The organism is Rhizobium sp. PRIMUS64, assembly GCF_023006465.1.
GTDB lineage: Bacteria > Pseudomonadota > Alphaproteobacteria > Rhizobiales > Rhizobiaceae > Rhizobium > Rhizobium leguminosarum.
The window spans coordinates 1-107642 of sequence record NZ_JALBGX010000009.1 but is presented as its reverse complement, the minus strand read 5'-3'; the positions used below and the strand labels follow the sequence as shown (position 1 = coordinate 107642).

Annotated in this window: 98 protein-coding genes, 7 pseudogenes and 1 other annotated feature; of the genes and pseudogenes, 46 read left to right on the top strand and 59 right to left on the bottom strand. The window is 59.1% G+C overall.

What is annotated here, in order from left to right:
• Positions 1 to 285: 285 nt before the first annotated feature.
• The 5 genes and pseudogenes from MOV76_RS06290 to MOV76_RS06270 all read left to right on the top strand — a co-directional run.
• Positions 286 to 697, top strand: a pseudogene (locus MOV76_RS06290) (IS6 family transposase); the annotation flags it as partial.
• Positions 698 to 1094: 397 nt separating this feature from the next.
• Positions 1095 to 2279, top strand: coding sequence for an MFS transporter (locus MOV76_RS06285; RefSeq protein WP_247264082.1), 1185 nt, complete (start codon positions 1095 to 1097; stop codon positions 2277 to 2279).
• A 110-nt stretch (positions 2280 to 2389) separates the two neighbouring features.
• Positions 2390 to 2592, top strand: a pseudogene (locus MOV76_RS06280) (IS66 family transposase zinc-finger binding domain-containing protein); the annotation flags it as partial.
• A 385-nt stretch (positions 2593 to 2977) separates the two neighbouring features.
• Positions 2978 to 3586, top strand: a complete 609-nt coding sequence (locus MOV76_RS06275) for a J domain-containing protein (protein WP_247264081.1) — start codon at positions 2978 to 2980, stop codon at positions 3584 to 3586.
• 301 nt (positions 3587 to 3887) lie between these two features.
• A complete protein-coding gene (locus MOV76_RS06270) occupies positions 3888 to 5093 on the top strand; it encodes a nitrate/nitrite transporter (RefSeq protein WP_247264080.1) in 1206 nt (401 codons plus the stop codon).
• A gap of 109 nt (positions 5094 to 5202) precedes the next feature.
• Here MOV76_RS06270 and ligD read toward each other — a convergent pair whose 3' ends face one another.
• Positions 5203 to 7848 carry a DNA ligase D gene (gene ligD, locus MOV76_RS06265; RefSeq protein WP_247264079.1) on the bottom strand — a complete coding sequence of 882 codons (2646 nt, stop codon included), beginning with the start codon at positions 7846 to 7848 and terminating at the stop codon, positions 5203 to 5205.
• Positions 7849 to 7991: 143 nt separating this feature from the next.
• Entirely contained in the window at positions 7992 to 8303 is a 312-nt protein-coding gene (locus MOV76_RS06260; protein ID WP_112907459.1) for a DUF982 domain-containing protein, read from the bottom strand.
• Between the two features lie 424 nt (positions 8304 to 8727).
• Here MOV76_RS06260 and MOV76_RS06255 point away from each other — a divergent pair, with 424 nt between their 5' ends.
• The 3 genes from MOV76_RS06255 to MOV76_RS06245 all read left to right on the top strand — a co-directional run bounded on the left by MOV76_RS06255 (position 8728) and on the right by MOV76_RS06245 (position 10883).
• Positions 8728 to 9213: an Hsp20 family protein gene (locus MOV76_RS06255; RefSeq protein ID WP_247264078.1), complete on the top strand. Its 486-nt coding sequence runs from the start codon at positions 8728 to 8730 to the stop codon at positions 9211 to 9213.
• A 58-nt stretch (positions 9214 to 9271) separates the two neighbouring features.
• Positions 9272 to 9778 (top strand): Hsp20/alpha crystallin family protein, encoded by a 507-nt coding sequence (locus MOV76_RS06250; protein WP_247264077.1) that lies wholly within the window; start codon positions 9272 to 9274, stop codon positions 9776 to 9778.
• 283 nt (positions 9779 to 10061) lie between these two features.
• Positions 10062 to 10883 carry a DUF1206 domain-containing protein gene (locus MOV76_RS06245; RefSeq protein WP_247264076.1) on the top strand — a complete coding sequence of 274 codons (822 nt, stop codon included), beginning with the start codon at positions 10062 to 10064 and terminating at the stop codon, positions 10881 to 10883.
• 2 nt (positions 10884 to 10885) lie between these two features.
• Here MOV76_RS06245 and MOV76_RS06240 read toward each other — a convergent pair whose 3' ends face one another.
• Positions 10886 to 11944 carry a PAS domain-containing protein gene (locus MOV76_RS06240; RefSeq protein ID WP_247264075.1) on the bottom strand — a complete coding sequence of 353 codons (1059 nt, stop codon included), beginning with the start codon at positions 11942 to 11944 and terminating at the stop codon, positions 10886 to 10888.
• A 206-nt stretch (positions 11945 to 12150) separates the two neighbouring features.
• On the opposite strand from MOV76_RS06240, the gene MOV76_RS06235 reads away from it, so the two are divergent.
• From MOV76_RS06235 to MOV76_RS06225, 3 genes are all read left to right on the top strand, one after another.
• Positions 12151 to 13176 carry a sensor histidine kinase gene (locus tag MOV76_RS06235; RefSeq protein ID WP_130729827.1) on the top strand — a complete coding sequence of 342 codons (1026 nt, stop codon included), beginning with the start codon at positions 12151 to 12153 and terminating at the stop codon, positions 13174 to 13176.
• A 585-nt stretch (positions 13177 to 13761) separates the two neighbouring features.
• Positions 13762 to 14049 (top strand): hypothetical protein, encoded by a 288-nt coding sequence (locus MOV76_RS06230; protein WP_130748178.1) that lies wholly within the window; start codon positions 13762 to 13764, stop codon positions 14047 to 14049.
• A gap of 144 nt (positions 14050 to 14193) precedes the next feature.
• On the top strand, positions 14194 to 14862 hold the full coding sequence (locus tag MOV76_RS06225; protein WP_130729939.1) for a hypothetical protein: 669 nt from the start codon (positions 14194 to 14196) through the stop codon (positions 14860 to 14862).
• Positions 14863 to 14985: 123 nt separating this feature from the next.
• Here MOV76_RS06225 and MOV76_RS06220 read toward each other — a convergent pair whose 3' ends face one another.
• A complete protein-coding gene (locus MOV76_RS06220; RefSeq protein ID WP_210068677.1) occupies positions 14986 to 15441 on the bottom strand; it encodes an NUDIX hydrolase in 456 nt (151 codons plus the stop codon).
• Positions 15442 to 15581: 140 nt separating this feature from the next.
• On the opposite strand from MOV76_RS06220, the gene MOV76_RS06215 reads away from it, so the two are divergent.
• Both MOV76_RS06215 and MOV76_RS06210 read left to right on the top strand, forming a co-directional pair.
• On the top strand, positions 15582 to 17030 hold the full coding sequence (locus MOV76_RS06215; protein ID WP_247264074.1) for a CHAD domain-containing protein: 1449 nt from the start codon (positions 15582 to 15584) through the stop codon (positions 17028 to 17030).
• Positions 17031 to 17108: 78 nt separating this feature from the next.
• Positions 17109 to 17564 carry an NUDIX hydrolase gene (locus tag MOV76_RS06210; RefSeq protein ID WP_247264073.1) on the top strand — a complete coding sequence of 152 codons (456 nt, stop codon included), beginning with the start codon at positions 17109 to 17111 and terminating at the stop codon, positions 17562 to 17564.
• Positions 17565 to 17653: 89 nt separating this feature from the next.
• On the opposite strand, the gene MOV76_RS06205 is transcribed toward MOV76_RS06210, so the two are convergent.
• Positions 17654 to 17869, bottom strand: a complete 216-nt coding sequence (locus MOV76_RS06205) for a DUF3606 domain-containing protein (RefSeq protein ID WP_247264089.1) — start codon at positions 17867 to 17869, stop codon at positions 17654 to 17656.
• A gap of 182 nt (positions 17870 to 18051) precedes the next feature.
• Between MOV76_RS06205 and MOV76_RS06200 the strand changes: the two genes are divergently transcribed.
• From MOV76_RS06200 to MOV76_RS06180, 5 genes are all read left to right on the top strand, one after another.
• On the top strand, positions 18052 to 18954 hold the full coding sequence (locus MOV76_RS06200; RefSeq protein ID WP_018245208.1) for a Ku protein: 903 nt from the start codon (positions 18052 to 18054) through the stop codon (positions 18952 to 18954).
• 11 nt (positions 18955 to 18965) lie between these two features.
• Complete coding sequence (locus MOV76_RS06195; RefSeq protein ID WP_112907469.1) at positions 18966 to 19775, top strand: Ku protein; 810 nt, start codon at positions 18966 to 18968, stop codon at positions 19773 to 19775.
• Positions 19776 to 19779: 4 nt separating this feature from the next.
• Complete coding sequence (locus MOV76_RS40280) at positions 19780 to 20133, top strand: DUF982 domain-containing protein (protein WP_112907470.1); 354 nt, start codon at positions 19780 to 19782, stop codon at positions 20131 to 20133.
• 91 nt (positions 20134 to 20224) lie between these two features.
• Complete coding sequence (locus MOV76_RS06190) at positions 20225 to 20452, top strand: hypothetical protein (RefSeq protein ID WP_112907471.1); 228 nt, start codon at positions 20225 to 20227, stop codon at positions 20450 to 20452.
• Positions 20453 to 21979: 1527 nt separating this feature from the next.
• Positions 21980 to 22771 carry an SDR family NAD(P)-dependent oxidoreductase gene (locus tag MOV76_RS06180; protein WP_018245211.1) on the top strand — a complete coding sequence of 264 codons (792 nt, stop codon included), beginning with the start codon at positions 21980 to 21982 and terminating at the stop codon, positions 22769 to 22771.
• A gap of 71 nt (positions 22772 to 22842) precedes the next feature.
• Here the strand turns inward: MOV76_RS06180 and MOV76_RS06175 are convergent.
• Positions 22843 to 22966, bottom strand: a pseudogene (locus MOV76_RS06175) (VOC family protein); the annotation flags it as partial.
• A 62-nt stretch (positions 22967 to 23028) separates the two neighbouring features.
• Between MOV76_RS06175 and MOV76_RS06170 the strand changes: the two are divergent.
• The 3 genes from MOV76_RS06170 (at position 23029) to MOV76_RS06160 (ending at position 25043) form a co-directional block, all read left to right on the top strand.
• Positions 23029 to 23658, top strand: a complete 630-nt coding sequence (locus MOV76_RS06170) for a hypothetical protein (RefSeq protein WP_247264072.1) — start codon at positions 23029 to 23031, stop codon at positions 23656 to 23658.
• Between the two features lie 248 nt (positions 23659 to 23906).
• Positions 23907 to 24452, top strand: a complete 546-nt coding sequence (locus tag MOV76_RS06165) for an MOSC domain-containing protein (RefSeq protein WP_247264071.1) — start codon at positions 23907 to 23909, stop codon at positions 24450 to 24452.
• A 66-nt stretch (positions 24453 to 24518) separates the two neighbouring features.
• Positions 24519 to 25043: a hypothetical protein gene (locus MOV76_RS06160; RefSeq protein WP_018245214.1), complete on the top strand. Its 525-nt coding sequence runs from the start codon at positions 24519 to 24521 to the stop codon at positions 25041 to 25043.
• A gap of 409 nt (positions 25044 to 25452) precedes the next feature.
• Positions 25453 to 25565: a sequence feature (AL1L pseudoknot), on the bottom strand.
• Between the two features lie 125 nt (positions 25566 to 25690).
• Here MOV76_RS06160 and MOV76_RS06155 read toward each other — a convergent pair.
• Together MOV76_RS06155 and MOV76_RS06150 are read right to left on the bottom strand one after the other, a co-directional pair.
• Positions 25691 to 27217, bottom strand: a complete 1527-nt coding sequence (locus MOV76_RS06155) for a SulP family inorganic anion transporter (RefSeq protein WP_247264088.1) — start codon at positions 27215 to 27217, stop codon at positions 25691 to 25693.
• A gap of 7 nt (positions 27218 to 27224) precedes the next feature.
• The gene (locus MOV76_RS06150) at positions 27225 to 27929 is read right to left on the bottom strand and encodes a carbonic anhydrase (RefSeq protein WP_018444453.1); all 705 of its coding nucleotides are present in this window, start codon (positions 27927 to 27929) and stop codon (positions 27225 to 27227) included.
• 235 nt (positions 27930 to 28164) lie between these two features.
• Here MOV76_RS06150 and MOV76_RS06145 point away from each other — a divergent pair.
• Positions 28165 to 28262 (top strand): annotated as a pseudogene (locus MOV76_RS06145) (IS5/IS1182 family transposase); the annotation flags it as partial.
• Positions 28263 to 28573: 311 nt separating this feature from the next.
• Here MOV76_RS06145 and MOV76_RS06140 read toward each other — a convergent pair.
• The 4 genes from MOV76_RS06140 to MOV76_RS06125 form a co-directional block, all read right to left on the bottom strand.
• Entirely contained in the window at positions 28574 to 29407 is an 834-nt protein-coding gene (locus tag MOV76_RS06140; RefSeq protein WP_247264070.1) for an SDR family oxidoreductase, read from the bottom strand.
• An 83-nt stretch (positions 29408 to 29490) separates the two neighbouring features.
• Complete coding sequence (locus tag MOV76_RS06135; RefSeq protein WP_018245220.1) at positions 29491 to 30114, bottom strand: TetR/AcrR family transcriptional regulator; 624 nt, start codon at positions 30112 to 30114, stop codon at positions 29491 to 29493.
• A gap of 2 nt (positions 30115 to 30116) precedes the next feature.
• On the bottom strand, positions 30117 to 33227 hold the full coding sequence (locus MOV76_RS06130) for an efflux RND transporter permease subunit (RefSeq protein ID WP_018245221.1): 3111 nt from the start codon (positions 33225 to 33227) through the stop codon (positions 30117 to 30119).
• The gene (locus MOV76_RS06125) at positions 33227 to 34339 is read right to left on the bottom strand and encodes an efflux RND transporter periplasmic adaptor subunit (RefSeq protein WP_247264069.1); all 1113 of its coding nucleotides are present in this window, start codon (positions 34337 to 34339) and stop codon (positions 33227 to 33229) included. The genes MOV76_RS06130 and MOV76_RS06125 overlap by 1 nt, the downstream gene beginning before the upstream one ends.
• 98 nt (positions 34340 to 34437) lie before the next feature.
• Here MOV76_RS06125 and MOV76_RS06120 point away from each other — a divergent pair, with 98 nt between their 5' ends.
• Together MOV76_RS06120 and MOV76_RS06115 are read left to right on the top strand one after the other, a co-directional pair.
• Positions 34438 to 35025 carry a TetR/AcrR family transcriptional regulator gene (locus MOV76_RS06120; protein ID WP_247264068.1) on the top strand — a complete coding sequence of 196 codons (588 nt, stop codon included), beginning with the start codon at positions 34438 to 34440 and terminating at the stop codon, positions 35023 to 35025.
• A gap of 56 nt (positions 35026 to 35081) precedes the next feature.
• Positions 35082 to 35350 (top strand): annotated as a pseudogene (locus tag MOV76_RS06115) (transposase domain-containing protein); the annotation flags it as partial.
• Between the two features lie 74 nt (positions 35351 to 35424).
• Here MOV76_RS06115 and MOV76_RS06110 read toward each other — a convergent pair.
• Positions 35425 to 36171, bottom strand: coding sequence for an NADPH-dependent F420 reductase (locus MOV76_RS06110; protein WP_018245225.1), 747 nt, complete (start codon positions 36169 to 36171; stop codon positions 35425 to 35427).
• A 94-nt stretch (positions 36172 to 36265) separates the two neighbouring features.
• On the opposite strand from MOV76_RS06110, the gene MOV76_RS06105 reads away from it, so the two are divergent.
• From MOV76_RS06105 to MOV76_RS06055, 11 genes are all read left to right on the top strand, one after another.
• Positions 36266 to 36640: a helix-turn-helix domain-containing protein gene (locus tag MOV76_RS06105; RefSeq protein ID WP_247264067.1), complete on the top strand. Its 375-nt coding sequence runs from the start codon at positions 36266 to 36268 to the stop codon at positions 36638 to 36640.
• A 145-nt stretch (positions 36641 to 36785) separates the two neighbouring features.
• Positions 36786 to 37556 carry an SDR family NAD(P)-dependent oxidoreductase gene (locus MOV76_RS06100; RefSeq protein WP_247264066.1) on the top strand — a complete coding sequence of 257 codons (771 nt, stop codon included), beginning with the start codon at positions 36786 to 36788 and terminating at the stop codon, positions 37554 to 37556.
• A gap of 281 nt (positions 37557 to 37837) precedes the next feature.
• Positions 37838 to 39166: a histidinol dehydrogenase gene (hisD, locus tag MOV76_RS06095; RefSeq protein WP_247264065.1), complete on the top strand. Its 1329-nt coding sequence runs from the start codon at positions 37838 to 37840 to the stop codon at positions 39164 to 39166.
• A gap of 4 nt (positions 39167 to 39170) precedes the next feature.
• Entirely contained in the window at positions 39171 to 40184 is a 1014-nt protein-coding gene (locus MOV76_RS06090; RefSeq protein ID WP_247264064.1) for a zinc-binding dehydrogenase, read from the top strand.
• Between the two features lie 36 nt (positions 40185 to 40220).
• Entirely contained in the window at positions 40221 to 40952 is a 732-nt protein-coding gene (gene hutC, locus MOV76_RS06085; RefSeq protein ID WP_018245230.1) for a histidine utilization repressor, read from the top strand.
• Between the two features lie 32 nt (positions 40953 to 40984).
• The gene (locus MOV76_RS06080) at positions 40985 to 42274 is read left to right on the top strand and encodes a hypothetical protein (RefSeq protein ID WP_247264063.1); all 1290 of its coding nucleotides are present in this window, start codon (positions 40985 to 40987) and stop codon (positions 42272 to 42274) included.
• A 3-nt stretch (positions 42275 to 42277) separates the two neighbouring features.
• Positions 42278 to 43423: an alpha-hydroxy acid oxidase gene (locus MOV76_RS06075; protein ID WP_247264062.1), complete on the top strand. Its 1146-nt coding sequence runs from the start codon at positions 42278 to 42280 to the stop codon at positions 43421 to 43423.
• 125 nt (positions 43424 to 43548) lie between these two features.
• Positions 43549 to 44565, top strand: a complete 1017-nt coding sequence (locus MOV76_RS06070) for an ABC transporter substrate-binding protein (protein WP_018245233.1) — start codon at positions 43549 to 43551, stop codon at positions 44563 to 44565.
• A gap of 24 nt (positions 44566 to 44589) precedes the next feature.
• Entirely contained in the window at positions 44590 to 45450 is an 861-nt protein-coding gene (locus MOV76_RS06065) for an ABC transporter permease (RefSeq protein ID WP_247264061.1), read from the top strand.
• A 1-nt stretch (position 45451) separates the two neighbouring features.
• Complete coding sequence (locus MOV76_RS06060) at positions 45452 to 46234, top strand: ABC transporter ATP-binding protein (protein ID WP_018444464.1); 783 nt, start codon at positions 45452 to 45454, stop codon at positions 46232 to 46234.
• A gap of 61 nt (positions 46235 to 46295) precedes the next feature.
• Positions 46296 to 47477, top strand: a complete 1182-nt coding sequence (locus tag MOV76_RS06055; RefSeq protein WP_247264060.1) for an amino acid aminotransferase — start codon at positions 46296 to 46298, stop codon at positions 47475 to 47477.
• Between the two features lie 135 nt (positions 47478 to 47612).
• Here MOV76_RS06055 and MOV76_RS06050 read toward each other — a convergent pair.
• Positions 47613 to 47810, bottom strand: a pseudogene (locus MOV76_RS06050) (ISL3 family transposase); the annotation flags it as partial.
• Positions 47811 to 48522: 712 nt separating this feature from the next.
• On the opposite strand from MOV76_RS06050, the gene MOV76_RS06045 reads away from it, so the two are divergent.
• Positions 48523 to 49452 carry a sugar ABC transporter substrate-binding protein gene (locus MOV76_RS06045; protein WP_018244093.1) on the top strand — a complete coding sequence of 310 codons (930 nt, stop codon included), beginning with the start codon at positions 48523 to 48525 and terminating at the stop codon, positions 49450 to 49452.
• A 105-nt stretch (positions 49453 to 49557) separates the two neighbouring features.
• Here the strand turns inward: MOV76_RS06045 and MOV76_RS06040 are convergent, their stop codons facing one another.
• From MOV76_RS06040 to MOV76_RS05995, 10 genes are all read right to left on the bottom strand, one after another.
• Positions 49558 to 50451 carry an amidohydrolase gene (locus tag MOV76_RS06040; protein WP_247264059.1) on the bottom strand — a complete coding sequence of 298 codons (894 nt, stop codon included), beginning with the start codon at positions 50449 to 50451 and terminating at the stop codon, positions 49558 to 49560.
• Between the two features lie 63 nt (positions 50452 to 50514).
• Positions 50515 to 51492, bottom strand: coding sequence for a substrate-binding domain-containing protein (locus tag MOV76_RS06035; protein WP_247264058.1), 978 nt, complete (start codon positions 51490 to 51492; stop codon positions 50515 to 50517).
• A 41-nt stretch (positions 51493 to 51533) separates the two neighbouring features.
• The gene (locus MOV76_RS06030) at positions 51534 to 52544 is read right to left on the bottom strand and encodes an ABC transporter permease (RefSeq protein WP_247264057.1); all 1011 of its coding nucleotides are present in this window, start codon (positions 52542 to 52544) and stop codon (positions 51534 to 51536) included.
• Positions 52541 to 54046 carry an ATP-binding cassette domain-containing protein gene (locus tag MOV76_RS06025; RefSeq protein ID WP_247264056.1) on the bottom strand — a complete coding sequence of 502 codons (1506 nt, stop codon included), beginning with the start codon at positions 54044 to 54046 and terminating at the stop codon, positions 52541 to 52543. Before MOV76_RS06025 ends, MOV76_RS06030 begins: the two co-directional genes overlap by 4 nt.
• A 10-nt stretch (positions 54047 to 54056) precedes the next feature.
• Positions 54057 to 55316, bottom strand: coding sequence for a TRAP transporter large permease subunit (locus MOV76_RS06020; RefSeq protein WP_247264055.1), 1260 nt, complete (start codon positions 55314 to 55316; stop codon positions 54057 to 54059).
• A complete protein-coding gene (locus tag MOV76_RS06015) occupies positions 55313 to 55843 on the bottom strand; it encodes a TRAP transporter small permease (RefSeq protein ID WP_247264054.1) in 531 nt (176 codons plus the stop codon). Before MOV76_RS06015 ends, MOV76_RS06020 begins: the two co-directional genes overlap by 4 nt.
• A 25-nt stretch (positions 55844 to 55868) precedes the next feature.
• Positions 55869 to 56876: a TRAP transporter substrate-binding protein gene (locus MOV76_RS06010; protein ID WP_247264053.1), complete on the bottom strand. Its 1008-nt coding sequence runs from the start codon at positions 56874 to 56876 to the stop codon at positions 55869 to 55871.
• A gap of 59 nt (positions 56877 to 56935) precedes the next feature.
• Complete coding sequence (locus MOV76_RS06005) at positions 56936 to 57973, bottom strand: transketolase family protein (protein ID WP_247264052.1); 1038 nt, start codon at positions 57971 to 57973, stop codon at positions 56936 to 56938.
• Entirely contained in the window at positions 57970 to 58809 is an 840-nt protein-coding gene (locus MOV76_RS06000; protein WP_247264051.1) for a transketolase, read from the bottom strand. The genes MOV76_RS06005 and MOV76_RS06000 overlap by 4 nt, the downstream gene beginning before the upstream one ends.
• Positions 58810 to 58833: 24 nt before the next feature.
• Positions 58834 to 59595 carry an SDR family NAD(P)-dependent oxidoreductase gene (locus tag MOV76_RS05995; protein WP_247264050.1) on the bottom strand — a complete coding sequence of 254 codons (762 nt, stop codon included), beginning with the start codon at positions 59593 to 59595 and terminating at the stop codon, positions 58834 to 58836.
• Positions 59596 to 59735: 140 nt separating this feature from the next.
• Here MOV76_RS05995 and MOV76_RS05990 point away from each other — a divergent pair, with 140 nt between their 5' ends.
• A complete protein-coding gene (locus tag MOV76_RS05990) occupies positions 59736 to 60614 on the top strand; it encodes a LysR substrate-binding domain-containing protein (protein ID WP_247264049.1) in 879 nt (292 codons plus the stop codon).
• A 140-nt stretch (positions 60615 to 60754) separates the two neighbouring features.
• On the opposite strand, the gene MOV76_RS05985 is transcribed toward MOV76_RS05990, so the two are convergent.
• On the bottom strand, positions 60755 to 61666 hold the full coding sequence (locus MOV76_RS05985) for a LysR family transcriptional regulator (protein WP_247264048.1): 912 nt from the start codon (positions 61664 to 61666) through the stop codon (positions 60755 to 60757).
• A gap of 116 nt (positions 61667 to 61782) precedes the next feature.
• Between MOV76_RS05985 and MOV76_RS05980 the strand changes: the two genes are divergently transcribed.
• Positions 61783 to 62538: an SDR family NAD(P)-dependent oxidoreductase gene (locus MOV76_RS05980; RefSeq protein WP_247264047.1), complete on the top strand. Its 756-nt coding sequence runs from the start codon at positions 61783 to 61785 to the stop codon at positions 62536 to 62538.
• 80 nt (positions 62539 to 62618) lie between these two features.
• The gene (locus tag MOV76_RS05975; RefSeq protein WP_247264046.1) at positions 62619 to 63455 is read left to right on the top strand and encodes an alpha/beta fold hydrolase; all 837 of its coding nucleotides are present in this window, start codon (positions 62619 to 62621) and stop codon (positions 63453 to 63455) included.
• Positions 63456 to 63853: 398 nt separating this feature from the next.
• Here the strand turns inward: MOV76_RS05975 and MOV76_RS05970 are convergent, their stop codons facing one another.
• On the bottom strand, positions 63854 to 64435 hold the full coding sequence (locus MOV76_RS05970) for a type II toxin-antitoxin system VapC family toxin (RefSeq protein WP_247264045.1): 582 nt from the start codon (positions 64433 to 64435) through the stop codon (positions 63854 to 63856).
• A complete protein-coding gene (locus tag MOV76_RS05965) occupies positions 64425 to 64721 on the bottom strand; it encodes a hypothetical protein (RefSeq protein WP_247264044.1) in 297 nt (98 codons plus the stop codon). The genes MOV76_RS05970 and MOV76_RS05965 overlap by 11 nt, the downstream gene beginning before the upstream one ends.
• 57 nt (positions 64722 to 64778) lie before the next feature.
• On the opposite strand from MOV76_RS05965, the gene MOV76_RS40030 reads away from it, so the two are divergent.
• Complete coding sequence (locus MOV76_RS40030; RefSeq protein WP_309506082.1) at positions 64779 to 65444, top strand: AraC family transcriptional regulator; 666 nt, start codon at positions 64779 to 64781, stop codon at positions 65442 to 65444.
• Between the two features lie 41 nt (positions 65445 to 65485).
• Here MOV76_RS40030 and MOV76_RS05955 read toward each other — a convergent pair whose 3' ends face one another.
• Positions 65486 to 65692 (bottom strand): hypothetical protein, encoded by a 207-nt coding sequence (locus tag MOV76_RS05955; protein ID WP_247264043.1) that lies wholly within the window; start codon positions 65690 to 65692, stop codon positions 65486 to 65488.
• A 332-nt stretch (positions 65693 to 66024) separates the two neighbouring features.
• Between MOV76_RS05955 and MOV76_RS05950 the strand changes: the two genes are divergently transcribed.
• Both MOV76_RS05950 and MOV76_RS05945 read left to right on the top strand, forming a co-directional pair.
• Complete coding sequence (locus MOV76_RS05950) at positions 66025 to 66243, top strand: RodZ family helix-turn-helix domain-containing protein (protein ID WP_247264042.1); 219 nt, start codon at positions 66025 to 66027, stop codon at positions 66241 to 66243.
• A 538-nt stretch (positions 66244 to 66781) separates the two neighbouring features.
• A complete protein-coding gene (locus tag MOV76_RS05945; protein ID WP_018245242.1) occupies positions 66782 to 67255 on the top strand; it encodes a VOC family protein in 474 nt (157 codons plus the stop codon).
• A 120-nt stretch (positions 67256 to 67375) separates the two neighbouring features.
• On the opposite strand, the gene MOV76_RS05940 is transcribed toward MOV76_RS05945, so the two are convergent.
• The 12 genes from MOV76_RS05940 to MOV76_RS05890 all read right to left on the bottom strand — a co-directional run bounded on the left by MOV76_RS05940 (position 67376) and on the right by MOV76_RS05890 (position 82021).
• On the bottom strand, positions 67376 to 68689 hold the full coding sequence (locus tag MOV76_RS05940) for a type II toxin-antitoxin system HipA family toxin (protein ID WP_247264041.1): 1314 nt from the start codon (positions 68687 to 68689) through the stop codon (positions 67376 to 67378).
• Positions 68679 to 69020 (bottom strand): helix-turn-helix transcriptional regulator, encoded by a 342-nt coding sequence (locus tag MOV76_RS05935; protein ID WP_247264040.1) that lies wholly within the window; start codon positions 69018 to 69020, stop codon positions 68679 to 68681. The genes MOV76_RS05940 and MOV76_RS05935 overlap by 11 nt, the downstream gene beginning before the upstream one ends.
• Before the next feature lie 337 nt (positions 69021 to 69357).
• A complete protein-coding gene (locus tag MOV76_RS40275; RefSeq protein ID WP_408987985.1) occupies positions 69358 to 69678 on the bottom strand; it encodes an autotransporter domain-containing protein in 321 nt (106 codons plus the stop codon).
• A gap of 400 nt (positions 69679 to 70078) precedes the next feature.
• Entirely contained in the window at positions 70079 to 70453 is a 375-nt protein-coding gene (gene cyoD, locus MOV76_RS05930) for a cytochrome o ubiquinol oxidase subunit IV (protein WP_247264039.1), read from the bottom strand.
• The gene (cyoC, locus tag MOV76_RS05925; protein ID WP_247264038.1) at positions 70450 to 71088 is read right to left on the bottom strand and encodes a cytochrome o ubiquinol oxidase subunit III; all 639 of its coding nucleotides are present in this window, start codon (positions 71086 to 71088) and stop codon (positions 70450 to 70452) included. The genes cyoD and cyoC overlap by 4 nt, the downstream gene beginning before the upstream one ends.
• The gene (cyoB, locus tag MOV76_RS05920; protein ID WP_247264037.1) at positions 71085 to 73064 is read right to left on the bottom strand and encodes a cytochrome o ubiquinol oxidase subunit I; all 1980 of its coding nucleotides are present in this window, start codon (positions 73062 to 73064) and stop codon (positions 71085 to 71087) included. Before cyoB ends, cyoC begins: the two co-directional genes overlap by 4 nt.
• Positions 73054 to 73884: a ubiquinol oxidase subunit II gene (gene cyoA, locus MOV76_RS05915; protein ID WP_247264036.1), complete on the bottom strand. Its 831-nt coding sequence runs from the start codon at positions 73882 to 73884 to the stop codon at positions 73054 to 73056. The genes cyoB and cyoA overlap by 11 nt, the downstream gene beginning before the upstream one ends.
• A 205-nt stretch (positions 73885 to 74089) precedes the next feature.
• Positions 74090 to 75811, bottom strand: a complete 1722-nt coding sequence (gene poxB, locus MOV76_RS05910; protein ID WP_247264035.1) for a ubiquinone-dependent pyruvate dehydrogenase — start codon at positions 75809 to 75811, stop codon at positions 74090 to 74092.
• 56 nt (positions 75812 to 75867) lie between these two features.
• Positions 75868 to 76668, bottom strand: coding sequence for an acetoacetate decarboxylase family protein (locus MOV76_RS05905; RefSeq protein ID WP_247264034.1), 801 nt, complete (start codon positions 76666 to 76668; stop codon positions 75868 to 75870).
• Positions 76669 to 76724: 56 nt separating this feature from the next.
• Complete coding sequence (locus MOV76_RS05900; protein WP_247264033.1) at positions 76725 to 77771, bottom strand: acetoacetate decarboxylase family protein; 1047 nt, start codon at positions 77769 to 77771, stop codon at positions 76725 to 76727.
• Between the two features lie 25 nt (positions 77772 to 77796).
• Positions 77797 to 80649 (bottom strand): winged helix-turn-helix domain-containing protein, encoded by a 2853-nt coding sequence (locus MOV76_RS05895; RefSeq protein ID WP_247264032.1) that lies wholly within the window; start codon positions 80647 to 80649, stop codon positions 77797 to 77799.
• Positions 80650 to 81094: 445 nt separating this feature from the next.
• The gene (locus MOV76_RS05890; protein ID WP_247264031.1) at positions 81095 to 82021 is read right to left on the bottom strand and encodes a LysR family transcriptional regulator; all 927 of its coding nucleotides are present in this window, start codon (positions 82019 to 82021) and stop codon (positions 81095 to 81097) included.
• Between the two features lie 131 nt (positions 82022 to 82152).
• On the opposite strand from MOV76_RS05890, the gene MOV76_RS05885 reads away from it, so the two are divergent.
• The 3 genes and pseudogenes from MOV76_RS05885 to MOV76_RS40270 form a co-directional block, all read left to right on the top strand.
• The gene (locus MOV76_RS05885; RefSeq protein ID WP_247264030.1) at positions 82153 to 83202 is read left to right on the top strand and encodes an aldo/keto reductase; all 1050 of its coding nucleotides are present in this window, start codon (positions 82153 to 82155) and stop codon (positions 83200 to 83202) included.
• Positions 83203 to 83476: 274 nt separating this feature from the next.
• On the top strand, positions 83477 to 83740 hold the full coding sequence (locus MOV76_RS05880) for an SDR family oxidoreductase (protein WP_258719726.1): 264 nt from the start codon (positions 83477 to 83479) through the stop codon (positions 83738 to 83740).
• Positions 83741 to 83833: 93 nt separating this feature from the next.
• Positions 83834 to 84157, top strand: a pseudogene (locus tag MOV76_RS40270) (hypothetical protein); the annotation flags it as partial.
• A gap of 6 nt (positions 84158 to 84163) precedes the next feature.
• Here MOV76_RS40270 and MOV76_RS05875 read toward each other — a convergent pair.
• The 16 genes from MOV76_RS05875 to MOV76_RS05800 form a co-directional block, all read right to left on the bottom strand.
• A complete protein-coding gene (locus tag MOV76_RS05875; protein ID WP_247264028.1) occupies positions 84164 to 84826 on the bottom strand; it encodes a hypothetical protein in 663 nt (220 codons plus the stop codon).
• Between the two features lie 198 nt (positions 84827 to 85024).
• Positions 85025 to 86431 (bottom strand): alginate export family protein, encoded by a 1407-nt coding sequence (locus MOV76_RS05870; RefSeq protein WP_408987984.1) that lies wholly within the window; start codon positions 86429 to 86431, stop codon positions 85025 to 85027.
• A 54-nt stretch (positions 86432 to 86485) separates the two neighbouring features.
• Complete coding sequence (locus MOV76_RS05865) at positions 86486 to 87334, bottom strand: glyoxalase (protein ID WP_247264085.1); 849 nt, start codon at positions 87332 to 87334, stop codon at positions 86486 to 86488.
• A gap of 54 nt (positions 87335 to 87388) precedes the next feature.
• Positions 87389 to 87835, bottom strand: coding sequence for a DoxX family protein (locus tag MOV76_RS05860; protein WP_258719725.1), 447 nt, complete (start codon positions 87833 to 87835; stop codon positions 87389 to 87391).
• Between the two features lie 11 nt (positions 87836 to 87846).
• Complete coding sequence (locus tag MOV76_RS05855; RefSeq protein WP_408987983.1) at positions 87847 to 89742, bottom strand: amidohydrolase; 1896 nt, start codon at positions 89740 to 89742, stop codon at positions 87847 to 87849.
• Between the two features lie 19 nt (positions 89743 to 89761).
• Entirely contained in the window at positions 89762 to 90049 is a 288-nt protein-coding gene (locus MOV76_RS05850) for a XapX domain-containing protein (RefSeq protein WP_247264026.1), read from the bottom strand.
• Positions 90050 to 90120: 71 nt separating this feature from the next.
• Positions 90121 to 90768 carry a hydrolase gene (locus tag MOV76_RS05845; protein ID WP_247264083.1) on the bottom strand — a complete coding sequence of 216 codons (648 nt, stop codon included), beginning with the start codon at positions 90766 to 90768 and terminating at the stop codon, positions 90121 to 90123.
• A gap of 469 nt (positions 90769 to 91237) precedes the next feature.
• The gene (locus tag MOV76_RS05840; protein WP_247264025.1) at positions 91238 to 92071 is read right to left on the bottom strand and encodes an enoyl-CoA hydratase/isomerase family protein; all 834 of its coding nucleotides are present in this window, start codon (positions 92069 to 92071) and stop codon (positions 91238 to 91240) included.
• A 71-nt stretch (positions 92072 to 92142) separates the two neighbouring features.
• Entirely contained in the window at positions 92143 to 95082 is a 2940-nt protein-coding gene (locus tag MOV76_RS05835) for an FAD-binding and (Fe-S)-binding domain-containing protein (RefSeq protein ID WP_247264024.1), read from the bottom strand.
• Between the two features lie 15 nt (positions 95083 to 95097).
• A complete protein-coding gene (locus MOV76_RS05830) occupies positions 95098 to 95949 on the bottom strand; it encodes a fumarylacetoacetate hydrolase family protein (protein WP_247264023.1) in 852 nt (283 codons plus the stop codon).
• A gap of 111 nt (positions 95950 to 96060) precedes the next feature.
• Entirely contained in the window at positions 96061 to 96414 is a 354-nt protein-coding gene (locus MOV76_RS05825) for a hypothetical protein (protein WP_247264022.1), read from the bottom strand.
• A 278-nt stretch (positions 96415 to 96692) separates the two neighbouring features.
• Positions 96693 to 97076 (bottom strand): Crp/Fnr family transcriptional regulator, encoded by a 384-nt coding sequence (locus tag MOV76_RS05820; protein WP_247264021.1) that lies wholly within the window; start codon positions 97074 to 97076, stop codon positions 96693 to 96695.
• A gap of 36 nt (positions 97077 to 97112) precedes the next feature.
• Positions 97113 to 97397 (bottom strand): hypothetical protein, encoded by a 285-nt coding sequence (locus MOV76_RS05815; protein ID WP_247264020.1) that lies wholly within the window; start codon positions 97395 to 97397, stop codon positions 97113 to 97115.
• Positions 97398 to 97939: 542 nt separating this feature from the next.
• Positions 97940 to 98791 (bottom strand): cupin domain-containing protein, encoded by an 852-nt coding sequence (locus MOV76_RS05810; protein WP_247264019.1) that lies wholly within the window; start codon positions 98789 to 98791, stop codon positions 97940 to 97942.
• A gap of 215 nt (positions 98792 to 99006) precedes the next feature.
• Entirely contained in the window at positions 99007 to 102072 is a 3066-nt protein-coding gene (locus MOV76_RS05805; protein WP_247264018.1) for an AAA family ATPase, read from the bottom strand.
• A 34-nt stretch (positions 102073 to 102106) separates the two neighbouring features.
• Positions 102107 to 103540 carry a LuxR C-terminal-related transcriptional regulator gene (locus tag MOV76_RS05800; protein ID WP_247264017.1) on the bottom strand — a complete coding sequence of 478 codons (1434 nt, stop codon included), beginning with the start codon at positions 103538 to 103540 and terminating at the stop codon, positions 102107 to 102109.
• 733 nt (positions 103541 to 104273) lie between these two features.
• Here MOV76_RS05800 and MOV76_RS05795 point away from each other — a divergent pair.
• Positions 104274 to 104672, top strand: coding sequence for a MucR family transcriptional regulator (locus tag MOV76_RS05795; RefSeq protein ID WP_247264016.1), 399 nt, complete (start codon positions 104274 to 104276; stop codon positions 104670 to 104672).
• 54 nt (positions 104673 to 104726) lie between these two features.
• Here the strand turns inward: MOV76_RS05795 and MOV76_RS05790 are convergent, their stop codons facing one another.
• The 3 genes from MOV76_RS05790 to MOV76_RS05780 all read right to left on the bottom strand — a co-directional run.
• A complete protein-coding gene (locus tag MOV76_RS05790; protein ID WP_247264015.1) occupies positions 104727 to 106031 on the bottom strand; it encodes a threonine/serine exporter family protein in 1305 nt (434 codons plus the stop codon).
• A gap of 170 nt (positions 106032 to 106201) precedes the next feature.
• On the bottom strand, positions 106202 to 107182 hold the full coding sequence (locus MOV76_RS05785) for an HlyD family secretion protein (protein WP_247264014.1): 981 nt from the start codon (positions 107180 to 107182) through the stop codon (positions 106202 to 106204).
• Positions 107172 to 107642: ABC transporter permease (locus tag MOV76_RS05780; RefSeq protein WP_247264013.1), on the bottom strand; the 471-nt coding region annotated here is incomplete at its 5' end. The genes MOV76_RS05780 and MOV76_RS05785, both read right to left, overlap by 11 nt.

Sequence of the window (107642 nt, the reverse complement as noted above, 5' to 3'; positions counted from 1 at the left end):
TTTGACGGAGGCGGAAGTGGCAGATCAGCGAGTCGGCATCACGTCGCTCACATCGCCGATGAACCGCAGCGCAGATCGCTTGCTGGCCGGCCGCGCCAATGACCGGGCGATATCGGCGATGTCATCGCGCGAGACAGTCGGCATTAGCTGCTAGGAAGCCGCCGTGACCGGGGTCCGCGCCTGTGCCAGTGGTCTGGACTTTCATCTTAGCGACGAGGCATTCTACGCACTGTTTTCGCCCGCGGCGGCCGGTCGGCTACCAGTCATTCAAGATCAAGGTCGGTCATCCCGCCCTCAGGCGAGGGGCCGATCGGAATCGTGGCCCGCGCTGTTTGGCTCTACTTCCGCTTCAATCTGAGCCTGCGCGATGTCGAGGAAATGATGCTCGATTGCGGGATCGTCGTTTCCTATGAGACCATTCGCCGATGGTGCCGAAAGAACGGCCATTATGGGCGCCGCACACGCCATAAGGCTTCGACTGAAGACGATGTCTGGTATCTCGATGAAGTCGTGGTGCGCGTCAATGGCCAGAAATGCTGTGGAGAGCGTTTGATCAGGATGGATATGTGCTCGATGAGATCGTGCAGTCGCGCCGCAACACCAAGGCGGCCAAGCGCCTGCTGGCGCGACGCCTGAAGAAGCAGGGCTGCTGCCAAAGCGTATGATCACCAACAAATTGCGCTCCTACGGGGCGGCCCTATGACCTTACGAAGTAAGCAAGGCACTTAGCGTCGATGTTCCTCCCCTTGAACCAACGCGAACACACAGTCGCTATCGGGACCAGGGATCAATCACTTTCAACCCTGTGGCCGCGAGGGCCGTTTGCGTCGGAGACGTCTCGCGCAGAAGAAGCCTCTCAGCCGCCGGCGAAGCCCTCAGGCGGTAGATCTGGACGTCCTCACCGCAAAATTGGAGCGAGACCGATCACAATGGCACGCGGACCTCACCGCGGCTAGGCAAGTCGCGCCGGTCCCTAATCACCTTCTCCGAGGCATTCCCTGAGAAACAAGTTTCGATCTTTGGCCCTGTGAGATAGACATCACAAATCCAAAAGCGCGCGTTCGGCTTCGAGCGTCAATACCCGGAGTTGCATCATGAAAATCGCGCCGCAGCAGCGGATCTATGTCTGCTTTTTTCTCTTCGCCGTATCACTTGGGGCGCTGCTGTCGAGGATGCCGGATTTGCAGGTGGCGCTTGGCGTCGACAAGTCAGAGCTTGGGTTGACGTTGATAGGGGCTGCGATCGGCGCCTTGATTTCGTTGACATTGTCTTCGCCCTTGATCGCCCGGCTCGGCGCGCGGACGACGGCATTCATTACCGTTCTCGGCACGTCTGCGTTGCTGTCGCTGGTGCCGTGGATCGGTGCGGCGCCGGTCGTGTTCTGTGTGCTCTTCATCGAGGGGCTGCTTGCCGGGGCGCTGGAGATCAATCTCAACGTCGAGATCGACCGCATTGAAGCGCAGCTGGGACGCGGCGTGATGAACAGGGCGCATGGTTTCTGGAGCCTCGGCTTCTTCGTCACGGCGCTTGTCTCTTCGGTGGTCCGCCAAGCCGGTATTTCGATGCAACTCCATCTCGCCATGACCTTTGCCGCGGTGCTTGTGGTCGGCATGTGGGCGATTTCCGGCATGCGCAATGCGCCGGCGCGGATCGCGTTGAACGAAGGCAAGGTGCCGCTGGTAGCGCTTCCCACCTGGGGCCTCATGCCGCTCTGCGTAATCGGCATCGCGGCCTTTCTCGTCGAAGGTGCCGGGATCGACTGGTCGGCGATCTATATGCGCGACGTGTTTTCAGCCGAGCCCTTCATCGGCGGACTGGGATTGACACTCTTTACCTTTTGCATGGCGCTGGCGCGCCTGTTCGTTGATCCATTGGTCGATCGGTTTGGCGCGCGGGCCGTCGCCACGATGCTGCTTGTTCTTTCTGCGATCGGCATCTGCGCCGTCTGGGGCGCGCCGCATGCCTATGTTGCGTTAACGGGCTTTGCCCTGATGGGCGCAGGCTGCAGCGCGGTCTATCCTCTCGCCGTCTCGGCGGCGGCCCAGCGCACAGATCGCGCGGCCCATCTCAACGTCGCTGCCCTTGGCCAGATGACCTTCGTCGTCTTCTTCCTGGCGCCGCCGCTGCTCGGTTTCATTGCCGAACATGCGGGCATCAGGACATCCTATCTCGTCTGCCTTCCGTTGATCATCTACGCGCTCTTTTCGGTCAAGGTGCTTGCTACGCGACGGGCTGCCGGCGACGTCAGCGTTGCGAGCGTTCGGAGGGTCAACGGGTGACGGATCGAGCTGCCGGTTTCGGCGGCTCGATTGGTTCAGCGAAAAGCATAGGCGAGCACGCCGTCGCGGCGTGCTCGGTGCTCCCTTGACATGTATACGTTTGATGTCCGTCCGAGCGGCTGAATGTCATCCCGGCGCAGTTCCGCGTGATCGTCACCCGTCGCCCCTATACGCCTGTCGTGTCTGGATCGATGGTATTGTTCAGGCTCAGGCTCCTGCACGATTGATCCAGGCTGGATTGCCAACGGAGACGACCATCGCACATGTCCTAGTGTCCAAGCACGCCGACCGGCTCTATCGGCGAGCCCAGATCAAGGGGCAGCCAAGGCATCGATCTCAAGCTCTTGATTAGCAAGGTGCTGCCAAATGACCTGTGTGGGCATCGCCCAGCTACCACCGTGAAGATGTGGATCGCGCTCCGAACCTCGTCATGTCTCGAGCTGCTAGGCGCCACCTCAATGAGACTTCGCAGCTATTGGAAAAGGCGAAAATCGAGACGCTCATCGCGCTTCAGACATTGAGGGGGTTGGGACGAGGATGGAGTGCGCGAGGCAACTGAGCGCCGGTGACGGGCAAGGAGTAAAGAGCCGGAGCAGGAACCACCTGTCCCGACTATCGGCGCGCCTCCATCGTCATCTTTCTGAAATCTCGTGGATGGTTTGCTTGCCGGCTCGATGAAGACCGCCATATAACGCGCGATGACATTTGATTCGAAGATTTTCGTCGGCCTGAGGCCAACGACCAAAAAATCGGCTCCGCTCCGCGAGCCTTACCAGTCGAAATGCCAGTGGGACGGTTGCGAAAGCGGCGGCACCAATCGTGCGCCCGTCGGGCGAGAAGCGGAGGGATTGTACCTGGTGTTCTGCGCGCAACATGCGAGGGAATACAATAAGGGATATAATTTCGCGAGCAATCTGTCTGATCCAGTGACGGCCCGCTATCAGAGGGAAGCAGCAAACGGCAGCCGTAAGACGTGGGGGACCCGCGTTGATCAGGCGACCGAGATGCCGCTTCCTTCGACCGTTCGCTCCGGTACGGCGAAAACCCTTAACGCTCGCAAGATTGCTGCTCAACATCAAACAACGAAAGCTGATCTTCAGCGACGTAAGCTCAAGGTATTGGAAGCAAAAGCCTTCGAAACGCTCGGCCTTTCGCAGGACGCGACGTCTGAGGAGATTAGACGACGCTACAAGCAGATGCTGAAGATGCACCATCCAGATGCTAATCGAGGAGATCGAAACTCCGAAGATGAACTCCGGGCGGCAATCGACGCCCATAAGATTCTCAAGTTGAACGGGTTCTGCTAGGCGGGAGGTCTCGTCGCGGCCAGATGGGAGGGCCTGCCGAAGCATGTTTCGACTGCCTTGATGGCCGCTCGAACATTAGCCTCTGCGATTTGCAAGCCAGGCTGGATGGCCGCCTTGCACCAGACGCGGTCACGACCATGCCCGGGCGCGCGCAAGACTATTGGCGCGCTCGATGCCGGGGCACCCGAAGCGCAGCAATATCGGCAACAGGCGTCGCAGGCCCGACAGTCCACCGGCTGCCCATGCTAGATGATCATCGTGTCGAGCGGGGAAACGCGGTTGCCAACAAAGGCCGATCATCATGACTAGCGTGCGAATCCCGAGTAACGTTCTCGTCGCCGTCATGATCGCCTGCGTCGGCACGTGTTACGGCTTTGGCCTCAGCCTGTTTCCCCAGATCATCCCCGACATGCGGAAAGATCTTGCCTTCGACTATGCGTTCGTCGGCACTGTCACCGGCCTAGTCCAGTTTTCCACGGTGGCATTTGCCGTGCTCGGCACCTGGCTCGTCCATCGCATCGGTGCAGCGCGGACGGTGGTGGCGTCCGTGTCGCTCTGCGGGCTTTGCCTGTCGGGCATCCCCATCATCGACAATCTCTATGTTGTTGCCGGGCTGCTGATGGTCGCCGGCGCAACGGGCGCATCGACCTTCGTGCCGATGATTAATCTCGCCTCGCGGGTGGTGGGAGCTGAACAGCGCGGCTTTGCCATGAGCCTGATCTCCAGCGCCCCGGCCTTTGGCGTCCTCATCAACAGCGCACTCGTGGCCGCATATGCCGGAAGCGGCCACTGGCAGATGGTCTGGCACCTCACGGGCGCGGCCACGATCACACTGGCCATTGTCACCCACATTCTCTTCGGGCGGGCCGGCCTCTTCGACAGCGGGACAAGTCACGAAACGCGCGCGCCTACTGCCGGCAGTTCAGCAAGCCTGCGCTCCATCATGCCATGGGTGGCGCTGATCTTCGCGCTCGGCTTCATCAACGGCCTGATGCCATATCCCTATCTCACCTATCTCTCGCCGTTCCTGCGCGAGGAACTCGGCTATTCAGTCGGCTTTGCCTCATGGCTCTGGGCAACGATCGGCGCGGTGGGGATCAGCGCAGGCTTCGCCATTGGCACAATATCGTCGCGCCTCGGAGCGCGTCATGCCATGCTCGCTTGTTACTCAAGCTTCCTCGCCGCCGGCGCCCTCGTCGTCCTCGATCCCTCCATGGAACTCTCGCTCCTGTCAGGCATCTTCTTTTCGCTGGGTTTTTATCCGATCTATGGCCTGCTGCCGGCCTACGTCTCACATCGCGCCACGCCCCGCGTCGCGGTGACTGTCTTAGGCATCTGCACCGTGTTCCAAGGCATCGGCGGCACCACAGGGAACTTCTTTGGCGCCGTGATCAAGACATCGACCCAGAGTTTCAGCGGCATCTATCTCGCCGTTGCAGTTACGGCCGCCGTCGCGGCGGCGATGACGATTTTGCTGCCGAAGGACCAGAGTGTGCAGGCCAAGTAGCGTCTGCCGATGCTGCCTTTGCCCGGCGCAAGGGCTACAATATGTTAGCATCCTCGCAGCAATCGCCGCCTGATTTTTGCCGGTCAGGCCTTTTCGAAGTGCGGCGAGATCATACCGCAACTCGCCCCTTGCCGAGATGCTTGATCGCTTGTTCCAGTGGCCGCCGGCCATCGCAATAATCGTCCCAGGCCGATGATTTCGAGAGGATGGTCGGGACGGTGCGGATGGTGAAGCGCTTCGGGTCGAGATCCGATTTGACCTGTGTCCATGTCAACGGCATCGAGACGGTGGCACCCGGCCGGGCACGGGGCGACAAAGGTGCCACTGCCGTCGCCATCCGGTCATTGCGCAGATAATCGAGGAAGATGCGGCCATCCCTCAGGCTCTTCGTCATCTTGATCAGATAGAGCTCGGGATTGTCTCGTGCCATCTGCTGGCACACATCGTGGGCAAAACCCTTCGCTTGCGCCCACGAAAGCGGCTTGCGCTTGTTGACCGCAAGCGGAGTGACAACGTGCAGACCCTTGCCGCCAGTGGTCTTGCAAAAACTGACCAGGCCCAACTCGTCGAGACGGTCCCGCATTTCCCGAGCTGCCGAAACGACCGCGGAGAATGGCACGTCCGGACCTGGATCGAGGTCGAAGACGAGTCGGCCCGGCACCTCAGGCTGATGCGGTTCACAATTCCAGGGATGCAGCTCGACGCCACCGATCTGCGCGACGGCAGCAAGGCCTTCGACGCGGTCGATCTGCAAATAAGGCTTTTTGTCGCCGAAGACCTTCACCAGTTCAAGCAGGTTGGAGGTGCCGGGCATCGCATGGCGCTGGAAAAACTGCTCGCCATCGATGCCGTCGGGCGTCCGGATGATGGAACATGGCCGTCCCTTGATGTGCTCGATCAGCCAGGAACCGACCATTTCGTAGTAGCGGGCCAGTTCCTCCTTGGTGACGGGTTTGCCATCATTGGCATCCGGCCATAGCGGCTTGTCCGGGTTGGAAATCGTCACGCCCATGACCTCGGCCTTGGCGCCCTTTCGCCGGACCGGCATGGCCTTCTTCTCCGCCACCGGCTGCGGCACGTCTGTCTTCGCGGGTTTCGCCGGCCGTTCGGCCTTGACCTCCTTGGCCGGCTTGTCCGTGCGCAGCCCTTTGAAGGCCGCCTGCCGGACAATACCGTCGGCCGTCCAGCCTGCGAATTCGATTTCCGCCACGAGCTCGGGCTTCAGCCACGTGACCTCGGCCTCCTTCTTCGGCGCGCCGATACCGGTGAAGGGCGATTTCGCCGTCTCGAGCGCTTTCAACTTCGGAAGCAGCGTTTCCACTTTCTTTACGCCATATCCCGTGCCGACGCGGCCGACATAGACGAGGTGGTCGCCGTGATAGACGCCGACCAGCAGGGATCGGAATTTCCCGTTGGTCTTGGCATAGGCGCCGATCACCACCTCGTGGCCGGCGCGGCATTTCGACTTCGCCCAGCTTTCGGTGCGGCCGGATTGATAGGGTGCATCGGCCTCTTTCGAGACGATGCCTTCCAGTGAGAGCTTGCAGGCAGACCGGAGAACTGCATCACCGCCCGTTTCGAAATGCTCGACGAAACGGATGCGCAGATCGCTGCCGGCGTCGGACAGAAGGCTTTGAAGCCGCGCCTTGCGCTCGACGAGCGGTAGAGATCGCACGTCCTCGCCACCCTCATAGAGAAGGTCGAATGCGAAATAGACGAGTTCGCCGGTCTTGCCTTCCGAAAGGGCCGCCTGCAGGGCCGCGAAATCAGGAACGCCATTATCGTCGAGGGCGCAGATCTCGCCGTCGATGATTGCATCGGGCAGTGTCGATGCCGCCTCGGCGATCTCGGGATATTTGGTCGTCCAGTCGAGCCCTTTCCTGGTCTTCAGCGTCGCCTCCCCGTCCAGTACGCGCATCTGGATACGGTAGCCGTCGAACTTGATCTCGTGAATCCAGCCGGTGCCGGCGGGCGGACGCTCCAGGGTCTGGCAGAGCTGTGGCGCAATGAAATCCGGTAGATCAACCTTTGTGGCCGTTTTCGACTTCCGACCAGCTCCAGTGTCTTCTTTTCGCTCTTCGGCAGCCAGTCCGTGATTGCTGTCCCAGACGGCATCGGCTTGAACGTCGCCGCCCTCGACCATGAAGGGCTTGGGCTTTCGTCCCTTGCCGGCGGCAATCATTTCCATGGTACGGCCAGAGGCAACTGATGTCTGATTTTCCTCAAGTGTGGCCGCGCCGTTTTCCTCGACCGAGAATTCGTCGTGGTGCTTGATCAGCAGCCAGTTTGTCCGGCTGCCACGGTCGCGGTCGTTGCGCATGCGCACCAGCACGAAGCTGCCATGCAGGCGTTTGCCTTCCAGCGTGAATTTGAAATCGCCTTTCGCCAGCGCCTGCTCCGGGCTCTTCTTTCCTTCCGGCTCCCAATAACCGCGATCCCAGAGCATGACAGTGCCGCCGCCATACTGGCCTTTCGGAATGGTGCCTTCGAAATCACCGTAGTCCAGCGGGTGATCTTCCACTTCGACGGCCAGCCGCTTGTCGTGCGGATCGAGGGATGGGCCTTTGGTGACAGCCCAAGACTTGAAGACGCCGTCGAGTTCGAGGCGCAAATCGTAATGCAGTCGGGTCGCGTCGTGCTTCTGGATGACGAAACGACGACGGTTGCTGCGCGCGAGGCGCTTTTCGCCGCTCGGTTCGGCCGTTTTTTGAAAGTCGCGCTTCGATCGATAAGTCGACAGTTTATCACTGGCCATGGTCGTTCCCGAAAGCAGTCCCGACAGCGAAATGCCGGCTGGCACTCGGAAGTTCCATCACGGCGTTCGTCCAGCCAAATAACGGGAAAAGCGGCGCTTATACTAGACCTCGCCTCATCGGAGGCGAGGTCATCGATTCTCCGTTAATTGGCAACGAGACGCGCTGGTCGAGCCGGATGCGTGGTCGGCTTTCTCTTCCACGGGGCCAGAACGGATGGCATGCCCGCTTCGAGGCAAGCCGCCACGAAGGCCTCGCGCGCGACGATGCTGGGAATGCTGCCGTTGAGGAGGCCACGACACGTTTTCACTGCGCGTTGATGGCGCTCACCATGACGCAGCGGCCATTCGTTCTCGAGAAAATCCAAGGCGTCGTATGCGCCTGCGAAGGTGCGCTCCAAACCGCACTGCAGCCGGATTCTCACCGGCTGGGTCCATAGAACATCGTTCAGCGGCATCTTTTCCTCCTTTCATGCCACCAATGGTCCTGATGAAAATGATATTGTGGGGGGCAGCCGATCGTTCAAGGCCCGTCAGACAAATCCCCTTGGTGATCAACGAGCCGTTCACCATTGCGCCTCGCGCCAAACGTCTAAGGCCGTCACACGGTCAAGAACGGCGCGCCTGTTGGCGTGACTATGAGAGCGCCTTTTCAACAATCGGCCTTAGAAAATGCCGTTCAGAAAACGGCAGCTCATCAATGGTACACCCAATTTTAGCACTCTAGTGTCCAGAGTGCCAATTTTTGTCTGGGGTGCTCTTGAACCCTGAAAACTCCGCAACCAAATCAGTTTCGTCAGCCGCCACTAACGGGGCTGAATTGGTGGAGACGCAAGTTTCCAATGCGTCTTCATTCCATGTTGCTTTACGGAGGATATGGCTATGAGAAACGAATTCGACTTCGCCCCCCTTTACCGGTCCAGCATCGGCTTTGACCGCGTTTTCAACCTCCTCAACAATGCGCAGCGGGTTCAAGCTGTCGACACTTGGCCGCCTTACAATATTGTCAAGGCGGGCGATGACGACTACCGCATCGTCATTGCTGTCGCAGGTTTCGGCGAGGAGGACCTTTCGATCACGCATGAGCGAAACGTGCTCATTATTGCTGGTGAGAAAGCCGATAAGGAGGACGCGCAATATCTGCATCACGGCATCGCGGGCCGGTCGTTCGAGCGGCGCTTCGAGCTCGCCGACCATGTCAAGGTGTCTGGGGCAAGCCTGAAAAACGGTCTTCTGTCGGTCGAGTTGAAACTGGAGATCCCCGAAGAGATGAAGCCGCGGCGCATTCCCATCGGCGCCAACGAAGCCCAGCAGGTTGAAAAGCAGACTGCACCGCTTCAGATCGAAGGCGGAAAGCAGGTTGCATAATCGAACTAGATGACGGCCGGCGCCGGACTTGCCGGCGCGGCCAGACATGGAGGTACAGATGAGTGTTCGTGATCTAATTTCGCGGGGCCGCGGCAAGAGTACGGTTCCGACCGACTATGCAGGCAGAGATCATAATCCGTTCTTGGCGCTTCATCGCGAGATGAACAGGCTGTTTGACGATGTCTTCCGTGGCTTCGAGCATCGGTTCCCGGCCAGCGGTTCTGGCTTCATGTTTGAAAGCTCCTGGCCGAAGGTCGAAGTCTCGGAAACCGAGAAGGAAATCCGCGTCACCGCTGATATTCCTGGCATGGACGAGAAAGACGTTGAAGTCTTGCTCGACAACGGCGTCTTGACCATCCGGGGTGAAAAGCTTGCCGAAAGCGACGACAAAGACCGGCAGTTCTCCGAGCGGTTCTATGGCCGCTTCGAACGCCGTCTTTCCTTAAACAGCGAGGTAGAGGAAGACAAAATCTCGGCCTCCTTCAGGAATGGCGTTTTGACTGTCACTCTGCCCCGCTCGGGGTCGGAACAATCGACTGCTAAGCGCATCACGATCAATAGCTAAAAGAGAGATGTGTTTGGGGTGATGCGCGTTGTTTGGCAGCAGTGGCATGCGATTGTCAGGCCCTGCTGCCAATCTCGCTGTATTGGCAGCGAGGTTGCCACATGATGGCACGGCTTCGGTATTCTCGCATTCAAATGGTCGCCGACAACAACCAGCCCACCTGTGGCGTTCCGTCACCAGGATATGGCCCCGCCGTTCTGTGGGTGCATCGTTGCCGGTCTACAGCAAACTTTCAGCGAGTTGGCGCGTTGAATATGGCGCGCCGAAACCGACGGGACCGCTGATGACCAAGGGAAATCGATTTGATGTGCTCGCCAAAGGCGGCTATGCAGCGCGCGGCGTTGTCTTTCTCCTTGTGGCCGGGCTTGCTCTCTTCTCCGGCGTGGCCGGTGGCCGGCCCGAAACGAAATCCGCGCTTTCAGCACTCCTTGGGCAGCCGCTCGGTCGCGTATGGGTCGGATTGATCGGGCTCGGCCTTCTAGGATTTGTTGCCTGGAGGTTAGCGCAGTCCCTGGCAGACAGCGACGGCCATGGTAGGAACGGAAAGGCATTGGCGATCCGATCCGCGCTCTTTGGTAGCGCCATCACCTATCTCGGACTTGCCGCGTATGCGCTCGGGAACGCACTTTTCCTGGGAGGAGGTAGCGAAGCTTCTGGTGAGAAGGATCTGGCAGGATGGATCATGTCGCAGCCCTTTGGATCCTACTTTGCGATCGCGGTCGGCGCCGGCTTCATCATCGGCGGCGTCGTGACGGCCGTGAAGGGCATCACCAGGAGGTTCGAGCGCCACCTTCAGATACCTGATCACAAGGGTATCGTGACGTTGGTATGCGTCTATGGCCTTGTCGCCCGCGGCGTGGTGTTTGCGGCTACCGGAGTACTTTTCGCCTATGCAGGTTTCAGGGTGGATCCTGAGCAAGCCGGTAGCATGGGCGACGCCCTGGAATGGCTGCGGCAGCTTCCGCTAGGATCGTTTCTGTATGTCGCCGTCGCCGTTGGATTGGCGGCTTTCGGACTCTATAATCTTGTCGAGGCACGGTACCGCATCGTTCGGAGCCCATCGTTGGCGGACGCTAAGCGTTCGATCTCGATGGCAGGTTCTTGACATCAGTGTTCCGGTGCTAAGGTGCCGTCATAGGTCGAGCCTGCCGATGGGATCTCGATGTCTATCAGCAGCCCATCCTCCGACCAGGTTTTCTCAATTCGCCCTTTAAGCTGCCTTTCGACCATTGCGCCGACAATCACCGTGCCAAAACCTCGTTTGGCGAATGTAGGCAGAGGGCGCGAGCCCACCTCCTGCCACCGGATGTTAAAGCCTGCTCCGGACGGTTTGGGCTTCCAACTGATTGAAAGTCTGCCTCGCGCAGCGGCGAGCGCACCGTGCTGGGCTGCGTTGACAGCGAGTTCATGGAACACGAGCGCAAGGGGCTGGACGACCGGCCCATCCATTCTGATATCCGGCCCGGTAAAAAAAGCGCGGGTGGCCGCGAACGGCGTCACCTGTTGACGAATAAGCTCCTCAACAGAAATGCTTGTCCATCTTCGTTCAGCAAGCAAGGTATGGGCACGGGCGAGCGCCTGCACCCGATGCTGAATAGCGGCGGCATAAAGGGCCGGGTCATCGGCGTTGCTCAGGCGGACGATGCTGTCGACGATCGCCAGGACGTTGTTGGATCGGTGGTCGACTTCCATCAGCAGGCGATGCTCGGAGGCCTCCAGTGCCTCGATCCGCCGGTACTCCGTCATGTCGATTTGAGAGCCAAAGAAATAGAGGATCCTTCCGTCATCCCCATGGACGGGACTTAGATGCAAGCGGTTCCAGAACTGCTCACCGCTCTTCTTATAATTGAGGATCTCGACGCTGACCTCACGCTCGCCGGCGATAGCCGCACGAATTTCGGCGACGGCAATCGGAGACGTCGCGGGACCCTGCAGGAAACGACAGTTGCGCCCCAGCACTTCAGGCGCCGCATAACCTGTCAGTTCGAGGAATGCCTTGTTTGCGAGCACGATCGGAAGATCCGGCTTTCGCCCATCGGTGACGACCATCGGCATCCGGGTGCGTTCAAATGCGATCGCTGCCAACTCCTTCCGATCGGCGGAAGCTGCTTTTGAAGATGCGGAAGGCAAATCCCCGTGGAGTTGTTCTCTCGAATGGCCTGTCATGCTTCCACGCTCACTAAGACGTCGCTTGATAACGTGGCTCGCGTATCTTTGTTTCCGAGAAGGTTGTGTGGCTTTAGCGATCGCTCCTCCGGGACTTACCGGACAACGTGTCACGGCTGCGGCCTTTGCCAACGCGACGGCGTCCGGTATAAAATCAGGATGAGGCCTTTCAGCCTTGCAGGCCCTGAAAGGTTCGCGCGCACAATATGATCATGAAACCCTTTTCCAGTTCCAGCCGCTCCCGAGAGCGCTTTCTCGAAGCCATTCTGCAGAGCGCGATCGAGTATGCGATCATCTCCATGGATCTCGATGGCCTGGTGACTACGTGGAATGAGGGTGCGCGACGGATCCTCGGATGGGACGAGGCTGAGATTATCGGCAAGCCCGCAGCCGTCATTTTCACGCAGGAAGACCTGCAGGCGGGGATTCTCCAACGGGAGATGACCGCCGCTTTAGCGGAAGGCCATGGCAACGATGAACGCTGGCACGTTCGCAAGGACGGATCGTTGTTCTGGGCGTCGGGTCAGATGATGGCGCTGACGTCGGATGATGGCGAAGTCGAGGGCTTTGTGAAGATTCTGAGAGATCGCACCGAGCAGAGAGAAAACGAGGAGCGACAGCGCGTCCTGATGCACGAACTCTCACACCGCATGAAAAACACGCTGGCCGTCGTTCAGGCTATCACCAGTCAATCCTTTCGAAACGCCAGCTCTCTGGAGGAAGCGGAACAATCGATTTCGGCGCGGATCAATGCTTACTCGAAAGCACACGATATTTTGCTGCAGCAAAATTGGTTGGGCGCGACCATGGGAACGATTGTCGAGGCTACCGCGATTAATCTCGGACTTGAGACGTCAGGACGTTTCAAAGCAAGCGGTCCCGACGTTGAGTTGAGTCCACAGGCGGCCCTTTGTTTCTCCCTCGTGCTGCACGAACTCGTCACCAACGCCAATAAGTATGGTGCGCTTTCGGAGGATACAGGGACTGTTGAAATCGAGTGGTCGGTACGCGACAAGGCGGGCGCCCCGAGCCTGAACTTCACTTGGCAGGAGGTTGGAGGTCCGGCGGTGGAAACTCCAACCAAGAAGGGGTTCGGCACTCGGCTCGTCAGCTCCAGCCTGTCCGCTTTCGGGGAGGTCTCTCTTGATTACGCCCCGACCGGGCTCATCCTGAGGCTGGATGCGCCACTTCAGAAGCTGCAATATAAGAACTGTTCCGACGCCGAGGAATAGTTTGATTGCGACGCTAGGATGGCCGGCGCTCGAGAAATCAAAGACATCGATGATGCCATCGCGAGACGTTTGGATCTTCCTTGTTCCAGGCAACAGCGAACCCGATCCAAAAGTCGGTTCACGACGGTCTGGCAGTTGCTAAGGTTTGTCGACAGGCTCGCCGTTTGGGTTGGGCACCGGTGCCTCCCTTGTATCTCGAGCCGGGTGTTGGTGATCGTCAGGCTCCGGTGGCAGTTCTTTACGGTCAGGGTGATTGACCGGCTGGTCTTTAGGATTGCCCCCTTTGTCATTATTCTTTTTGGACATGGCCAGTTCCTCCATTCAACAGTACGAACAGACTTGCGAGATCGAATGTTCCGAGACAGCCAGACTGCCGTGGTCAGAGCATATGGTCCATCTGCAGCACAGCCACCGGCCATTCGCCAGGATGACGCTTGATGAACGCCTAAGGCGAAGGGGATGCAGGCGGATCAGCGCCAATGCGTGACGTAAGCGCCGGCGGCAAACGACGGCGCTTACCGCAGGTGCGTAGTGTGGAACCGGAGTTCTGTTCAGGTGTTCCTCTCGATCAGCAGGGAGCTTCCCATGACCTATATCGCATCACCAAGCTACGACCGTAACGACCCCAGTCGCGCTTCGAACCTCCGTCAGTGCCTGGAGACCGCCAGACGCCGCCTGGATGAGACTTCGCATGCGTCCGAAACCGAGAAAATCGAGACGCTTGTGGCTTCCGCCATCGAGGCGGGTTGGGAAGACGATGAAGTGCGCGACGCACTTAGCCCCGGTGACGAGCAAGAAAACAAAATGCGGCAACAGGAACCACCTGTCCCGACTATCGGTGTGGTTCCCTCGCAAAGGGGGCATACGGACTAAACCTTGAATATACTCTCTCGAGATCTCATCTTTCGGGAGAGCATTCCTAATCGCTTTCAAGCGAGGCACACTGCAACAGCCGGTACTGATTCCGTCCTGCGTGCGACCGATGCAAATCGCTTCTCGAACTCTACGAGGTAGGTGTTGACGCAGTTCTTCGAAACAACTCAAGGCATCATGCTAGTCGGAGCGATGATTGGGGCTGGCTGTTTCGCCGCCGGCACGATCATACCGAGCGTGCTGCGGTGGACGGCTGCCGAACGCGGTCTGAACCCAAAAGCCAAAGCGCGCAGCGCGGCGATGCTGACAGCTCTGGCATTAGACGATTTTGTCGGCGCCGCATACGCTGCCGTTCACGATACGCCTGAATTCAACCCAGTCAACGAAGGCGAGTTCGTCTTCCACACAGCGGATCCGGTTCTTGTCCTCCCACGGGCTGAAGACTTGAGCCTCCTCGGCGACGAGCTCTTCCACGAGGCTTTATGGTTATCGAACCGGGTGACGAACCTTGGGAACGCGTTGGATAACCTTGATCTCTCCGGCCCAGGCTTCGACAGTTTTTTCGAGCGGCGCCAGGAGGGCTATGCGGTGATCGCGGCGAAGGCGATGGACCTCATCGAGCGACTGCTTGCCGATTTTGATCTCAGTCTTCCGGAAAAACCTGACTACTACAGGCAACGCGATGGATTTGCCTCGGTCGTACAAGCTGCTGGCGAACGCAGCAACGGCATCAAGAAGACGGCAGCGAGGGTTCCGACCCCTGGTTCCAATGTCACTCATCTCTTCCCGAAGACAGGTGAAGAGGGCGAGTAGCGTCCCGTCCGGGCGCAAGGCGCCCAGCGGACGACGGGACCGTTGACCATCACGAAGTCCTGTGTCGCATCTCTCCCGATCTGGCGGCTTGACGGTGTCGTTCGGATCATCGACGCTCGGTAGTCAGAGGTTGGTGGACCTGATGCTTGAGAGTAGCAGCCGCAAGCCCGGCTGCGCCGCTTCCCGCAACGCGGTCTCCAAGGGGAACCACCGTGTCTTTCGGACACCCTTCTCCGGAAACTTGTCCGCGATCCTCGAGACCTTAAGAAGATGGACGGCCACGTGGTATTGGTTGGGACTCGTGTCCTTCCGATAAGAAAACGTACCGAACACGGTCTTGTCGACGACGCCTGAGACCCCGGCCTCCTCGAACGCCTCTCTCAGCGCCGCGGCGCTGCTGACCTCACCACCTTCGACGTGCCCCTTCGGAATGCCCCATCGACCGTTCCGTCGACTGCCTACAAAAAGGATTTCAACTCCACCGTTTTCGTTCCGACGGTAGCAGAGAGCACCAGCCTGCGCGACATCGCGACCAGACACCGTTTTCGTAAGTTCTGGCTGAGCGCTTTCGTTGAGCATCGTCCGCCTCCGGTTTCGAAGCGCGCGCAAACTAGCTGGGCAACGTTGAAGAGTCCAGTTTGCTTCATCACGTCGTGACGCGACCGAACTATGACAGGACCTCCAGCGTTGATGAGCATCCAATCAGAATGGAGCCTGCCTTGCCATCAGAAATCGAAATCAAGCTCGACCTCTCTAGCGAAGCCCTTGAGAGCCTTTTGGGTTCCGATCTTCTCGGAGAGCCCCACGAGGCGCTGCAGCAGTCTTCGACCTACTTCGAGACGGACGATCGTCGGCTGTCGGAGAAGGGATTCTCTCTGCGTGTCCGCTCTACCGGCGCGTCCCACGTCCAGACTGTGAAGGCATCCGGGCCGGCGAAATCACTGTTTGTTCGTTCAGAATGGGAGACGCCCATTGAAGGCAATGAACCCGTCCTCGACCATACGAGCCCTCTCATAAGCGAGTTCGGACCGGAACTTGAGGTGGAAGCCGCTTTCACCGTGTTCATTGAGCGTCGCGTCTGGAACATCGAGTTGAACGGCTCTCGGCTGGAGGTGGTCGTTGATCGGGGAGACGTAGTGTCTGGCAACAGGCGCTCGCCTGTTCAGGAAATCGAGGTTGAACTGAAGGACGGCGATCCGAAGGACCTATTCATCTTCATTCGCAAGATCGACGCGATCGCGCCGTTCCGATTCGGCATTCAGTCCAAGTCAGAACGGGGCCTCGCGCTTCTGGACAGGCAGCAATTCATGTTCAAGGCAGAGCGCCTCGATCTCGAACGAAACATCAAGGCGTCTAGCGCCTTTCGAGAGATCGCCGCGTCCTGCTTTCGGCAGTTCCGTCTCAACGAAGAAATCCTTCTCCAGCGACGAACTTCGGAAGCCCTTCATCAGGCGCGGGTAGCTCTGCGGCGTCTCCGCTCTGCGTTCTCTCTGTTCAGGCCGCTCCTGATGGGCGACGAGCCGAAAAGGATCCAAGAGGAGCTTCGCTGGCTCGCTGGCGTCCTCGGCGAAGCACGTAATCTCGACGTCCTGCTTATGAAAGCGAAGGACTCCGACCTTCGGGCCAAGCTCAAGGATGCCCGCAACAACGCATACGACGACGCTGTCGAGGCTCTGGGGTCGGCGCGAGCGCGCGCGCTCATTATCGATTTCAACGAGTGGCTTCAATGTGACCTCGATCGGACTGGCGGCAGCGCAACTTCCGAGGACACATCGGCCTCGGAGTTTGCCGCGAGGGCCATCGAGAAGATGCGTAAGAAGCTGAAAAAGCATGGCGGTGCGTTGGCTGAGACCGACGACGAGCATCGTCACCAGGTTCGCAAGGACGCTAAAAAGCTTCGCTACGCGGCCGAGTTCTTCGGATCGCTGTTCGACGACAAGCGCGGCACGCGCCGGCACCGGAAATTCATCGCAGCGATGGAGGAGCTGCAGGACTATCTTGGAGCACTGAACGATCTGGCAACCGGACCGAACGTGCTCGCCCAGCATGGACTGGCCAACCACCCTGCTCGAGATTCTGTCGTTTCTCACGATGACAAGAATGCGTTGATCCGCATGGCGCAGTCCTCAGTAGATGAGGTCATCGACACGAAGCGCTTCTGGCGCTGACATGAGGACGCCATGAACCTCAAGCGAAGGAACCTCAGCCGGCACGGTCGAGAACGTCGATGAACATGAGCAGACACGATGAATGACATTGACGTCTATCCGAAGCCGATCCAGCAATATGGTGCATTGTGTTTCCGAAACACACCCAAGGGGCCAAAGGTGCTTCTCATCACGACGCGGGAGACGAGACGTTGGATGATCCCGAAGGGCTGGCCGATATCAGGTCTCAAGCCGCGCAAGGTGGCGGAACGTGAAGCCTGGGAGGAAGCTGGCGTGATCGGAAGGGCGAAGAAGAAGCCCTTCGGCGAATTCTTCTATGACAAACTTATGCAGGACGGAAGTGGAGCGCGACCAGTCGTTGCCGTCTTCCTACTGGAGGTCCGCCGTAACCGAAAGCGCTTTCCAGAGATGGCCGAGCGAGACTCCGTGTGGCTGACGCCAATGGAGGCCGCCCGCCGCGTAGACGAACCGGACCTTGAGCGCCTACTGCTCAAGTTTGGACGGATGTTCAAGCGTGCGGGACGACTCCTCTAGCTCGATCGGTCGCGGACATATTATCGATGTGGGGAATTCCCGTTCCGCCTTTCGTCAGCGACGAGTTCCTCTTGGAATGTGAACCGCCTCTACTTCTCCAGGTTAGCTTCGACCTTCTTGCGGCTGTTGCCGACTTTTTTGACAGTCTCCTTGACCTTCAACTTCGAGACCCGTTCCTTTTCCGCCTCATACTGGACCTCGTGATCCTGTCCTCCCGCGACACGGGCTCGATCTTGCGCGCGGCCTCGGCTGGTGTTTGCCGTTGGGAAGTACCTCCTGTTGAGTTTTCTTCCTAAACGACTGATGAATCAGGAAGTTCCGGCAACGGCTAACACTGCCGACCAGGCTTTATCGAAATGGTGATCCGCGATCGGAATCAGTTTCCTAAGCAACAGGCGTAAGCCATTGAAAAATGATTCGTTTCAGTCGGAACGAATCAGCTCGTCGAGTCTTGAGTCGCGACTCAGTGATTCGGGAGTGAAGGGTCATGGCGGGTGGTCATCGTGCCCAGTGGAAGGGCTTCCTCAAATTTAGCGAGGTGTCGTGCGGCGTCGCGCTCTACACCGCCGCTAGCACCTCGGAACGCATCACGTTCCACACGATCAACAGGTTGACTGGCAATCGGGTCAATCGCGTCTTCATCGACAGCGAGACCGAAGATCCTGTTCCGAAAGAAGCTCAGACGAAGGGCTTCGAGATCGAGAACGGCCGGTACATCATCATCGACCCCGAAGAAGTGGCCGCAGCGATCCCCGAGAGCAACAAGACGCTCGAGATCGAGGCATTCATTCCTTGCGCCGATGTCGACGACGTCTACTTCGACAAGCCCTACTATCTGACGCCCGACAAGATGGGCGGCGACGCCTTCGCCGCGTTGCGGGACGGAATGAAGAAGTCGAAGGTCGTGGCCATCGCCCGCACGGTCCTCTTCCGACGGATGCGCACGGTCCTGATCAGACCGCACGGCAAGGGTCTGATCGCAACGACGCTGAACTACGACTACGAGGTCCGCTCGTCTGCGAAGGCTTTCGAAGAAATGCCGAAGATGAAAATCGTGGGCGAGATGCTTGATCTCGCAAAGCACATCATCTCGACGAAGAAGGGCGAGTTCGATCCTGCGACCTTCGATGACCGCTATGAAGCCGCCGTGGCGGAACTGGTGAAGGCGAAGATCGAAGGTAAGGCGCTTCCGAAGCGCAAGGAAGTCAAGGTCTCGAAACCGAACGACCTTCTTGCCGCGCTTCGAGAGAGTGCCAGGATGGTGAAGGCCGCGGAGAGCAAGCCGAAGCGGACGGCCGCCAATGCCAACGCCGGTTCCAGCCGCGACAAGGCCCGTCGCGCCTCGGGCAAATCCGCGGCGGCGCCGGCCGCGCAGCGTAAAGCGAGCTGAGGAGACCAGCCATGCCGCGCCCCTACTGGAAAGGCTATCTCAAGCTGTCGTTGGTTACATGTCCCGTGGCAATGAGTCCGGCGACAAGCGACAGCGAAAAGGTTCGCTTCCACACGCTCAACAGGGAAACAGGAAATCGTGTCGTCTCACAGTACGTCGACTCGGTGACGGGCAAGCCGGTGAAGGACGAAAACGAAGCCAAGGGCTACGCCCGCGGCGAGAACGACTACGTCATTCTGACGGACGACGACCTCGACTCCGTGGCTCTTGATACGGTGAAGACCATCGACATCGACAAGTTCGTGCCGGCCGAGAGCATCGAATGGGTCTATCTCGAGAAGCCCCATTACCTTATGCCCGACGACCCGGTCGGACATGAAGCGTTTGCCGTCATTCGAGATGCGATGGCATCGGACAAAGTCGTCGGCGTCTCGAAGCTCGTAATCGGTCGTCGGGAGCGTGCGGTCGTTCTCGAACCTCGCGGCGAAGGCATCGTTCTCTGGACGCTGCGGTTCGGCGACGAAGTGCGTCCCGAGGAATCCTACTTCGAAGGAATCGATGAAGAGGCTGACCCCGAACTGATTCCGCTGGTCCAGCAGTTAATCAAGCAGAAGACCTCCCGGTGGTCCTCGGACATGGTCAGCGACCCGATCCAAGAAAGCCTGCTGAAGATCATTGCGGAGAAGAAGAGGGCTCTCAAGCCCGCCAAGAAGGCCGCGAAGGGCAAGCCGGACGCCACTCAGGGCTCGAATGTCGTGAACATCATGGACGCGTTGAAAAAGTCCGTGGCCGCAGAGCTGAAATCGAGCAAGGCCCGGTGACATCATGCACGACGTGAGCACGATACCAATCATGGAAATTGCCGTGTCTTTGCCGGATCGAGAACACTTCGCAACGGCATCCACGATATCGGGCCTGATGGGCATCTTGATGTCGGAGAGATGGCCCAGGCATCTAAATGGTCCGACATGGCAGCACGCGCTTGCCTCATGTCTGCGGTCGCTTCAAGGCGAATTGCAGCCCACGAGGGCGAGACAAGTTTTCGTGTCTGCAGCTCGAGCCGCCCATTTGAAGGTATTGCCCGACGACGAACAGCGGCTTCGGAGCCGTGCCGCGTCTCCGCGCCGGAAAATCGTCGTGCGAAGACGTGAATTGGAAGCCGGATCGGTCGACGGGTGATCATTATCCACCAGATGACGACCTGGACGAGCTGAGGCATTCTCATTTCTGGGGTTTCTGCTATCGTCCACAGGTCACGGGAGTAGGCGTCATGGTTGCAGTGAGTTTGGTTCCGCATGCATTTTACTGGGCGAAGTCCTCGAAGTATTTCGACGGACAACCAACGATCGTTCGGGTTTCTACGGTCTTCGGGGAGGATCCTGACTATTGGACGCTGGCGCTCCTGGGAACCGATCAGCACGCCATGCCCGCGGACTTCGAGATCATCGCTCCGGCGGAGCTCCCAGAAGAATACCCTGTCCGGCAGGCCGCCGAGTGAGACCGTTTATCGGGCAAGCGAACGAAGGCTCTCGACGGGGCACCCTTTTTGTCGGGCGTTCACACCGCCAAACTGCCCGATGGACAAATTTGGTGCCATAACCCAACGGAACTTGCGGGAGCTTCGACGACGGGGCCGCCCTGCTCCCTCCAAGCGATTTCGACCTCACCATCGCTCCGAACGCCAGACACGTCCAACGTCCCTGTACCCATCGAGAGAGCGCCGATAGCGGTACCCGTCGCGCTCTTGCGTGATCTGCTCAGGGAATATTGATCGAGCGTATCGTCCAACCGAATCCATCCCCGCTTGCTGTAGGAACGTCGACTTTCGACCGGGTCGACCCAATTTGAACCCTGGTGACGCGGCCAGCGTTGTTGGCAACGATACCGATGTCGTTTGATGGAACGCCCGCCTGCCCGCCCAACGGGCAAATAAAAAAGGCCGGGGCGAAATCGCACCGACCTTTCCAACATCGCTCTTCACACCAGTGCCAGTACATCCGTGGTCAAAAGCAGATAAGCGACTTCGGCAGTCGCGAACACTCGCGTGGAGCACTCACCAGCAACGCCGATGACCGTTAAATAGCGTCGGATTGTGTTTAATTCAAGTCGCCCGGCAAGAAGCTCCGCGAATCAGACGGACCGCCATCTCGCCTGCACAACGGCCGATGGCCTGTCGGGAACTTATTGCGACCACCAAACCGGCAACAAGGTCACCGCGAACATTACCAGTACGAGCGCCAGGTAAACAGTCCATCCAATCGCCCGGCGAAACGGTTTAGGCAGGCGGGTAATACGGACTAGCAGGCGATTTGCGAAGCCTGCCTCTGGGGGAACGTCTCCCTGCCCACGATTATTACGTCCGCTAGTCATTCGAGAGCTTTCAGTCAAACAAGTAAACGCTCGGGCGAAGTGGCCGCCCAGCGCACAGGAGTGTTGGCTGCTTGGGGTAAGCAACAATCGTCGAGCGACCGCATAAATAACCACCAAAGGCATTCAAAAGTTCCCACTATATAACGCTCAGACGGAAGTGTATCCAAAGTTGTTTTTTCAGTTTATTTGAATAAAGGTAGAGAATTAAAGACGAGCGCAAACAGCCTCGCGGTCAAATCGAGCACAGAACGATCGCGCGAAAGGTTCCACGATCGCGCAGTCCGGGCCCGGCTACCGACGAAGACGTCGAAAAGCTTCGTCAGAAGCTTCAGTATCTTACGCGAGCAAAGGTGAAGACGGAAATCGACGAATACTTCGCGAAGCCTCACGGCAAATAGGAGCGAGAGCCGATGCTAGGCTCGTTTACCTCACTGTCCATCTTCGCGTTCGATCTCGATAAACGGGGACAATCCCTTCAGGCTTGGGAGACCGGTCGACGAAGACGAGGAAGCGGCCGACCGGGTCGCCCGGTAACAAACCTGATTGGTTTCGATCGGCTCCTTCCCCTACCCGAAAGGATTATCCGCATCCTGGACGGTTGCGAGACCGCTCGCCAGTTCATACGTTCTGTGATCCAACCTCACAGGAGCAGAAGATGCAGATCGACCTCACAGGCAAGACCGCGCTAGTCACGGGATCGACCGAAGGCATTGGATACGCGATCGTCCGCCAGCTCGCGAGGGCGGGCGCAGACGTGGTGGTCAACGGACGATCCGAAGAAAAGACCGCAAATGCCGCCGAACGCCTGAAAGGCGAAGGTGCCAGGGGAAGCGTGACCGCTGTCGCAGCCGATCTCGCAACCGCTAAAGGATGCGACGCACTCTTCGCCAAAGTTCCTCATGTGGACATCCTCATCAACAATGCGGGCATCTTTCAGCCGCTCGATTTCTTCGACGCGGACGACGAGGTATGGGACCGTCACTGGCAGGTGAACGTCATGTCCGCCGTCAGGCTTTCACGTGCATATCTACCCGGCATGCAGAAGATCGACTGGGGCCGCGTCATCTTCATCGCGTCGGAATCCGGCTTCAACATTCCGGTCGAGATGATCCACTACGGCGTCAGCAAGACGGCAGACATCGCCGTTGCCCGCGGCCTTGCCAAGCGCATGGCTGGCACGGGCGTCACGGTGAACTCCGTCCTCCCCGGCCCCACACTTTCCGAAGGCGTCGAGGCGATGCTCGCCGATGAGCGGGCGAAGACCGGGAAACCGATCGAGGAGGTCGCGGCGGACTTTGTCAAGAAGCACCGCGGCAGTTCGATCATCCAACGAGCTGCAAGCGTGGAGGAAGTCGCCAACCTCGTCACCTACCTGGCCTCCCCTTTGGCGTCCGCAACGACGGGCGCTTCGATGCGTGTGGACGGAGGGCTGATCGACACGCTCTGACTCCACCGACCTACCGCTGCAGGCGGTATGGCATGCCTACCAGCGCACCTACGACCGACCGATCGTGGGTGGTCGCCCAGACCAGTGACGCGACCAGCCCATTCGCCCTCGATCGTCGCGCGGCCTTCGAGTTCGAGGCCGAGCTCGCGAAAGAAGTCTATCGCCACCCCCAATGTCTTCGACGACGATCCCGATGTTAGCTTATCCTGGTGATACTACTCGTTGACGTGGAACACTGCTGATCCCATCTAGGGTTCATGCCGAAACACGAAAAGAACGATGTCGAGCTGGTCAGGACGTGGGTGCTGCCGCCATCAGCGACCCTGGGATCTTCGGTCCGCGTCAAAGGAATTCTCCTCGAGCTGCGGGCGCGGTTGCCGATCGCTTCGAAAAAGTCGCTGGATATTGAGCAAGGAGAACTCACGCTGGCGATGCCTGCAAGTGCCAAGGCAGAATTCCATGGCGCGGCCTCGGTTGTCGCCGCTGCGCTGGAAGACATCGAAAGCATGCCTGTAATCCCGCGCGAGATCCAGGATATCCTGTCGATCAAGACGAGCGAGCGTCATCGCTGGCTCAAGGACGGCCGTCTGCCGAGCGCTGGCACGCGCACCGTGAAACTGCGCGGTCGAGCACGAAAGATCACCTTCCACGTGTTCGACCCGCGCGTCGTGGAAGACCTTCTCAATCGGGGCGTCATCGATGAATGGCGGGAGGAGGATTTGGCGGCGACCGCGGAGAACCGACGCAGGGCAGCATACAAGGCGAAGCTGACGCGATCTCTGAAGAATGCTGGCAAGTCTTCTAAGACGATCGAACGACATCCGGACGATGCCGCGACGAAGCTGCGCGGCTGGGAAGAATTCAACGTCGACGGCCTTCTTCGGTGAACCCACCCCATATTCGCTGTCCTGGCTCCCAGGAGCACAAGCCTGTTTCACATTCAGGTTCCTGGAAATTCCTCGCCCTGACCTTCAACGTATCGATGTGCGGGTTCCTGGTGAAGATGACTCGTAGCTGAGGAATCGGCTTTGGTCCGCAGCGTGACCCCGGATTTTCAGGAGGAATTCTGCCATGGCTTCCCCGGCGATGCACATGAAGGTATGGAAACGTCTCGGTGAAATTTGAGGAGGATTGCATGGACCGCGGACAGGTGATCGCAGTCGCGACAGATGATAAACATCGGTTTTCGAAGAGGCAGATGAATGAGATCCACATCCTCGCAGGTCTGGGCGTTGAGGGCGACGCGCACGTGGGCGTGACCGTCAAGCACCGCTCCCGGGTCCGGGCCGATCCCAGTCAGCCGAACCTGCGTCAGGTTCATCTGATCCAAGCGGAGTTGTTGGACGAGCTTGCCGATCAAGGTTTCAAGGTTGGTCCGGCCGACCTGGGCGAAAACATTACCACCCGCGGCGTCGACCTTCTGGCGCTCCCGCGCGGAACGGTTCTGAAGCTCGGTGCGAACGTCGAGCTTCAGGTCACGGGGCTGCGCAATCCCTGCTCGCAGATCGACAACTTCCAGCCGGGACTTCTCAAAGCCGTCCTCGGCAGAGGACCGAACGGCGAACTCATTCGGAAGACCGGCGTCATGACGATCGTGCTCAAGGGCGGAGTCGTCGTTCCCGGCGACGCTATTGCCATCGAGTTTCCCGTCCCACCATTGCTTCCGCTCGAAGTCGTGTAGGGCGCCCGTATTGTTCATGAAGCACCCTCGCATCGACGTTCGAACGCCAGACGCCAGTTATTGCACATGATCCATTTTACCGGCGATACTCATTTCGGCGACCCGCGTGTCCTTCGCCTCGACAGACGTCCATTCTCCGACGTGGTCGAACACGATGACGCCCTGATCCGCACTTGGAACGAAACGGTCGGGCCTGACGACGAGGTTTGGCACCTGGGAGACTTCATGTCGGCAAGAGCGGGCGATTGTACCGAGCTGCTTGCCAGGTTGAACGGTCGAAAGCACCTGATCATCGGCAACAATGACCCGGCGACGACCACGAATTCGCCGGGCTGGGAAAGCGTGCAGCATTACGCGGAACTCCGCCACGAGGAACGTCATCTTATCCTGTGCCATTACGCTTTTCGAACCTGGAACCAGATGGGCAAGAAGTCGATCAATCTGCATGGCCACTCGCATGGCAGATTGAAGCCTCTTCCCCGCCAGTACGACGTCGGCGTCGATGGCCAGGGACTTCGCCCCGTCACGCTGGCGCTCCTTTTGACAAGGAAGCGTTTCGTCATGGGTGGAGGAGGCATTTTGGACGAATAGGGAAGGCGTGCAGCGAGGGCAAGCCGTTTCTCAGGCGCCAACGGCCGCTACCTGGTGGTGCGGTGTTGGAGCCGTTATGCTTTTGAGTGGACTCGAACTCTAGGCACCCCTTCCCATTCGTTCGGCCAAGCCACAAGGCACTTATCATCGGGCTCACGATGATGCCCCCGCGCAGGATGTGTCTGGGATAGCCGCCACCGCGACCCTTGCCTTCGTGGTCCTTTTCGCATCCTCGATCTGGTTGTCGACTGGCAGAATTGTTCCGGGAAGTGAAAAACAAATGCCGTTGCTGGCCCGGCGATGCGGATCCGTAACCCTGCTGGTGTTCTCGGCCGTGCTGACCCTCAGCGCATTTTTACGACACCAAGAATACCGCAACCGTCCTCATTGAAGTCTCACACTAGATTGACGAGCCGATCGGCAGTTGCCTGCAGATCGGCTCGACCCCGAACACTCCAGTGTTCGTCGATGAACGATCATCGCTTCAATGGGCGGTCGAGGTCCGCCTTCGTGAAATGAGCATACATCTCGCGCAGGATCTCGTGGGCCTGACGAGGCTCGCGGTTCCCCGCTGAAGAGCCTTCATCTTTCTGCAACATTACACAGCAGGCCTGCTCGTTTAAACGGAATTGCCCGCCCGAAGACGATCAGGCGGCTTCGGCGGAGAATCGCTCAAATAGCGGCTTGAGGCGGGGATGACGCGCTGCCTGGGGCGGGTGGATCTCAACCGTTCGACCGGATTTCGTCTCGCGCCGGAGCCATTCGCTGATGGTCTCCGCGCTGGTGTGATCAATGTAATGCAGGTGACTGCCGATGATACTGACTTTACGACCTTCAGGCAGCCCTTCGAGCGTATTAAGTAGCGCTGGCACGTCCTTGCAGGTGACCGCTCCGCGCAGCCGAACATGTATTTCGCCGTTGACTTCGGAATGCCGGATCGCCTGCTTTCGGCGCAGATAGGGAAGCACTTCGAGGATCGACAGCGCAAGTCCGAGCGCCACACCGACCAGCAAGTCCTGCAGGACGACCATCGCCACTGTGACGGCCCAGATTCCAACCGGCATGAGACCATGGTGTTCGAACAGGTGGCGCACATGATGAAGGCTGATCAGCCGCCAGCCGGTGACAATCAGGACAGCGGCGAGCGCCGTCAACGGTATCATTTCCAGAAGATCCGGCAAAAGCGCCACCAGGCCCAGGATCCATAGGCCATGCAATACTGCCGAGATTCGCGTGCGTGCCCCCGCCTGAATATTGGCCGATGACCGGACAATGACACCCGTGATAGGTAATGCACCGAGCAAGCCGCACAGTCCGTTACCGACGCCCTGGGCGAACAGCTCCTTATTGAAGCGCGTGCGTCCGCCGTCATGCATCCGATCGACTGCCGCTGCCGAAAGAAGTGTTTCGGCGCTCGCAATGACGGCAATCATCAGGGTCGCCAAGATGACGCCGGGCTGCACCAAGTTGGCAAAACTCTCAGCGGTCGGCAGCGATATACTCTCAAGGAGTGAGGTAGGCACAGCTACGTGGGCGATTGGGAGGTCGAGCGCGGTGGTCAGAACCGTGGCGGCTGCAACCCCGACAAGCGCCCCTGGAACGAGTGGCAGCGATTTGGGGCGGAATTTCTCCCAGCAGACCATCGCGAGGAGAGCGATGAGACCAACCAGTAGTGCGACGGCCTCGTTGGTCACGCTGGCGCCCGATAGTCTGCCGACGCTCTCGTCGAAAGCGGTGACATTCTCGATGCCTCCCGCCGCGGGCTTTGAGCCCATCAGAACATGGATCTGCCCGAGGATAATCAAAATGCCGATGCCGGCCAACATACCATGAACCACGGCTGGCGAAATTGCTCTGAACCAGGAGCCGATCCGGAGGAAACCCGCTATGATCTGCAGGAGACCGACGACGAGCAGGACCGGCCCCAGCAGGGCAATTCCATACTGGTCGACGAAGCCGAAGACGATGACGGCAAGACCAGCGGCAGGTCCTGAGACCTGAAGAGGCGAGCCCGCCAGAAGCCCGACAACGAGGCCACCTATGATACCGGAGACAAGTCCCATGGCCACGGGTACCCCGGAGGCGACGGCGATGCCCAGGCAGAGCGGAATGGCGACAAGAAAAACGACCAGAGACGAAGCCAGGTCGCGCGAAAATGCAGAGCTGTTTTTCATGATGTCACTATTCCCCGGCAAGCGTTGCAGAAACCCGCGGCATGACATGCGGGTGATTTCGCCCTGTGAAGGCGACTGGCAGCGCCTCACCCTCCTGCACCTCGGTAAAACTTGCCAAAGCCCCGTCATAGACTTGGACCTCGCCCGTCTCGATGTCGAAGAACCAGCCATGCAGGGTGATCTCGTTGGTCGCGAGCTTTGCAGCCACGGACGGATGCGTCTTTAAGTGGTCGAGCTGAACGACGACGTTTTCCATGCCCACCGCACGCACACGTTCGGCTTCGGAAAGGTCGTCGGGATAGGCTTGGCAAACAATCGAAAAGGCGGCGTGACTGTGCCGCAGCCAGGCTGCGACATTCGGCATCGGTTCCAGCATTTCCGGCCGGCACAGCCCTTTCATCGCCCCGCAATCGGAGTGACCACAAACGACAATGTCGCTGACACCTAACGCGAGGATAGCGTATTCGATAGCCGACGAGACGCCACCATTGAGGGTCGAAAAGGGCGGAACAATATTGCCTGCATTGCGGCAAACGAAGAGATCGCCGGGACCGGATTGCGTTATCGTTTCCGGCATTACGCGGCTGTCAGCACAAGATATCATCAAGGCATGTGGTTGCTGGCCTTCGCGAGCCAGCTTGCGGTAAAGCGCCGAGTGACCAGGAAACACGGCGCCGCGAAAATTGGAGATACCTTTCAGGAGATCACCCATATTCGGATCCTCTTTCTAGCCGGACATCGGGTTGGGAGGTTGTCGCTCATCCGGCGGGTTGCAGAAGCGATCTTTTCGCAAGCGTAGATAAAGGGAAAGGAACTCCGAAAAAAAGAGCTCCACATCATATTGCAGTGCAACATTTTTTGAACGAGATGTGATCTGGCTAGTTCCAACTCACGTCGCAGGTTATTTGCAAGACGGTCTGCCCTGAGCAATTCAGATTCAAAGCTGCCGCACACGCCGTTCGTCCGGCCGCGACAACCGCATGTTTGTGGAAGCAGTGCTTTGGTGCGTACCGGCTCGCCCTGTCGCGACCCGCCGGAATGGTTCGAGCGATCCTGAAGTTGATGCCACTGACCGCCTTCACAACGCTTGAGAAGTTTGCAACGACTTTATCGTTGTCGCGGCGGTATAAGGGTCATTTACGGAACTGCCCTTCAACTCTACAGCACGGTCACTGGCACCGACAGCAATACTCTTATTGTGTCGATACCCATTGATGATCGCCAGGGTATTCAGGATGCATTAATCGACTGAAGGGACCGCTGCGGCGGTAGATGCCATGTCGATGAAGCATTGCACGCTGGGGATTGGAAACCGGCCTGCCCGGATATCGGTATGGGGCGGCGCCAATGATCTTTCTATGGCCCAAGAATTCTTTTCATGGTGGCTCGCTGCATCGAACGTGGCGTCAAGCGATTTGAAAAGGCAACGACGTTATTCATGAACCCGGCGATCACGGACGCTTTCCCCTGAGAGAGTGCTCGAAGGCCGCTTTCGGCGACTGGACGGGGCTTCATTGTCAAAAGGCGCAGTATGGGTGAGACCGGAGCCCCGGCAGTTGTATCGAAACCCGTTTCGGTGTGCCCTGGGCAAAGGCTGGTGACGACCACGCCTTGCCGACGGAGCTCTTCATGCAGGGCTTCTCCAAACGCCAGTACATAAGACTTCGTCGCAGCGTAAGCAGCAAAGCTGGGAACCGGCTGAAGCGCAAGGAGACTTGCGACGAGAAGGATCTGGCCCGATCCCCGGGCGGCCATGTCACGTCCGAAAACATAGCTCAGCTCGGTGAGCGCCGTGATGTTGAGCTGGATCATATCGGTGGTGCGCTCGATCGGTGTTTCGAGAAAATCGCCGTGCAACCCGTATCCGGCATTGTTCACCAGGATGTCGATCTGTAGCGACTTCTCATCCAGGCTGCTTTTCAAACGGGCAGCAGCGCCTGGAGCGGCAAGATCGATTGGCTCGACAACGATATCGACATCATGCTTCCGCCGAAGTTCGGCAGCGAGCTTCTCCATTGGCTCCCTGCGCCGGGCCGCGAGTACGAGATTGACTTTTTGCGCCGCGAGCAGTTCAGCAAATTCGAGGCCAAGGCCACTTGACGCACCGGTGATCAGGGCACGTTTTCCGGGAGCGCCATCAATTTTTTCCACGACGGAGATTTGCGTTCCCGTGTCAGCACTGTGTTGCATTCGTTTTCCTGTCAATTAACTGGACCTGACCCCCGATGTTTGTTTCCCTCGGGGTTGATGGCGAATGGAGATATTCGAGCGCTTCACGCATCGATTGCTTTCAGAATAAAGTGGATCTGATCACGCAGCCCTTCTTCGGTATCTACGCCGTCTCGGACCCCCTGCTCTATGAGAACAGGGTGGTAGAAGGGCATGAGGGCGTTCATCAGAGATCGGGCGGCCTTCGCCGCATCAACACGAAACGCGCCTGTGTCGATCCCATCATTTACAATCGCCTCGATGATCGCCACGAGATGCTTATTATGCGCACCGATGATCGCCCAGTTCTGTGCCGTTGCGGCGACAACCAGATCATGAACCGGCTTCTCGTGCAGGAAGGTGTTTTTCCGTTCCCTGTGAAGCTGATTGAAAAGTTCTACCAGCTTCTCGTAAGCCGGCCCCTCCATCTGTGCAATCGAAGCTGCAGACCGCATTGTTTGTCCGATGATGCGACCACAAATCGCCGTGTTGATCGCCGCCCTTGAAGGAAAAAAGCGATATATATTGGCGCTACTCATCCCGAGGTGGGATGCTATGTCGGCTACCGATGTCTTTTTGTACCCGATGCGCCGAAAGTGTTCTTCCGCCACATCGAGGATTCGCTCCCGCCAGAGATCGGTGTGAGTTTCTGTACGGGTGCGGAGGGCTCGTCGGGTCGGACACAAGATTCCTACTCCGCAGCCAGTGCTATCGGCGGTTCGAGACGCTCAATGGCTTCCTCGTGGCTCTCTTCTTTTGCAGGCTTGATACGGAACCACACCGCGTAAAGGGCTGGAAGGAAGAGCAGTATCATCACGGTGCCCGCAGCCGTTCCGCCAATCAGCGTATAGGCCATCGACCCCCAAAACACCGAATGGGTCAAAGGGATGAAGGCCAGGACGGCTGCGAGCGCGGTCAAGATGACAGGACGAGTCCGCTGGACGGTTGCTTCAATGACAGCGTGATAGTCGTCGAGACCTGCAGCCTGGTTTTCCTTGATCTGCTCCGTCAGGATCAGCGTGTTGCGCATGAGGATCCCGGCCAGTCCTATCAAACCGAGAATGGCGTTGAATCCAAAGGGTTGATTGAACAGAAGCAGCGCTGGGACCACGCCTGCAAGTCCAAGAGGCGCGGTCAACATGACCATCGTCATCGTCGAAAGGCTGCGTACCTGGAGGATGATGACAATCAACATGGCCGCGATCATCAACGGGAAGACTTGAACAAGTGCGACATTGGCCTTGAGCGATTCTTCGATGTTGCCGCCCATCTCAATGCGATATCCCACTGGAAGCGATGCGATAAGCGGCTGAAGGGCCTTCATCACCTGCTGGGAGACCTCCGGCGGCTGCGTCGCCTCGTTGATATCGGACCTGATCGTAATGACCGGTGTCCGATCGCGCCGTTTCAGGATCGGTTCCTCGAACCGGATTTCGGAATGCCCGATCTGATCGAGGGGAACCTGGCGACCATTCCGGCTCATCAGCGAAAAGTCGGCAAGGCGTGATGGATCGAGGCGGTTCTCGCCAGCACTGCGTGCGACGACGGGCACGTTGCGGATGTTGTCGCGCACCTGCGTGACAGGGATGCCGCTCAGCAGCAACTGCATCTGCTGGGCTGCCTCGGACGGTGAAAGACCGATCAGATTGAGCCGCTCCTGATCAGGGACAAAGCGCAACACAGGCGTTCGATTGCCCCAATCGCGATTGGCCTGACGGACATCGGGCACAGTTTTCATAATTGCCAGAGCTTGCTCGGAAATCTTATAGAGTTCCTCCTGATCCGGTCCCATGATCCGAAACTCGACCGGGAACGGCGTATAGGGACCGAATACGAGCTGCGTGACGCGTACGGATGCCTCTGGAACAAGGCCGTCAGAGATTGCGGCGCGAAGGCGATGCTTTAGCTCTTCTCGTGCATGCGCATCGGGCGTCAGCACGACAACCTTGGCGAAGGCGGGGTCGGGCAACTCGGGCGCCATGGCAAAGAAGAAGCGGGGAGCGCCCTGCCCTACATAGCTGGTGACGATTTTTGTTTCCGGCTGGGCCTGCAGCCAGTCTTCGACCTTCTCCACTGCGGCCGTCGTGGTTTGAATGCTCGTACCTTCAGGCATGCGAACTTCGACGAGAACCTCAGGCCGGTCCGAAGTCGGGAAAAACTGTTGTTTTACCCCTCCCATCCCGACGACCGAGACAGCCATCGTCACGCCGACCACGGCGCAGGTCATGAACTTATGGCGAACCGCAAACGCGATGAATGAGCGCAAGCGGCGATAGTTCGGCGTATCGTAGATGGCGTGGTGTCCACCTTCCACCGGTTTGATGTCAGGCAGCATCTTCACGCCGAGGTAGGGCGTAAAAGTCACCGCGACGATCCAGGAAACGATCAGGGCAAATCCCACGACCCAGAAGATGTTGCCGGCATATTCACCTGCAGTCGACTTGGCGAAACCAACGGGCATCAGTCCGATGATTGTGACGAGTGTGCCGGACAGCATCGGTGCCGCCGTGTGGCTCCAGGCATAAGCGGCCGCCTTAATGCGATCCATGCCCTCCTCCATCTTCACCACCATAACCTCAATGGCGATGATGGCGTCGTCCACGAGAAGGCCCAGCGCAAGAATGAGCGCGCCGAGTGTGATGCGGTCGAAGAACCGGCCGGTTTCCAGCATAATGAGGAAGACGACGGCGAGCGTCAGCGGAACTGCGAGCGCCACGACAATGCCGACGCGCCAGCCGAGTGCGACAAGGCTCACGAACAGCACGACGCCAAGCGCCATGGCGAACTTCAGCATGAATTCACCGACCGCCTCGTCGATATTGACGGCCTGATCGCTAACTTTTGTAAGGGTCATGCCCAACGGCAGTGTCTGCGCGATCGCGGCGGACCGGGCTTCAAGCGCCTTGCCGAGGTCAAGGCCATTCCAGCCCTGCTGCATTACGGCGCCCAACATCAAAACCGGTTCGCCATTGTGACGGATGACGTAAGTGGCCGGATCCTCATAGCCACGCCGTACATCCGCCAGATCGGAGAGTTTCACCGTTCGTCCACCTGCTACGATCGGCGTGTCGGCAATTGCCTGTACGCTATTATAGGCTCCGTCGAAACGGATGAAGACCTGTGGCCCGCGCGTGTCGATCGAGCCTGCGGGCGTCACCGTGTTCTGTCTCTGCAAGGCTGCGGCAACATCCTGCGCCGATATTCCAAGTGTCGCGAGCTTGGCATAGGAAAATTCGACGAATATCTCTTCGGGGCGCTCCCCGAGGATGTTGATTTTCTTGACGCCCGGAACATGCAGCAGATCCTGGCGGATGACCTCCGCCTGCCGAACGAGGTCCCGCATCGGCATCCCCTTCGCCTTCAATGCGTAAAGGCCGAAGCTCACGTCGGAATATTCATCATTGACAAAGGGACCCATGACGCCGGGCGGAAGATTTCGAGCCTCGTCGCCGAGCTTCTTGCGCGCTTGGTAGAACTCCTCTTCAACTGCGGACGCCGGAGTATTATCCTTGAGTGTGACTGTAAGGAATGCGTAGCCAGGCCGCGTCGTTGTTTCGACGCGGTCATACCAGGTGAGTTCCTGGATACGCTTCTCGAGTGGCTCTGCGACAAGATCCTGCATTTCACGCGCGGTGGCGCCCGGCCAAACTGAGGTTACCGTCAGGGTCTTGATGGTGAAGGAGGGATCCTCGGCGCGGCCCAATTTGACAAAGGCATAGACCCCGGCGGCGGCCAACAGGACAATAAAGAATAATGTAACGGCGCGTTCGCGAACCGCGATGGCGGAAAGATTGAAGCTCATTACTTTGTCACCTCTTGCTGCGCAGCCGTCCTGACGGTCGCGCCATTTTCCAGTAGATGCGCGCCCAGAGCGACAACCTGCTGACCAACCCCTATTCCGGTGACAAATGCCATTTCCTCGCCGATCCGCTTGATCTCGACAGGCTTGAAGTTCACGGTCGATGTGGCCCCGTTGACAACCCACACACCTGTCCGGCTGCCGTCGTCCAGGATGGCACCGACTGGTACGGCGACCTCCGATCGCCGGTTCGCGTCGAATATTTTGATCGTCACCGTCGAACCAAGCGGGGCAGAGGCAGCGGCGCCTTCGAGAACATACCGCGCCTCGTAGGTCCGGGTTTGCAGGTCGGCAGAATCGGAAATCTGTCGCAAAAGGGCTTTTCCACTTAGACCCTCGCCTCCATAGACACTGGCTTGCGCTTCGGATCCTGTCTCGGGCCGCAGGGTTTCCGGTAGCCAGACAACGGCTTCACGTGGCCCCGCCTGCGCCAGTTGAACCACCGTTTGTCCCGCTGACACCACCTGTCCCGGGTCTCCGAGCGTATCGACGACCGTTCCATCCGAGTCTGCAAGAAGAACGCTATAGGAGGCGGCGTTTTCCGCAACCTCGGCGTCCGCTTCAGCCGCGGCAAGCTGTGCCGAGGCCGTATCGAGGGCCGCTTTCGCTTGTTCATAACGCTGCGGGGTGGCGGCCAATCCATTTTTGACCAGCGCCGCATACCGTTTCTCGTCTGCTTGTGCTTGGATCAGGACAGCACGCGCTGCGGTAACCGTATTGCGCTTCGCCGTCAGAGCAAGCTGAAGATCGGTTTCATCGATGCGCATCAGAGCCTGGCCTTGCTTGACCTGCTGGCCCACATCGACCATCCGCTGAACGATCTTGCCCGGAACCCGAAAGCCCAGATTGCTCTGTACTCGCGAAGCAACCGTGCCGGTAAAAGATCGCTCTGTCGTTTCAGTCCTTGTCGCCTCTGCCACCCTGACCAGTGGCGAGGCAGTCCTTGGGTCCGCAGCCTCTGCCTCCGACTTAGGGGTTCCGAAAACCACGAAATAGGCACCGGCACCCGCCGCTGCCGCGAGGCCCACGAGAGTCAGGACATGTTTGCGTTTCATCTTAAGTTCTCTTCTTGACCAGCGATCCGGATGATTTAGATTGCGATCTAAATCTAATTGCGTTATAGATGTCAAATGAAATCTAATCGGAGATCAGTATGAGAGTGAGCCGGGCACAGGCCGAGGAGAACCGGGAAACGGTGATCAACGTCGCAAGCCGTCTGTTTCGAGAGCACGGCTTCGACGGTATTGGCCTCAAAGATCTGATGAAGGGGGCGGGCCTTACACAAGGTGGGTTCTATAAGCAGTTCTCGTCCAAGGACGATCTTGCAGCCCAGGCGTCCAGGCGCGCGCTGGAAAGCGCTACACGCAGATGGTCGACGGCGGCTGCGACAAGTTCCGATCCCCTCGAAGCAGTCATGGAGTTCTACCTCTCACCCGGACATCTTGGAGAAAAGGGTGACGGTTGCCCTCTAGTGGCGTTGGGATCGGACGCGGCGCGGCAGAGTGAAGAGGTCAGGCGTCCATTTGAGGATGGTATCCTCGCTCACTTTGAGGTGCTGGATGAGCTGATGGACGACGCCAAGAGCTCAAATCCCAGCGGCAAGGCGATGGCGATACTGTCTCTGATGGTGGGCGCCGTCACGCTGTCGCGCATCTTGCAGGATGAGAATTTGTCGCAAGGCATCCTCGACGCAGCCGCTGGCGAAGTCAGGCGCATTGCGCGCGGTGATGGCAGCGCCTGAAGACTATCGCTGGGTTCGGTGACCTGGTCCGGACGCCAAATATTGGGAAGGGTCTGGACGGTCGCATCGAGATCGACAACAACAGCGTCGACAGGACCATTCGGCCGTTTGCCCTCAACCACAAGAACGCACTTTTGCCGGGCATGACGCGGGAGCGGACAACTGGGCGACCATCGCCTCGCTCATCGAGACGAGCAACTTAAATGACGTCGATCCGCTTGCGTATTTAACCAGCACCCTCACCGCCATCGCTAAAGGCCATGAGCAAAGGCGGATCGATTGCCTTCTTCCGTGGAGATACTCGACGCTCCATTGCAAAACGTAACCATCATCTTGGCGGACCCGGCGGATATGATCCTCCTACGGGTTTTCTGACACGACTTTTGACATGGTGCCACCTCAGGTTAGTGGGTTGAGGGAGCGATTCATTGCCACGACATCATCATGGGTGGGGCTCGGGCCGAGAGTTGCCATTTTGCTCGTGAGCTGTTCACGTTTCTTGGGTGCTTCACCCTTTACCGCCGCATTGAGTGCCCTGCGCATGGCGACTGCATCGTAATCGCAGCAATAGCCAGGCGTCGAGGGTTGCTGCCGCCAGGACTCTTCAAGCGTACCGCCATCAACCGGGTCGAATCCGACCTCGTTCACGATCCCCATAACAAGCTGCTTCGCTGCGTCATCATCTCCGGCGACCGCTACGGCCAGCCGACCGTCCGTCCCTTCAGGTTGACCCAGTTCCGCCAGAGAATGCGCAAGGATGTTGTTGAACGCCTTGATGACGGGACGGCCGATTTGTTTGGAGACCCACACGCTTTCGGCCTCGCCTGCATCAAGGTCGGCAATCTGCGGATCGCGCAGCCCCGGATAGTAGTTGCTGGTATCAACGACCGGCACGCTCGCGGGGACGTCTTTGAAGAGGTTTTTCGGCAGCCTTTCGATAGCGGGAAGCGGGATGGACATGATGACCAAATCCGCTCCGGAGATAGCTCCGTTCGTGTCGGTCGCCGTAGCTCCGATCTCCTCCGCAAAGGGCCGCACAGCGACCGCGCCTTTGGAGTTGGCCACCCTGACCTCATGCCCCGCAGACGCGAGTTTGCGAGCTATGGTGCCGCCGATGTTGCCAATGCCAATTATGCCGATTTTCATGCTGATGCTCCTGTTGTTCTGCACCACAAGATAGTAGATACTGCAGCATCAACAAGAACTGACGGATAAGTGGGTTACCCACCAAAAGGTAAGTATGGCAGCGGATCGTGACTGGAAGTGCGGAGACCCGCAACAGCATCTCAAATGGGCGGAAGCGACTACGGACGCCCTGCGTGTGCTGGAAGGCAAGTGGAAGATCGTGATCATCTGCCAACTGTTCGGAGCGAAAGAGGCTCTTCGCTTTTCCGAACTCGAACGGCGCTGCGCAGGCGTGAACCAGAAGATGCTCATCCAGCAACTGAAGGAACTGGAAAGGGACGGAATCGTGACCCGTACCGTGTATCCTCAGGTGCCGCCGAAGGTGGAATACGAGCTGACCGAGATGGGCAAAGCCCTGGGACCCTCGATGGCCGAACTTATTGACTGGGCCTACATGCGCAGGGAGCGACTGGCGGAAAGAGCGACCTGACAACATTGTAGGGTTAGGATGCCGCCTACGCTTACTAGGCGGGGCATGCGTCTTTCTGGCACGAATGGGAATGCCTCTTTGTCAATACATGTATAGACATCGTTCTTGAACGGTGGTTCTATCCTGCAAAAGCAAGGGGATCATCATGGCCAATAAGATGTTCGATCTGGCAGGAAGAGTGGCAGTTGTAACCGGTGCGAGCCGCGGCCTGGGCCAATGGATTGCGCTGGCGCTTGCCGAAGCGGGTGCCGATGTCTGCGTTACGGCACGCGATCAAAATTCGCTGAGCGAAACCAAAGAGAAGATTGAGGCCCTTAACAGGACCTGCATCACGAGCGCCCAGGATGTGACAGACATCTCGTCCATCGACGAGACGCTAAGCAAGTTCGAAAACATCACTGGCGCTGTCGACATCCTTGTCAACAATGCCGGCTACGAACAGACTTCTCCCTCGCTCGAGGTCGATGAACAGATATGGGACAAGATCATCGGCACCAACCTCAAGGGCGCGTTCTTCTGGTCGCAGGCCGCAGCACGCCGGATGTCGCGCCGAGCCCACGGTGGAAGCATAATCAATCTCTGCTCCCTCACGTCCTACGTCGGCATCCCGACCGCTGTGCCCTACGGCTCCTCGAAGTCGGGACTGCTGGGTATGACGCGCGCGCTTTCGGCGGAATGGGCGCCGCTAGGGATCCGCGTGAATGCCGTGGCTCCGGGCTATTTCCGAACAGCGATGACCGAAGGGTTTTATCAGGACAAGGGCTGGTCTGCGAAAATGCTCAACAAGATCCCACAGAAGCGGTTCGGTGATGGTTCCGACATCGGCGGCGCCGTCGTCTTCCTTGCAAGTGGCGCATCGGCCTACATTACTGGCCAATGCATTCCTGTCGACGGCGGCTTTCTGGCATCGATATAGAAACGGAAATTGACGCTTGACAGCACGGGAATGATCATATTGTCTATAGATGTATAGACAACTCTAGACAATAAAACGGGAACGAAGTCTTCGACTTCCTGGGAATTTGCCGGATAACCATATCCGGCATCCTCGCACGAACAGCTTGCAGGGTATTGCCCGGTTGCCACCGACTTGCGGTGGGTTTCCGCATGACCTGTAGGGACGATATATCGTCGCGCCGGCAGGGCGCGGACGACAGCGGCTGTCAGCGCCTCTGTGCGCCAATAAGGGTATGAGCAATGACCGACGTCACCTTTCATGAATATTCCAATCTTGGACCGGATGAGCAGGCCGCACTCTTGCGACGGTCCGAAACAGACATCTCCGGCTTCATCGAGAAGGTGGCACCAATCCTTGAGGCCGTGCGCACCGAGGGTGACCGCGCCGTTGCCCGCTTCGGCCGCGACCTCGACAAGGCAAATATTACAGAAGCAACGATCAAAGCAACGGAGGCGGAATTCGATGCGGCTTTCAAGCTCGTTAGCGAGGATGTGATCGAGGCCATCACCTTCGGCATTGAGAATATTCGCCATTTTCATGAAGAGCAGAAGCCTGAAGCCATGTGGCTGAAGGAGATCAAACCAGGCGCCTTTGCCGGCGACCGCTTCACCCCGATCAAGTCCGCCGCGCTTTACGTTCCACGCGGCAAAGGTTCGTTTCCGTCGGTCACGATGATGACTTCCATCCCGGCCGTCGTGGCCGGTGTTCCCAATCTGGCGATCGTCACTCCGCCTGCCCCGGACGGTAGCGTGGACGCCGCAACCCTGGTGGCAGCGCGTCTGGCCGGTGTGGAAACTGTCTACAAGGTAGGAGGCGCTCAGGCAGTCGCAGCTGTTGCCTACGGGACGGAAACGATCAAGCCGGCACTGAAGATCGTTGGACCGGGAAGCCCTTGGGTGGTCGCAGCCAAGCGGAGCCTGTCAGGTATCATCGACACAGGCCTGCCTGCTGGCCCTTCGGAAGCGATCATTTTCGCGGACGACACTGTCCATGGCGGCCTTGCCGCGCTCGATCTCCTGATCGAGGCCGAGCATGGTCCCGACTCTTCCGCCTATCTCGTGACCCATAGCCGTCGCGTGGCCGAGGAGGCCCTCGCTGCGCTGCCGGAGCATTGGGCACGTATGACCGAACAGCGGGTTCAGTTTTCGAGCGCTGTCCTTTCAGGCAAATGCGGTGGGATCATCCTCACCTCCTCGATCGAGGAAAGCTACGACTTCGTCAACGCCTACGCGCCGGAGCATCTCGAAATCCTCTCGCAGGATCCCTTCGCCCATCTCGGAAAGATCACCGAGGCTGCAGAAATCCTCATGGGTCCGCATACGCCTGTCAGCATCGCCAATTTCTGCCTCGGTCCAAATGCCGTGCTGCCGACGAGCCGCTGGGCGCGCACGTTCGGCCCGCTGTCGGTGACCGATTTTGTGAAGCGCAGTTCGATCGGCTACGTGACAGCGGCGGCCTATCCCGAGTTTGCGAAGCGTGCCCACAAGCTGGCGGAATATGAAGGCTTCTCATCCCACGCGCACGCAGTCTCGGCGGTCCGCGACAACTATCTGCCAAAGCGAGGCTGACAGGATGAAGGCGGTTCGGCTTTACGACGCGTTTGATCTCAGGGTCGAGGAAGTCGACAAACCTCTGTCGCCGCCCGCGGGCTACGTGACGATCGACGTTCGCGCCGCGGGCATCTGCGGCTCGGACGTTCACAACTACCGAACCGGTCAATGGATCAGCAGGCGCCCATCCACCGCTGGACACGAGTTTTGCGGGCGCGTTTCCGCGCTTGGTGAGGGTATCGAAGGTCTCGCGATCGGTGACCTCGTCGCAGCTGACTCCCGCTTTTACTGTGGCCAATGCGAAGCATGCAGATCAGGCCGCACCAATATCTGCGAACATCTCGGTTTCGTCGGCGAGGTATGCGACGGAGGATTTGCGGAGCAGGCCCAACTACCCGCTCGTCTGGTTTTCAAACACGAGCCGTCACTTGATCCTGCAGTGGCGGCCATGGCCGAACCTTTGGCTGTCGCCCTTCATGCGATACGACGGCTTAACCCACCCCAAGGCGAGGCGATTCTCCTAGTTGGCTGCGGGACGATAGGCGGTCTCTGCGGTTTGCTGCTTACACATCTCCACGATGGAAAGTTGTTGTTTGCGGATTTGAATGGCGGCCGTGCCGAGATGGTGGCCGCAATTTGCGGAGGATCGGTGGTCGCACTGGATAAGTCGCAAGCAAGGACTGCACTCGGCGACGCGCGACTGCGTTACGCGGTGGATGCAACGGGAAGTACAAACGCCATCGCGCAAGGCATCGAACTTTTGGACGGGGGCGGCGCCTTCGCTCTTGTGGGTATTAGTCATGGGAAACTGGATCTGGATCCCAATGTCCTCGTCGAGCGTGAGATTTCCCTGATTGGCTGCCATGCCTTTGAAGACGAACTCGCCGATGCCATCGCGATGTTGCCAAAGCTGCAGCCTGCACTTCTACAATTTAGCGAGATCCTGAACTCACTCGACGGAATTCCTGATGCGTACCACCGACTGATCGATGGTCGCTCAACCAAAATAAAGACGATCATTCGAATAGCCGATTGATTGAGCACACGCCTCGGCGTGAGACGGAGATAGAAATTGCCCGGCCTTTCAAACACCGCGCTGCCGCTCTACGAAAAGGTCAAGGACTTCGTCCTCGACAATATCGGGAATGGCAACTGGCCACAGAACGAGAAGCTTCCGTCCGAGCACGAGTTGACGTCTTCGCTCGGCGTTTCTCGCATGACGGTCCATCGCGCGCTTCGTGAACTGACCGCCGAAGGCTATCTGCGCAGGGTCCAGGGGGTCGGGACGTTCGTCTCGCCTCCCAAAGCACAGTCGACACTCATCGAGATCAGCAACATCATCAGCGAGATCAAGGCGCGTGGAAGCCAACACCGCGCGGAGGTGATCCTGCTCGAGCGGATCGAGCGGCCGGATCAAATGCTATTGGACGCGTTCGAGTTCAGAAAGCTTTGCCCCGTCGATCACTCGATGGTCGTTCACTACGAGAATGGCGTCCCTGTTCAGCTGGAGGAGCGCTACGTCAATACAGAGCTGGTAAAGAACTATCTCGATCAGGATTTTACGTCCATCGGCACCTACGATTACCTTCAGCACAGCACACCCCTAACCGAAGTCGAGCATCTCATCAGCGCCATCCCAGCGACGGAGAGACATGCACGCCTCCTGCACATTCGTGAGCGCGATAGCTGCCTGGTCCTCAACCGAAAAACGTGGACGGGGCAGGCGATCGCAACGGTCAATACCTTCACCTATGTCGGCAGCCGCTATTCGCTTGGCAGCAGATACTTACCGCCCAAAAAATGAAAACCTTCGCGTCATTCCAGGAGTGAGAGAGCATGGGGCAGCCCAACAGTCGGACGGCAGCCATACGGGAAAAAGCCAAGAAGGGCGACGGCAGTGCCGAAGCTCTTCTTGCCGACCTGTTGCGAGATCTGTTTGGGGTCGACGCACGCGATCTGGCCATCAACCACGACCAATACAGCCTCAATTCACTGAATGGCTTCTTCGAGGCCGACGGAAAGCCCTACTTCTTCAAATTCCATCAGGAGGAAAACGAGGAGGAGATGAGCGGTGAGTACTATCGCGCCGATATTCTTGCCAAGGCCGGCCTGCCGGTAGATCAGCCGCTGATGATGTCGACCCTTCCAGGCGAACAGATCCTCGTCTACAGGCGCAGGACCGATCCGCGCTTTTCCGATGCTCTGCGTACCCTCGACGGGCTTCATGATGAGCAAATGGCACGCCAGGCCGTGGATGCGGAGCGCCGGCTCAATGAGACCGTCCTATCGGTCTATCTGAGGACGTTGCATCCTGTCACTCCAGATGAGGTCGTGAAGGAGCCGGTTCATCGCCTGTTCCGCGATCGACTGGTGACAGCCCCGAAAGGGACCTACCCTGGCGGGCGGCTGGAGAGTTTTTATGTCGGCAAGACATTTGACTTTCCAGGCGTCACGCTTTCCTGGGATTCGCTCTCGAAAGCCCGCTTTGTCATCAATGGCATCGAGTATCGCGAAACTCTCGGCCAACTTTTCGACGCCGCGCATGAAAGACTGAACCCTGTCCGTCTGGCCGATAGTGGTGGGGTGACGGCACACGGCGACGCTCATAACGCCAATGTCTGGTTCGAACGGCGCGAAGGGCGCGCGAGCCTGTCCTTCTTTGACCCAGCCTTTGCCGGCGAGCACATCCCGACACTTCTGGCGGAGGTGAAGACGACCTTCCACAATATCCTCGCCCATCCCTACTGGCTCTATGATCCGGCACTTGCCGAACAGAAATTCAAGGCCACAGCCAAGTACGAGAACGGCCGTCTCTTTGCGGATTTCGATTGGAAGCTGACCCCGGTTCGCAAGGCGCTTTTGGAAACGAAGGCCGAAGCAATGTGGAAGCCATTGCTTGCCGCCCTCAAACAGCGCGACTTGCTTCCTCAAGACTGGCGAAAAGTTGTCCGGCTCGGGCTTTTCCTATGCCCGACGCTTGTCATGAACCTGCGCGCAGGTGCGACAAGCCACAATCCGACATCCTCCCTGATCGGGCTTTCTGTGGCCATGATGGTCGGCTCGGAGCCTGATGAGGGCGAGGACCTGATAAGCCGCTTCCTCGCAAAGATAGATCCGGAGGGGTAGATCGTGACGATCGTCAATATCGATGACCTCCGGCTGGCCGCTCGCAAGCGATTGCCGAAGCTCTTCTTTGACTACATCGACGGCGGCTCCTTTTCGGAGGAAACCTATCGTCGAAACAGGGACGATTTCTCGCTTTTGCAACTGCGTCAGAACGTTCTCGGCAACTATGCCGAGCCTGATCTGGCGACCGAATACCTCGGGCGACGCCATCCTCTTCCATTCATGCTGGGACCGGTCGGCTTTCTTGGCCTTTACACGAGAAACGGAGAACAAAAGGCAGCCTGTGCCGCTGACGCTGCCGGCATCCCCTTCTGCCTTTCGACCTTCTCGATCGCGTCGCTGGCAGACCTCCGGCAGGCGACAGACGGTGTGCTACATTTTCAGCTTTACGTGCTCGACGACCGCGCGCTTTGCGAGGAGTTTCTGAGCGCTGCGGAAGAGGCCGGTGTCGAGGCGCTGTACGTGACCGTCGATACGGCCATCACCGCCATCCGCGAACGTGATGTGCGAAACGGCTTCCGATCTCTTACGCGTGTCACACCTCGACTGTTCGCCAGTCTATGCCGGAAGCCTGGCTGGTTGTTCGATGTCGGTCGCGGCGGCATGCCCTCCGTTCGGGCGGTCGAGCATCGCACAGACTTCGGGAGGGGAGCGCTCGAACAGGCCGCCAATCTTTCCAGGCGCATCGACAAAAGGCTCGCATGGAAGGACATCGAGGCATTGCGCGACCGGTGGAAAGGCAAAATGATTATTAAGGGCATCCTTTCACCTGAGGATGCCAAAAAGGCACAGGCGATCGGCGTCGACGGCATTGTGATCTCGAACCATGGCGGTCGCCAACTCGATGGCGCCATGAGCACGATTGCAGCGCTTCCCGACATCCGGGCCGCAGTCGGGCCGGATTTCACGCTGATGCTCGACGGGGGCGTGCGAAGGGGAAGCGATATTGTCAAGGCACTTGGAATGGGCGCCGATGGTGTCATGTTGGGTCGGGCCTACACCTACGGTCTCGCAGCTAAAGGCCAGGCCGGCGTCGACCGTGCGATCCAGACATTACGCCGGGAGATCTCGATTACCTTGGCTTTGATGGGCGTGAGCTCCATCGCCGACTTAAAGGAGCGCGGCTCGCACCTCATACTCAAACAGTAACCGCTAACGCCGGCGAAAGGAGACAAGTACGTAATGTCCGCCACCAAGAGCTTGTTGGTCGGGCGTCAAACCTGAGAAGATGCAAGCTTTGTGATCCGTTAAAATCATCAAAAGAGGGGTTCCCAATGAACTACAAATCCATCAGCAAGCAGTTTTCCCGCGCAGCGATCGCGCTCGGGATCGTCGGCATTCTTGCCAGTGCGCAGGCTAACGCCCAGGATCAAATCCCGTCCAAACCGGAGCCGGGTACCTTCAAGATCGGCATCGAGCCCTGGCTCGGTTACGGTCAATGGCACGTCGCCGCCAGCAAGGACTTGTTCAAGAAAGCAGGCCTTGAGGATGTCGAGCTTGTCAACTTCAGCGAAGACAAGGACATCAACGCGGCACTTGCCAGCGGTCAGCTCGACGCTGCCAATATCGCCACGCACACGGCCATGGCCATGGTTGCCGCCGGCCTGCCGGTGAAGATCGTCTCGCTTCTTGATTTCAGCCTGAAGGCGGACGCGATCCTGGCCGGAAGCGACATCAAGAGCGTCGCTGACCTCAAGGGTAAGAACATCGCCTTCGAGGAAGGCACGACAAGCGACATCCTGCTGAACTACGCGCTTGCCAGCAACGGCATGACGATCGACGATATAGTCCGCGTGCCGATGCCGGCAGCTGATGCTGGAACGGCACTGATTGCAGGCCGTGTTCCCGTCGCGGTTACCTACGAGCCCTACATTTCAACGGCGCTGGCCCAGGACAAGAATATCAAGCTGCTTTTTGAAGCCGGCAAGGATCCGGGCCTAGTCTCCGACGTTCTCGTCGTTCGCGAGGAGGTGCTGAAGCAGAAACCTGGGCAGGTTCTGGCCATGATCAAGGCCTGGGATATGGCTCTGGCCGACTACAAGGCCAATACCGAGGAGGACCGCACCATCATCTCGAAGGCCGTGGGCGCCTCCCCGGATGATCTGAAAACGGCTTTCGACGGTGTCCAATACTATAGCTCTGCCGAAGCAGCCAAGGCCTTTGCCGGTGACTTCAAGACCAAGACCTTCGCCGACGTTCTGAAGGCGGCCAAAACAGCCGGCCTCGTGACCCAGGACGTTTCCGCCGACAGCATGATCGACACATCGTTTGTCGATGCAGCGAACAAGTGACCTCTGGCCACCAACGGGACCGTAATGTCTAGCTCAGAATTGTCGTCCACAACGAAAGAAACGTCCCGCGCGCCATCGCGCGCTGGCGTCGGTAGACCACCTGGTGCCTTTCGGATCGGGGATCCGATCAGCGGCCGGTCGTTTTTTCTGATTGCCGTTGCCGTCTTTGCCCTGCTTTTTGCCGTGTGGTGGGTTGCTACCATCACCGGCTGGGTCAAACCGATTTTTCTGCCCTCGCCCGGAGCGGTGTGGGCCAAGATGATGGAACTGGCGGTCGATGGCACGCTGTGGACGGATGCCGGGATCAGCATCTATCGCATGCTCGTCGGATTTCTTATTGCATCGGCCCTGGCGATCCCGATCGGGATCATGATCGGCTGTTTCAAGACGTGGGAAGCGGCTATTGAGCCGTTTGTCGACTTCGTTCGTTACATGCCGGTTGTCGCCTTCGTTCCGCTGACCATACTGTGGGCAGGAACAAGCGATATCCAGAAGTTCGTCATCATCTTTATCGGAACCTTCTTCCAGCAGGTACTGATGGTCATGGACAGCGTCAAGCGTGTGCCGACCGACTTCGTCGGACTGGGCCGTACGCTCGGAATGTCAGAAACCAGGATCCTGCGCCGCATCGTCCTGCCGTCTGCCCTCCCCGGCATCTGGGACACGCTGCGCATCAGCCTCGGCTGGGCCTGGACCTGGCTTGTGCTGGCAGAACTTGTGGCGGCGACGTCCGGCCTCGGCTATCGGATCGTCGTCTCTCAGCGATATTTCCAGACGCAGACGATCATTGGTTACATCCTGCTCCTTGGCTTGCTCGGTCTGATCACAGACCAAAGCATGAAGGCCCTGGAGCGCATCTTCTTCCGTTACGCTGCAAGGCATTGAGATGAGCGAACCCAAACTAAAGATCGAGGGTCTGAACAAATGGTATGGTGGCAGGAAGAGCCCCGTCCACGCCCTCAGCGGTATCGACCTGGAACTCGCCGACAACGAATTCGTCTCCTTGGTCGGTGCTTCCGGCTGCGGCAAGAGTACGCTGCTGTCGATCGTCGCCGGACTTCAGGGCTTCGACAATGGCCTTCTTCTGACGGATGGAGCGCCGATCGTCGGTCCCGGGCTCGATCGCGGCGTTGTCTTCCAATCCTACACGCTGTTGCCGTGGCTGACCGCGCAGCAGAATGTTGAATTCGCCCTGCAGGCGGCCGGGTTGCCGAACGCCGAGTGCCGGGATGTCGCCCGCCACCACATTGAACTGGTGAAGCTCACCAAGTTCGCCGATGCATTTCCGTCGCAACTGTCGGGTGGCATGAAGCAGCGCGTCGCCATTGCACGTGCCCTGTCCTATCGACCGAAAATGCTATTGATGGATGAGCCGTTCGGCGCGCTCGACGCTCTGACCCGACACCAGATGCAGGAACTGCTGACCCAAATCTGGGAAGAGCATCGGCTGACCGTCCTGTTCGTCACGCACGATGTCGAAGAAGCCGTCTATCTGTCCGACCGAATTGTGGCGATGAGCATCAATCCGGGACGCATCAACGCGACTTTCCACGTCGGGCTTTCCCGTCCACGAAACCAGGACATGATTGCAACGTCGGAATTCGTTGCTCTTCAAAAGCAGGTTCTTGCCGCAATACGCTCCGGGTCGCAAAGCGAGTTCGAGCATTGATTCAGCCGACGCGGGGCAGCTGGGGCAGCTCCGCATTCGACCTTAATTCAAAGGAAAAGCCGTGTTCGAAACCCTCACTGCCGCGCCGCCAGACAAGATCCTCAGCCTCTCGGTTCTGTACAGAAATGACGCACGGCCGACGAAAATGGATCTCGGCGTCGGCGTCTACAAGGATTCGCAGGGTGCGACCGTCATCATGCGGGCCGTGCGTGACGCTGAGAAGCGCCTCTATGAAAGCCAGACGAGCAAGACCTATGTCGGCATGGCAGGTGATGAAGGTTTCAACAAGGCCATGCTGAAGCTGGTCTTTGGCGAGAAGGCCGATCTTTCGCGCATGTTCGCCTGCCAGACAGCGGGCGGCTCGGGCGCACTCCGCACGATCGCCGACCTATTGGTAAAGGCCCGGCCGGACGCCACCGTCTGGCTCTCCGACCCGACCTGGGTGAATCATGTACCGATCCTGAAGGCTGCAGGCCTCAATATCGCGATCTATCCCTATTTCGATCCCGCCAGCGGCACGGTGAAGGCCGAGGCCATGCTCAAGGGATTGAAGCAGGCAAAGGCCGGCGACATCATTCTGGTGCATGGCTGCTGCCACAACCCGACCGGCGCCAATCTGACGATCGAGCAATGGGGTCTGGTCGCGGATCTTCTCGTCGAACGCGACCTTTTTCCCTTCATCGATCTTGCCTATCAAGGCTTCGGCGACGGTTTGGAGGCAGATGCCGCTGCCGTTCGCCTGCTCGCAAGCAAGGTGCCGGAAATGGCTGTCGCCACCTCCTGCTCGAAGAACTTTTCGGTCTACCGCGACCGCGTCGGCGCCGTCATCCTGATGGGCAGGGACGCAGAAAGTGTAAAGATCGCTGGCAGTCAGGCGCTCGCCACCACTCGCGTGCTGTATTCCATGCCGCCGGACCATGCCGCCGCCGCCGTCCGCCTTATCCTCGAGGACGATGCACTGCGCGCCGACTGGAAGTCCGAACTAGAAGCTATGCGGCTTCGTATGCTCAACCTGCGAAAGGGCTTTGCCGAAGCGCTCCGTCGCCAGTCCAACACCTCGCGCTTCGACTTTATTGCCGACCACCGGGGTATGTTCTCGCGGCTCGGCCTGACCGAAGCGCAGGTCGACCGCCTGCGAGATGAGTTCGGCATCTATATGGTTGGTGATTCCCGCTTCAATGTCGCGGGCCTCAGGGAAGACCGGCTCGACGACCTCGCCAAGGCTGTTGTTTCGGTGCTCTGAGCCCATGGACCCTGCCAGTTCAGTGGGCGAAGCTGTGGGCGTCTTCTGCTAACTTGAACGGGTCAATCTGCAAATTGAAGCGTCAACGCCCTTCGCTATCGCAGAACGCGTTCTGAAACGGTGCGACGCGGCCGTGATGCCTGGATGAACGGCAAGCCACGCTTCCGCCGTTGCCATCTCGCGGTCGGGCAACAACCCCACGATGCTCCGCCTCTCTAGATCACAGACTATGCTGCCGTAGCGGCAGTTGCGACGCCAGGCCCAGTCACAGATGCCAATGACATTCAGCGTTTCCGTTGGAGTGCGCGTGCGCCGACGGACGACGCGGAGCAACCCTTGAAGCGCAGTTTGGAGCACCCCTGCACCTTGCAACAACAAGGGTGTTTCACTGAGCGAAAAGGACGAACGTTACCCCAAAGGTATTTCGAAAATTAGAGAAGATCTGGGTGACCTGGCTGGAGGCTAGGGCGCGAGCGATTTCCAGCGTTCCGAGGCTTGCAATCCACCAATCTTCCGGACGCGCTGGCGTCTTGCCGGGTTCCGGATTTCGTCGGGGGGCACCTGGAAATAACGATCACTTTCTCAACCGAGATCGGCCAGCTCGTGCCCTTCGATATCTTCATCCCGGAAATCATCTAGGGATGATGGGATTCCCTCATTTCCCTCAACATTCTTTCAAGAATGCAAGTGAGCTCCTTGCCAGAATGATGGATTGCTGCGGAATTTCGCGTAGAGATTCGTGAAGCGGTCAATTTCGCTCCACCGGAAAAACGGAACTCAGGAGGAGATAGCGAATGCCATCCACGCGCTTTGCGCTCACTTGAAGGATTCGGCCAGCGCGGTGAAACAAAAGGCTCAACTGAAGCGCTGAGCCACACGAGTCCGGCTCTTATGGGCCGTTGGCGGCCGCGCCGGCGCTTTGAAGCTGTGTGTCAGAGCGGTGAGTAACGAGATCGATCGCGAGATAGAATAGGCTTCAGAGCAAATGCCTGGGGCTCCGGCGTGAGGAGGGTGCAGCCGGGCACCGCTTTGTGGAGGAAGTAAAATGAAAAAGTTTATCCTGGGGACTGCGATGGCGCTCGTCATGTCGACGGCGGCTCACGCGGAAACTGTCGGCGTCTCGATGGCGAAATTCGACGACAATTTCCTGACGGTTCTGCGCAACGGCATGACCGATTATGCAAAGACACTCAGCGGTGTGACGCTGCAGGTTGAAGACGCACAGAACGACGTTTCCAAGCAGCAGAGCCAGATCCAGAATTTCATCGCCTCCAAGGTCGATGCAATCATCGTCAACCCTGTCGATACCGATGCGACCACGGCAATGTCGAAGCTCGCGGCCGATGCCGGCATTCCGCTGGTTTACGTCAACCGTCAGCCGGTCAACGTCGACACGCTGCCGGACAAGCAGGCCTTCGTCGCTTCCAACGAGCAGGAATCCGGCACGCTGGAAACCAAGGAAATCTGCCGCATTCTCGGCGGCAAGGGCAAGGCCGTCGTGATCATGGGCGAGCTCTCCAACCAGGCTGCGCGCATGCGGACCCAGGACGTCCATGACGTCATCAAGACGGATGAATGCAAGGGTCTGGAGATCGTCGAAGAGCAGACGGCGAACTGGGACCGCACCCAGGGCGCCGACCTGATGACCAACTGGCTCTCCAGCGGCATCGAATTCGACGCTGTGATCTCCAACAACGACGAAATGGCGATCGGCGCCATCCAGGCGCTGAAGGCAGCCGGCAAGGATATGACCAAGGTTGTCGTCGGCGGTGTCGACGCCACGCAGGACGCGCTTGCCGCCATGCAGGCGGGTGATCTCGACGTCACGGTGTTCCAGGATGCCGCCGGCCAGGGCAAGGGCTCGCTCGATGCGGCGCTCAAGCTCGCCAAGGGCGAAAAGATCGACAAGAAGGTCTACATTCCCTTCCAGCTCGTGACGCCTGCCAACGTCAAGGACTTCGTCACCAAGAACTGAGGCGATGAGCAAAAGGTGCGGGCTTTGCCCGCACCTCACAGCGGCTTCGGCGCATCAGTATGCGGTGCAGGCGACAGCCGAGGTTCTCGGCGGCTACCGAGACGGCTAGACCCGATAAAACCGCGCGGCGTTGTCGTGGAACAACGCAATGCGTTCATCTGGAGAATATCTGGCGGTGATGGACTTGAAACTGTCCATGACCTTGTCATAGCTGCCGAACAGCTTGTCTACCGGGAAATTCGAAGCGAACATGCATCGCTCGACGCCGAATGCTGCAATCGCCTCCTCGACGTAAGGCGTGATGCTTTCGACGGTCCAGCTCCAATCGCCCATTCCCAAGCCTGAAATTTTGCAAGCCACATTGGGCGCCTGGGCGAGCGCCCGCATTCCATTTCGCCACCCCTCGAAATGGCTCGGGCCGTCAACCTGCATGCCCGTATGGTTCAGTATGATCTGTACGTCGGGAAAGTCGCGGGCCAGGTCCAGGAATTCTTCCATCTGCCAGTAGTAAAGCTGTAGGTCGAAGCTGAGGCCCCTGCGGGCGAGCTCCTTGAAGCCCCTGCGCCATTCCGATGTCCGGCTAACTCCAGGCTCGGTCAGATATGTCTTTGCCGGATCGTCGTGGTAGTTCATCGATTGCCGTATGCCGCGGAAGTTCGCGCAGGACATATGCTCGTCGAGGAGGTCGCCGACGTCGGGCTTTCGGAAGTCGGCATATCCGACGATACCGTGAGGGAACCCGTGCTTGTCTGCCACGCCTTGCAGCCAGCGAGTCTCGCCGGCCGGATCCTTCGGGTCGTATCCAACGTCGAGATGGACTGCCTTTACGAGGTTCTGACTTTTCGCATCAGCCAGAAAGTCGGTGATAAGATAAGTCTTGTTGATCGCGGTGTAGTCGCCGAAGGCAGACGGTTTCACGCCGTCCGACAGCCACGGATAGTAGTTGTTGTCGAGATCCCACAGATGAAAATGCGGATCGATGATCGGGAGGTCTGTCATACCTTCTGCCCTTCAAGAGATCGCCGAAAGGACGCCGGCCAGAACAGCCGGCGTCCGTGCTACTTAGTTGGCCGGCGGGAACACCCGAGCGATGACGGCCTTTGCTTCGGGCGTGTCGACCTTATCTGCCGTGACGAGGGGCATGACGAGAGCGAGGTCTTTCTTGACCGGTGCACCGGAGATCGCGTTGAAGACCTGCTGCGTCCCATCGATTCCCTGTCCAACGGCTTCCTGGAAGAAGATGCCCTGGATCGCGTTCGACTTCAGCAGCGAGATCGTGGTCGGGCTGCCGTCCGCAACCGCGATGCCGACCTTCCCTGTCAGCCCGCGGGTCTGAAGCACTTTCGCAGCGCCCGTCCCGGCCTCATCATACATCCCGTAAATGGCCTTGATGTCAGGATGGGCGGTGAGCATATCGTTGGCCTGTGTTACCGCTTCATTGACCGTAAGCCCCCTGGTCTCGAGCATCTGCGCCAGATCGCAGCCGTTCGCCTTGAACGCCTCCTCTGCACCCTTCAGATATTTCTGGGCGTTCTCGCGGTCCTGCGGCAATGAGAGCATGCCCACCTGATTGCCGCCACGATCCTTGGCAAGCTTGCAGACGAACTCACCCTGCGCCTTGCCGGTCTCGTAGTTATTTGCGGTTACGGACGACGTGTAGTTGGTCTGGCCGGGCTGCGGGCCGATGCCCGCGAACGCGATCGGGATGTTCTGCGATTTCAGGTATGCGAGAAGCGGCGGCGTGCTCGTCGAGCTGACGGGGCCGATTACGATGGCGTTGACGCCCTTGGTCACTGCGGTACGCGCGTTATCCATCTGCTTTGCCGGCGAGTTTTCCGAAGTGTACTCGACGTAGTCCATGCCGAGTTCCTTGGCCTTTTCCTTGACGCCGTAGCCGACCCACTGCCAGTAGGAGATGTCGAGCGACGGCGCCAGGTATGCCACCGTCTTTTTCTCCTCAGCCTGCGCCGCAGCCGCAAGCGAAATGGCAGCCATTGCGACGCCGGCAAACAGGCCAACTGCACGTTTTAGTTTTGTCATTTTCATTCCTCCTCCAAAGACCGGCTCGTGCCGGATTGATGTCAAACGGCCCCCCGCCGCGACTTGCTGAAGCGGTCGATGAGGACCGCAATGAGAATGGCGACGCCGGTGACCGACCCCTGCCAGAAGCTGTTGATGCCTATGAGATTGACGCCGTTCTGGATGACCGTGATCATCAGGGCTCCCAGCACCGCGCCGATCGCGGTTCCTGTGCCGCCAAGCAGGCTTGCGCCGCCAATCACGACCGCCGCGATGGCCTGGAGCATCAGGCTGGACCCAGCCGTGGATTCCGCATTCAGAATATAGGAGATCGTCAGGAGGCCAGAGAACGATGCGAGCAGCGAAGACGCGACATAGGCCATGAACTTCGTGCGCTTGACGGGAATGCCGAGCAGATAGGCTGCCGTCGAACTGCTGCCGACAGCATAGAACCAGCGGCCCGCCACCATCTTCTTTAAGAAAACCTCGATCGCGATCAGGAGGACCACGCAGAAGAGGATATAGTTCGGGACACCCGGTATCAGACTGCCGCTGTTGAGGAGCCAGAAATCCGGATCTCCGATTGGCATCGAGCGCCCGTTCGTGACGATGAAGGCGAGCGACCCGGCAACGGCAAAGGTGATGAGTGTCACGACGAACGGCGCCAAGCCGGCGATCGTGACAAGGAAGCCGTTGATCGATCCGAACAGAAGTCCGACGCCTAGACCGATCAAGCTTGCCGAGATCCCGCCAAATCCATTTGCCATCGCCTGCGCGCTCACCATGCCGGTCAAGGAGAAGACCGATCCGACGGAGAGGTCGATACCGCCGGTGATGACGACAAGAAGGACGCCCAGCGACATGATGATAAGAGGCGCGCCTGCCTGCGTGATGTTGGCAAAGTTACCCCAGGTGAGTGCCTGAGGAACCTGCGAGCCGACCGCAAGAGCCAGCAGTACGATGGCTAAAGCGATCGCGATCTCGGTTCTGTAGGCGCTAAAGAGGCTCTCCCTCTGTCTAATTTCGGTTGTCGGCGCCTCTGTCGGCGCGATTTGCACCTGGGTCCCGGTCATGCGGCCATTCCAGTCAAGCTGACAAGTTTCTCTTCACTGAAGTCGTCCCGCTCCAGCATGCCGGCGCACCGTCCCTCGGTGTCGAAGGCGATGACGCGGTCGCAGACTTCCAGCAGTTCGACATTTTCAGTGGACCACCAGATGATTACTGTGCCCGAAGCGGCCATCTGTCTGATGAGCTGATAGATCTCACGCTTGGTTCCGATATCGACGCCTCTTGTCGGTTCCTCCAGAACCAGCAGCCGGGAGGGCACACCCAGCCAGCGGGCAAGCAGGAGCTTTTGCTGCGTGCCACCGCTCAGCGTGTTCGGCAGATCCCAGACGGAAGCCGCCTTGACCTTCAAAGCCTTCAGCAGATCGATGCATTCGGCCCCTTCTGAGCGGCCAGTGAGAAGCGAGCCTCTCGTCACGCGGCGGGATGCCAGGACGTTGTCGATGATCGGAAGGCTGTGAAGAACTCCCTTGTGTGCCCGATCGCCGGTCACGAATCCGGCCCCCAGACGGGCGGCCATGCGGGGCGATCGAAGATGGTCCGGCCATCCGGCCCGCGCTACCGTCCAACGCTTCTTTCGGGCGGCGCCTGTCAGCCCTTCGATGAGTGCCGCTGGTCCAGCCGGTGCGCCCGCAACACCGAGAACGGTGCCCGGCAGCAGATCCAGCCTGAAACCGGCCTCCTCGATGGTGATTATGTCCGTCGCAGAGCCGACGTCCCTCCTGTATTCAGGCAGCGGTGCTGCCCCCTCCGGCGCGTGGGAAGTCGCCACCTGTCCCATCTTTTCGATGATGCCGGCGTCCGTCAGTTCTTCCATTGCCTGGCGATCGAACACTGTCCGGCCGTCGCGGATGATCGTACAGACGTTCGCGATCTGTCTGATCTCCTTCATCCGGTGGGAGACGAAGACAACTGACAGACCGGTATCCCGGGTCAGCCGCCTCAGAACCGCAAACAGCCTCTCGGTCTCCAGCGCGGTGAGATTGGCAGTCGGCTCGTCGAGAAGGATCAATTCCGCGCCCGACGAGAGAGCCCTGGCGATTTCGACCATCTGTCCTTCGTGAAGGGTCAGGCTCCCCACCAGCCTGTGCAAGGACCTGGCAGCAAAGTCCTGGTCGATCATCCGCAGCGCGTCGTATGCCTGTCCCGCCGCGACCGCGCGCCGGAACACGGCGGCACCCTTCCTGTGATGCGGCAGGGCAATGTTTTCGGCGACGGTCAAATGCGGCAGGAGTGCGAGTTCCTGGTGCACGACGGCGACCTTCGCTCTGCCCTCGGCCTCGCTCCGTTCCCTGCCCTCACTATCGAAGAAGCGAATATCTCCTTCGTTCTTTGAAGTCGCGCCCGTGATGATCCTGATCATCGTCGACTTTCCGGCGCCGTTCCCGCCGAGCAGCGCATGAACCTCCCCCCGCGCAACGGAGAAGTCGACGCCCTTGAGGACCGATGTCGCACCATAAGACTTGGTAAGGCCTCGGACGGTGATGACGTTTTTTGACGTTTCGCTCATCGGACGCTCCTCAGTAGATCGTCAGCGCGGGCACGAAGCTGACCGCGAGGAGGAGGAGCATGGCCATTCCGAAATAAGGCCAGAGCTCGCTGGTCGTCGTCCCAAGCGGGGCCTTTGCGATGGACGACGAGATGAACAGGGTCGTACCGATCGGCGGCGTGTAGAGCCCGATGCCGAGGTTGATAACCATCATCAAGCCAAGCTGTACCCGGTCGAGACCGATGGAATCGGCCAGAGGAACGAAGATCGGCCCGAGCAGGAGGATCGCCGGCGGCATGTCGAGCGGCATGCCGACCACCAGCATGATCAGGTTCATCATAAGAATGATAACGATCGGGCTTGAGATGTGCGTCGAGACCCATTCGGCCATGTGCTGCGGGGCCTGATCGAATGTCAGCACCCAGCCGACTGCCGCGCTGCCCATAATCACGAGCATCACCACGCCTGTCGCGACGCCCGCCTCCACCATGTTCTCGCAGAAGCGCTTCCAGGTGAGATCGCGGTAGAACAGGATGCTAAGGAGCAGCGAATAGACGACGGACAGGACCGAAACTTCGGTCGGCGTCGCGAAACCGAACCGCAGGAGGACGATGATGAGGACCGGAAGCAGGATCGCGGGGAGGCTCTGGAGTGCCAGTCTGGCAAGCTCCCGCTTGTGTACCTTCACAGCCTGCGCCTGGTAACCGCGTCTGACCGAGATGAACCAGCATACGAACACGAAGCTCGCAGCCATGATCAGACCTGGAACGATGCCCGATATGAACAGATCGCCGACGCTGACGCCGCTGATCAGGGCATAGAGGATCATTGGGATCGAGGGCGGAATGAGGACGTCGATGACGGCCGAAGTTGCGTTGTTGGCGGCGCAGAGCGCTGGGGGAAAGCCGTGCTTTTTCTGCCATGGGATGAGCACCGACCCGAGCGCACTCGCATTCGCCACAGCCGAGCCGGACACGCCGCCGAAGACGACCGAGGATACGACAGTGGTCGAGAGCGGTCCGCCCCTCCACCGCTGCATCGCGCGAGAGGCGAGCTCCAGGAGCTGACGCCCAAGCTCGCCGCCAAGCATCAGCGTTCCTGCCAGCATGAAGAATGGAAGCGCCAGCATCGGGAACGACTGGGTCTGGTCGTAGACCTGCTGGGCCACCACTGACAACGGGACATAGCCATTGAAGAGCACGCCTAGACCTGCCGCGATGATGAGCCCGTAGCCCACGGGAACGGCAAGTACCATAAGTATGCAAAAAGAGATGATCATCACGATAGTCATAGCGCGACCTCCTCGGGCTTGAGTTCGAGGCGGTGATCCCAGCCTAGGCGGAGAACGCGAGCGGTCGCGGCGACGGTGACGATGGACACGAGCACTGCGCCAATCGACAGCGCGTAGTATCCGATGCTGTTGGGAAGCTGCAGAACGGGGCTGTGTTCGGCCCCGGCGATCTCAGCCACCACGGTCGCCTGATATGCCAGCACCAGAAATGCGGCGACGCTGATCGCGTTTGCTACGATCAGGGCCATCGTCCGGGACTGGCCGGCCAGCTTGTCGTACAGCCATTCGACGGCCATGTGTCCACCGGCATGGGCTGCCAAGACGATCCCCGCAATGATGAACCAGGGGAATATCAGCATGGGCAGCTCCTGGGCGAACGACAGGCCTCCACTGGCCGATAGGTATCGAACTGCGACGTTCGCGGTAGTGACCAATGTCAGCGCGATGCCGCTGACGATGATGACCAGACGCGCGAATGCGACAATGATGCCGGCGACCGGATCGACGGCTGAATAAAACCTGCTCATGAGGCCTCCGAATGTGGGAGGGGCGTCAGCCCCTCGCTGCGGCTTCCACCTGGGCGACGAAATCGCCGAAGGGCTTCTTCTTCCAGGTGTCCGCGACAGACGCGGTGGCCTTCACAAAGGCTTCGCGGTCCACTTCCACGACTTCGACTGCGGAGTTCTTCTTGAAGTTCTCCAGGACTTCAGCAGCCTTCTCGTTCGAGAGCTTCCGCTGGAGTGCTCCGGCCTCCTTGGCCGCAGCCCTGACGGCCTCGAGATCCGGTCCCAGCCGGGCCTGCGCTATCTTCGACATCAGGAACGGAGTGGATTCCCACTTGTGGGCGGTCAGGCTGATGTACCTGTTGACCTCGTGCAGCTTCGAGCTCTCGATATTCGCCAGAGGGTTCTCCTGTCCGTCCACGACCCCTTGCTGCAGGGCGATGTAGAGTTCGCCGAAGGCGATCTGCTCGGTGCCCGCTCCCAGTGCCTGGAAGATGTCGATCGTCATGGGATCGGCCGGGGTGCGGATCTTCATGCCGCTCAAATCCGCCGGCGACGCGACCTTGCGCTTCGAATTCGTGAGATGACGGATGCCGTTGTCCCACCAATCGAGGGGGACGACGCCGACCGCTTCAAACCGTTTGTTCAGTTCGGCTCCCACCGGACCGTTGAGCACCGCCATCGCCTTGTCGGTGTTTTCGAATATGAAAGGCAGACCGAGCGCGTTCAGCTCGGGGACGATTGCGGAAGTGGCGCCCTGGCTGTTTGCAGTGAAGTCCAGAGCTCCGGTCCGCAGGCTGGTCAGCATCGCAGAGTCGCTTCCGAGAGTCTCGGCACCTGCGACGTTGACCTGGATACGACCTTCGGTCTTCTCCTTGACGAGTTCCGCGAACTTGTTGGCTGCCACTGTCCTGGGGTTGCCAGGAGCCGCACCATGGCCGAGGGTCAAAGTCGTCGTGGCGGCGCTGGCGAACCGGCTCGAAAGCACGATCGCTGGAGCCGCGAGCGCGGCGGTGGCGCTCGACAGGAAAGATCTTCTATTCATCTGCAAGCTCATATCATCCTCCATCACAAGCTTGTTGGATCGGCCGGCGTCTCCTCCACCGGCCGCCGTCGTCAGGTCGAGAGCCAGGCCTTGACAGCCTCTGTCACCTTGAGGGTCGAGAGCCCATATCGGTCGTGGAGCGTCGGCAAGGCGCCCGCCTCCAGGAATTCGTCGGGCAGGCCGATCTGTCGGAAGGCCGCAGGCGCAACGCCAGCACGCATCAGAGTTCCGGCGACCGCCTCTCCGAGACCACCAATGACCGTGTGGTTCTCCGCCACGACCACGAGCCGTCCGCCCTTGCGGCACTCGGCGACGATGGTCGCTTCGTCGAGCGGCTTTATGGTCGGAACGTGCAGTACCGCAACGTCAACGCCATCCTTCTGAAGCTGCTTGGCAGCCTCGAGCGCGCGCATGGTCATCAGGCCCGACGAGATGATCAGAGTGTCCCTGCCGTCCCGAAGAAGCTTCGCCTTGCCAAGTTCGAACTTGTAGTCGTATTCCTCCAGAACCAAAGGGACGTTGCCGCGCAGAAGACGCATGTAGACCGGCCCCTTGTGGGCGGCGATCGCCGGCACCGCCTGCTCGATTTCGCTGGCGTCGCACGGATCGATGATCGTCAGGTTCGGCATTCCACGGAACATCGCGAGATCTTCTGTCGCCTGGTGGCTCGGCCCATATCCGGTCGTCAGGCCCGGAAGGGCGCAGACGATCTTCACGTCCAGCATCTCCTCGGCGATCGCCAGGAATATGAAGTCGTAGGCGCGCCGGGAGGCAAAGACGGCATATGTCGTCACCCATGGCTGAAAGCCTTCGCGCGCCATGCCCGCCGCCGACATCATCAAGAGCTGTTCTGCCATGCCCATCTGATAGAAGCGGTCCGGATGGGCGGCACGGAAGACATGTAGGTCGGTATATTTTGCAAGGTCGGCGGACATGCCGACGATCCGGTCGTCCTTCTGGGCCAACGCTGCCAATGCGTTGCCGAAAGGCGCAGGCTTGGTCGGTTGATCCGGGCCGGCTATGGAGGCGATCATCGCCGACGTCGTCAAGCGGGGCTTGTCGCCACCTTTGTCCAGATGCGCCGGCCGGATATACTTCGAATGTCTCATGCTTGCCCTCCCGCATCGATGATCCTGAGGGCATCCACCCACTCATGCGGTTCCACGCGCAGGAAGTGGTTTCGATCGCGCGCCTCGAGGAAGGGAACGCCCTTCGCCATTTTCGTGTCGCATATGATGATGCGAGGCTTTGCCTCCGTGTGGTGGCGAGCAGCGTCGAACGCCGTCACGAGAGCATCGATGTCGTTGCCATCGACGCGTTGGACGAACCAGCCGAAGGCCTCGAACTTGGGTGCCAACGGTTCGAAGTTGAGCACGCCGATCGACGGGCCGTCAGCTTGCATCTGATTGACGTCGACAATGCCAATCAGGTTGTCGAGCTTGTAGGAACCCGCCGACATGGCCGCTTCCCAGGTCGATCCCTCGTCGAGTTCGCCATCCGAAAACAGATTGTAGACGAATGACGACGATTTCTTCCGTTTCAGCGCCAAGGCCATGCCGACTGCGATGCCGAGTCCGTGTCCCAGCGACCCGCCAGTGATTTCCATGCCAGGCGTGTAGGCGGCCATGCCGGACATCGGCAGCCTGCTGTCGTCTGTGCCATAGGTTTCCAGCTCATCCTCGGGAATGATCTTGGCCTCGATCAGAGCTGCATAAAGAGCAATCGCGTAATGGCCGATCGACAATAGAAACCTGTCGCGGCCCTCCCATTCCGGATCTTCGGGCCGGTAGCTCGTGGCGTGGAAGTACGATACGGCAAGCACGTCGGCGACGCCAAGCGCCTGCGCGATGTAGCCCTGCCCCTGCACTTCGCCCATGCGCAGCGCGTGACGCCGGATGCGTCGGGCGCGCTCGGTCAGGCTGATATTGTGGCCAATCTGGGTCATGTCGGTGTATCTCCTGATTGGACCTCAGTGGATCAGCATGCCGCCGTTGACGTCGATGACTGCGCCAGTGACGTAGGCCGACAGATCCGAGGCGAGGAAAAGGTAGATATTCGCGACATCGGCGGCCTCTCCGAGCCGGCTCAAGGGAATGCCCCTGATGATGTCGGCGCGCATCTGATCGGTGAGTTTGCCACCGGTGATATCCGTCTGGATGAGGCCAGGTGTGACGGAGTTGACCCGGATGCCGGATGGACCGAACTCTCGCGCCATCGCCTTGGCGAGGCCAAGCACGCCTGCCTTGGCTGCGGAGTAATGTGGCCCGCCGAAGATGCCGCCGCCACGCTGCGCCGAGACAGAGGACATGCAGGCAATCGATCCGCCGCCGTTGTCGCGCATGTATGGGATGAAGGCCTGGCTGAGGAAGAGCACGCCGGTCATGTTGACGGCGACGATCCGCTGCCAGTCGGCTTCCGTGATATCGAGCGTGGTGACGGGCTGGGTTATGCCGGCATTGTTGATCAGCGCGTCTACTGAACCGAACGAGGCGATGACCTTGGATGCCGCATCCACGCAGGAAGCCTTCTCTGCGACATCGCAGCGCAGCCCGACGTGGTTGCCGGTGTTGACGCTCGGCAACGCTTCGGCGGCCTCCGCTGCGGCGTCGGCATCGATATCGAGGATGGCGACGCGGGCGCCATGCTCGGCGAATAGCTGTGCGGTTGCACGGCCGATGCCACGCTTGCTCGCGGCGCCCGAAATGACCGCGGTCTTCCCATTCAGTAGCATGTAATCTCCTCCCGATGCATCCCGAGCATCTGGCAAATCATTGACAAGTCAGTGGGCTTGCGGGGTCGAGACTGTCTGAGTTGATGACGTTCGACAAACGCGAAGTTTACAACGGTAGGTGAATCTGGTTCACTAATGTCATGTTACAGATGGCTTCCCTATCTGCAGTTCGCATCTTCGAAGCCGCGGCGCGGCTTGCTTCCTTCCGTGCTGCCGCAGAGGAGCTGCACCTGTCGCCGAGTGCCGTCAGCCACGCGATATCAAAGCTGGAGCGCGACCTGGGCACGTCTCTCTTCGAGCGCAGCACACGCAAGGTTACGCTGACGCTCGCAGGGCAGACACTTCTGTCGCACGCGTCCAACGCCTTCGAAGAACTTCGCCGTGGTGTTGAGATGATTTCATCGAACAAGGCGCATCTTTTGCGGGTTCATTGCGCGCCGAGCTATGCCGCGCAGGTGCTGTCGGCACGGCTTCCGGACTTTCTCAGCAAGAACGAAGGGGTAGAAGTCAGGGTGGCGGCAAGCACGAACTACGCACGGTTCGTCGACGGCCTTTTCGACGTCGATATCGTTTACGGCGAGCCTTCTAACCGAGAGGATCTTATCGTCGTGCCGTTGGGAGAGGAAATAGTGTCGCCCCTGTGCTGTCCGAAGATGGCAGAGCGGCTGAAAACGCCTCGTGATCTTGCGCGCTTACCGCTGATCAGAAGCGATTTAAAGCGCATTCAATGGATCGACTGGTTCGAACTTAACAATCTCGGGCCCCCTCCTCTTCCCGCGATGAGCTTTGACAGAAGTTTTCTCGCCGTGGACGCGGCGGCCAACGGCCTGGGGGTCGCTTTAGAATCCAACACTCTCGCAAATCGGGAATTGGAAAGTGGTCGGCTTGTGCGCCCTTTCAGCACCAGCAGGGACAATCGTTACATTGGCCACTATTTGGCTTACCCGAAAGCCGGTAGCCAGCGTCGGCTGTCGAAGGTGTTCGCCGACTGGCTCACGTCGCAATCATCAATGAGTTGACGCGCAGTGGGCACAGAATCTGCGCGTCTCGTCAGAACCGAGTTTTTGGGCGATAGCTCAGTTATTGGAGGAGGCGCCTTGATGAGATTTGAACTGACGAAGCTGGGCGCGCAGTTGACTACCTCAGATCAATCAATTGGCTACAGTTGGTCCCGGGCGGTCCGACGCCCATCAAGGGCCGTCCTGCACTGACATCGCACGAGATTCGCGACCTTTGTTGCCCGCTCAACTCGAGCTGGATTGGCAGTGACATGCAGGAAGGTGAGTTCCCGGGAAATTGGCTTGCTGCCGGGAAGATCGCAAAGCACCAGTTCGCCACGCTCGAGCTGAGGCGCGAGCACCCGAAGTGATTCCAGCGCCACGCCGAGTCCGGAAAGCACAGCCGGTATGATCTGCGACGCGCGATTGAAGCGCAACCAGTTGGTGCGCGCTAGGGAAACATTGTTCAGATCAAGCCATTCGGCCCAAGTGACCGCATTGGTCTCGTTGACGATCAATGGCATGTTCGCCAGATCCCCCACGGACTGAAGACTGTGCTTAACCTCCGCAGCGCAGACCGGCGCGAAAACGTCTGGTCCAAGCGACTCCAGATTATGCAGCCGCGCTGCCGCTTCGCCATAAAGGACTGCGATATCGAAATCACGGTAGGAACGAAAGTCAGGTGCCTCGTCCGCAACCAAGCGAATATCCCGCTCTTTGGAAGCCAGCAGCGATTGGACGACGACGGACAGGAGCTGACTCGCTATTCCCGGTGGGCTGCAGATCGAAATCGGATCTTCGCGAATGTCGGCGATGCTCCTGAGACCGGCGCGCATCTCATCAAACCCATGCAACACGTGCTTGAGCAACTTTTCGCCCTCTGGCGTCAGTTTCAACCGGTTGCCAACACGGTCGAAAAGGCGGCGATCCAGCCGCTCCTCCAGCTTTCTGACCGCCTGACTGACAGCGCTTGTCGATAGCGCAAGCCGTTCCGCTGCTCGCTTGAATGAACATGCCTGTCCAGCTTCGGCGAAGATTTCCAGGCTGCTTAGGGGTACGCCCAGCCGCGACATCGGTGAAGCTCCGCTTAACGAAAGGGCAAGGACAAGTCGTTTGTACCCTGCCGGGGCGAGATCTAATCTCCTGATCGCGGAGACATTGCCGAAACGCTATCGGTAACGGGGGGAGTATGCAACGGAACTTGACGGGCCGCGTGGCCCTGGTCACGGGGGCTGCACGCGGGATAGGCTTGGCAATAGCTGACCGGCTGGCGGCACGCGGAGCGCACGTCATCATTTCGGACATAGACTACGAGGCCGGTGAACGCCGCGTCCGCCACCTTGCCGAGCGCGGCGATTCCGCGGCCTTCATGAAGGTCGATCTAGCCGATCCCATGTGCGTCCTTCAGCTAGCGCGGGAAGCAACGGCTCGATTCTCGGGAATAGATATACTGGTGAATAATGCCGGCATCGTCTCAACAGGCCCAATTGAAGATGTCGGGCTTGCTGAATTCCAGCGGTTGATCGCCATCGACCTCACCTCGGTTTTTCTACTGACAAAGTCCGTCCTTCCCCATATGGCGGCGTCGAATTGGGGCCGCATCGTCAACATCGCCTCAGTAGCCGGCCAGCGAGGCGGTGGTCTGTTCGGCAACAGCTGTTATGCCGCCGCGAAGGGCGCTGTGATCGCATTCACCAAGGGTATCGCGCTAGAAGCCGGTCCTCTCGGTGTGACCTGCAACTCAATATGCCCCGGCTTGACCGATACAGATCTGACCTCGTCACTGACGGACAAGCAGCGAGAGGGCATTATTGCCACAACCCCGGTTGGCCGAACGGGACAGCCTGAGGACATAGCAGAAGCGACTGCTTTTCTCGTCTCGCCGGCCGCCGGCTTCATCACCGGCGTGACGCTCAATGTAGACGGGGGCTTCATGCGATACTGATCTGCGCCATTGCTTGGACCGCGGGAGGCGAAAGCCAAGCGATGGCGAATTGACGAAGACTGTGAGGAGGAGAACGGCAGATGAAGAAGACATTCGAGACATCGGATGGGGCAACACTTGCCTATACAGACGAGGGATCGGGCGAAGTGCTGATCCTGTTGCCCGGCTGGTCACAGTCGGCAGCGATGTTCCGGCATCAGATCGCCCATTTCGCCAGGAACCGGCGTGTCGTTGCCCTGGACTTCCGTGGTCATGGTCAATCGCCTCATGCGACGCATGGTTATCGGATATATCGGTTCGCTGGCGACGTTCAGGAACTGATGCGGCATGAACAAATCGAACGTGCCGACATCGTCGGGTGGTCGATGGGAGCCTCTGTGGTCTGGGCAATGATCGACATGTTCGGCACGAGGCATTTCAACCGCCTTGTCTTCGTTGATGAACCGGCCTCCGTTATGCGCCAGGCCGGCATGAGCGAACAAGATGCGGTCAATGCCGGAGCCCTGTTCGACAGCACAACGATGCTTGCAATTGCTGAGCAGATCATAGGCGCTGATGGGCATGCAACACGAGGCGCCTTTCTAGACTCGATGGTGACCAAGCAGATTCCGGCAGATCTGAAGGAGTGGTTGCTGGCGGAGAATCTCAGAGTCGATCCCGGTCAGGTTGCGAGCCTATTCGTCAATCACTGCACGATCGACTGGAGTGATATCTTTACCCGGATCGACCGGCCAACGCTGATCGTCGGCGGCCGTGTCAGTCACGTCGATGCGCGTTCACAGGAGTGGATCCACGGCCAAATCGTGGGATCAACGCTCATCATCTTCGAAGACAATCAAGGTGGAGCGCACTTCCCCTTTCTTGAGGCCCCAGACCGTTTCAACGAACTACTCTCTAGCTTCTTGTTATCAAGTTAGCCGACCGAACTCTTTTCCATCCCCATCATGACGCCGCACGGATCCGGACCAGGAAAGCGCGTAAATGGCTTGACGCAGCTGAATTTGAGACATCGCCTCACTCCGACAATCGCACCGCTGCGCGCCGTCAAAATCCGTCCGTCAACAAGGTTGAGCATCTGTCAGCCGTTCAAGGTGGATCTCTGTGCACGCAGTTTGAGTCATTCAAACTCTACGGCAAGCTTGATCGCGCCGGCGGTAGTCGAGACGGGTCCCGCTCTGTACCGGATCAGCCGGCGTCCACAAAACGCAGAAATCCCTGCGTATGCTGCAGGCAGTTTACATCTGTTGCCAGCGCCTCCCCGGCTATTTCGCTTCGTGCAGAATAGCAACCGAGGGAGAGTTCGGCGTTATGATGATCACGCCTCCACTGGGGCTCGATAGAGGATGACCCGACCGGTCGGTATGATCTGTGAGAGGAAATCAAAGTCGCGAACATTGCCAGTCAGCACGCTCGCACCCAGCAGCCGTGCCTGCAAGAAAACCATGGCGTCATTGACGAAGCGGCGCTCATGTCCCTCCCCCTTTGGGAGATTGCTCAAGCGAAAGAGCAGACCCGCCAACACCCCGGCATGTCCCCAGACGGCTGCATCTGGAGCGTGAAGTCGGTGTACGGGAATGTCTTCGACCGTCGTCGCCATCGTTTCGAGGACCGCTTTTGTAGTGGCGTGCTTGGGGTCCAGTCGGCCGAAGGCATGGGTCAGCTCAGACAGGCAGACCGCCGAATGGTGACATAGGCGATACGTGATCAGCCTATCGACCTCCACCGGCGAGCGGCCTTGAAGCACATCCAAATAGACGCTCGTATCCAGGAACAGAGGTCCTCCGATTGCCGGTTCGTCGGCAGCCCAAGGAAGATCTTCGTCGGGCCTGCGCTCGAGCGTCCCGACGTGCTTTTGGGGCTTTAGTGATCGCAGGATTTCAGAGAGTTCAAATCCCAAGATCGATATCCGTCGGGATGCGGCCCTTGCGGCCCACCAGACGTGCGCCAAAGTCGTCTTCGAGAGCCAGCCGTGAAAGCGCCAATTCCAGCAACTCAGTGTCAGATGTAACATGGGCACGCTTCTTGGCTGCCTCGATCAACTCCGACGGCACTCGCCCCGACAAGCGGGTATTCTTCGCCGTACCAAGGAGACCGACGGCCTTCGCTTGCTCAAGTACGAGCCTATTGCGAGTCAACGCGACTTCCGCTTCGCTTTCCGCACCAGTTCGTGGTTGGGTAGCCATAACATTCTCCTGTGTTGAACAGAATATAGATTGCGTTGAACAGGAGGGCAAGGTTCAATAGCGGTAGGGGTTGCGATCCAGGAGTTCGCGGCAATCCACCATGGGAATGACGACGGGGAGCGGGCACCGGACGGGTGGAGACCGACAACGATACCCGAAGGCTCTATTTTCCTGCTCTTTCCCGGTGCCAGGCACCGGCATGCCCCGGATCGCCGCGCCGGATGGGTCGAGCACTGGATCGAATGCGGGGGAAGCGCCTTCAATTTCGCATGCGACGCCGGCTCGGCGCAACCGGAGCGACCAAGCAGCTCCGAGATTTCAGATTTGTTCACTTCGATCCACGCGTTGGCGCAGCACGATACCGCGCGCAATCAGCTGCGCATCTCAACCCCTGGACTTCAGTTGCTGGCCCTTTTATGCCGGCCCACCGATATCAACAGAAGCGTATCCGGCAGGCTCGTCGGTTGTGCGCGAATGATTTTGATGGAGCGTTGCGGCCTGCCGCTTTCGGTTGAACAGTTCGCCGAGGAACTCGGTGTCAGCCACCTCTATTTTCGGCGCCTTTTTCGCGCGCAGACTGGCATGTCGGCCAAGCAATTTCAAATGACGGTGCGCATCCAGCGGGCCAGCGACTTTCTAGTGAACACCGGCAAGTCAATCAAACAGATCGTCGGTCTCCTGGCTTTTCACTCGATTACTGACCCAAAAATTATATTAAAATAGTGGTCAGATAGCGCCTGCTATCCCGAGACTCAAGCTTGAGACTATTCTTCTAGCAGGCCGTCGAAGACCTCGAGCATGGCATCGCTGATGGCCTTGCCAAGTGCGGCGGCAGTCTCCGCCAGCGCTTCCTCATTCATATCACGAGCAGCCATCGCGAAGGCCGCGCCTCCGGCCGCAACGATTGATTGCGCGCGTTGGATCGCCCAGAGCGCCAAGTCACTGCGGTTGCTGATCTCCACGGTTTCCATGTTTTCTCCTGATCTGTACGAGCGGATGACTTATAGCGAATCTGTCGGACGATGTAGTCTGAAGAGTCGTTTTAAGAATGAACCCGAGGTAGCGAAAGACAGCAGTTCGATCTGTTTGTTTCGCCTGAGGCGGCATCTACGATACCTCTCGTCGGCCGCATGCAAGGGGCGTCCGCTCCCTCATCACGTCAGATCTGTACTCCGTCGCACAAACTGATAGAAAGAGCGCCCGCGGAAATCGGAGAAATCGTCCGCTGCCGGACGCGGTCGGCAGCGGTGGAACTAGAAAGCGGTTTGCACGTTTTCCGGCCGCCAAAAGGAGCCTCAACGACATGAACATGGCCTCGAAGATTGCGAAATCCCCTGTTGTCCCGTCCATCGGCGCCCTGCTTGCAGAGGCTCGCCAGGCTCGCGGCTATTCGCTGGACGACGTCGCAGAAACTACTGGTCTGACTGTTGCGGAGGTGACAGCTCTGGAGAACGACGCGGATTTCGACGCGTCGAGGATCCGAAGAACCGCAGCCCCTCTAGGGGTTTTAGACAAGATTTGAGACGCGCGCCGCGCTTTCAAGGAGAGTGCCTGCCGCAGCTCACTGAGTAGAGGTCGCGCTTCAATGGGAAGCCGTCCAATGCTGGTACAGCTTATAGGGACAATTAAGCGCTTGACTCAGCCCGGCTGGGACGAGTCGGCTGGCCCAAATCAATTTGCCGAGCGCCTGAAGTCATTCGTCGCAACCTTGCTTTTTAGAGACGCTCGCGCGTCAGCTTGCCGACCGCAATTTACCGGGTCATTGAGCACCAAACCGGGAGTGCGCTGGTCCTGTTCGGACAGCGGTTTGATCTTTGACGGGTCAGAAGTTCATATCGTCTCAATAGCCCCATCGTCGCCTTGGGCAAATAAGATTTGGATGACGAACCTTATCGCTTGAAGACGACGATCTTCTCCGCCGTCATCTCCCGCGCCGATATCGCTACCGTTGCGCCGACCAAAGAATCTTTTTGGGATGATGTCGGTTCCTCGATAACTCGTCCGTCTTTCAATCATGACGACTGCTAGACCCCTCACACCAAATCATGAAAGGGACTGAAATGGCAAAGAACACGATCTGCCTTTGGTTCGAGAAAGATGCCGAGGAAGCTGCAAACTTTTATGCGCAGACTTTCCCTGATAGCGCTGTCGGAGCCATTATTCGAGCACCCGGCGATTATCCGGATGGAAAAGTCGGCAACGTTTTGGTTGTCGAATTTACGGTTGCCGGTGTCTCCTGCGTCGGATTGAACGGCGGCTCAACCTTCAAACACAGTGAAGCTTTCTCATTCCAGATTTCGACAGAAAACCAGGAGGAAACCGACCGATATTGGAACGCCATCGTTGGAAATGGCGGACGGGAAAGCGAATGCGGGTGGTGCAAGGACCGTTGGGGAATCTCGTGGCAGATCACGCCGCGCGTTTTGATGGATGCCATGAGAACTGGTGGGATTGAAGCAAAAAGAGCCTTCGACGCGATGATGAAGATGCAGAAGATCGACGTCGCGGCAATTGAAGCGGCCGTTCGAGGATAGCGTCGTCGGCAACTTGGCCGCCCACTCTACCGCCAACGTTTCAAGGCACAATAGCCAGTGTCGGCAACCCGTCGGCGCGTAGGGAGGGTTGCGTTGGGTTAAGTGGAGCTGTAAAGCTAGCTATCCTTGCTCAGCCCGTATTGTATCTGCCGTTGTCGCTAAATCGCTCGCGTCGCCATCAAGGCCATAAAAGGCATAAGGGTTTAGAAATTGCCTTCCCCAAAACAGGGCTCGGTCCACTTCGCCCAGAGCAGCCTCACCACACAATGCGCGCCAATTATCTCCAATCGTGCGTAGTTGGTGGCCGACGATCTCGATCGCCTCAGTCCGGCTCAGGTGGAAATGCGACGCCGCGGCGAGACAGGTGACGATCTTGCTGCTCCTGTCCTGCTCGACGATGAGCATCGCCTGGCTCACTTCCTCTCCTGCACGCGGCTGCGGACAGATATCGTAGGCGGGCGTGAGTGAAAGCGAAGCGCCGTCCCAAAAGGCGGCATGATTTCTGGCATGATCATCGGTATTGCCAACGAGGACATTGAAGCAAAGGCGCGAAAACAGCTCTCTCAATGTTTCGGGAACGGAGGTAAAACGGATGCGTACGCTTTCAGCCAGATCCTGATAGCTTGCATATCGCGCGTGCATTTCGTCGAGCTCGAGCATGGTCAAGGCGGATACCATCGACCGGCGATACCAAGCGTTGCCAGCGCGAATGCGGTCAAAGCGCTGGACAAGCAATACGTCCTTCCCCGACGCTCGAACGATCTTTACAGGCGATACATTCAGACCTGAAAGCGCGGCCAGGCGCATGGCAATGTATTCGCCCTTCACCACGCTATACGTGTCAGAGCTGCTCGAGAATTTTGCGATGAATTTGCGCGCCTCATCATCGATCAAGGCTTTTGGCCTAGCCCCGCCAACCGAGCTGCCGTGATGGAGCGCTTGATCCAGCTCGGGGCTGAGGGGAAGGTTCTTTTCAACCCGTTCCGCGGCATTCATGAGTTGATCAAGCGTGGCGTGGCCGGTACCGCGACCAATATATTTTATCGCCGATGTTTGGAAATCGAGCGCCCCAATTCGGTCTGAGCCTGACTCAAGCAGAAATGTCAGTTCATCAAGCTCCAGTCCATTCAGTTCGCCGCTTTTCACGCCGAATGCGCGATTGAGGATAATCCGACGTCCCCATGCGTCGGGAGAGGCGTCTCGAATGGAACTCGGCATTGAGAGACCGTAAAGAGGTCGTATCTCACCCGTTTCGAGCGGCAATTCCGGAAGGTAAAGGGCAACCGCGTTCGGATTTTGCAGATAGGATCGACCATAAACGAAGCTGATCTCGCCATCCCTCAAGACAAGGCGGCCGGCCACCACGGGATCGGCGGTTTCCGATAGCCACACCCATACGAACGCTTCTGTTGGCTGCGGCTTTTTAGAAGTCATCGTCGATCGCTATCGGCTTTCGCGGACGCGCATATTTGGGCAGGAGCGTAAGACGTTTCTGGAGTTCTTCGTTTCTGAATGTCATACCGCCAAGATCGTCGTCGAAGAGGCGAATGCCGAGAACGGTACACGCCTCAAAGGCGACGCCCAGCTCCACTTTCGGATCTCCTTGTTCGAGCCGCTGCACAGTTCCGCGTGTTACGCCAAGACGGCCGGCAAGTTCCTGCGCTGTCATCCTCCGCGATTTACGTTCAAGCTGGATCATGTTTCCTAAAACATTGACGGCAGCAATCGTATATCGTGCGTAGCTCTGTTTTCTCGTTGCCGGCATTGATCGATCCATCATACATATAGCCATAATATGCATTATGCATTGGGCAAGGCAAATGTCTACAGCTTTACCTGCTATAATGATCGACATGTCGGTCATATAGTTCCTATATGCGCGATGTATCGCTCATTATTGGCATCTCAGCGAGAATATCTGGCCGTCAAGATCGGTGGCGCGCGACGCTACAGGGTTAACAACCGCGCGCTTGAATTCCATACCGTGCTGCGTCGCCCGGTATTGGGTTGTATGCCCGCAACGAGACATCTCCCACCTTCCCCTTCTCTCGGCAGTCTTTATCCCCATGCACAGCATTGGCCCGTCCGGCACCGTTTCTGGCTCAAAACCTGATGTCGAGTCGTGCGGAAAGGTTGTTTTCAAACGAGTCTGCGCCGATCTGACTTGAGTAGCGCAAGGCGAGCTTGCTACCGGGCGAGAGCCCCAGGTCAAGACCTATGTCCGCCACTGCGACATTGGTATCGATGGAGGCACCCTCGACGGCGAATGGGAGACCCGAAGAAAAGCGCCATGTCGAAGTCGCATCGGTATCGCCAGTAGCATGGTGCCAACCAAGCGATCCGCGAACGCTGGCCGGAAGACCGAAGGTTTCGAATGATGTTGCGGCGTGTACGCCCGTTCGATCTTCGGATAGAACTAAGATTCATGTGTCCCCACCACGAAGCTGGAACATTGGTCTTCGAGGCGGTCCCGCCTCCGGCCGCATCATCTCCTTCACGCCCCTAAAGCAGACGCGTAGGGGGGCCCATATGCATCGCCGCTTCCGGGTCAATCTCACCAAAGCGCCCGAGCTCTGCCCCCGCCCCGCATTAAGCCGGCAAGTCAAAAATGAGAAATGAAAATACAGCCTACGGCTTCAATTGAAATCGGGAAGTAAAGCCACAATTTTCTCCACCTCCTGGACGCGTACTTGACACGCCCAATCATCGCATTACCGACCCGCCGGGACTCGCGACCGACAGGGAACTAATCCGACTGCCTGCCCTGGTCACAGGACCGGCGTCAGCTAGCGATTGTTGGTCTTTGGTTGACGCAAGGCCTGACTACCGTTGCATATCCATAAGTTGATCCATCGATACCATCGCGTGATTGAGATTCGACATGATCAGCATGGACCCAAATACGATGAGCCCCACGACGAAGATACCAAATGCGAGAGCAAGGAAATTGTTGGTCTGGTCAGGTGCGCTCGAGATGTGAAGGAAAAACACCAGGTGCACGCCCATTTGTGCAATCGCCAGCACCGCAAGCAGCACAGGAAGAGCTGGGCCGTAGATCAGATCGCTCGATGACGCCCAGAACGATGCAGTGGTCAGAACGAGAGCGAAAGCCAGGCCAATCAGATAGCTGCGTCCATCCGGCCGGCTGTGCTCGTTGACGCCTGGGGCTTGCCCCTGTGCTTCGCTAAGATCACTCATTGATGTGCTCCGAGGTAGACGATTGTAAAAACGCCGATCCAGACAATATCGAGCGCGTGCCAAAAGAGAGAGAAGCAGAACAGCCGGCGGCGCACCATCGGCTTGAATCCGAGCGTGAGGATCTGAGCCAGCATCACCACAAGCCAAAGCATTCCGACGGAGACGTGCAGCCCATGGGTTCCGACCAGGATGAAAAACGCCGAGAGAAAGGCGCTTCTTGTCGGACCGTCGCCGCTGGTGACAAGACTGGCGAACTCCGACACTTCAAGCACCAGAAAGCAGGCGCCGAGGAAGAATGTGGCAACCAACCAAAAGATGCTCGGCCTGAGGTCATTGCGCTGCACCGCGAGCCCGCCGAAACCACAGGTCACGCTGGATGCGAGCAGGAATAGCGTTTCGAGAAAAACGTGATCCTTGTCGAAGATTTGTGCGCCGCCTGGACCATCGGCCGTTGAGCCGGACAACACCGCATAGGCGGCAAACAGCGCTGCAAATATGATGATATCGGACAGCAGAAACAGCCAGAAACCATAGCCGACGACATTCGATACCGGTGCCGGCCCCCTTTCCGAGAGCGGTAGGTCGTGCGGCGCGGCGTCGCTGTTATGGACGAGTGTGAGATGAGATTGGCTCATGCTGGGATCTCCTGGCCAAGCCGGGCCCGCTCGACGGCGGCGACTTCTTCGGCACTGAACGTTGTTTCATTGTCGACACGCCACGCTTGGGCGAGGCTAACCGCGATACAGCCGAGGATGCCAAGGATCGCCATCCACCATATGTGCCAGATCATCGCGAATCCCCATCCGACCGAGAAGAAGGCCAGAAAGACACCGGTGGGATTGCTGCGGGGGACCTCGATCGCTTGATATGCATTCCCATCTGCGACGAGAGGCTGAATGCCCTTCTGTTTCATGGCCCAATAGGCATCGGTGCCGTTGACCGTCGGCAGGACCGCAAAATTCCAGGCTGGTGGCGGTGACGGGATTGACCACTCCAGAGTTCGTCCGCCCCATGGGTCACCTGTCAGATCGCGACGCTGCTCCCGCGTGCGAATGCTGACGACGAGTTGCACCACCGTCAGGACGATGCCGAACAGGATCAGAACGGCTCCTGCAAGCGCCACCAGCATCAAGGGCTGCCAGCCTGGATCGGCGTAGTGCTGCATCCGTCGCGTGGCGCCCATCAGCCCGAGAGCGTATAGAGGCATGAAAGCGAGATAGAAGCCGATGAACCAGCACCAGAAGACGGCTTTGCCGAGCCGTTCGTCGAGCGTGAACCCGAAAGCCTTCGGAAACCAGTAGGTGTAGCCCGCAAGCACTCCGAAGACGACGCCACCTATTGCGACGTTGTGAAAATGAGCGATCAAAAAAAGGCTGTTGTGCAGGACGAAATCAGCCGGCGGGATCGCCATCAAAACCCCGGTCATCCCACCGATCACGAATGTCACCATGAAACCCAGGGCCCAATAAACTGGTGTCGTAAATCGAATCCGCCCGCCATAGAGAGTGAAGAGCCAATTGAAGACCTTCACGCCGGTCGGCACCGCGATGATCATCGTCATCACACCGAAGAAGGCGTTGACGTTGGCGCCAGCACCCATCGTAAAAAAGTGGTGCAACCAAACCACGAATGACAGGATGCAGATCACCATGGTCGCCATGACCATGGAGCGGTAGCCGAACAAGGGCTTTGACGAGAAGGTGGCGACCACCTCGGAGAAAACACCAAATGCCGGAAGGATGAGGATGTAGACCTCAGGGTGGCCCCATATCCAGATCAGGTTGATATACATCATCGCATTGCCGCCGCCATCCGTCGTGAAAAAATGGAAGCCGAGATAGCGGTCGAGCAACAGCATCGCGAAGGTGGCCGTCAGAACGGGAAACGCAGCGACCATCAGAAGATTCGACGCCAGGGCGGTCCAGCAGAAAATCGGCATTCTGAGGTACCGCATGCCCGGCGCCCGAAGCTTGAGGATCGTCGTCGTCAGGTTGATGCCCGACAACAAAGTCCCCATGCCTGATATCTGCAGCGACCAGAGATAGTAGTCGACGCCGACGCCGGGCGAAAAAGCCGTCTCGCTGAGCGGGGGATAGGCAAGCCATCCCGTGCGCGCAAACTCGCCGACAACCAGCGATACATTGATGAGAAGAACACCGGCTGCGGTGAGCCAGAAGCTCACATTGTTGAGGACGGGAAAGGCCACATCCCGGATGCCAAGCTGCAACGGCACGGCAAAATTCATCAGGCCGACAACGAACGGCATCGCCACGAAGAAAATCATGATCGTGCCGTGAGCAGAGAAAATCTGATCGTAGTGGTCGGGGGGAAGATAGCCCTGGGCTCCGCCCGCGGCCAATGCCTGCTGCGTTCGCATCATAATCGCATCCGCAAAACCGCGCACCAACATCACCAGCGCGAGGATGACGTACATGACCCCGATCCTCTTGTGATCGACGCTGGTGATCCATTCGCGCCAGAGATACGGCCACCATCCCTTGATTGTCACGAGCCCCAGCAAAAAGAGGATCAATACGACAACGGGGGAGAAGGCGATCAGCACGATCGGGTTATTGAAGGGAATGGCGTCCCAGCTCAACTTACCTAGCATCTGAGTGCTCCAATTGGGTTGAGAAATCGGAAAGGCCGCCCATCGACACCGCCTCGAACAGCCGCGGATCGACGGAGGAGAAGGTCTCCGGCCGATTTGCACTGCTGGGGCGCGCGAGGGTGGAGAAAGTACCGGCGTCGAGACTGTTGTTCTTGGCCTGCGTCGTCCTGATCCAATCCTGGTATTGATCGTCAGGGACGGCCGCGAGTTCGAAATGCATGTCTGAAAAGCCGTCGCCGCTGAACTGTGCCGACAGGCCCTTGTAGACGCCTGGTGTGTCTGCCTGGAGATTGAGCTGTGTCGTCATGTTTGGCATCGTGTAGATCTGACTGCCAAGCTGGGGCACGAAAAAGCTGTTCATGACCGTGGCTGATGTCAGCTTGAAATGGACGGGGGCGCCGACCGGCACCACTAGCCGGTTAACGCTGGCAACCCCTTCAGACGGATAGATGAACAGCCATTTCCAATCGAGCGACACAACCTCCACATCGACCGGCTTTTGCGCCGAGATGATTGGTTCGGAAGGACTGAGCTGATGAGAGCCGATCCAGGCGATGCCGCCGAGAAAAATGATGACGAGTGCCGGAATGGACCAGACGATCATTTCGATGCGCCCGGAATACTCCCAGTCCGGCAAATATCTGGCTCGGTCGTTTCCGGCGCGGAACCACCAGGCAAAAGCCACTGTCAGCAAGATCACAGGGATAACGACGGCGAGCATGATGACCGTCGCATCGATCAGAATAATGCGCTCGGCTTTTCCGATCGGCCCCTGTGGGCTGAGCACACCCTCCTGGCAAGCTGCGAGGCCCGCGGCCATGGGCGGAAGGATCAAGCCAACGCGGCCGAACTTGCCAAGGCAAGAAAGCATGCAGGCAGACCAGGCCCCTGAGGGATCAGACGTAGTTCCGTCTGAGACTATACGGTTCATTCGGCGGCTCCTTCGTTGGCTCTGCGCACAGAACTTCCCTCCGCCCCGGCAGTCCGGGACGGTCAGTTTCGATTTGGCAATAATTTGAACCCGCTCAGCGGGTCAGATTGACCTTGGCGAGGTCGATCAGTTCGCGAGCCCGTCCGTCCAGAACGGCCTTCGCCATGAACAAGCTGAATTTGTAGGCCTGTTCTGCCGTCGTCTTCGGCGGCATGGCCAATTCCTGGCGTGCGCTAACGACATCGACGAGAACCGGCCCGTCATGCGCCATGGCCTCCGCAAGGGCAGCCTCAAGGTCTTGCGGCCTCTCGACCCGAATGCCCTTGACGCCCATCGCTTGCGCCATTTCTGCGAAGTTCGGATTGATCAGGTCGCAATTGGTATCGAGGAAGCCGGTGGCTTTCATTTCCATTTCGACGAAGCCAAGCGTCCCGTTGTTGAGAACGATGACCTTCACATTCAGATTCATTTGCGTGAGCGTGATGAAATCGCCCATCATCATGGTGAACCCTCCGTCGCCGGACAAAGAAATCACCTGCCGGTTCGGGAATGCCGCTTGCGCACCGATTGCCTGAAGCATCGCATTTGCCATCGAGCCGTGATTGAACGAGCCGACGATCCGTCGCCTTCCATTCACTTTGATATAGCGGGCGGTCCAGATGATTGGTGTCCCGACATCGCAGGTAAAGACTGCGTCATCCGCCGCCAGTTCGCTGACGAGTCGCGCAAGATATTGGGGATGAATGACATCGCTGTTCGGCCCGCTTTCGGCGAGCGAGTCCAGACCGCGCCTTGCCTTGGCATAGGTCTCAACGGCCTGGTCCAGGTGTGAAGAATCGCTTTTTTCCTCCAGCAACGGCATGAGCGCCGACACCGTTGTCTTGACGTCGCCGATGAGCCCAATGTCGAGCGGAGCTCGATTGCCCAGCGCCTCCGGCCTGATATCGATCTGGGCGATCCTGGCGTGCTCGGGGTAGAACGGACGATAGGGGAAATCCGTGCCCAACATGAGCAGCGTATCGCAGCTCATCATCGCTTCATATCCCGAGGCAAAGCCCACCAAACCCGTCATGCCGACGTCGAAGGGATTGTCGTATTCGAGATATTCCTTTCCACGGAATGCGTGGACGATTGGCGCCTTGAGCTTGCGCGCCAAGTCGACGACCTCACTATGCGCGCCCGCGCAACCCGCACCGCAGAGAAGCGTGACCCTTGCATCGGCATTCAGCAGCGCCGCAAGCCGCTCGAGATCGCTCTGGCTCGGCCTGATTTCGGGTTTCGTGGGTATCAGCCATTCCGGAACCTTTGCTTCAACTGGCTTCAAGGCCACGTCGCCGGGCAATACAACGACCGCCACGCCTCTCTTGGCCACGGCGACCCGGATAGCGCGATGAAGAATTTGAGGCAGCTGCCTGGGGTCTGAAACCAATTCGACATAGTGGCTGCATTCCTTGAAGAGATTTTCGGGATGGGTGGCCTGGAAATAGTCGATGCCGATCTCGGTGCTTGGGATGTGGGATGCAATGGCCAACACCGGAACACCGTTGCGATGACAATCGAAAAGTCCGTTGATCAGATGGAGATTTCCCGGGCCGCAACTGCCGGCGCACACGGCGAGCTCTCCGGTCAGATGCGCCTCCGCGCCCGCCGCGAAGGCCGCGCCTTCCTCGTGCCGCATGTGCACCCAGTCGATGCTTTTCTTTTTGCGAAGAGCATCGTTCAAGCCGTTGAGCGAGTCGCCGACAACCCCGTAAATCCGCTTGACGCCTGCTTTTTCCAGAGTTTCGGCAAGATATGCTGCAGCAGTTCTAGACATAATTTCCTCCTAAACCGCCTAACTACGATGGATCCGACACGCCGAGATGGGCGTGGTCATGCCTGGAAATCCTCGAGTGTCCTCAGGTCGGTGACCGAATAGGCCATCGAACAGCGGAAACCTTTGCCCATACTCATCGGAGACAAGGCGTGAAGCTCTTCGTCCTCGATCTCAGGAATGAGAAGGTCGGCCTCGCCCGTCCACATGTCGACGATTGTGAGGTTGTCGGTGATCGACAGGACCAACTCGTTGACCGCAGGTCGATCCTGCTGGCCGGCGGCAAGGCGCGGGAAGTAGCGCAAGTTGACGGTTGGACGACCGAAGATGACACGCGGATCGGGCTCCGCCTGATGGAGGGTGATGCGCGTCTCCATCAGGCGTTCGCCATGGGCCGACAGGCTGGCCCCAAAGCGGCTGCCGGGCCGCAGTTGACCGGCGGCAAGGCCCGGGGCAGCGAAGCTTCTGGTCTGGAAGACGCTGCCCAAACGTTTCGGAAATCCTTGAGTCCAGCCTCTGGCCATGGCCGCGTCATTGTCGACGTAGATATAGGGGCAAAAGACTATCGGTGTTTCGCGCCATACCGCGTCGATCAGCACAAAGGCTTCGCGATATTGATAACGAGCAGGGTCCAGCAGCTCCTCATTTTGGCTGGTGAACTGCCAATCGAGGAATACCGCCGTCACATGGCCATTCGTCTTGGGATCCGGGGATAATCCATCCGGAAGGAGAGCCGCGGTTGCTGCCGGATCGGTCCAATATTCGGCTCCGACGATGTCGCTGGAATAGTGCCATGGCGGCGCCGGCGTCGCAGCAGCCTTTCCGAGAGGCGAGCGGGGAAGAGTGTAACCTTTAAGCATGGGATTGCTCCGAAATTCCAGGAGTGAATAGCTTGACGGCCGGGTTAACTGGCCTCTCAAGAACCGAGACCATCAAGGATCTTCAGATCCTTGATGGTGCAGGACATCGAAAAACGATATCCCGAGCCGACCCGCATGGGAGCCAATGCGTCGAGTTCCTCGCCCGCCGTTTTCGGAAGAGCGATCTTGCCTTCGCCCACCCAGCAATTGGTGAATTTGAAGTCATCGTTGACGACCATGGTCAATTCGTTGACGCTCGGCTGATCATGCTGTCCGGCGGTCAGACGCGGAAAATATCGGCGATTGACGGTCGGACGCAACAAGGCTGCCGGCAGTTCCGGAACCTGCTCGCGAAGGGTCACGCGCCCGGCCGCAGCGCGCCGGCCATGCACCGACATGCTGCCGGCAAAGGTCGTGCCGGCTGCAATCGGGGCGGCCGCAGGGCTGGCGGCTGCAAACGACCGTGTCTGAAACACGCTAGCCAACTTCTTCGGATATCCCTGGATCCAGCCGCGGCCCATGGCGGCGTCGTTGTCGACATAGATGTAAGGGCACCAGGCAACCGGCGTATCGCGCCACACGGCATCGACGAGCACATAAAATTCGCGGTATTGATACTTGGCGGGATCGAGAAACTCGTCGTCCTGGGCGGTAAACTGCCAGTCAACGAACAGTCCGAGAGCATGTCCGTCGGCGCACTGATCGGCTTTGAGCCCCGGCGGCAGGCAGGCGGCGGCGGCCTGTGGATCGGTCCAGAATTCGATCGCCAGCACATCACCGGAATAGTGCCATGGCGGCGTCGGAACGATGTTTGCTTCACCCTCGGGTGAAAGTGGAAGCGTATAACCTTTGAGCATTCCCTGGTCCTCTTCAGTGCTATCGGTCCAAGTCACGAGAGGCATCATGCGTGCCCTCGCCAGGCGACGCTCGTTAGATTTTGTTAAAAGAACCACGCAGCTCGCTAACACTGGTACTTTGTCAAGGACCGAGCAGGCGCACAGGTCATTCTGATCAACGATTGACGCCGATACTGGCCGCCATCCGGCCTTCGGATGTTCTGGAGGGTTCTTGCGATCCCAGAATTCGCAACGACGCTTCGCCAAAGAATAGCGTTATGGCAGGAAGAGCTCAGCCGACCGGCATTCCTGCAAGAAGGGAACGGGCTTCTAGGAGATCGCGGGTCGAAAATCCCTCGGTAAAGCGCGAGAAGACAGGGGCCAACGTTGTGCGCGCCTTGATTGGCTCCTGTCTATCCATGTAGAGGCGCGCAAGACTGTTGGCTGCACGCAGCTCCCAGGCAAGTGCGCCTTGCCGCCTCGCATGCGCCACCGAGGCAATGAGAAGCTCTTCGGCAGGCCCGGTTTCGCCGCGCATGGCAAAGATCTCGCCGCGAATTCGGATAATTTCAGCGCGACACCAATGGTCCGAGTTGTGATCCTCGTCGTCGATAAGATGCAACTGGAGCAAGCTGTCATCATATCTGCCGACGGCAGCCAACGCCCTTGCGAGTTGTGCGCGAAAGATAGGATGAAAAACCCTATACTGCGACTTCGAAAGCACCTCGAGCCCCGCCAAGACAGAGCGTGCCGTCGTTTCGATATGGTCACGACCCTCACGACACAATGCCACCAGGCAAAGACCGAAGCCATGGTAGCTCTCGATGCCATGCCGCTGTGCGAATTCGACCAAATCCTTCAGCTCGCTTTCCGTTTGTGCAAAATCAGCGGTTGTCAGATAGCTGTTAAAGCCGTGCCAGGCTTTTGCGACACATACGGGAACTGCGTATTCGAATTGTGAGGCTTCTCGCATCGACAGCGAATTCGTCATCAAGGCCTTGTCTGCGAACCCTTGCGTCCACTGCAGGTTCGCGAGTACGCCCAATGCATCGACACGGCGATCATAGCCGAATTGACGCAGAATTCTCTGCCGGGACGCCTCGGTATCTTTTTTAAGCGACTCTTCCAGATTTATCCTGGCGTCGTTCAACTTACCGAGGTGGTGCATGCAAAGGCCCACCATCCAGCCAGTCATTGCCTGCGCGCCTGGATCGGGGAGGTTTGCGGCGACTACCGCAGCGCGTTCTGCAAGCTCGAGCGCCGATGCAAACTCTGCTGATCGTATCTGCTGCGCCCACAATGTCAGCAAGGCCGTCAACTGTCCGTCCGCATCGCCGATATTTTCCGCGATGATCAGAACCTTGTGCCATGTCGCTTTGAATTCGCTACCTATGCCAACGGTGAACATGACGGCCGCGCCCAACGCCATCTGAATCAGCATTTCCTGCCGCGGCCCCGCCCCGCTCATCTCGAAATTCGAAAGGGCCCGTGTCATCAGCTCCCTGCATTCGGCCAGCAAACCTGCGCCGAGCCAGATCTCTGCGGATGATGCCGTCAGCCCTATCGCACACAAGGGGTCGCCTTCAGCGGAAAACGCCCAGTTCAAAGCCATGCGAATGTCGTCAACGTCGCGGGCGAGTTCTCTCAGGTGCTCCGGCCCCATTTGATCGCGTTGTGTTCTCAGAGCAAGCACGTCATGGAAATAGGCGGCATGCCGAAACTGCATTTCCTTCAGCTCTCCGCTTTCCTCGAGTTTTTGGAGAGCATAGGTCCGCGTTGTGTCCAGGAGCCGGTAGCGCGGCTGAAGATGTCCGACGTTGGCGCTGACGAGAGACTTGGCAATCAGGCTCGCAACGACCGCTACGATATGGGCCGGATCGACCTCATTGGTCGAAGCAACCGATTGTGCTGCCTCGATTGTGAAGCTTCCCACAAAAATGGACAGGCGACGTAAAACCTGGCGTTCCTCCGCGCTCAACAGCGCATAGCTCCAATCGAGCACGGCATTGAGTGTTTGATGTCGAGGCAATGCCGTGCGCTGCCCTCTCCAGAGCAACTGAAACCGGTCGTCGAGCAGCGCCGTCAATCGCTGAATCCCGAATGCCTCCAATTGGCCGGCTGCGAATTCGATTGCAAGCGGGATGCCATCGAGCCGCCGGCAGATGAGGGCAACCGCCTCGGCATCTTCGTCGCCAATCGAGAAATCGTTCACCGACATCGATGCCCGATCAACGAAAAGCTGAACGGCAGAAAATCTCATCGCGTCACTGATCGTGAGGTTTGGACCGTCGGGTGGAAAATCCAGAGGCGGCAAACGATAAATATGCTCGCGCTCGACGCGAAGCGGCTCCCGGCTTGTGACGAGGATGTATGTCTCATTTGCGTGTTGGAAAATATCATTCGCCAACTCGGCCGCTGAATCGATGACGTGCTCGCAACAGTCGAGCACGAGCAGCAGGCGCTTTTCCTTCAGGGAGGATAGTATGGCGGGAGCGGGATCGTCGGAATAGACAGTCACGCCAAGCGCTGACGCAACGGAACTCGCCACCAGTTTCCGATCGGTTACCGCGCCGAGATCGACGAAACAGACCGAAAGATCCTTCTCGACGCTCATCGATTGCGCCACCGATATGGCGACAGATGTTTTTCCTATTCCACCAGGCCCCACGATGGACACAAACCGCTTCGCGATCAGCAATTGTGCCAGCAATCGTACCGTCGGATCGCGCCCGACGAGCCTGGTTCGCTTGGAAGGCAGGCCGGCAATGTCGGATGATGAAGCTCTTTCCTTCGCCTCTTTGGCAGGGGTCAACCGAGACACCGGTGCGACGAACCGGTATCCCTGCCCCTGCACCGTCGAAACATATTCGGCGCTTGAACCGCCCTCGCCGAGAGTTTTTCTGAGCGCATTCACCTGAAAGCGCAGGCTGCCTTCATCGACGATGACGTTCGGCCAGGCCTGCTTCAGAAGCGTCGTCTTGCTGACGATCTCCGTTGCATGGGTGATCAATATGAGAAGGATATCAAAAGCGCGACTTCCTATGGTGACGGGAACGCCGTTCTTTTCGAGCCGCCTTTCCATCGGCACCAGGGTAAAGGGGCCAAAGGAAAATAAGTCTTTCGATTCCCGAACCGTATTGTTCATGATTCGCCAGATCCCTACGCCTTCTCTTGCCTGCGCGGCGTCCGATATCCAAGACCTGCGCCCTCTTCAAGGGTGCGAAAACCAAGCAGTGGAATGCCAAGATTACTGAAAAAACAATGGGATAAACATCATGAATTCTGATGTTAAAACGCATATCGCACACGCAATCCATCTTATCAAATCCAGTAGCGTGCTCAATGCAGTTTAAATTGCCGAATATGTCCACCATGCGATCTGTGCGTGTGAACATCCCAAGGGTGGGTATTCTCTCACACGGCAGTCGTCTTTGGTAGCGCGCTACCCGCCTCGCGAGGAGGATCAAGGCGATGGTTTGAGGATATAGCCAGCCGGCGAGCGTCGTAACTATACTTAGGTTTGGGTTCGTCCTGATGTCATGCAGACCGCAATTACCTGCCGCCTCAGACAAGGTCGGCAATCATGCACGTCATCCTCCCGAACCCTCGGCCTCGCTCGTGACGTCCTCGCCGGTGCGCATGAAGTCAATGAACGCCCTAAACGCCGCCGAAAGAAGGCGGCCGCTTGGATAATAGAGGTAGAAGCCGGGGGACGGGGGGCACCAGTCCTCCAATACCCGGACTAGGCGCCCCTGTGCCAGCTCCTGCGCTATGTTGCCTTCAAGCGTGCAGGCCAGTCCCATCCCGGCAAGCGCGGCCTCCACCGTCAGGCCTATATCGTTCGTCGTCAGAGGACCCGTTACCTCGACCTCCAGCTGTTCTCCTGCGTTGCTGAACGGCCATCGATAAACGGCGCCGGACTCGGTCCATCGGTAATCGATGCAGGCATGCTTGGCCAAGTCCTTCGGTACAGTCGGTATGGGATGACGCTCGAAATATGCCGGTGATCCTGCGATGGCGATGCGAATGTCCGGTGTCAACCGGACCGCTATCATGTCCTGATGGAGAAATCTGCCGGGACGAACGCCCGCGTCGTAGCCGCTGCCGACGATATCCGAAATCTGGTCCTCGACTGTCAGTTCGACATGGATGTCGGGATAGGCGACCGCAAAGGCTGGAAGCTTGGAAGTGACCAGGATCTCGGCGGCCGGGCGCGACAGGTTCAGCCGAACTGTCCCCGCCGGTTGTTCACGGTAAACGCTCAGGCCGTCGACGGCATCTTTGATTTCGGCAAATGCCTGAGGCAGCCGGGCAAACAGCGTGCGTCCGGCATCCGTCAGGGAGACGCTGCGCGTCGTGCGATTGAGCAGCCGTGTACCGACCCGTTCCTCGAGCGCGCGGATTGCGTGGCTCAAGGCCGAACGGGAGAGGCCCAGTTTCGAAGCTGCTCGCGCGAAACTCTGCGTCTCGGCGACAGCGACGAAAGCGGTCAGCTCGGCGAAATCGCTCCCTCTCATGATTGTTGTCTCCTGCTCAACAAGGCATGCCGATTACAGATCATTTTCCAACATAGCTACCACCATTACCTTGAAGCCGTTCTCAACAAAGGAGCTGTCGGCCGCTTGCGGCCGACACAAGGAATTTCTCCATGCGATACAATCAACTCGGAAATACGGGACTTTTCGTCTCGGAAATATGCCTGGGCACCATGACATTCAGCGAAGCGGGCAGCAGCCCCGCGTGGGGCGCCATCGCAGGTGTGGGCCAGAAGGCGGCGGACCGGATCGTCGAGCGCTCGCTTGTTTCAGGCGTCAATTTCATTGATACCGCCGATGTCTATTGGTTCGGTGAGTCCGAAAGGCTGCTCGGCCAGGCGCTGAAGAACCTCGACATCCCCCGCAAGGACGTCGTCATCGCCACCAAGGTCTACGGCGTCATGGGCGACAAGCCGAACGACCGCGGTGCCTCGCGCGGCCACATCATGGATTCCGTCGAGGCGAGCCTCAAGCGCCTGCAGACGGATCATATCGACCTCTATCAGATCCACGCGACCGATACGGTGACGCCGATCGAGGAGACGCTGCGCGCTCTTGACGATCTCGTTTCCCGCGGTCTCGTGCGCTATATCGGCGTCTCCAACTGGCAGGCCTGGCGCATTTCCAAAGCGCTCGGCCTGTCGGAACGACGCGGCTTTGCCCGCTTCGAGACGGTGCAGGCCTATTACTCCATCGCCGGCCGCGATCTCGAGCGTGACATCGTGCCGATGATGCAGGAGGAAAAGCTCGGCCTGATGGTCTGGTCGCCGCTCGCCGGCGGTCTGCTCTCCGGCAAGTATGGTCCAGGCGCGCCCGGCAACGGCGAAGGCCGCCGCGCCAGTTTCGATTTCCCGCCCGTCGACAAGGACAAGGCCTGGGCCTGCGTTGCCGTCATGCGCGAAGTCGCCGAAAAGCATGGCGTCAGCGTCGCCACTGTGGCGCTCGCCTATATCCTCGCCAAGCCCTTCGTCACCACAGTGATCATCGGCGCCAAGCGTGTCGACCAGCTCGACCAGAACCTTGCCGCCGTCAAGCTGAAGCTCGATGAAGACGATATGAAAAGGCTCGATGAAGTCAGTGCGCTGGTGCCGGAATATCCGGGCTGGATGCTCGCCCACCAAGGCGCTGGCCGCCGCCCGGCACCCTTCGAGCCAAAAGCCTGAGAGCGGGAAGCGGTCAGCTCGGCGAAATCGCCCCGCTCACGATTGTTGCGCCCTGCTCACCAAGGCATGCCGATCACAGATGATTTTCCAACATATCTCTCCCCACTACATTGAAGCCAGCCTCAACAAAGTTGGATCATAGACATGCCGGTGAAGTTGGCAAACAAGACAATCCTGCGGAATGATCCGGAACGGTTCGCGGGCCGGGTCGCCGTAGTGACAGGCGCCGAAAGCGGGATCGGCCGGGCTGCCGCCCTAGGGCGCCGTGGATGCCATGGTTCGCGCATTGGCACTCGAGATCGAACGGGATGGTATTCGCATCAACAACTCCAGTCCGGGTGTTACCAATACTCCGGCGACCGGCAAATTTCCGCCCGAAGCGATGACCGCGCTCGCCGCGTATTCCGCGCTCGGGCGTATTGGGCAGCCGGACGATATTGCCGGCGCGGTCACCTGGCTGAGCAGCCCGGAGGCGGCGTTCGTTACAGGCCAGAGCATCACGGTGGATGGCGGCTACAACGTCGCCGGCATGCGGTGATATCCGCCTTTGCGGTTCCTACATCGGTCAACCCTACCAAGGGATAGGTTGAACTAGATCACTGTTCGGTATTGGCCGATTAGGGCGCATTCTATGGTTGGTGCAATGGGTTGTGGAGGAGAGTTCATGACAGTTTCGGATTCGACATACAGAGACGTGGCCTCACTCAGTGAACAACTCCCGATCCATTGCGATGACTCCGGATGTTTCACCAGCGTGAACTCCACCCACCTCCGACTTCCCGAGCAAGTTTCGGTGCGAAGGGTCGTCATTTTCGCTGGATGCATCGGCAGCACATATTCAACTCAAGCCGTGGAGCAAATCGGCTATTGCGTTGGAGGCAGAGCCCGTATCGGTGTCTGCAGCTCTCAAGGTTCTTGCGACAGTTTTACGGTTGCCGAAGGTGAGGCATTGTTTCTGCCTTCAAAATGTACGCACGTGATAGAAAATATTGGTAGCCGTGCCGCCGAATTCGTATTCGCGCTCGCCGAAGAAATCCCTTTGACCGGGCGGTCGCATTCGCTGGGACCTGATGTTCCAGGTGCCGCGAAATTTTCCGAACCACCAAGTCTTGGCAGACCGCTGAGGAATGGCGCGGCAATGTCGCGTTTCTGCCTCAAGCGGGTTCTCACATGGGAAAACGATTCCCAGGAGCCGCCGATAGAACTTTCTCCTGAATGGCCGTTTTTGAGCCAGTTGGTCGTTTCCAGGAAATCGATCGGAGCGCATGGGACGTCGCACGCCCATCAGGCGGGGAAGAGACAAGCCGGATATGTGCTGCGAGGTACCGGAGATCTTCGAGTCATTTCTGCCGAGGGAGAGGCTTCCTACACCTCCCTCCAGCAGGGCGATGTCTTCAGCATCGACAGCAATTCGACATATGTTCTCGGAAACTCGGGCGATTTCCCTCTCGATGTCATTTCGTTTCGGCCTCGACCAAATGCTCGAATCGAGTTGGCGGTAAGCCCAGCTGCGAGTCCTCCTCGACCAGGAGAAATGCCCCGAAGGTCTCCGGCACATCAGGGAGCAGTGCTGGCGTAAATTGCCGATCCGTGCAGTCTTCACCTCAACAAGAGCACCGGCCATGGTCGTCTTCTTGATAATATTGGTTCCCCTGGCGCTATTCTTCCGCGGCGTCACTCGCCTTGCAGCCGTTATCGCGATCGCGATTATCATAACGAATACAACAGGATTGGTCTCGCACAGCCCGCTGATGGCGACCGAATCCGGTGCGCAATCCGCACAATAATCGAACATTCCGGGCTTTACGCTGCATTATCTGGATCACCAGGCGAAGCCGAGTTGTACGCCGAGGTAGTTGCCGTCGTGGCCGCCGGCGTCCCGGATGGTATTGCCGACATCATAGTGAACCGCTTCGATCGCACCGCTGAGATTGGGCGTGAAAGCGTAGTCAAGCCTGATCTGACCGTAAGCCCCGGACCATGCACCGCCCTTGCCCGCAGTTCCAGGCAGCGGCTGGTTGGGTTGGATATAGATCGCGTCGGCTGTCGTCTGCCGCCATTGCAGGCCAATCGCGCCGGTCAGCGTCAACTTCTCCGTCGGCTTGACCGTGATCGAGGGCTTGAGATGGATCAGGTTGGCGCAACCGGTATAGCCGGCAAGCGTGAAGTAATAGCCGTTCGGAAACAGCGGATTGAATGTGCCGATGGTGTCATCTCCAGGATGACGATCGCCGGAGGCGAGATCGAATTGAAGGCCGAGACGCGGCGTCCAGGCGACATCTTCGAACGTATAGCCCGCCCTCGCGCCGAAAGCCCAGGCACGGATATCCTTGTCGCCGACGGTGCCGAGCTGCCCCATGCCCTCGATATCCCAGTCGATGCCGTTGCGGCTGCCGGCAAATCGGGCGTCGAAAATCTGCCGGTCCTCGTCACCCACAGCATCCAGGTAATGCGCGTTTCGGCGCTGATAGAGGGAATAATAGGCGCTCAGTTCGTTGCCGCCGAGCACGTGACGTTCAACACGCACGGTACTGAACCGAAAATCGCCGTTGGAGGTGTCGTCGAAAGCCGTCTCGTCGCTGTATTGCACGGGCTGGCTGACGAAGCCGATGAAACGCCAAGGCCCGGTTTCCCAATCGGCCCAGACGGCATCGAAGGATTGCCGGACATTTGGTCCATCGCGCGATGAAACGAAGCGTTGCAGGTCGAATGCAAAGTCCTGCCGGCCGATCCGGGCCTTGAAGGTTCCGGCACCGAAGGTATGGGAATAAGCGAGGAATGCCAGTCTCAGATCCGCCTTGTCCGCGTCAGCGGGGCCGATTTCCTGCTTGCCGAAGGCGCGATCGTCTTCGAACTGCGTAAAGATCTGCCAATCATCGAAGAGATGCAGGTCGATATGAAACTGCGCACGCTCGATGAGATAGTCGTCGCGCTCGACACCGCCTATCCCAAAGGCCGGCGTGTGATTGGTCTCGAAGCGCTCACGCAGGGTCGCTCCGAATGAGAGGTAAGTTCCGGGGTCGAGGGCGGAGAGCGGGATATATTTCAGTCGATCCAGCGGCTGCGTCCGGAGGGAGGGATCGGCAAGCACCGACCAATCCTCCTGCCAGCGATTGGATTTGATGGCAGGCCGTTTGGGCTTGGCGGCCTGATCGTCGGCTGAGGCCGCCATCGATGGCAGGGCCATGAGAGCGGCTGCAGCCAAGGGCAGAAGACATTGCGCGCGCATGGCGGGCTCCACAGGCTGGAGAGATGCGGCCACCGGTGGTCGACCGCAACCTCATCACTGCGCCGAAGGCGCGTGGATCTCGGCGATATAGCCGCCCGGGAACTCGACGATGGCCGATTGGCGCTTGCCGGAGGTGAAGGCATCGACCAACACCTTGGCGCCGCTTGCCTTTGCCTTATCAAGCGTCACGGCCAGATCGGAGACCTCATAGCCCGTCATCTCGTGGCCGTAGGGATAAGGCAGATGGCCGTCGGTCACGAGCACTGTCATCTTTCCATAGATGGATTCGATGCGGATGCGGCGGAACGTGTCATTCGCATGGCCGATCTCGACGCCAGGCGCCTTGCTGTCGTCGGAGACGACCTTCCCCTTGGAAAAGGCGAGGAAATCCCGGACGAAGGTGGAGGCCGCATCCGCGGAGACGTAAACGCGGTTTTCCGGCTCCGTTTCGAAGGCGGCATAGTTCGGCTTGGTGGTGTGCCAATAGAGCTGCATGTTGACGCCGCCGGGCCATTGGATCACGGCATCGCGGCCGATCGGATCGGGGAAGGCGCTGACGACGACCGAAGCGCCCGCGGCGCGGGCAGCGGTGATCGCCTTGTCCATGTCGGTCACCAGATAGCCCGTCCGCTCATAGCCGAATGGATAGGGGATCGGCGTCTTGAAACCGAATAGCGAAACCGTGCCGACCGGCGTCTGCAGGAGCTGTGTGGTCGTGCTGCTCGGTGTCGGCGTCACCGTGGCAACGGCCTGCTTGGTGCTTGCGCCGCCGAAAGTGCCGAGAAAACTGCTGATGAAGGCATCAACCTTGTCGGAATCCACATAGACGTGCGACGTATCATATTGCGAACCAACGCCCACCTGCGGATGAGCAGAACCCGCAAAAGCTGTTTCCATGGGCATCACGGCAAGCGTGACCAGAAGTCCGATCGTGTAGGCGGAGCGGGAGTGCATGTCTTAAACCTCCTTGGTTTTTGCGGTGTCGCGGTCGAGATCGAGCCAGGCGACGAGCAGGAAGCCGCCAACCAAGCCCAGATGTTCGAAAAAGGAATTGGCGGCCATGAAGCGCTCCATTCCGGATGGTAGCTCCCAGAAGCGCAGCGCCAGAAAGGTGGCGAACAGGGTGAAGACGCCGAGGCCGAGGGCACCCAGCCAGCGGAAGAAACCGGTCAAGATCATCAGCGAGGCGACGAGTTCGAGAGCGATGACGAGCACGGCGAAAAGCGGTGCGGGTGATACGCCGAAATGGGTCATCTCGCCGATGGCGCCGGGAAAGTCGGTCAGCTTGTTGAGGCCGCCCTGGAGATAGGCGGCGCAAAGGCCGAGATAGGCTATGAACCGGGCCGCCGGCGTGCCGAAGACCGGTCGGGCGATGGCGGCGAGCCTGCTTTCCAAGGCGCGCATGACGATTGTCCTCACACCGCCCAGCAGGCGCAGCCAAGCGCGCCGAAGAAGCCCTTGAGATCGGAGATCGGCAGCTTCGACGTCCAGGCGCCGGCATGGTCGTGGCCATGGACGTTGCAGTTGCTGGCGCAGCCGCAGGTGCTGATCGCGGTGCGGCGGAGCGAATTTTTGCCGGCACCCTCAGGCTCGCCCCAAGCGGCATAACCCTTGAAAATGCGCACCGGCGACCAGTCGGGCATGGCAGGCGGCACGGGGTTATCGTCGAGGCTGGCGAAATCGCCTGATCCGTAGACGATCCTGCCGCCGACCATTGTGAGATCCGAGGTGAGGAAGGAGATCTCGTCCTCGGCGCAGGCGAAGAAATCCTTGTCGGGCACGATCAGATCGGCGAACTGGCCCTTCTCGATGCGGCCCTTCTTGCCTTCCTCGTTGGAGAACCAGGTGACGTTTTCCGTCCACATCCTGAGCGCCGTCTCACGGTCGAGACAGTTGCGGCGTGGATAGAGGCTGGTGCCGCCGACAGTCTTTCCTGTGATCATCCAGGAGAGCGAAACCCAGGGATTGTAGGAGGCGACGCGGGTGGCGTCGGTGCCGGCGGAAACCTTGACGCCCTTTTCCAGCATGCGGGCGATCGGCGGCGTGGCCTCTGCAACGCCGTGGCCGTATCGCTCGACGAAATATTCGCCCTGATAGGCCATGCGATGCTGCGTGGCGATGCCGCCACCTAGCGCTGCGATACGGTCGATCGAGCGATCGGAAATCGTCTCTGCATGGTCGAAGAACCAGTTCAGGCCCTCGAGCGGGATGTCCTTGTTGACCTTCTCGAACACATCGAGCGAGCGGCTGATCGTTTCGTCATAGGTGGCGTGAAGCCGCCAGGGCCAGCGGTTTTCGGCCAACACCCGAACGACGTCCTCCAGTTCGCCCTCCATTTCCGGCGCCATTTCGGGCCGTGGCTGGCGGAAATCCTCGAAGTCAGCCGCGGAGAAGACGAGCATTTCGCCAGCGCCGTTGTGGCGGAAGTAGTCATTGCCCTGCTTGTATTTGACCGACTGCGTCCAGTTGAGGAAATCCTGCTTCTCTTCCTTCGGCTTCTGCGTGAAGAGATTGTAGGCCAGACGCACCGTCAGTTGATCCTCATCCGAAAGCTTCTGGATCACCGCATAATCGTCCGGATAGTTCTGGAAACCGCCGCCCGCGTCGATCACGCCGGTAACGCCCAGCCGGTTGAGTTCGCGCATGAAATGGCGGGTGGAATTGACCTGGTATTCGAACGGAAGCTTCGGCCCCTTCGACAAGGTCGAATAGAGAATGCCCGCATTCGGCTTGGCGAGTAGAAGGCCGGTCGGATTGCCGTTGGCATCGCGGGTGATCTCGCCGCCAGGAGGGTTCGGTGTATCCCTGCCATAGCCGACGGCGCGGAGCGCTGCGCCGTTCAGCAGCGCGCGGTCATAGAGATGGAGCAGGAAGACCGGGGTATCGGGCGCGATGGCGTTGATCTCGTCGATCGTCGGCAGACGCTTCTCCGCAAACTGGTGTTCAGTAAAACCACCGACCACGCGAACCCATTGCGGAGCCGGCGTGATAGCCACCTGTCGCTTCAGCATGTCCATCGCATCGGCAAGCGACCGCACGCCGTCCCATCTGAGCTCCATGTTGAAGTTCAGCCCGCCGCGGACGACATGGGTGTGGTTGTCGATCAGGCCCGGCAGCACGCGCTTGCCGTTGAGATCGACGATCTTCGTATCCGGGCCGGTAAGCGCCATGATCTCGCGATCCCCCCCGACGGCGAGGAACCTGCCGTCCTTGACGGCGACAGCACTCGCGGCCGGATTGGAACGGTCGAGCGTGGTGATTAGCCCATGATGAAGGATCAGGTCGGCCGTGGTGTTCTTATCCATGTTCATCGCCTCGCAATGTTGAGTTTCAGCCCTGTTCGCTCTTGTCTGCAGACCGGGTTTCCTGCGCCTCGATTGGCAAGCCACCCTTCGGCATATGCCCGAACACATGCGGGCGCACTTGATGCAGCCATGAAAGAGCCGCCGGTTCGCTCTGCCAAAAGTTCTTGACCAGCGGCGGAAGCTGTTCGCCGACAAGAATGCCGAGAAGACCGACAAGCGCGATAACCGGCGGCGCTGGGGAACGGACGTTCATCAGTCCATAAATGATGCCCACCAAGAGGCCGGCGGCAGCCGAGATGACATAGTCTTTCATGGGACGCTCCAGGAGAACTGAGGGATTGTTGGGAGGCGCCGGCGCAACCGCCGGCGCCAATTTCTGATGGTTCAGCCTTCGTGCGCACCGAACATGGTCTTGGCATAGGTGACGCCGAGGCCGTAGGCGCCGCCGAACTTCTTGGCGATACCCGTCGTCAGGTCGTAGGTCTCGCTGCGTGCCCAGTCGCGCTGCAGCTCCAGCAGGTATTGCAGCGATGTCATCGGTTGCACGCCGGCCTGGATCATGCGCTCCATGGCGCGCTCATGCGCTTCGTCGGAAACGTCGCCGCAGGCGTCGGCGATGGCATAGACTTCGAAGCCCTGATCGAGCGCCGACAGCGTCGGGCCGACAATGCAGACGCTGGTCCAGAGGCCGCAGAAAACGAGGCGGGTCTTGCCGATCGCGTTGACCTGCTTGATGACGGCGGCGTCTTCCCAGGTGTTCATCGAGGTGCGGTCGAGGAGCGGCTGACCGGGGAAAGCCGCGGTGATCTCCTCGAACATCGGCCCCGAGAAGGACTTCTCGGCAACCGTGGTCAGGATCGTCGAAACCTCGAAACCGGCGGCGGCATGGGCGACCAGCGCGGCATTGTTGCGCAGCAGGACGGCATCGATCGACTTGGTCGCAAAGGACATCTGCGACTGGAAATCGATCATGATCAGCGTGTGATCCCTGGGCGAAATCAGCTTCGAACCGGGTGTCGGAGTGGCGGTGATGGGCATGGTCGTCCTCGTTTACAATGGGTTGACGTTCGGTGCAGAGCCTGGAGCGGCGAGCATTCGGCGGTTGCGTTTACCCGCGAGTTCCGTGAGTTCGGCTTCAAAGGCCTGCCCGAGCCACACCATTGCTGAAGGCGTGGGAGTGCGCTCGTTAGATTATGTTAGAAGATGAGCCGCCACCGCTAATGACGGGTCGAGGCGCCAGTTCGCGCACGAGAAATACGCCCCCGGACATGCTGCTCATGGCGGGCCATCGACCCGGCATGGCATGCTGCATATCGCGGAGCTTGAGAAAAAGCTGAGACGCTTCTGATTGATCGATGCCGCCAGCACCAGTGGCCGTGACCCCCGCAATCGGATGAATCAGGAGGACCGGGAATGCCCGCGCCACCGCAGCAGCGCAGAAAGTCGGCGGATATGTCGATCGGAACATATGCGGAGCAGAGTTGACTCTGCAGTTGCGGGGTTACCTTGCCGCCGAGAGTCTCGACAAATAATCCATCTCCAGCTCGCCTTCATAGGTTTCGGCGCCGATCTTCAATGCTTCGGCCACGCGCGCTTGCGTCACCTCGCTGGCGACACTCAAATCGGACTGGTGGGCTTCCACCAGAAGTCCCTCTGCGATGGAACCGAATGCTCCGGCATCCACGGCCGTCTTGGCGTGAGCGATGGTATGCGCGGGAAACGAGGCTATGCGGTGGGCCAGTTTCTCGACAAAAGGCGTCAGCTCGTCTGCCGGCAAGGCTCGATTGATATAGCCGTAGCGTTCCGCCAGCTCCGCCGAGAGATCGTTGCAACCGAGCAGCACCTCCAAGGCGCGTCCCCGCCCGATGAGCCGCGGCAATCTTTGGGTAGAGCCGCCGCCCGGAACGAGCCCGACCGCGACCTCCGGATGGCCGAAGATCGCTTTGCCGGCGGCGGCAAAACACATGTCCATCGCCAGTGCGATCTCGCTTCCTCCGCCCCGGGCGCGTCCCTCGACTTTGGCGATGGTTGCTTTAGGCATATTCCTGAACCGCTCGCCGATCGTCTGCGTCAGACGAAAGCTGCGCGTATGGGACACCATCTTGGAAGCGGCCCCGACCCGGCCCAAACCAGAGTGGGCTATGAAGAAATCAGGAAGCGCGCTCTGCAAGACCACGACCCGGACGCTCTCATCGGCCTCGAGTTCCCTGCCGAGTCTGTCGAATTCCTGCGACAGAACCTCGTCGAGAAGATTGATCGGCGGGTGATTGATGCTGACGAATGCGACTCCGGAATCAAAGTCGAACCGGAAGCATTTGTAGTCGGAATATCGCATGGGAGTGGCTCCATTTCGCTGACCGTTCCAGACGGCCGATCTGTATCTGTTTGCAGGCCTCGCGCGGTCCGTCACCCCTCCTCCGGACGGCTCAGTTCCTCGAGCAGGAAAATGAACGACTCGTACGGCCGCCCGGTCGCGTGCCGAAGACCCATCTCGCAGGTTCGGTTTGCCGAGAGATAGGCGTCGCAGGGCTCCGCATCGAGTACCGCTCGAACCTCCCGCGTCGCCGAAACGACCAGCTCGGGATGCAATAACCCCCGATCGCCGGCAGTGCCGCAACAGGTGGTGCCAACCGGAATCTCGACTTCTTCAGCCAGGTGACCGGCAAGCTGTTTGAGCGCGCCAGCCAGCCCGAGATGCGTAATCGAGCAGGTCGGGTGCACGGCGACCCGCCGCAGGGTGCGCGAAATTGTCAGGTCCGGCAGAAGATCACGGCACCACACGATCGAGTCGATGATCTTGAGGCTCTCGTACTGCTCCTTCCGCTCTCCTTCGAGCTGTGTCGCGATATCCTCTTTGAGGCCGAGGGTACAGGAGGCGGCGTCGACGACGATGGGAAGGGCTCCTCCATCGCTCCAGCGCCACAGCGCATCGGCAAGGGCCTGCGCCATGTACTTGTGCCCCTGCTGATAGCCTTTCGATTTCCACGGCGTCGAGCAGCAGAGGCCGGCGACATCCGGCGGAATCCACAGCGGCTTGCCGGCCCGTTTGGACAAAGTGACAAAGGTTTCCGCAAGTGAAGGAGCAGCCGGTCGAGCGGGATCTCGACCGAACATGCGGTTGATGCAGGCGCAGAAATAGACTGCCGCGGCACCATTCCTGTCGGTTTCGGGCAGGCTGGAAGCGGCCCGCGGCATCGGCCCGGGCACCGCCGGCATAAGGTCCGGGTTGACGACACTTCGCGCGGCAGCGGTAAGAGCCGTCAGCGGCTTTACTCCAAACACCGAGGAAAATGCATGCGCTCCCGATAGGCTCACGCGCGACAGGCCCTCGACCGCTTTCCAGTGCTTCGCGAGGCGCAGCGCCGTGGCCTCGGCGGCAGGGCTGTTCTCGCGGGTTCTGAGTTCCTTGATCAAGGCCCCGGTGTTGATTCCGATCGGACAGGGAATCGAGCACATGCCGTCGCCGGCGCAGGTCTCGATCCCGTCATACTGATACTCGCGCTGAAGTTGCGCAAGCATGGCGGAGCCGTCCTTCTGGCGCGACATCTCCCGCCGCAGGGCGATCCGCTGACGCGGTGTCATGGTGACATTGCGGCTCGGACAGACCGGTTCGCAGAATCCGCACTCGATACATTGTGAGGAACCTGTAATCCCCTCGATTTGCGGGAAGGATTTCAGGTTCTCCAGGTGAAGGTTGGGATTGTGCGTCAGGATAACGTCCGGCGCCAGAATCCCGTTGGGATCGGCGAGCTGCTTTATCCGCCACATCATCGCGGCGGCCTTCTCACCCCATTCGGATACGACGAACGGCGCCATGTTCCGGCCGGTTCCGTGCTCGGCCTTTAGAGAGCCGTCATGTTTCTTGATGACGAGATCGACGAGTTCGGTCATGAAAGCCGAGTAGCGGGATCGTCCGTCTTCGCCATCGAGATCGGCGACAAGCGTGAAATGAAGGTTCCCGTGAGCTGCATGTCCCGCGACACCGGGAATGAACCCATGTTTGGCAAGCAGTTCCTGCACGTCGTGCGCGCCCTGCGCCAGACGCTCCGGCGGAAAACAGACGTCCTCCGTGATCAGCGTCGAGCCTTCCGGGCGATTCTTGCCGATCAGACCCAGAAGCCCCTCCCGGACGTGCCAGGCGAGTTCGATCGCCTCGGCGACGCTCGTGAACTCGACCGGCTGGATCAGCCTGGCGGCACTCACATGCTCGATGACCTGGCGTTGTTTTTCTTCGAGCGCGTCCTGATCTTCGGCGCCGATCTCGACGAGCAGGGCGGCTGCTTTGGGGTCGAGGCTTTTCCAGTAGGAGGGAGTTTCCGCAAAGGCCTGACCGGCGGCAGTCAGCGCCGGAGCGACCATCAGCTCGACGGCGGAGGCGCCGAGGCTGACGAGGCCGGGAACGAGGGCGATCGCTTCGTCGATCGTGGGCACCGGAATCCAGGCCACGCTCGTCACGCGGGGCGCCGGAATCGTCTCGACGACCGCTTCGGCGATGAATGCGAGTGTGCCCTCGGAGCCGACGAGGAGGCGTCGAAAGATTTCAAGCGGCGTTTCACCGTCGAGAAGCGCACAGAGGCGCAATCCGTGCGTGTTCCTGATCGCGTATTTGCGGCGCACACGATCGGCCAGCGCCGGATCTGCCAGAAGCTCTCTTCTGAGCTCGAGCAAGCCTTCCGCAAGCCGCGGCTCCGCCACGGCGAACTCTATTTCCGCATCGGGACTCGACGTGTCGATGACGGCGCCGGATGGTGTTACGAAGGTGAGCGCGGAGACAGTATGGTAGGCATCTTTCTGGACGGTGCAGCGCATGCCGCCGGAGTTGTTGGCAATCACGCCTCCGATTGTGCAGGCATGCGAGCTGGCGGGATCCGGCCCCAGCCGGCGGCCGTGCCGCTGCAGCAGGGAGTTGATGTGGCCGAGGATCATCCCGGGACGCGCCCGCACGCGCCGGCCGTCATCCTCTACTTTGCCGCCATACCAGTGACGGCGCACATCGATCAGAATGTCGTCGGATTGCGATTGACCGTTGAGACTCGTGCCCGCCGCCCGAAACGTCGCGTGCCGCCCGGTCTCCCGGCAATAGCGGAAGAGCTTGACAATGTCATCGGTCGTTCGAGGCAACACCACGACTTGAGGGATGAGCCGATACGGGCTTGCATCGGAGGCATACCGTACGAGATCGATTGCCCTGTGGAAGACGATCTCCTTTCCGAGGAGGGCGACAAGATCGGCCTTCAGGTCACTTGGGGTCCCGTTGACCAGAGAGGCAGGGACTTCGTCGCACTTCGGCGGGCCGTCGAACCGTCCAATGCGAGCGGGCTTTGCGGAAAATAGCTTTCTAGTCAACGCATTGTCTCCTTTTCACTCGCCCAGTATGGGATTGCTCAAGACACCCATGCCCTCGATTTCCACTTCGAAGACATCGCCCGGCTGCATGAAAACAGGTGGCTTTCGCGCCGCCCCGACGCCACCGGGTGTCCCGGTGATGATCACATCACCCGGCTCCAGACTCATCGCGACGCTGATCATTTCGATCAGCGCGGAGACGCCGAAGATCAGCTGATCGGTACGCGCATCCTGCATCATTCGGCCGTTGAGGCGCCCCTGAATGCGCAGGCCGTCAGCCCCCGGCGGCACGGCATCTGGTGTCACCAGCCAGGGACCGAAAGCGCCTGTGGCGTCGAAATTTTTGCCCATCGTCCATTGCGGCGTGCGCAGTTGAAAATCGCGTATCGACGCATCGTTGAACAGCGAGTATCCCGCAACGTGATCGAGGGCCCTGTCGCGGTGGATGCGGCGTCCGCTCCGGCCGATCACCACGGCGAGCTCCGCCTCATAGTCGAGCGCAGAGGATTCGCTTGGCCGCCGGATCGGTTCATCGTGGGCGATCAGGCTTGTCGCGAAACGCGCGAAAATTTCGGGATAGGCCGGCTTCTTGAGTCCGCTTTCCTCGAGGTGATCATCGTAGTTGAGACCGACACAGAGAATTTTCGGCGGCTTGGGCACCGGAGGCAGTATCCGAACTGCGTTCAGGTCTATCGCATGCATAGCCAGAAGGTCCTTGCCTATGCGCAACAGATCCGCACCTTGCGCAATCAGTTCGGGCAGAGTGCCTGGGAAGCCGCTTTCACGCTCCGTAAGGCCATGCCAGCCGGAGCCGCCATCCGCTGCAATTCCGGGGACACTCCCCTTCTCAAAATGGACAATGTGCATAGGTCGCTCCTTCAGTGGCGTGTGCATGTGCCTTGCGTGCATTCAATGGCATTCTCATCCAGCCGCGCTTGAACGCGGCTGCTCGATTTTGGCCAGTCGTGCTCAAAACGGTCAGCCTCTCGGTACGGTGATGGCGGCGTGGAGCTTTTCGATCTGGGCGGGGTCGAAGCCGAGCTCTTTGAGAATTTCGTGATTGTGCTCGCCGAGGCCGGGCGCGCGACGTGCGGGTTCCTTTGCAACGCCGTGCACCTGCATGGGGCTGCTGACTGTAAGAGTCAGCTTGTCTCCCGCGCCCTTATAGGTGAGTGCCTCGTCGGAGCCGCGAATGACAATCCCAACTTCCGCATCCGGCGGGGCGGCAGCCCCGGGCCCTTCATAGGGGTGATGGGTGAGGAGTTCTGCCGATAGGAAGGACCAGCCCAAGTCAATGGATGACTTGAGCAGCGTCGAGCTCGGGTATTTCATGTCACTCGTCCTGGAGGGGTTGCTCGAGACGCCCATGTCTGTGCGCAAGAGATCTGCACCTTGCGCAATCAGTTCGGGCGGAGTGCCTGGAAAGCCGCTTTCGCGTTCCGTATGCGCATAGGTCTCTTCTCAGTGGCGTGCGGGCATGTGCCTTGCATGCATTCAATGGCATTCTCATCCGCAGCCGCGCTTGAACGCGGCTGCTCGATTTTGGCCAGTCATGCTCAAAACTGTCAGCTGACGTGCTTGGATAAAGACACGCGTCGCGTTCGCACGATTCAGGGCTGGATCTGCACGACGACACCGGAAACTGCAGTGGCGATTTCACGCAGTTTGGCAGCAAGATCCGCGCTCACCAGCGTCAGGAGTTTGGCGCGGAGTGCCGGCCTGCTGGCCATGAACTCTACCAATTGCCGCCAGTCCCACTTTACAACGGTTCCATAGCTGCGCGACACGACATCCACCGGACTGGCCAGACCACTATAGGCGCTCACATCCCCGATAAGTTGACCGGGGCGAAATGCCATTCTGGTCTCATTGGCAAGGAGTGCTTCAATTTCGCCGGAAATGAGGACGATCACGTCGGAGATCGGCTGGCCCTTTTCGAGGATGACGTCCCCAGGCGAATAGTCGACCCATTGGGCAAGGGTGACCAATTTCAAAAATTCTTTTTTCTCGATAGAGGTGAAGGCGATGCGCTAAAGCTGTTCTTCCTTCTCGTTGAGAACGGCCGGGCGCCGTTCCAAAGCGGTGGTCACGATGCGAACCGCATTTACGGCCATGAATGCTGCGCTCCAAAAAAGGGGCGCCCATAATGTTTCCTGCTGAAAGTAATAATACGGCAGTATCACTGCCTCGCCGAAAAACGACAAAATCCGCAGCTTCAGGACGTCCCGAGCTGAGAAGGCGACAAGAAACACGATGTTCGACAGGTTAACCAGACCATCGATTCCGAAAAGCTGACTAGCCACAAGCTCGTACATGGATACATCCTGATGTTTGGGTGCCCCGTCAATCGGCCACGGAAGCGGCCCCGGGTCGGCGTGCAAGAAGCACCGTCGTGGGGCGCGATGCCGCCGCCGCGGAGGCTCTTACGCCCGGCCTCACGCGACGGTCTTGTATGGGATTGACGTCAAGCGGCGTGATAGGCGTTCAAAAGTACGCTGGCCGGGAACCGACATCGTCGCAAAACAGAGCAGCGTCCAAAAGGTATCACGTCCGTCCAAGACAGCGGCGTCGCTTCTGCTAACATGTCACCGTCGCTGGACGAGTTCCTTTCCCAAGAACCGCCGGAGACCTGCCGCCGGACAGGGCTGCCTCCTCCCAACTGTCGTCAGCGCGGCCCGCAGCTTCCATCCCGCTGCGCATACGGCCGGCTCCAGTCTTGCTGTTGACGCCGGAGCCGGCCGTGTCACGACTGCGCGGCGCGTCTTTTCAGACGCGCAAGGACGCTGTGACATTTTGAAATGCGGCCGGAGAACACCTGGCCCCAACAGAATCGGGATCCACAGTGTCGCCTTCGACCTCACCGAAGATACGGTTTCTCGCCGCGTCGGTTCTCAAAGATAATGAGTTCAAGCGAAGCCGCGCCCGTGCTCTGGATAGTATGTGCGGTATCGGCCGGAACGCTGTAGACGTCGCCTTCGTTCACAGAAGCCAACGCGGCTTCGCCGTTCGCGAGAATGACTTGCAGTTCGCCTCGCCCACGCAAGATATAGACGAATCCACCCTGCGCGCAGCGATAAACCTCCCGCGCACGCTGCGGTGCTATGGATTTCACCGACACGAGCAAATGACTTATGAATGGCCACCCTGCCGGCCCTTCAAAGTCGTCCTCCGGTGAAAGAGCATGTTTGAGGGCGAAACGCGACCTCCCTGCAGTGTTGTTCGCTGCGCCTCCACCGGGATGTCTGCGAGCGGTCAGCGTCTCGACAAAGCTCTGTGGCATGAGGACGGCGCTGCCTTGAACCCCGCCCCGCTTGAGAGGCTGTTCCGTTCGCGCGAAAGACATTTCCTCGGCGAGCACGAACACGAATTTTGCGGCATCGTCGCCGATGTTCTCAATGCTATGGCTACTCTTTGAAGGCAAAAATATTGCTTCGCCGTCTTCAATCACAAAGGAGTCGGAGCTGCCGTGGCGACTAAGCACGCTGACGAGAGCTCTGCCACCGATACAATAGCCGATTTGTTCGATCGCTTGACTTTGGGTCGTCCTCACGCCGCCGGCAAAAATGACAACTCTTCTCAGTGAGACGTTCTCGGGAAGCGGCAGGTGCGTATGGTCCAGATTGGCGATGCATCCAGCTTCGCCGGAATAGCTTGTCAGCTGTTCGGTGAGCGAGGCGACATCTCTATATCTCAACTCGGAAATCGTCACAGGTAGCTCCACTAGAGCATGATGCCGAAAAGTGTCAGCGGTTTTCGGACGACATCATGCACTAACTCTTTAATTTAGAACGGGATTCAGATTTTAGGCCGGCTCGGCCTAAAATCATCCCGTTCTGGAAAATTCACGCGTTCCACCAACGCAAGAATAAAGTCATCACGGGCAATGCCACCGACTGGCACCACCGAGCCGATCCAACCAGATGTTCAAACGCCCAGATGCGATGCACTGCGCCGCTCGAACGTCGAACGAAACGGGTCAGCAGCGGGCATGCTCTCCGCGAGCCGTCTCGTGACGGCCAAACCAAGCTCAGCATGGTTGCTTGCCTGGCGAAGATCGCCCTTGGCCTTGAATATCGCCGCGGCTGTGGCCCGGACCCGCCATTCTGCTATCGGAGCCATTCCACCTTCGCATTCGTTCAATGCTCTCGTTACGTGTTCCAAAGCCTCAGGCGCTTTGCCGCATGACAATGCCGCTCGCGCCCTTGCTTCCCAGGCCAGGGCTCGCCAGGTTCGATCGTCAGTGTTCATCGCCGCTTGAGACAGGTGGGTCGCACGAGCGAGGCCCTCATCGTGATCACCCTGCTCGATGTGAGAATTTACCATTCCCCATTCGAGTACGAGACGCCAATACCAATCCAGATAGGCAGGCTGCCGGTCCATCTCTTCCTCTGCCACGCTGAAATCGACGAGAGCTCCGGCATTGTCGCCGAGGCCTGCCTTTGCCAAGCCGCGATGAACCAAAGCGATCCTGCGGTAATGAGGCAGGATTTGACCGGTGGCATCACCGATCGGGTGGGAGGTGGCCGGTTCACAATCTTTCAAGGTGCCTTCAAAGTCCAAAGCATGGAAGCGGAAGGCGCCACGTTCGATTTGAAAGGAACGAACGGCAGACAAGTCGCCCTCTCGGGAGAAAGCGGCGATGCTGCTGTCCAATTCCTTCAATGCCAAGCCGAATTCACCGAGATAGAACAGCGACCAGGGCTCGGCGCTGTAGCGCATCCAGATCGCCGAGGCCAAATCAATTTCGACCGGGCTCTGTGAACTATCGGAGAGCACCTTGTAGCTGCTCTCCACAAGGTCACGAACCTCTCGGTGGCGTGATGAAACGAGGCATATCATGCTGAAGCTGAGTTGAGCCCTGGCGATGGCCAGTTGATCGCCTCCCTCCATCAGCCGGGCAAATACTTCTTCACATTGACCGGCAACAACCCTGTCCCAGCCCGATCCCAGGAGCCGCCGCGCACGGGCCGCTAGCCGCGTAATGTCGCGTTGGACAGGATCTGTCTGCTGTTCGCAAAGCACCAGGACCTCTTCGAGGACTTGCAGGCTGAAGGCGAGATCGTTCCAATTGGTGGTATAAGCCAGCCCGAGGAGCGCTCGGCACAGGATATCGACGTCACCGTGTCGCCTGGCCCTTTCCACCAACTCTTGAAACGTTTCACGGGCCCGGGGGTCGCGGGCTGCCGCTTGGATTGTCGCGCGTTGCTCGAGGAACTCCAGCTCCACGGGAATGCGGACGCCATCCGGCAGATGAGCGGCCAGATCAACGGCACGGTCCAGAATGGCGAACGTGTCATTCCGCGAAAACCGGATATTGGCAACGCGCAGAGCCGAACGGAGATAAGCCAGCGCCCGCGACCAATCCCGCGCCAAGGCGAAGTGCTCCGCGAGTGGTATCGCGACGTCATTTCGCTGATCTTGCGGATAAATCTCCTCCAATCGCTCCGCAATCGTGCGATGCAGGTATGCGCGGCGCACCAGTCCGATCCGGCCGTAGACGACCTGACGATATACGGCATGGTTGAATGTATAGGTACGGACCAGCTGATTGTCGGGAAGTGTCAGCAGCTTGTCGTGGCGGATCACGCCTGATGTGAATCGTTCGCAGATGCTCTCGAAGGTCTGCTCATCCAGGCCTGCAGCGCGCGCTGATGTCACCGGATCAAAGCGATTGCCCGCCACGCTGGCTGCTTCGAGCACCCTATGTTCCTCGTCGGTCAGCCCTTCGATTCTTGCCTCGATCGCGCTGGTGAGGGACGGCGGCGTATCGGAGGCCAAGTCGGTGAGCGGAACGAGGGGTTCCCAACCCTGCGCCGTATGAGATACCTCGCCGCGTTCCGTCAGAAATTCGAGTGTGGCCCGCATGAAGAGGGGATTTCCACCCGTCCGTTCTTCAATGACACGCGCGAATTTCGAGATGCCCGATGCTTCCAGGGATTTGCCCGAAATGATTTCCGCAATCTCCGTCACCAAGAGAGGTGCCAGATTCATCTCAACGCAATACTTGCGTAAAGCGAGGTCGCGAGTCACCTGCGTCAGCGGATGAGGAACGGTCTTCAAGTCTGCGAGCCGGCGCGTTCCGATCAGCATCAGTCTCGCAGCGGTGCGGCGGCGGCTGAGCGCGGAGATGAAGTCGATGGTTGCGAAATCGGCCCAATGAAGATCCTCAAGCACCAGTAAAAGTGGACGCTCCAAGGTCAATTCATCAAAAAGACAGCAGGCCTCCCACACCATTCGGCCCACTGCGTCGAGAGCGACATGCTGTTTTAGATGCGTCCGCTGCGCGCTGGAAATTTGGTCCGGCATCTGAGCTGCCCATGTCGGAGCGTGCTCCAATAAAGCTCGGATTACCCTCGTCCTATCCGGTCCGCTGCACAGTCCGCGAAGTGCCTCAAACAGGGGAGCATAGGGCTGGACGCCCGAGAAGCCCTCGATACAGTAGCCCCGCGCAACCGCAAGGTCGGGATAGGTGCCAAGCTGCCCGATGAAATGCTCGACCAGCGTGGTCTTTCCAACGCCCGGTTCCCCGCCGATGAACACCGTTTGACGGTCACCGGCCGCCGCATGCTCGAGCAAGCCGAGCAACTGCCGCAAGGCCTCGGCGCGGCCTGCGAAGACGCCGAGTTCCAGCGGTGCCGCCCTTTCGTGCCCGGCAGAGGTGAGCCTGCCCATCTTGCCGACGAACCGGTATCCCCTGCCCCTTAGCGTTTCGATGAAGCGGGAATTTGCGCCCTTGTCACCAAGTGTCGTGCGGATCGCCAGGATATGGCTTTTCACAACCTCCGGCTGTACGTGGATGTCGGGCCAAACAGCACTCAGCAGCTCTTCGTGGCTGATAAGCCTTCCTGGATTGTCAACCAGGAAGCGAAGAACGTCGAAGCTCTTCGGCGGCAGATTAACGCGATCTTCAGTGCCGGCGCCATTCCGTCGCCACAGGCACATGTTGACGAGGTCGATACGAAACGCCGACGCTTCCACTACATCGGTCATATGAGAGGTTTCCTCTTCGCCTGGCTCTCCGAGATCATAATAACCCAAGCGATCCCGCTCGGCATACTGCCTCGCTGCGGGTGCTGACCGAAAGCTTGGCAAAGATGCGTTTGACATGCGATTTCACCGTCTCGGGAGAGATTTGGAGTGTCCGCGCGATGAGCTTGTTCGAAAAGCCCTGACCGATCATTGCAACGATGTCGCGCTCGCGCTTACTGAGCGCTTCGCCAACCCGGCTGCTTGGCTGATAGGATTGGTCCGTCGACTTTCGAGCATTCCATGCCGAGAGCAGGCTTCCAAGGAATGGAAGCATTTCGCGGCCTGGTGTCCAGGCCATCTCTGCTCGTCGATAGGCCCTCTTCAGCAGCATATTCAGTCCTGCTCCTCCATCGAGGAAGGTCTGATGGAGGCCGCCGTCGGCTCCCGCTTTGAGCGCACGGAAGAAGAGCGTGTCCGCCTCCTCCGTTTCTCCGATGGAGGCGAGCATCTGCAACAGCTCGACCGCAAGCCGGCAACCCCCATAATAATCCCGCTGCTCAAGGGACTCGTGGTAGAGCTGACGCAACGACGCCACAGCCTCGCTCGACGGCCCTTCCGCCCAGGACAGGCGCAAGCGCGTGAGCGTCCGATACGTCATGACCTGGGGTCGCGAATATGCACAACCATGCGTCTCGGCCTGGCGCTCAAGGCTCTCAAACGCACGACACGCTTCCGTCATCAGTCCGGCTTCCAGCAGCAAATGCACGCGCTCGCAAATGCAGGCGGCGACCAGCCGTGGCCAGCCGCGCCGCTCGCCCAGGATTTCTCCTTCGCGAAGCAGCAGCACCGCGACGTCTTGCTGCATTCTCTGCCTGGCGATGCGGGCCAGGATAACGTAGGCTCGCACGGCGCTTTCGATTGTGCCCTCGGCCTTGATGATTGGCAGCCGATCATGGAGCATTGCATCGGCTTGGTCCAAATAGCCCTCTTCGTACAGGATCTCGGCGGTCAGGCACGCAGGAAGGGACGCCAGTCCACCGGCTCCCTTCAGCGCGACCTCCCCCATGGATGCCGCATCGGATGCCAGCCGCTTGGCAGTCGCCAACTGCAGCTGGCTGAGTGCTATCGCGGCCTCGATCGATACGTCCAGCATCGCCGAAATTGCCCGAGACCTTGGGCCACGGACGAGGGCCTGCCGCTTGGCAAGAGAGTCGTAAAAGTCGAACATGCCGTGTTGCCAAAACGCCAACCGGCTGAGCGTTGCGGCAAAATAGTTCTGCTCGTACGTTCCGCTTTCCTTCAAATGTGACATGGCAATTTCGAGCGCGGCAAGACTGTCGTCCCGCAGGACACATGCCGCAGTGCGAAAGAGCCGGATTGCCGTGCGGAAGCGCTTTGCCATCGCTGGTGGAAGATCGCCCAGTTGAACCTCTAGCCGCTCAATTTCGGCGAGCGCCTCGTTGACCTGCATGGCGACCAACAGGCGCAAGACCTGCGCCAGTCTCCGTCGAAGATGCGGCACCGATGCGCCAGTGAGACTCTGCCTGGTCTTGCACCGCCAAAGAGGGAGTTCCGTCTCCTCGAAGACGCCTCCCGATGCCGAAGATGCCGCAAGGCTTTCGCGTCTCTGTGCAATTCCGAAAGACGTCGTGATTGGCGTCGGCGGCTCGATCTGGCTGACGGAAAGGCGCGACACATTCCAAGGAGCAGCAACTGCCCCAAAGCGCTCCTGCGCAATGACATTATCCGTGACGTTATCCCGCATGCGTTGTTCGTCCGAGACCGTGCTAGAGAAGCATCGCGAATAGGGGCGAGGCCAGGATCAACCTACGACCAAATGCCAAGCTGGTCGTGATTTTCCGGTAGTCTTCTCGTAATGCGTCCGTCTTGTTTGGTATCCGATCGGTTTCGTCAGCTCGTCGGGGAGGACTGAACGCTTTTGGAGATGCGAATCGTCCGCCGAGCGATCGTTGAGCGCCCTCCCCCATATCAATCGGCAAATCCCCCAAAAGGGGGTTTGAGCTGACGCCGGACTAAATGCAAGATCGCAATGGTCATCGCGAGGCTGGGGAGCCGAAGCTGGGGAGTTCGGGCATCCGCGCCCTTCCCTTGGCTGCCGTGACTTCGGCGGCGGGCGAATTGAAAACCTCAAAAAGTGACCCATGAGGCGCTCTTTCTGGCCTTTGACATTCGTTTCGTCTGGTGTGTGGGAGAGCCCGACGATGGCGGTTGACGCAAATCTGACTGAACTGACCGCCCTGATCGTCGCTTCCTTCGTTTCGAACAACTCACTGACGGCCGCAGAACTGCCTGGCCTAATTGCGTCGACGCACGAGGCGCTTGAGAAGATCGACGCTCCTCGTTCAATCGCGAACGTCCCCGATCAACCCGCTGTCCCGATCGCGGAGTCCGTCACCCAGGACTATCTCGTCTGCTTGAACGACGGGCGGAAGCTTCGAGCGCTCAAGCGCTATCTGCAGCGCAAATATTCGCAGTCACCTGAGGAATACAGGAAAAGGTGGGGTCTTCCGGACGATTACCCGATGGTCGCACCCGCTTATTCGGAACTTCGGGCAAAAATTGCAAAGAAGAAAACCATCGGTTCTGGTGACGGCTCCTGAACTCGCACGAGTGCGCGCGTGTCGTTCGGCCACGTTGCCGGAACGATCTGGGCATCAAGATAAAGGATGGCGGGGCTGGTCTCTCGCCGGCGGCAGGAAACGCGCGAACAGCATCCGCGGGAGAATGAGTCCAAGAGCCATCGCCAGCACGATGAAAAGTGCAGTGGCCCCGTTCGATACGAGTGCCGCCAGCAACTCCACCGGCGCTTGGGCTCCTTTTGAGACCAGCTCGGATAGATCGCTGGCCGCATGAAAAAGAAAGAACCCTGGCATCATCGAGACGACAGCGGAGAAGCCGAGGGCAGCATGCGGCAAATGCAGGCGATCAGCGACAGGCGTGACAAAGAGGCCAGCAAGCAGGCATGCGGCGAACGCGCCGGTCGCGACGTCAGCCCCTGCGAAGGAGATTGCCGCCCAGCGCGCCGCATGCGCAAGCATGCCAATTGCAATGGGAAGAGGCAGAAGGCGCCACGGCATCGAGAAAAAGGTGCCGAATGCCGCGGCTGCGCAACCGGCTGCGATCACATCTGCCGCAAACGGCACCATTGCAGCTGGTGCTGCTGGTGCCAGGGATGCGCCACAGGCCTCGAATCCAACCAGCAGGCCGATGCTGGCTGCCAGGATCAAAAGCCCTGCATAGGTCAGTCGCGCAAGACCGAGCGCGACGCGGGCGCGTGCCATATCGATCGCACCATTCAGGATGTGCGGTCCCGGCACCAAAATCATGCAGGGGCAAAGCGCGGTGAGAGACAACACCGCGCCCGGTAGTTGCAACCGCTCGGCAGCGGCCGCGACAACGCCTGCGAGCAAGCCGGCACCGAGAGGCTGAACGAAGGGATTGCCGGAAACCTTCGCCAACCAACGGCGAAACAGCGCACCCAGGCCGGCGCTAAAAGCCATCAACAACAGGCTGGCAGCTTCGTTCGCGCCGAAAATGACGCCCAGAGCCGCGGCACCCAGGGCCGCGAAAAGCGCGAAACGCGGTGTGGAGGCCGGCGGATGATGCGCCGCCGCCGCTTCCAGCGCCAGGCGTGCGTCCTGTGGCGCCAATGTCCCCTGGCAGATCTGATCGATCACCCCCATGATGCCCAGCACTTTTCCCATGTCGGCGGCAAGGGGCATCGCCGGCAGGATTTCGGAGTGAGGCGACCGATGAATCTCGACGGTGAGCTCGCCCCACCGCGCCAGCACCCTGACAGGTATGCCAAGCGCGTCACCGAGCCGTTCTGCGGCGGCGATCGTTTGTTCTGTCATCTGCCCGTGGACGAACAGAAGCTCCGCGGCTAACGCGACGGTATCAAGCGCGCCGGAACGGCTTAAGGGGGACGAAGGCGCAAGTGACCCGCTATCGTTAGTCATCTGATGTTCCCGTTCATTGGTGACAGGAGGCCCTGCCGCTAAAGCGCAGCTCGTCAAAAATCTGGGCTGGCCGCTGCCAGCTCGACAGGGCGATCCGCGCCAAGCGCGCATCCCGAGGTCAACGTCAGCTCATGGGCAGGAACCAGCGCAGACAATGCACCTTTCCGGCTTCACCGTTTGATCCAAACCGTCATCCCCGGCTCCATCGCATCGCTGTCCCCCACCGGATCGACCCTGAGCAGGAAGCTGTTCAGATCATGGTCGCCAACGGCACGCGCTGCCTTCCAGGTCGCAAATGCTCCGAGAGGCACCAGTTCCGTCACTTTCCCGGCGATGGTCTGGTCGGTCGATGTCAACAGGCTGACCTCGCTGCCGATCGACAGGCCGCGAAGATCGTCCTCACGGACGACGAAGGTGGCAAAGCGGCCTTTGTCGGCATAGAGGGTCATGGTCGACTGTCCAGGCGAGAGGATTTCGCCGGGATTGGCGATAACAGTCGCGATCTGGCCGTCAACAGGCGCGACCAGAGACGTCTTGGCAAGGGTCGCCTCATCGTCCCGGGTCACGGCATCGGCGAGCTCGACGTTCGCGTCGGCGATCGCCCGCTCCTGGATGGTCGGGCCGTTGCGGTTCATCAACAAGGTCGCCTGAAGGGATGCCAGATTGGCCTTCGCCTTGTCGAGCGTCGCGCTATCCTCATCCAACTGCTGTTGCGTGGAAACATCGTGCCTGGCGAGGTTCTGCACGCGCTCGAATTCCTGTTCGGCCAGCGCGACGTTTGCCTGCGCGATGCTGACATTATGTTCGGAGATGTTGACCTCTTCCTGGCGAAGGCCCGCATAGGTGTTTTGCCGGTCAGCACGCGCCTTCGCCGCCGCGGCCCTCGCCTGTTGCACGGCCGCGCTCGTCTCCGGACTGCTCAGCACCGCAATAACCTCTCCGGCGCGGACTTGCTGTCCCGCCGAAACGGCAATGCTCTGCAACCGCGCCTCGAGCTCCGGCGCAATGCGGATCTCCGTCTCGTGGACGACGCCGATCAACCCGGTTTGCTTGGGCTCTCCGAACGGCCATTGCCATGACGACAATCCGAAGACGGCGGCGCCCATCACCGCGAGCGAAGCTAGGCGCGCATACCGATGATCAAATCTCATGGCCGGTTCTCCTGTTGCGGACAAAACCCGCGACAATGGCAAGGGCGCCGTAGATGCAGGCAAGCGCCCAGAGGGAAAGCCAGTCTGTGAACACGTCGTTCAGCGTGGCCCCCATCTGGTTGATTCTGACTAGGCCGTCGATCGCCGAGGTGCTGGGGAATATCCGGCTGAGATTGCGCAAGGTGGCCGGGATGGCGTCGGCGGGCCAGGACACCCCGACCAGGAAAAACAGCGGCAGGCTCGTCGCAATGAACAGGATCACCGCACTTTCGCCGCGCCTGAAGAAGCTGCCAAGAAATTGGGCCAGGAAGCTGACGGCCAGTACGAAGGGAATGACCATCAGACACAGATCTCTCACACTGCCGAGCGTGGCAAAGCCATAGATGCGCGGCAGAACGATCAGAAACAGTGCAAAGCCGGGCAGCGCAAGGACAAGGTGAGCGAGCGCCTGCCCGACGAT

Bases quoted from the DNA above. Each gene is read 5' to 3' on its own strand.
- MOV76_RS05855 (WP_408987983.1), bottom strand. From the start codon at position 89,742: ATGAACATGGATAAGAACACCACGGCCGACCTGATCCTTCATCATGGG.
- MOV76_RS06030 (WP_247264057.1), bottom strand. From the start codon at position 52,544: ATGACCGGGACCCAGGTGCAAATCGCGCCGACAGAGGCGCCGACAACC.
- MOV76_RS06015 (WP_247264054.1), bottom strand. From the start codon at position 55,843: ATGAGCAGGTTTTATTCAGCCGTCGATCCGGTCGCCGGCATCATTGTC.
- MOV76_RS05905 (WP_247264034.1), bottom strand. From the start codon at position 76,668: ATGCTTAAAGGTTACACTCTTCCCCGCTCGCCTCTCGGAAAGGCTGCT.
- MOV76_RS06035 (WP_247264058.1), bottom strand. From the start codon at position 51,492: ATGACAAAACTAAAACGTGCAGTTGGCCTGTTTGCCGGCGTCGCAATG.
- cyoC (WP_247264038.1), bottom strand. From the start codon at position 71,088: ATGAGCCAATCTCATCTCACACTCGTCCATAACAGCGACGCCGCGCCG.
- MOV76_RS05875 (WP_247264028.1), bottom strand. From the start codon at position 84,826: ATGGCCGGTGCTCTTGTTGAGGTGAAGACTGCACGGATCGGCAATTTA.
- MOV76_RS05965 (WP_247264044.1), bottom strand. From the start codon at position 64,721: ATGGCTACCCAACCACGAACTGGTGCGGAAAGCGAAGCGGAAGTCGCG.
- MOV76_RS05850 (WP_247264026.1), bottom strand. From the start codon at position 90,049: ATGAAAGACTATGTCATCTCGGCTGCCGCCGGCCTCTTGGTGGGCATC.
- MOV76_RS05990 (WP_247264049.1), top strand. From the start codon at position 59,736: ATGTTACAGATGGCTTCCCTATCTGCAGTTCGCATCTTCGAAGCCGCG.
- MOV76_RS06130 (WP_018245221.1), bottom strand. From the start codon at position 33,227: ATGAGCTTCAATCTTTCCGCCATCGCGGTTCGCGAACGCGCCGTTACA.
- MOV76_RS06230 (WP_130748178.1), top strand. From the start codon at position 13,762: ATGACCTATATCGCATCACCAAGCTACGACCGTAACGACCCCAGTCGC.
- MOV76_RS06105 (WP_247264067.1), top strand. From the start codon at position 36,266: ATGGCAGCGGATCGTGACTGGAAGTGCGGAGACCCGCAACAGCATCTC.
- MOV76_RS40280 (WP_112907470.1), top strand. From the start codon at position 19,780: ATGCACGACGTGAGCACGATACCAATCATGGAAATTGCCGTGTCTTTG.
- MOV76_RS06000 (WP_247264051.1), bottom strand. From the start codon at position 58,809: ATGACCCAGATTGGCCACAATATCAGCCTGACCGAGCGCGCCCGACGC.
- MOV76_RS05795 (WP_247264016.1), top strand. From the start codon at position 104,274: ATGGCGGTTGACGCAAATCTGACTGAACTGACCGCCCTGATCGTCGCT.
- MOV76_RS06065 (WP_247264061.1), top strand. From the start codon at position 44,590: ATGTCTAGCTCAGAATTGTCGTCCACAACGAAAGAAACGTCCCGCGCG.
- MOV76_RS06245 (WP_247264076.1), top strand. From the start codon at position 10,062: ATGACCAAGGGAAATCGATTTGATGTGCTCGCCAAAGGCGGCTATGCA.
- MOV76_RS06100 (WP_247264066.1), top strand. From the start codon at position 36,786: ATGGCCAATAAGATGTTCGATCTGGCAGGAAGAGTGGCAGTTGTAACC.
- hisD (WP_247264065.1), top strand. From the start codon at position 37,838: ATGACCGACGTCACCTTTCATGAATATTCCAATCTTGGACCGGATGAG.
- MOV76_RS06270 (WP_247264080.1), top strand. From the start codon at position 3,888: ATGACTAGCGTGCGAATCCCGAGTAACGTTCTCGTCGCCGTCATGATC.
- MOV76_RS05895 (WP_247264032.1), bottom strand. From the start codon at position 80,649: ATGAACAATACGGTTCGGGAATCGAAAGACTTATTTTCCTTTGGCCCC.
- poxB (WP_247264035.1), bottom strand. From the start codon at position 75,811: ATGTCTAGAACTGCTGCAGCATATCTTGCCGAAACTCTGGAAAAAGCA.
- MOV76_RS06025 (WP_247264056.1), bottom strand. From the start codon at position 54,046: ATGAGCGAAACGTCAAAAAACGTCATCACCGTCCGAGGCCTTACCAAG.
- MOV76_RS05940 (WP_247264041.1), bottom strand. From the start codon at position 68,689: ATGACTTCTAAAAAGCCGCAGCCAACAGAAGCGTTCGTATGGGTGTGG.
- MOV76_RS06260 (WP_112907459.1), bottom strand. From the start codon at position 8,303: ATGCCGCTGAACGATGTTCTATGGACCCAGCCGGTGAGAATCCGGCTG.
- MOV76_RS06195 (WP_112907469.1), top strand. From the start codon at position 18,966: ATGCCGCGCCCCTACTGGAAAGGCTATCTCAAGCTGTCGTTGGTTACA.
- MOV76_RS06235 (WP_130729827.1), top strand. From the start codon at position 12,151: ATGATCATGAAACCCTTTTCCAGTTCCAGCCGCTCCCGAGAGCGCTTT.
- MOV76_RS05830 (WP_247264023.1), bottom strand. From the start codon at position 95,949: ATGCACATTGTCCATTTTGAGAAGGGGAGTGTCCCCGGAATTGCAGCG.
- MOV76_RS05865 (WP_247264085.1), bottom strand. From the start codon at position 87,334: ATGCCCATGGAAACAGCTTTTGCGGGTTCTGCTCATCCGCAGGTGGGC.
- MOV76_RS05995 (WP_247264050.1), bottom strand. From the start codon at position 59,595: ATGCTACTGAATGGGAAGACCGCGGTCATTTCGGGCGCCGCGAGCAAG.
- MOV76_RS06160 (WP_018245214.1), top strand. From the start codon at position 24,519: ATGATCCATTTTACCGGCGATACTCATTTCGGCGACCCGCGTGTCCTT.
- MOV76_RS05870 (WP_408987984.1), bottom strand. From the start codon at position 86,431: ATGCGCGCGCAATGTCTTCTGCCCTTGGCTGCAGCCGCTCTCATGGCC.
- MOV76_RS05950 (WP_247264042.1), top strand. From the start codon at position 66,025: ATGAACATGGCCTCGAAGATTGCGAAATCCCCTGTTGTCCCGTCCATC.
- MOV76_RS05815 (WP_247264020.1), bottom strand. From the start codon at position 97,397: ATGTACGAGCTTGTGGCTAGTCAGCTTTTCGGAATCGATGGTCTGGTT.
- MOV76_RS06125 (WP_247264069.1), bottom strand. From the start codon at position 34,339: ATGAAACGCAAACATGTCCTGACTCTCGTGGGCCTCGCGGCAGCGGCG.
- cyoA (WP_247264036.1), bottom strand. From the start codon at position 73,884: ATGGCCGCGGGCCTCGCAGCTTGCCAGGAGGGTGTGCTCAGCCCACAG.
- MOV76_RS06180 (WP_018245211.1), top strand. From the start codon at position 21,980: ATGCAGATCGACCTCACAGGCAAGACCGCGCTAGTCACGGGATCGACC.
- MOV76_RS06110 (WP_018245225.1), bottom strand. From the start codon at position 36,171: ATGAAAATCGGCATAATTGGCATTGGCAACATCGGCGGCACCATAGCT.
- MOV76_RS06090 (WP_247264064.1), top strand. From the start codon at position 39,171: ATGAAGGCGGTTCGGCTTTACGACGCGTTTGATCTCAGGGTCGAGGAA.
- MOV76_RS06200 (WP_018245208.1), top strand. From the start codon at position 18,052: ATGGCGGGTGGTCATCGTGCCCAGTGGAAGGGCTTCCTCAAATTTAGC.
- MOV76_RS06210 (WP_247264073.1), top strand. From the start codon at position 17,109: ATGAATGACATTGACGTCTATCCGAAGCCGATCCAGCAATATGGTGCA.
- MOV76_RS06080 (WP_247264063.1), top strand. From the start codon at position 40,985: ATGGGGCAGCCCAACAGTCGGACGGCAGCCATACGGGAAAAAGCCAAG.
- MOV76_RS06150 (WP_018444453.1), bottom strand. From the start codon at position 27,929: ATGGGTGATCTCCTGAAAGGTATCTCCAATTTTCGCGGCGCCGTGTTT.
- MOV76_RS06170 (WP_247264072.1), top strand. From the start codon at position 23,029: ATGCCGAAACACGAAAAGAACGATGTCGAGCTGGTCAGGACGTGGGTG.
- MOV76_RS06005 (WP_247264052.1), bottom strand. From the start codon at position 57,973: ATGAGACATTCGAAGTATATCCGGCCGGCGCATCTGGACAAAGGTGGC.
- MOV76_RS05805 (WP_247264018.1), bottom strand. From the start codon at position 102,072: ATGACCGATGTAGTGGAAGCGTCGGCGTTTCGTATCGACCTCGTCAAC.
- MOV76_RS05825 (WP_247264022.1), bottom strand. From the start codon at position 96,414: ATGAAATACCCGAGCTCGACGCTGCTCAAGTCATCCATTGACTTGGGC.
- MOV76_RS06120 (WP_247264068.1), top strand. From the start codon at position 34,438: ATGAGAGTGAGCCGGGCACAGGCCGAGGAGAACCGGGAAACGGTGATC.
- MOV76_RS05935 (WP_247264040.1), bottom strand. From the start codon at position 69,020: ATGCCGGCAACGAGAAAACAGAGCTACGCACGATATACGATTGCTGCC.
- MOV76_RS05945 (WP_018245242.1), top strand. From the start codon at position 66,782: ATGGCAAAGAACACGATCTGCCTTTGGTTCGAGAAAGATGCCGAGGAA.
- MOV76_RS05840 (WP_247264025.1), bottom strand. From the start codon at position 92,071: ATGCGATATTCCGACTACAAATGCTTCCGGTTCGACTTTGATTCCGGA.
- MOV76_RS05885 (WP_247264030.1), top strand. From the start codon at position 82,153: ATGCGATACAATCAACTCGGAAATACGGGACTTTTCGTCTCGGAAATA.
- MOV76_RS06060 (WP_018444464.1), top strand. From the start codon at position 45,452: ATGAGCGAACCCAAACTAAAGATCGAGGGTCTGAACAAATGGTATGGT.
- ligD (WP_247264079.1), bottom strand. From the start codon at position 7,848: ATGGCCAGTGATAAACTGTCGACTTATCGATCGAAGCGCGACTTTCAA.
- MOV76_RS06250 (WP_247264077.1), top strand. From the start codon at position 9,272: ATGAGTGTTCGTGATCTAATTTCGCGGGGCCGCGGCAAGAGTACGGTT.
- MOV76_RS05880 (WP_258719726.1), top strand. From the start codon at position 83,477: ATGGTTCGCGCATTGGCACTCGAGATCGAACGGGATGGTATTCGCATC.
- cyoB (WP_247264037.1), bottom strand. From the start codon at position 73,064: ATGCTAGGTAAGTTGAGCTGGGACGCCATTCCCTTCAATAACCCGATC.
- MOV76_RS06190 (WP_112907471.1), top strand. From the start codon at position 20,225: ATGGTTGCAGTGAGTTTGGTTCCGCATGCATTTTACTGGGCGAAGTCC.
- MOV76_RS06010 (WP_247264053.1), bottom strand. From the start codon at position 56,876: ATGAGCTTGCAGATGAATAGAAGATCTTTCCTGTCGAGCGCCACCGCC.
- MOV76_RS06275 (WP_247264081.1), top strand. From the start codon at position 2,978: ATGACATTTGATTCGAAGATTTTCGTCGGCCTGAGGCCAACGACCAAA.
- MOV76_RS05975 (WP_247264046.1), top strand. From the start codon at position 62,619: ATGAAGAAGACATTCGAGACATCGGATGGGGCAACACTTGCCTATACA.
- MOV76_RS05955 (WP_247264043.1), bottom strand. From the start codon at position 65,692: ATGGAAACCGTGGAGATCAGCAACCGCAGTGACTTGGCGCTCTGGGCG.
- MOV76_RS06020 (WP_247264055.1), bottom strand. From the start codon at position 55,316: ATGACTATCGTGATGATCATCTCTTTTTGCATACTTATGGTACTTGCC.
- MOV76_RS06165 (WP_247264071.1), top strand. From the start codon at position 23,907: ATGGACCGCGGACAGGTGATCGCAGTCGCGACAGATGATAAACATCGG.
- MOV76_RS05785 (WP_247264014.1), bottom strand. From the start codon at position 107,182: ATGAGATTTGATCATCGGTATGCGCGCCTAGCTTCGCTCGCGGTGATG.
- MOV76_RS05790 (WP_247264015.1), bottom strand. From the start codon at position 106,031: ATGACTAACGATAGCGGGTCACTTGCGCCTTCGTCCCCCTTAAGCCGT.
- MOV76_RS06045 (WP_018244093.1), top strand. From the start codon at position 48,523: ATGAAAAAGTTTATCCTGGGGACTGCGATGGCGCTCGTCATGTCGACG.
- MOV76_RS05980 (WP_247264047.1), top strand. From the start codon at position 61,783: ATGCAACGGAACTTGACGGGCCGCGTGGCCCTGGTCACGGGGGCTGCA.
- MOV76_RS06140 (WP_247264070.1), bottom strand. From the start codon at position 29,407: ATGCAACACAGTGCTGACACGGGAACGCAAATCTCCGTCGTGGAAAAA.
- MOV76_RS06255 (WP_247264078.1), top strand. From the start codon at position 8,728: ATGAGAAACGAATTCGACTTCGCCCCCCTTTACCGGTCCAGCATCGGC.
- MOV76_RS06285 (WP_247264082.1), top strand. From the start codon at position 1,095: ATGAAAATCGCGCCGCAGCAGCGGATCTATGTCTGCTTTTTTCTCTTC.
- MOV76_RS06155 (WP_247264088.1), bottom strand. From the start codon at position 27,217: ATGAAAAACAGCTCTGCATTTTCGCGCGACCTGGCTTCGTCTCTGGTC.
- MOV76_RS06070 (WP_018245233.1), top strand. From the start codon at position 43,549: ATGAACTACAAATCCATCAGCAAGCAGTTTTCCCGCGCAGCGATCGCG.
- MOV76_RS06040 (WP_247264059.1), bottom strand. From the start codon at position 50,451: ATGACAGACCTCCCGATCATCGATCCGCATTTTCATCTGTGGGATCTC.
- MOV76_RS06220 (WP_210068677.1), bottom strand. From the start codon at position 15,441: ATGCTCAACGAAAGCGCTCAGCCAGAACTTACGAAAACGGTGTCTGGT.
- MOV76_RS05860 (WP_258719725.1), bottom strand. From the start codon at position 87,835: ATGCGCGCCTTGGAAAGCAGGCTCGCCGCCATCGCCCGACCGGTCTTC.
- cyoD (WP_247264039.1), bottom strand. From the start codon at position 70,453: ATGAGTGATCTTAGCGAAGCACAGGGGCAAGCCCCAGGCGTCAACGAG.
- MOV76_RS05890 (WP_247264031.1), bottom strand. From the start codon at position 82,021: ATGAGAGGGAGCGATTTCGCCGAGCTGACCGCTTTCGTCGCTGTCGCC.
- MOV76_RS05985 (WP_247264048.1), bottom strand. From the start codon at position 61,666: ATGTCGCGGCTGGGCGTACCCCTAAGCAGCCTGGAAATCTTCGCCGAA.
- MOV76_RS06240 (WP_247264075.1), bottom strand. From the start codon at position 11,944: ATGACAGGCCATTCGAGAGAACAACTCCACGGGGATTTGCCTTCCGCA.